At 67.3% G+C, this 102,283-nt stretch carries 90 protein-coding genes and 1 pseudogene; 60 read left to right on the forward strand and 31 right to left on the reverse strand.

Features of this window, described 5'->3' with window-relative positions; translation table 11 throughout:
* The 3 genes from ON43_RS42160 to ON43_RS05295 all read left to right on the forward strand — a co-directional run.
* Window positions 1-5,762: non-ribosomal peptide synthetase (locus ON43_RS42160; protein ID WP_157513909.1), on the forward strand; the 5,762-nt coding region annotated here is incomplete at its 5' end.
* Window positions 5,763-5,922: 160 nt separating this feature from the next.
* A complete protein-coding gene (locus ON43_RS05290) occupies window positions 5,923-6,915 on the forward strand; it encodes an alpha/beta hydrolase (protein WP_040804328.1) in 993 nt (330 codons plus the stop codon).
* A 130-nt stretch (window positions 6,916-7,045) separates the two neighbouring features.
* Window positions 7,046-8,299, forward strand: coding sequence for an Nramp family divalent metal transporter (locus tag ON43_RS05295; RefSeq protein ID WP_373283394.1), 1,254 nt, complete (start codon window positions 7,046-7,048; stop codon window positions 8,297-8,299).
* 8 nt (window positions 8,300-8,307) lie between these two features.
* Here the strand turns inward: ON43_RS05295 and ON43_RS05300 are convergent, their stop codons facing one another.
* Window positions 8,308-9,102, reverse strand: coding sequence for an enoyl-CoA hydratase-related protein (locus ON43_RS05300; RefSeq protein ID WP_040804180.1), 795 nt, complete (start codon window positions 9,100-9,102; stop codon window positions 8,308-8,310).
* 126 nt (window positions 9,103-9,228) lie between these two features.
* On the opposite strand from ON43_RS05300, the gene ON43_RS05305 reads away from it, so the two are divergent.
* The gene (locus tag ON43_RS05305; RefSeq protein WP_051177933.1) at window positions 9,229-10,467 is read left to right on the forward strand and encodes a TetR/AcrR family transcriptional regulator; all 1,239 of its coding nucleotides are present in this window, start codon (window positions 9,229-9,231) and stop codon (window positions 10,465-10,467) included.
* An 87-nt stretch (window positions 10,468-10,554) separates the two neighbouring features.
* On the opposite strand, the gene ON43_RS05310 is transcribed toward ON43_RS05305, so the two are convergent.
* Window positions 10,555-12,036: an aldehyde dehydrogenase family protein gene (locus tag ON43_RS05310; protein ID WP_040804181.1), complete on the reverse strand. Its 1,482-nt coding sequence runs from the start codon at window positions 12,034-12,036 to the stop codon at window positions 10,555-10,557.
* Between the two features lie 330 nt (window positions 12,037-12,366).
* On the opposite strand from ON43_RS05310, the gene ON43_RS05315 reads away from it, so the two are divergent.
* The 4 genes from ON43_RS05315 (at window position 12,367) to ON43_RS05330 (ending at window position 16,200) form a co-directional block, all read left to right on the forward strand.
* Window positions 12,367-13,374, forward strand: coding sequence for a daunorubicin/doxorubicin resistance ABC transporter ATP-binding protein DrrA (locus tag ON43_RS05315; RefSeq protein WP_051177935.1), 1,008 nt, complete (start codon window positions 12,367-12,369; stop codon window positions 13,372-13,374).
* Entirely contained in the window at window positions 13,371-14,183 is an 813-nt protein-coding gene (locus ON43_RS05320) for an ABC transporter permease (protein ID WP_040804184.1), read from the forward strand. The genes ON43_RS05315 and ON43_RS05320 overlap by 4 nt, the downstream gene beginning before the upstream one ends.
* Window positions 14,180-15,058: an ABC transporter permease gene (locus ON43_RS05325; protein ID WP_040804187.1), complete on the forward strand. Its 879-nt coding sequence runs from the start codon at window positions 14,180-14,182 to the stop codon at window positions 15,056-15,058. The genes ON43_RS05320 and ON43_RS05325 overlap by 4 nt, the downstream gene beginning before the upstream one ends.
* 113 nt (window positions 15,059-15,171) lie before the next feature.
* Window positions 15,172-16,200 (forward strand): SDR family oxidoreductase, encoded by a 1,029-nt coding sequence (locus ON43_RS05330; RefSeq protein WP_040804191.1) that lies wholly within the window; start codon window positions 15,172-15,174, stop codon window positions 16,198-16,200.
* Window positions 16,201-16,230: 30 nt separating this feature from the next.
* Here ON43_RS05330 and ON43_RS05335 read toward each other — a convergent pair whose 3' ends face one another.
* The gene (locus ON43_RS05335) at window positions 16,231-17,463 is read right to left on the reverse strand and encodes a lycopene cyclase family protein (RefSeq protein ID WP_051177937.1); all 1,233 of its coding nucleotides are present in this window, start codon (window positions 17,461-17,463) and stop codon (window positions 16,231-16,233) included.
* A 59-nt stretch (window positions 17,464-17,522) separates the two neighbouring features.
* Window positions 17,523-17,999 carry a hotdog fold domain-containing protein gene (locus ON43_RS05340; protein WP_040804194.1) on the reverse strand — a complete coding sequence of 159 codons (477 nt, stop codon included), beginning with the start codon at window positions 17,997-17,999 and terminating at the stop codon, window positions 17,523-17,525.
* Between the two features lie 185 nt (window positions 18,000-18,184).
* Here ON43_RS05340 and ON43_RS05345 point away from each other — a divergent pair, with 185 nt between their 5' ends.
* The 13 genes from ON43_RS05345 (at window position 18,185) to ON43_RS05405 (ending at window position 25,193) form a co-directional block, all read left to right on the forward strand.
* Complete coding sequence (locus ON43_RS05345) at window positions 18,185-18,616, forward strand: hypothetical protein (protein WP_157513910.1); 432 nt, start codon at window positions 18,185-18,187, stop codon at window positions 18,614-18,616.
* Between the two features lie 507 nt (window positions 18,617-19,123).
* A complete protein-coding gene (gene rpsJ, locus ON43_RS05350) occupies window positions 19,124-19,429 on the forward strand; it encodes a 30S ribosomal protein S10 (RefSeq protein WP_040804197.1) in 306 nt (101 codons plus the stop codon).
* A 14-nt stretch (window positions 19,430-19,443) separates the two neighbouring features.
* Entirely contained in the window at window positions 19,444-20,109 is a 666-nt protein-coding gene (rplC, locus tag ON43_RS05355) for a 50S ribosomal protein L3 (RefSeq protein WP_040804198.1), read from the forward strand.
* Window positions 20,106-20,777, forward strand: a complete 672-nt coding sequence (gene rplD, locus ON43_RS05360; RefSeq protein WP_040804200.1) for a 50S ribosomal protein L4 — start codon at window positions 20,106-20,108, stop codon at window positions 20,775-20,777. Before rplC ends, rplD begins: the two co-directional genes overlap by 4 nt.
* Window positions 20,774-21,079, forward strand: coding sequence for a 50S ribosomal protein L23 (rplW, locus tag ON43_RS05365; protein ID WP_033091018.1), 306 nt, complete (start codon window positions 20,774-20,776; stop codon window positions 21,077-21,079). Before rplD ends, rplW begins: the two co-directional genes overlap by 4 nt.
* A 32-nt stretch (window positions 21,080-21,111) precedes the next feature.
* Window positions 21,112-21,942: a 50S ribosomal protein L2 gene (rplB, locus tag ON43_RS05370; protein ID WP_033091019.1), complete on the forward strand. Its 831-nt coding sequence runs from the start codon at window positions 21,112-21,114 to the stop codon at window positions 21,940-21,942.
* A 14-nt stretch (window positions 21,943-21,956) separates the two neighbouring features.
* The gene (rpsS, locus tag ON43_RS05375) at window positions 21,957-22,238 is read left to right on the forward strand and encodes a 30S ribosomal protein S19 (protein WP_040804204.1); all 282 of its coding nucleotides are present in this window, start codon (window positions 21,957-21,959) and stop codon (window positions 22,236-22,238) included.
* A complete protein-coding gene (rplV, locus tag ON43_RS05380) occupies window positions 22,235-22,636 on the forward strand; it encodes a 50S ribosomal protein L22 (RefSeq protein WP_040804205.1) in 402 nt (133 codons plus the stop codon). Before rpsS ends, rplV begins: the two co-directional genes overlap by 4 nt.
* Window positions 22,637-23,443: a 30S ribosomal protein S3 gene (gene rpsC, locus ON43_RS05385; RefSeq protein ID WP_040804208.1), complete on the forward strand. Its 807-nt coding sequence runs from the start codon at window positions 22,637-22,639 to the stop codon at window positions 23,441-23,443.
* Between the two features lie 3 nt (window positions 23,444-23,446).
* Window positions 23,447-23,863, forward strand: a complete 417-nt coding sequence (gene rplP, locus ON43_RS05390; protein WP_040804212.1) for a 50S ribosomal protein L16 — start codon at window positions 23,447-23,449, stop codon at window positions 23,861-23,863.
* Window positions 23,863-24,102: a 50S ribosomal protein L29 gene (rpmC, locus tag ON43_RS05395; RefSeq protein WP_040804215.1), complete on the forward strand. Its 240-nt coding sequence runs from the start codon at window positions 23,863-23,865 to the stop codon at window positions 24,100-24,102. Before rplP ends, rpmC begins: the two co-directional genes overlap by 1 nt.
* Window positions 24,099-24,395, forward strand: a complete 297-nt coding sequence (rpsQ, locus tag ON43_RS05400) for a 30S ribosomal protein S17 (protein WP_029923615.1) — start codon at window positions 24,099-24,101, stop codon at window positions 24,393-24,395. The genes rpmC and rpsQ overlap by 4 nt, the downstream gene beginning before the upstream one ends.
* A 207-nt stretch (window positions 24,396-24,602) precedes the next feature.
* Complete coding sequence (locus ON43_RS05405) at window positions 24,603-25,193, forward strand: hypothetical protein (RefSeq protein WP_083913173.1); 591 nt, start codon at window positions 24,603-24,605, stop codon at window positions 25,191-25,193.
* Between the two features lie 4 nt (window positions 25,194-25,197).
* Here ON43_RS05405 and ON43_RS05410 read toward each other — a convergent pair whose 3' ends face one another.
* Window positions 25,198-25,593, reverse strand: a complete 396-nt coding sequence (locus ON43_RS05410) for a VOC family protein (RefSeq protein ID WP_040804217.1) — start codon at window positions 25,591-25,593, stop codon at window positions 25,198-25,200.
* 86 nt (window positions 25,594-25,679) lie between these two features.
* On the reverse strand, window positions 25,680-26,138 hold the full coding sequence (locus ON43_RS05415) for a MarR family winged helix-turn-helix transcriptional regulator (protein WP_040804218.1): 459 nt from the start codon (window positions 26,136-26,138) through the stop codon (window positions 25,680-25,682).
* Between the two features lie 140 nt (window positions 26,139-26,278).
* Between ON43_RS05415 and ON43_RS05420 the strand changes: the two genes are divergently transcribed.
* Both ON43_RS05420 and ON43_RS46065 read left to right on the forward strand, forming a co-directional pair.
* Window positions 26,279-27,472, forward strand: a complete 1,194-nt coding sequence (locus ON43_RS05420; protein WP_040804220.1) for an MFS transporter — start codon at window positions 26,279-26,281, stop codon at window positions 27,470-27,472.
* 203 nt (window positions 27,473-27,675) lie between these two features.
* Window positions 27,676-31,041, forward strand: coding sequence for a 3-carboxy-cis,cis-muconate cycloisomerase family FAD/NAD(P)-binding protein (locus tag ON43_RS46065; protein ID WP_245568481.1), 3,366 nt, complete (start codon window positions 27,676-27,678; stop codon window positions 31,039-31,041).
* 124 nt (window positions 31,042-31,165) lie between these two features.
* Here ON43_RS46065 and ON43_RS05435 read toward each other — a convergent pair whose 3' ends face one another.
* Entirely contained in the window at window positions 31,166-31,591 is a 426-nt protein-coding gene (locus tag ON43_RS05435) for a DUF5997 family protein (protein WP_040804222.1), read from the reverse strand.
* Window positions 31,592-31,651: 60 nt separating this feature from the next.
* Between ON43_RS05435 and ON43_RS05440 the strand changes: the two genes are divergently transcribed.
* The 4 genes from ON43_RS05440 (at window position 31,652) to ON43_RS05455 (ending at window position 36,667) form a co-directional block, all read left to right on the forward strand.
* Window positions 31,652-32,602, forward strand: a complete 951-nt coding sequence (locus ON43_RS05440; RefSeq protein ID WP_040804223.1) for a LysR family transcriptional regulator — start codon at window positions 31,652-31,654, stop codon at window positions 32,600-32,602.
* Between the two features lie 205 nt (window positions 32,603-32,807).
* Window positions 32,808-33,332 carry an EXLDI protein gene (locus tag ON43_RS05445; protein WP_157513911.1) on the forward strand — a complete coding sequence of 175 codons (525 nt, stop codon included), beginning with the start codon at window positions 32,808-32,810 and terminating at the stop codon, window positions 33,330-33,332.
* A gap of 44 nt (window positions 33,333-33,376) precedes the next feature.
* Window positions 33,377-35,545 (forward strand): MMPL family transporter, encoded by a 2,169-nt coding sequence (locus ON43_RS05450; RefSeq protein WP_051177939.1) that lies wholly within the window; start codon window positions 33,377-33,379, stop codon window positions 35,543-35,545.
* A 123-nt stretch (window positions 35,546-35,668) separates the two neighbouring features.
* Window positions 35,669-36,667, forward strand: a complete 999-nt coding sequence (locus ON43_RS05455; RefSeq protein ID WP_040804232.1) for a sulfotransferase domain-containing protein — start codon at window positions 35,669-35,671, stop codon at window positions 36,665-36,667.
* Between the two features lie 127 nt (window positions 36,668-36,794).
* On the opposite strand, the gene ON43_RS05460 is transcribed toward ON43_RS05455, so the two are convergent.
* Window positions 36,795-37,577 carry a CPBP family intramembrane glutamic endopeptidase gene (locus ON43_RS05460; protein ID WP_083913175.1) on the reverse strand — a complete coding sequence of 261 codons (783 nt, stop codon included), beginning with the start codon at window positions 37,575-37,577 and terminating at the stop codon, window positions 36,795-36,797.
* Window positions 37,578-37,656: 79 nt separating this feature from the next.
* Window positions 37,657-38,592, reverse strand: coding sequence for an RluA family pseudouridine synthase (locus ON43_RS05465; RefSeq protein WP_040804234.1), 936 nt, complete (start codon window positions 38,590-38,592; stop codon window positions 37,657-37,659).
* A gap of 45 nt (window positions 38,593-38,637) precedes the next feature.
* Between ON43_RS05465 and ON43_RS42165 the strand changes: the two genes are divergently transcribed.
* The 3 genes from ON43_RS42165 to ON43_RS05480 all read left to right on the forward strand — a co-directional run bounded on the left by ON43_RS42165 (window position 38,638) and on the right by ON43_RS05480 (window position 43,341).
* A complete protein-coding gene (locus ON43_RS42165; protein ID WP_157513912.1) occupies window positions 38,638-39,495 on the forward strand; it encodes a DUF4190 domain-containing protein in 858 nt (285 codons plus the stop codon).
* Window positions 39,496-39,610: 115 nt separating this feature from the next.
* Complete coding sequence (locus ON43_RS05475) at window positions 39,611-41,608, forward strand: ABC transporter ATP-binding protein (protein ID WP_083913176.1); 1,998 nt, start codon at window positions 39,611-39,613, stop codon at window positions 41,606-41,608.
* Window positions 41,605-43,341, forward strand: a complete 1,737-nt coding sequence (locus tag ON43_RS05480; protein ID WP_040804236.1) for an ABC transporter ATP-binding protein — start codon at window positions 41,605-41,607, stop codon at window positions 43,339-43,341. The genes ON43_RS05475 and ON43_RS05480 overlap by 4 nt, the downstream gene beginning before the upstream one ends.
* A 72-nt stretch (window positions 43,342-43,413) precedes the next feature.
* On the opposite strand, the gene ON43_RS05485 is transcribed toward ON43_RS05480, so the two are convergent.
* On the reverse strand, window positions 43,414-43,890 hold the full coding sequence (locus ON43_RS05485) for an MTB12 C-terminal domain-containing protein (protein WP_040804353.1): 477 nt from the start codon (window positions 43,888-43,890) through the stop codon (window positions 43,414-43,416).
* Window positions 43,891-44,128: 238 nt separating this feature from the next.
* On the opposite strand from ON43_RS05485, the gene ON43_RS05490 reads away from it, so the two are divergent.
* Genes ON43_RS05490 through ON43_RS05535 form a run of 10 tightly spaced genes read left to right on the forward strand, consistent with a single transcriptional unit; the run spans window position 44,129 to window position 64,794 of the window.
* Window positions 44,129-45,418 carry a SidA/IucD/PvdA family monooxygenase gene (locus ON43_RS05490; RefSeq protein WP_040804238.1) on the forward strand — a complete coding sequence of 430 codons (1,290 nt, stop codon included), beginning with the start codon at window positions 44,129-44,131 and terminating at the stop codon, window positions 45,416-45,418.
* A 42-nt stretch (window positions 45,419-45,460) separates the two neighbouring features.
* Window positions 45,461-46,402, forward strand: coding sequence for a methionyl-tRNA formyltransferase (locus tag ON43_RS05495; protein ID WP_040804240.1), 942 nt, complete (start codon window positions 45,461-45,463; stop codon window positions 46,400-46,402).
* A gap of 11 nt (window positions 46,403-46,413) precedes the next feature.
* On the forward strand, window positions 46,414-47,169 hold the full coding sequence (locus tag ON43_RS05500) for a thioesterase II family protein (RefSeq protein WP_040804242.1): 756 nt from the start codon (window positions 46,414-46,416) through the stop codon (window positions 47,167-47,169).
* Window positions 47,170-47,174: 5 nt separating this feature from the next.
* Window positions 47,175-48,485: a beta-ketoacyl [acyl carrier protein] synthase domain-containing protein gene (locus ON43_RS05505; protein ID WP_040804355.1), complete on the forward strand. Its 1,311-nt coding sequence runs from the start codon at window positions 47,175-47,177 to the stop codon at window positions 48,483-48,485.
* Window positions 48,478-51,705: a nocobactin polyketide synthase NbtC gene (gene nbtC, locus ON43_RS05510; RefSeq protein WP_040804244.1), complete on the forward strand. Its 3,228-nt coding sequence runs from the start codon at window positions 48,478-48,480 to the stop codon at window positions 51,703-51,705. The genes ON43_RS05505 and nbtC overlap by 8 nt, the downstream gene beginning before the upstream one ends.
* A 34-nt stretch (window positions 51,706-51,739) precedes the next feature.
* On the forward strand, window positions 51,740-57,565 hold the full coding sequence (locus tag ON43_RS05515) for a non-ribosomal peptide synthetase (protein ID WP_083913177.1): 5,826 nt from the start codon (window positions 51,740-51,742) through the stop codon (window positions 57,563-57,565).
* A gap of 11 nt (window positions 57,566-57,576) precedes the next feature.
* Window positions 57,577-62,259 carry a non-ribosomal peptide synthetase gene (locus tag ON43_RS05520; RefSeq protein ID WP_040804247.1) on the forward strand — a complete coding sequence of 1,561 codons (4,683 nt, stop codon included), beginning with the start codon at window positions 57,577-57,579 and terminating at the stop codon, window positions 62,257-62,259.
* A gap of 23 nt (window positions 62,260-62,282) precedes the next feature.
* Window positions 62,283-63,257, forward strand: coding sequence for an ATP-binding cassette domain-containing protein (locus ON43_RS05525; RefSeq protein ID WP_373283397.1), 975 nt, complete (start codon window positions 62,283-62,285; stop codon window positions 63,255-63,257).
* On the forward strand, window positions 63,254-64,033 hold the full coding sequence (locus tag ON43_RS05530; RefSeq protein ID WP_040804251.1) for an ABC transporter permease: 780 nt from the start codon (window positions 63,254-63,256) through the stop codon (window positions 64,031-64,033). Before ON43_RS05525 ends, ON43_RS05530 begins: the two co-directional genes overlap by 4 nt.
* Complete coding sequence (locus ON43_RS05535; RefSeq protein ID WP_040804254.1) at window positions 64,030-64,794, forward strand: ABC transporter permease; 765 nt, start codon at window positions 64,030-64,032, stop codon at window positions 64,792-64,794. Before ON43_RS05530 ends, ON43_RS05535 begins: the two co-directional genes overlap by 4 nt.
* 3 nt (window positions 64,795-64,797) lie before the next feature.
* Here the strand turns inward: ON43_RS05535 and ON43_RS05540 are convergent, their stop codons facing one another.
* From ON43_RS05540 to ON43_RS05550, 3 genes and pseudogenes are all read right to left on the reverse strand, one after another.
* Complete coding sequence (locus ON43_RS05540; RefSeq protein WP_040804256.1) at window positions 64,798-66,924, reverse strand: amylo-alpha-1,6-glucosidase; 2,127 nt, start codon at window positions 66,922-66,924, stop codon at window positions 64,798-64,800.
* 244 nt (window positions 66,925-67,168) lie between these two features.
* Window positions 67,169-68,221 (reverse strand): annotated as a pseudogene (locus tag ON43_RS05545) (glycosyltransferase family 4 protein); the annotation flags it as partial.
* Between the two features lie 471 nt (window positions 68,222-68,692).
* Window positions 68,693-69,802: an AMP-binding protein gene (locus tag ON43_RS05550; RefSeq protein WP_040804260.1), complete on the reverse strand. Its 1,110-nt coding sequence runs from the start codon at window positions 69,800-69,802 to the stop codon at window positions 68,693-68,695.
* A 176-nt stretch (window positions 69,803-69,978) separates the two neighbouring features.
* On the opposite strand from ON43_RS05550, the gene ON43_RS05555 reads away from it, so the two are divergent.
* The 3 genes from ON43_RS05555 to ON43_RS05565 are packed head-to-tail and all read left to right on the forward strand — an operon-like array spanning window position 69,979 to window position 72,005.
* Entirely contained in the window at window positions 69,979-70,977 is a 999-nt protein-coding gene (locus ON43_RS05555; RefSeq protein WP_051177943.1) for an ABC transporter substrate-binding protein, read from the forward strand.
* 50 nt (window positions 70,978-71,027) lie between these two features.
* The gene (locus tag ON43_RS05560; protein WP_051177945.1) at window positions 71,028-71,633 is read left to right on the forward strand and encodes a Uma2 family endonuclease; all 606 of its coding nucleotides are present in this window, start codon (window positions 71,028-71,030) and stop codon (window positions 71,631-71,633) included.
* 36 nt (window positions 71,634-71,669) lie between these two features.
* Window positions 71,670-72,005, forward strand: a complete 336-nt coding sequence (locus tag ON43_RS05565; protein WP_040804262.1) for an MmcQ/YjbR family DNA-binding protein — start codon at window positions 71,670-71,672, stop codon at window positions 72,003-72,005.
* Between the two features lie 85 nt (window positions 72,006-72,090).
* Here ON43_RS05565 and ON43_RS44630 read toward each other — a convergent pair whose 3' ends face one another.
* From ON43_RS44630 to ON43_RS05575, 3 genes are all read right to left on the reverse strand, one after another.
* Entirely contained in the window at window positions 72,091-72,801 is a 711-nt protein-coding gene (locus ON43_RS44630; RefSeq protein ID WP_157513913.1) for an HNH endonuclease family protein, read from the reverse strand.
* On the reverse strand, window positions 72,802-74,217 hold the full coding sequence (locus tag ON43_RS05570) for an AAA family ATPase (RefSeq protein ID WP_167333413.1): 1,416 nt from the start codon (window positions 74,215-74,217) through the stop codon (window positions 72,802-72,804).
* 458 nt (window positions 74,218-74,675) lie between these two features.
* Window positions 74,676-75,140: a DUF4254 domain-containing protein gene (locus tag ON43_RS05575; RefSeq protein ID WP_051177947.1), complete on the reverse strand. Its 465-nt coding sequence runs from the start codon at window positions 75,138-75,140 to the stop codon at window positions 74,676-74,678.
* Window positions 75,141-75,290: 150 nt separating this feature from the next.
* On the opposite strand from ON43_RS05575, the gene ON43_RS05580 reads away from it, so the two are divergent.
* Together ON43_RS05580 and ON43_RS05585 are read left to right on the forward strand one after the other, a co-directional pair.
* The gene (locus ON43_RS05580) at window positions 75,291-76,154 is read left to right on the forward strand and encodes a helix-turn-helix domain-containing protein (RefSeq protein WP_040804266.1); all 864 of its coding nucleotides are present in this window, start codon (window positions 75,291-75,293) and stop codon (window positions 76,152-76,154) included.
* Between the two features lie 5 nt (window positions 76,155-76,159).
* Window positions 76,160-76,540 (forward strand): DUF397 domain-containing protein, encoded by a 381-nt coding sequence (locus ON43_RS05585; RefSeq protein WP_040804269.1) that lies wholly within the window; start codon window positions 76,160-76,162, stop codon window positions 76,538-76,540.
* Window positions 76,541-76,587: 47 nt separating this feature from the next.
* Here the strand turns inward: ON43_RS05585 and ON43_RS05590 are convergent, their stop codons facing one another.
* The 5 genes from ON43_RS05590 to ON43_RS05610 all read right to left on the reverse strand — a co-directional run bounded on the left by ON43_RS05590 (window position 76,588) and on the right by ON43_RS05610 (window position 83,767).
* Window positions 76,588-76,860, reverse strand: coding sequence for a DUF6406 domain-containing protein (locus ON43_RS05590; RefSeq protein ID WP_040804270.1), 273 nt, complete (start codon window positions 76,858-76,860; stop codon window positions 76,588-76,590).
* Window positions 76,861-76,867: 7 nt separating this feature from the next.
* A complete protein-coding gene (locus ON43_RS05595) occupies window positions 76,868-78,328 on the reverse strand; it encodes a calpain family cysteine peptidase (protein WP_157513914.1) in 1,461 nt (486 codons plus the stop codon).
* The gene (locus ON43_RS05600) at window positions 78,325-81,093 is read right to left on the reverse strand and encodes an ATP-binding protein (RefSeq protein WP_373283396.1); all 2,769 of its coding nucleotides are present in this window, start codon (window positions 81,091-81,093) and stop codon (window positions 78,325-78,327) included. Before ON43_RS05600 ends, ON43_RS05595 begins: the two co-directional genes overlap by 4 nt.
* Before the next feature lie 35 nt (window positions 81,094-81,128).
* Entirely contained in the window at window positions 81,129-82,901 is a 1,773-nt protein-coding gene (locus tag ON43_RS05605; RefSeq protein ID WP_157513916.1) for a hypothetical protein, read from the reverse strand.
* 533 nt (window positions 82,902-83,434) lie between these two features.
* Window positions 83,435-83,767 (reverse strand): cupin domain-containing protein, encoded by a 333-nt coding sequence (locus tag ON43_RS05610; protein WP_040804275.1) that lies wholly within the window; start codon window positions 83,765-83,767, stop codon window positions 83,435-83,437.
* 63 nt (window positions 83,768-83,830) lie between these two features.
* Between ON43_RS05610 and ON43_RS05615 the strand changes: the two genes are divergently transcribed.
* Window positions 83,831-85,255, forward strand: coding sequence for an aminotransferase-like domain-containing protein (locus tag ON43_RS05615; protein ID WP_040804277.1), 1,425 nt, complete (start codon window positions 83,831-83,833; stop codon window positions 85,253-85,255).
* A 1-nt stretch (window position 85,256) separates the two neighbouring features.
* Here the strand turns inward: ON43_RS05615 and ON43_RS05620 are convergent, their stop codons facing one another.
* Both ON43_RS05620 and ON43_RS05625 read right to left on the reverse strand, forming a co-directional pair.
* Complete coding sequence (locus tag ON43_RS05620; RefSeq protein ID WP_306304956.1) at window positions 85,257-87,311, reverse strand: M13 family metallopeptidase; 2,055 nt, start codon at window positions 87,309-87,311, stop codon at window positions 85,257-85,259.
* 89 nt (window positions 87,312-87,400) lie between these two features.
* Window positions 87,401-89,449 (reverse strand): M13 family metallopeptidase, encoded by a 2,049-nt coding sequence (locus ON43_RS05625; protein WP_040804280.1) that lies wholly within the window; start codon window positions 89,447-89,449, stop codon window positions 87,401-87,403.
* Window positions 89,450-89,763: 314 nt separating this feature from the next.
* On the opposite strand from ON43_RS05625, the gene rplN reads away from it, so the two are divergent.
* Genes rplN through ON43_RS05645 form a run of 4 tightly spaced genes read left to right on the forward strand, consistent with a single transcriptional unit; the run spans window position 89,764 to window position 91,206 of the window.
* Entirely contained in the window at window positions 89,764-90,132 is a 369-nt protein-coding gene (gene rplN / locus ON43_RS05630) for a 50S ribosomal protein L14 (RefSeq protein ID WP_033090674.1), read from the forward strand.
* A 2-nt stretch (window positions 90,133-90,134) separates the two neighbouring features.
* Window positions 90,135-90,449, forward strand: a complete 315-nt coding sequence (gene rplX, locus ON43_RS05635) for a 50S ribosomal protein L24 (protein WP_040804283.1) — start codon at window positions 90,135-90,137, stop codon at window positions 90,447-90,449.
* A 1-nt stretch (window position 90,450) separates the two neighbouring features.
* Complete coding sequence (gene rplE, locus ON43_RS05640; RefSeq protein ID WP_040804286.1) at window positions 90,451-91,017, forward strand: 50S ribosomal protein L5; 567 nt, start codon at window positions 90,451-90,453, stop codon at window positions 91,015-91,017.
* Window positions 91,018-91,020: 3 nt separating this feature from the next.
* Window positions 91,021-91,206, forward strand: coding sequence for a type Z 30S ribosomal protein S14 (locus ON43_RS05645; RefSeq protein ID WP_029923637.1), 186 nt, complete (start codon window positions 91,021-91,023; stop codon window positions 91,204-91,206).
* A gap of 90 nt (window positions 91,207-91,296) precedes the next feature.
* Here the strand turns inward: ON43_RS05645 and ON43_RS05650 are convergent, their stop codons facing one another.
* The 7 genes from ON43_RS05650 to ON43_RS05680 form a co-directional block, all read right to left on the reverse strand.
* Window positions 91,297-91,653 carry a hypothetical protein gene (locus ON43_RS05650; RefSeq protein WP_040804290.1) on the reverse strand — a complete coding sequence of 119 codons (357 nt, stop codon included), beginning with the start codon at window positions 91,651-91,653 and terminating at the stop codon, window positions 91,297-91,299.
* A 152-nt stretch (window positions 91,654-91,805) separates the two neighbouring features.
* Window positions 91,806-92,426, reverse strand: coding sequence for a hypothetical protein (locus tag ON43_RS05655; RefSeq protein ID WP_040804293.1), 621 nt, complete (start codon window positions 92,424-92,426; stop codon window positions 91,806-91,808).
* The gene (locus ON43_RS05660) at window positions 92,423-92,911 is read right to left on the reverse strand and encodes a hypothetical protein (RefSeq protein ID WP_157513917.1); all 489 of its coding nucleotides are present in this window, start codon (window positions 92,909-92,911) and stop codon (window positions 92,423-92,425) included. Before ON43_RS05660 ends, ON43_RS05655 begins: the two co-directional genes overlap by 4 nt.
* Window positions 92,912-92,924: 13 nt before the next feature.
* Window positions 92,925-94,172, reverse strand: coding sequence for a DUF6973 domain-containing protein (locus ON43_RS42170; protein WP_051177949.1), 1,248 nt, complete (start codon window positions 94,170-94,172; stop codon window positions 92,925-92,927).
* The gene (locus ON43_RS05670) at window positions 94,169-94,483 is read right to left on the reverse strand and encodes a hypothetical protein (protein WP_040804296.1); all 315 of its coding nucleotides are present in this window, start codon (window positions 94,481-94,483) and stop codon (window positions 94,169-94,171) included. Before ON43_RS05670 ends, ON43_RS42170 begins: the two co-directional genes overlap by 4 nt.
* Before the next feature lie 2 nt (window positions 94,484-94,485).
* The gene (locus tag ON43_RS05675) at window positions 94,486-94,842 is read right to left on the reverse strand and encodes a YbaB/EbfC family nucleoid-associated protein (protein WP_040804298.1); all 357 of its coding nucleotides are present in this window, start codon (window positions 94,840-94,842) and stop codon (window positions 94,486-94,488) included.
* Window positions 94,843-94,947: 105 nt separating this feature from the next.
* The gene (locus ON43_RS05680) at window positions 94,948-95,400 is read right to left on the reverse strand and encodes an SAM-dependent methyltransferase (protein ID WP_040804301.1); all 453 of its coding nucleotides are present in this window, start codon (window positions 95,398-95,400) and stop codon (window positions 94,948-94,950) included.
* A 336-nt stretch (window positions 95,401-95,736) separates the two neighbouring features.
* Here ON43_RS05680 and ON43_RS05685 point away from each other — a divergent pair, with 336 nt between their 5' ends.
* The 3 genes from ON43_RS05685 to ON43_RS05695 all read left to right on the forward strand — a co-directional run bounded on the left by ON43_RS05685 (window position 95,737) and on the right by ON43_RS05695 (window position 97,942).
* Complete coding sequence (locus ON43_RS05685) at window positions 95,737-96,888, forward strand: helix-turn-helix domain-containing protein (protein WP_083913180.1); 1,152 nt, start codon at window positions 95,737-95,739, stop codon at window positions 96,886-96,888.
* Window positions 96,885-97,079 carry a DUF397 domain-containing protein gene (locus ON43_RS05690; protein WP_040804304.1) on the forward strand — a complete coding sequence of 65 codons (195 nt, stop codon included), beginning with the start codon at window positions 96,885-96,887 and terminating at the stop codon, window positions 97,077-97,079. The genes ON43_RS05685 and ON43_RS05690 overlap by 4 nt, the downstream gene beginning before the upstream one ends.
* Window positions 97,080-97,159: 80 nt before the next feature.
* Window positions 97,160-97,942 carry an LppU/SCO3897 family protein gene (locus tag ON43_RS05695; protein WP_040804306.1) on the forward strand — a complete coding sequence of 261 codons (783 nt, stop codon included), beginning with the start codon at window positions 97,160-97,162 and terminating at the stop codon, window positions 97,940-97,942.
* 9 nt (window positions 97,943-97,951) lie between these two features.
* Here the strand turns inward: ON43_RS05695 and ON43_RS05700 are convergent, their stop codons facing one another.
* Window positions 97,952-98,485 (reverse strand): hypothetical protein, encoded by a 534-nt coding sequence (locus tag ON43_RS05700; RefSeq protein ID WP_040804309.1) that lies wholly within the window; start codon window positions 98,483-98,485, stop codon window positions 97,952-97,954.
* Window positions 98,486-98,715: 230 nt separating this feature from the next.
* Between ON43_RS05700 and rpsH the strand changes: the two genes are divergently transcribed.
* The 7 genes from rpsH to ON43_RS05735 all read left to right on the forward strand — a co-directional run.
* Window positions 98,716-99,114, forward strand: coding sequence for a 30S ribosomal protein S8 (rpsH, locus tag ON43_RS05705; protein ID WP_040804311.1), 399 nt, complete (start codon window positions 98,716-98,718; stop codon window positions 99,112-99,114).
* Between the two features lie 14 nt (window positions 99,115-99,128).
* Window positions 99,129-99,668: a 50S ribosomal protein L6 gene (gene rplF / locus ON43_RS05710; RefSeq protein WP_040804314.1), complete on the forward strand. Its 540-nt coding sequence runs from the start codon at window positions 99,129-99,131 to the stop codon at window positions 99,666-99,668.
* 3 nt (window positions 99,669-99,671) lie between these two features.
* Entirely contained in the window at window positions 99,672-100,079 is a 408-nt protein-coding gene (gene rplR, locus ON43_RS05715) for a 50S ribosomal protein L18 (protein ID WP_051177953.1), read from the forward strand.
* Between the two features lie 31 nt (window positions 100,080-100,110).
* The gene (gene rpsE, locus ON43_RS05720; protein ID WP_040804317.1) at window positions 100,111-100,755 is read left to right on the forward strand and encodes a 30S ribosomal protein S5; all 645 of its coding nucleotides are present in this window, start codon (window positions 100,111-100,113) and stop codon (window positions 100,753-100,755) included.
* Window positions 100,756-100,757: 2 nt separating this feature from the next.
* A complete protein-coding gene (gene rpmD / locus ON43_RS05725) occupies window positions 100,758-100,937 on the forward strand; it encodes a 50S ribosomal protein L30 (protein WP_040804320.1) in 180 nt (59 codons plus the stop codon).
* A gap of 2 nt (window positions 100,938-100,939) precedes the next feature.
* The gene (gene rplO / locus ON43_RS05730; protein WP_051177955.1) at window positions 100,940-101,383 is read left to right on the forward strand and encodes a 50S ribosomal protein L15; all 444 of its coding nucleotides are present in this window, start codon (window positions 100,940-100,942) and stop codon (window positions 101,381-101,383) included.
* A 153-nt stretch (window positions 101,384-101,536) separates the two neighbouring features.
* The coding region (locus ON43_RS05735) for a preprotein translocase subunit SecY (protein ID WP_040804323.1) at window positions 101,537-102,283 on the forward strand (747 nt) is incomplete at its 3' end.

Below are 102,283 nucleotides of genomic sequence, written 5' to 3' on the forward strand. Positions count from 1 at the left end.
CGGGCGCGAGCTTCACCGAACTGCTGGCGCGCCAGCGCGAAACCGACCTGGCCGCCTACGCCCACGCCGACGTGCCGTTCGAGCGGCTGGTCGAGGTGCTCAACCCGGTGCGCTCCACCGCGCGGCACCCGCTGTTCCAGGTGGGCCTGTCCTTCCAGAACCACACCCAGTCCGCCCTCGAGCTCTCCGACCTGAAGGTCGCGGGCCTCGAGATCGACACCGAGCTGTCGCAGTTCGACCTGCACCTCATCGCCGCCGACCGGTACACCGAGACCGGTGAGCCCGCGGGCATCATCGGCGGATTCACCTACGCCACAGCGCTGTTCGACAAGGCCACCGTCGAGGGCTTCGTCGAGCGCTTCGTGCGCCTGCTCGGCAGCGTCGCCGCCGATCCGGGCACGCCGGTGGGCGAGGTGGAACTGCTCGCCGCCGACGAGCGGACGCGAATCCTGCGGGGCTGGAACGACACCCGGCACGAGGTGGACACCACCGCGACGCTGGCCTCCCTGCTCGACCGGACCGTTGCGGCCCATGCGGACCGGACCGCGCTGGTCGCCGACGGCGAGGGTGAACTGACCTACGCCGAACTCGACGCCAAGGTGAACCGGCTCGCCCGCGCCCTCATCGAGAGCGGCATCGGCCCGGAAGACCGGGTGGCGCTGGCCATTCGCCGCTCCACCGATCTGATCGTCGCCATGTACGCGGTCACCAGGTCCGGCGCTGCCTACGTGCCCGTCGACCCGGACCAGGCCGCCGAACGCGTCGGCTACATCCTGGAGACCGCGGCGCCCAAGGCCGTATTGACCACGGCCGCCGTCGGTTTCGAGACCGACCTGGCCGAGGTGGTCCGCCTCGACGAGCTGGACCTGTCCGGCTACTCGGACGCGCCGATCGCCGATTCCGAGCGGGTGGCCGCGCTGACCGCCGCCAATACCGCGTACGTCATCTTCACCTCCGGTTCCACCGGTCGCCCGAAGGGTGTGGCGCTGCCGCACGGCGCGGTCGTGAACCAGTTGCTGTGGAAGACCGCCGAATTCGGGCTCGGCGTCGACGATGCCGTGCTGCTCAAGACGGCCGCCACCTTCGACCTCTCGGTCTGGGAATTCTGGTCCGCCGCCGTCTCGGGCGGTCGCCTGGTCATCGCCGAACCCGAGGGCCATCGCGATCCGGAGTACCTCAACGCGCTCATGGCGCGCGAGTCCGTGACCACCCTGCACACGGTGCCGTCCATGCTGGACGCGCTGCTGGCCGAATCGAATTCGGCCACCGGGCTGGGCGCGCTGCGGCGCGTGCTGGCCATCGGCGAGGCCCTGCCGGGTGCGGTGGCGCAGCGGTTCCGCGCCGCGCTGCCGCAGGTGGAGCTGTTCAACCTGTACGGCCCGACCGAGGCCGCGGTGTCCATCACCAACCACGCCGTCACCGATGCCGACCAGGTCTCGGTGCCCATTGGCGCGCCGGAATGGAACAGTCGCGTCTACGTGCTCGACGCCCGGTTGCGGCCGGTGCCGGTCGGGGTGCCGGGCGAGTTGTACCTGGCCGGTGCGCAATTGGCGCGCGGCTACTTCGGCCGCCCGGACCTCACCGCGGACCGCTTCATCGCCGACCCGTTCGCCGACGGTGAGCGCATGTACCGCACCGGTGACCTCGTCGCCTGGAACGCGGGCGGCGAGCTGGAGTACCGGGGCCGCACCGACTTCCAGGTGAAGATCCGCGGCTTCCGCATCGAACTGGGCGAGATCGAGGCCGCGCTGCTGGCGCTGCCCGAGATCGCGCAGACCGCCGTGCTGGCCAAGACCGACGAGCGCACCGGTGACCGCCTGGTCGCCTACCTGGTGCCCACCGGCGCGGAACTCGATGTCGCCCAGGTGAAGTCGGAGCTGTCGGCGGCGCTGCCGTCGTACATGGTCCCGGCCGCCTTCGTGGTGCTCGACGCCCTGCCGCTCAATGCCAACGGCAAGCTGGATCGCAACGCGCTGCCGGATCCGGAGTTCGAGGCCGCCGAGTACCGGGCACCGGCCTCGCCGCTGGAGCAGACCGTCGCCGATGTCTTCGCCGACGTCCTGGGCCTGGAGCGGGTCGGCCTGGACGACGACTTCTTCACCCTCGGCGGCAACTCGCTGCTGGCCACCCAGGTGGCGAGCCGGCTGCGCGCGCTCACCGGCGCCGAGGTGCGGGTCGCCTGGTTCTTCACCGCGCCGAACGTGGCCGGACTGAGCGAGCGGATCGTGGCCGCGCTCGAGGGCGCGCACGACTACGACTCGAATTCCGAGGCCGGACTTCAGGTCGTGCTGCCCATCCGCGGCACGGGCACCCGGACGCCGATCTTCTGCGCCCCGCCCATGTCCGGAATGTCGTGGTGTTATGCCGGTTTGGCGCGCTTCCTCCCCGAGGACCAGCCGCTGCTCGGCCTGCAGTCGCCCGCACTCACCGAAACCGACTGGGACCCGGCCACCCTCGACGACGTGGCCCGGCGCTACGCCGCCGAGATGCGCAAGGTGCAGCCGGAGGGGCCCTACCGGGTGCTCGGCTACTCCCTCGGCGGCAACCTGGCCCAGGCCATCGCCGCCGAACTGGAGGCCACGGGGCAGCGGGTGGATCTGCTCGCCATCCTGGACTCCTACCCGGGCGCCTCGACCGACTTCCGCACCTCCATCCTCGACGAGTTCGCCACCATCGGAATCGGTCCCGAGGCCTTCCCGGACGGCGATCTGCTGAACCTCGGCGAGGAGGCGCTGAACGCGCTGCACGCCGCGGTGCCGGCGGATCTGGGCGTACTGACCCCGGACCGGCTGCGCCGCATCTACCGCGGCGCGGTGCGCAGCCTGGTGATGGACTCGGAATACCGGCCGCGGCATTTCGACGGCCGCGTCGAGCTGTTCCGCGCCGAATTCCGCAGTCCCGGTGTGCCGCAGGCGATGTCGGCCGCCGACTGGCGGCCCTACGTCAGCGGTGACATCGTGGAGCACCCGGTCCCGGGCACGCACCAGATGATGACCACCGCCGAATCCCTGGCCGTCATCGGACCGGTGCTGGCCACCCTCATCGATCGCGCCGACGCCGGAGTCGATATGGCCGACAACAGCAGTGCAGTCGCAGCACCCCGCAATGCCGTCGCAGCACCGAGCAGTGCGGTCGCGGCACCGAGCAGTGCGGTCGCGGCACCCAGCCCTGCTGTCGAGGAACAGAGCGGTGCTGTCGAGGAGCCGGGCGGCACGCTGACCGAGCTCATGACCGCCGCCGTCGCGTCGAATCCGGCGGGCGCCGCGGTCGTCATCCGCGGCCGCGCCTTCACCTACGCGCAGCTCGACGCCGAATCCTCGCGTCTGGCCCGGGTTCTCATCGAGCAGGGCGCGGGACCGGACAGCCGGGTGGCGGTCGCGCTGCCCCGCTCGGTCGCGCTCGTCCTCGCCGCCTGGGCGGTGGCCAAGTCCGGCGCGGCCCTGGTGCCGGTCGACCCGGCCGACGGCCGCCGCGTCCTCGACAGCCGCGCCACCCACGGCCTGACCCTGGGCTCGGCGGCGCGCACGCTGCCGCCGCTCACCGGCGGGCTGGACTGGATCGTCGTGGACGATCCCAGCGTCGGCGCGCTGGTCGAATCCCGTTCCGCCGCACCGGTCACCGACGCCGACCGCAGCGCACCCGTCGAACCCGGCCACCCGGCCTGGATCGACTACCCGGCCGACCGCTTCGGCGAGGTCGTGCTCACCCAGTCCGACCTGCACGGCATTGCCGAGCGGGCCCGGCGCTCCGGCCTCGGCCGGGAGGCGCGCGCACTGTATCTGGCGGCCGCGGGCTCCGGCCTGTCCCCGCTGGAACCGGTGCTCCCGCTGGGTGCGGCCGCCGCCCTGGTGGTCGCGCAGCACCGGGACTACGGCACCGCCGAACTGGTGGACCTGATCGCCGCCGAGGGCGCGACCCACGCGGTGCTGACCGCCGACATCCGGACCGGGCTCGACCAAGGGGCGCTGACGGACATCCAGGTCATCGCCGCCGAGGACCTGCTGACCGCGGCGACCGCACCGGTCGACGAATCCGCCTCCGCCGCCGAGGATTCCGCCGAGCCCGCCTGGGCCACCACCGCGGTGCTCCCGGTCATCCGGCCCGAGGACCTCGCGCGGCCGGTGAAGCTGCACGATCCGGAAGAGCCCGCGGTCGATTCGGCCCCGGAGCCCGGCCTCGAGCCGGAACCCGCCCCCGACATCGCCTTCCAGCTCGACTCGGACGCCGATGCTCCGGAATCGGCTGCGGCCGAACCGGAATCGGCGGTGGATGAGCCGGAAGTGGCAGACGAGCCGGAGGCGGCGACCGCCGAGCCGGAGCCGGCAGCCGAGCCGGAATCGATTGCGGCCGAGCCGGAACCGGCTGCTGCTCCGGCGGCTCTCCCCGCCGTCTCGGAACCGGCCCCGCGCACTCCCCAGCCGATCGTGCCGGTGAACCAGGGCCCGAGACTGACCGCGGTGGGCGAGGTTTCGGCGCTGCCCGCCGGTGCCATGAGCCTGCTCGAGGTGGAGCCGTCGGGCATCTGGGTCCGCGCCATCACCCTCGATATCGCCGCGGGCATCTCCGGCACCCGGGTCCGCCGCTCGGTCGCCACCCTGCTGGACCGGCATCCGGGCCTGTGGGCGCGGCTGCGCCGGACCGGCGATTCGGTCGCCCTCGACATTCCGGCGCAGCAGCCGCGCGGTGCCGCCGTGGTCTGGCAGATCGACCCCAATGTGGAGGCCGTCGGCGACCCCATCGAGGCCGTGATCCACGCCGCCGCAGCCGAATTGGACCCCGAGAAGGGGTACAACATGCGCTTCGTGCTGGTCGAGAACCCGCCCGTGGACGGCGCGCCCGAGGACCGGCCCGCCGCCGTGCTGGTGGTGGTCGCCAACGGCCTGGTGGTCGACGACACCTCGTGGCGCACCGTCATCGAGGACCTCACCGCCTCCTGGTCCGGCGGCCACGCCACCCCGCCCAGCGCGGACGCGCACCCGCTCGGCATCGCCCGCTCGCTCGCGCAGCGCGCCGTGGATCCGGCCACCATCGCCGAATTGGACTGGTGGCGTGCGGCGCTCACCGATGTCGCCGAGGGCGTGTCCCCGGACCGGGTGCTCGGCGACGCCGATTCCGGTGGTCGCGGCCGCGTCTCGGTCTCCATCACGGGGGAGGGCGCGGCGGCCGTCGACGCCGTCGCCCGTCGCTACGGGGCCAGCATCGACGATGTGCTGCTGGCCGCGCTGGCCGCCACCCTGCTCGACCCGGCCGCCGAAACCCTGCGCGACACACTGGGTTCGGTGGTGCGGCTGATCGCCGACGGTCGTGCGCCCGGTGACCAGGCCGGGCAGCGCACGGTCGGCGCGTTCAGCACCGCCTACCCGTTCGCGCTGCGCCTCGAGGGACTCGACCTCGCCGAGGTGCGCGCCGGCGGTCCCGGCGCGGGCACGGTCATCGAGCAGATTCGCGATAGCGCCCGGGAGGTGCCGTCCGGCGGTGTCGGATTCGGGCTGCTGCGGCACCTGAACCCGGAGACCGTCGCGGAGATCGCGGTGCTGCCGGCCGGCCGCATCGGATTCCGCTACCGCGATCTGCGCCCGGCCCGGGTCTACCCGGAACCGGTCGCCGACGACCTGTACCTCGACGTCACCGTGGACACCAGTCAGGACGGGCTCGTCGCCCGCTTCGACTTCGTGGGCGCGGTGCTCGGCTTGGACCAGGTCAAGCAGCTGGTGGAGGGCTGGGTGCAGGCGCTGGGCGGATTGGCCGAACACGGCCGGTGACCCTGCCGCCCGGCCGATGTGTGTGGCGTATGGTCTGTCGGGGGCTGAATTCGACACGAGATGAAGGTGCAAAACATTGATTCGTCGACATGTCCGGAATGGGCGGCGCGGGGTGCGAGCCGCGGCCTTCCTAGCTGCCACCGCGGTTCTCACCGGTCTCATGGCCGGCGTCGGTGGCGGCACCGCCTCCGCCGACCCGATCATCGACGGTAAGAAACTGCTGGCCGATCCGGTGTCGGCGGACGGTTCGAAGATCACCAAGGCCGAGATGAAGGATGAGCGGAACATCCGCCTCTACGTCTACTCGGCGGCCATGGGCGCCACCTACCCGGTCGATGTGCAGCGGCCCGCCGACGCCTCGGTGCCGCGCCCGACCCTGTACCTGCTCAATGGCGCGGGCGGCGGTCAGGACGACGCTTCCTGGGTGAAGAAGACGAACATCGTCGGCGGCTTCCTCGGCGACAAGAACGTCAATGTCGTGCAGGTCATCGGCGGCAAGTGGTCCTACTACCAGGACTGGGACAACGACGATCCGGTGCTCGGCCGCAACAAGTGGACCACCTTCTTCAGCGAGGAACTGCCCCCGCTGATCGACGCCGCCCTGGGCACCAACGGCGTCAACGCCATCGCGGGCATCTCCACCTCCGGCACCACCGTGCTCACCCTGGCCGAGGCCCGGCCGGACCTGTACAAGTCCGTCGCCGCCTACTCCGGCTGCGCGCAGATGGCCGACCCGCAGGGTCAGGAATTCATGCGCCTGACCGTCGAGACCTGGGGCGGCGGCAAGCTCGAGAACATGTACGGCCCGTCGAACTCGCCCGAGTGGGCCGAGCACGATCCGGTCATCAATGCCGAGAAGCTGCGCGGCATCAACCTCTACGTCTCCTCCGGCAGCGGTCTGCCCGGCCAGTGGGACACCCTCAACGGGCCCTACACCCTGCCCGGCGGCTACGGCCTGGCCAACCAGCTCATCATCGGTGGCGTCATCGAGGCGGGCACCAACTACTGCAGCCACAACCTGGCGAACAAGCTGAACTCGCTGGGCATCCCGGCCACCTACAACTTCCGGGCCACCGGCACCCACTCGTGGGGTTACTGGAACGACGAGTTCATCAACTCGTGGCCGGTGCTGGCCCAGGGCCTCGGCGTCTAGCCGAAAGTTCACTCGGACAACGCGATACAGCCCGGCACCGGAAGGTGCCGGGCTGTTTGCCGTTATGGGTAAGGTCACAGCTCGGTAGGAGGGGCTAAACAAAAAGTTCGGGAACCCGTAAACTCTTCTTGTGAGTACCAGTTTGGCCGAAGACCAGCGCAGCCCGTTTCAGCGAGCGCGATCGGCCACGGTCTTACTGGGCCCGGCCTTCGTCGCCGCTATCGCCTATGTCGATCCCGGCAACGTCGCATCCAACATCAGCGCCGGTGCGCAATACGGCTACCTGCTGGTGTGGGTGGTCGTCATGGCCAATGTCATGGCCGGGCTGGTGCAGTTCCTCTCCGCGAAACTCGGCCTGGTCACCGGCAAGTCCCTGCCGGAGGTGGTGCGGGAGAAGGCGAGCCGCCCGGTCCGCCTGGCCTACTGGGGGCAGGCCGAAACCGTCGCCGTGGCAACCGATCTCGCCGAGGTGGTGGGCGGCGCCATCGCCCTGAACCTGCTGTTCCAGCTGCCGCTCATGGTCGGCGGCGTCATCACCGGCATCGTGTCGATGATCCTGCTGCTGATCCAGAACCACCGCGGCCAGCAGCCCTTCGAACGCGTCATCACCGGTCTGCTCGGCGTCATCGCCATCGGATTCCTTGCCTCCGTGTTCATCTCGCCGCCCTCGGCGTCGGAGACGATCGGCGGACTGCTGCCGCGCTTCGACGGCTCCGGCAGCGTGCTGCTGGCCGCCGCCATGATCGGCGCGACCGTCATGCCGCACGTGGTCTACCTGCACTCCGGTATGGCTCGCGACCGGCACGGGCATCCGGAGGAGGGCGCGCCGCGAAAGCGGTTGCTGCGCATCACCCGTTACGACGTCGGCCTGGCCATGCTGCTGGCGGGCGCGGTGAACCTGGCCATGCTGCTCATGGCCGCGAGCACCCTGCGCGGGCGCGACGGCGTGGACACCATCGAGGGCGCGCACGCCGCGGTCGTCGAGGTGCTCGGACCGGTCGCCGGATTGCTGCTCGCGGTCGGACTGCTCGCCTCGGGTCTGGCCTCCACCTCGGTGGGTGCGTACGCGGGGGCCATGATCATGCAGGGCCTGCTGCACCGGCACATTCCGCTGGTCGTGCGCCGCGTCATCACCCTGATTCCGGCCCTGGTGGTGCTCGCGCTCGGCATCGATCCCACTCGCGCGCTGATCATTTCGCAGGTGGTGCTGTCGTTCGGCATCCCGCTCGCGCTGATCCCGCTGGTGCGCTTCACCAGTGACCCGGCCATCATGGGCAACGACGTCAACCGCCGCCTCACCACCGGTCTGGCCTGGCTGGTGGCGGCCATCATCACCACGCTGAACGTGGTGCTGATCTACCTGACCGTCACCGGAAAGAGCTGACGCCCAATCTATTCGGCGAAGACCGCCTTGCGCTTCTGCAGCATGGCGGCCGCGCCCTCGGCGAAATCAGCGGAGTCCAGAAGCTCGCACTGCCCGGACTTCTCGGCGGCCAGCACGGCGTCGAACGAGGCCAGCGCCGCGGTCCCGAGGGCCTGCTTGGTGAGTTCCAGGGCGCGACGCGGACCGTGCGCGAGCTTGTCGACCGCCGCCTCCACCTTGGCGTCCAGTCCCTCCTCGGAGTAGACGCCCGCGACCAAGCCGTGCGCCAGCGCGTCGCGCGCCGGGAGCCGCTCGCCCAGCAGCGCCATCTCGGCGGCCAGCGGGCGACCGGCGGCCGCCGCGACCAGGCCCGCCGCACCGCCATCGGGCATGAGCCCGATATTGATGAAGGCCAGCAACAGGTAGGCGTCCTCGGACAGGTAGGTCAGGTCGGCGGCCAGCGCGATGGCCACGCCGATACCGGCGCACGAGCCCTTGACCCGGGCGATCACCGGAATCGGCGCCTCCACAATGGCTTTGACCATGCCGTTGGCCGCGTCCAGGATCATCTCGTTGGTGATGCCGCGTGTGGCGTACTCGTCGGCGGCGGACAGGTCCGCGCCGGTGCAGAAATCGCCGCCCTCGCCGGTCACCACAATGACCCGGACCGCGGGGTTCGCAGACGCCGCGCGCACGGTGCCGCCCAGGGCTGCCATGGTGTCGTAATCGATGGCGTTCTTGCGTTTGGGATTGGTGAGGGTGATACGAAGCACCCGCCCGTCCAGGATCGCGGTGTAACCCGTCGTGGTCGCGATATCGCTCATCGGGGCTCCCAGATATATATGCGGCTACATTGCCGCAGACTGTGTTCAAGTTTGCGAATTGTGGTTAACTTAAGGTCGTTCGTCCGGCACTGTCAACAGCCGGTGCCGTAGAGAAGGAGAAACCGTATGGTCGCCGATCGCAGCGAGGCCGCCCTCGCTTCCGCGCGACCAGAAGGTCAATCCGGGCCAATCGACAGCGAATCCGGACCCCGCCGCCGCCCCAAGAACCGCAAGGTCCAAATCGTGCGGGTAGCGGCGCGAGCCTTCGCCGAACGCGGCTACCACCCGGTCGGCGTGGACGAGATCGCCGCCGAGGTCGGCATCTCCGGCCCGGCCCTGTACCGGCATTTCCGCAACAAATACGCGCTGCTGGTGGCCGCCGCGGAAGGTGGTGCGCAGCAATTGCTGGACGCCGCCAAGGCCGCCGACAATCCGGAGCTGGAACCGGAACCGCGACTCACCGCGCTGATCCGCGGCATCGCCGAGTACACCATCGACGTGCGCCGCGAGGGCGGGCTGTACCGGTGGGAGCGGCGCTATCTGGAGCGCGCGGACCGCGACCGCATCCGGGTCATCTACAACGACCTGCACGACACCGTGGCCGCGCCCATCGCCGAGCTCTACCCCGACGCGGAGGCCGCCGACGTCCAGCTGCGCGCCGCCGCCGTGCTGAGCGCCATCGGCTCGATCACCGCGCACCGCACCGCGCTGTCCACCACCCGATTGACCGGGCTCATCGTCGACATCTGCTGGGACATCCTGCGCTGCGAGCTGCCGCCCGCGCCCGCCCCGGCCGTCGGCGACCCCATCGTGCGCGGGCTGCCCGTCATCTCCAAGCGGGAGCAGCTGCTCACCGAGGCCATCCGCATCTTCGGGCGGCAGGGCTACCACGAGGCCAGCATCGAGGAGATCGGCGCGGCCGCGGGCATCAACGCCTCCAGTGTCTACCGCTACTTCGCCAGCAAGGCCGACCTGCTGGCCGCGGCCTTCCACCGCACCGGCGAACGGGTCGCCATCGCCAATAACGAGGCGCTGGCCGAGGCCACCAGCCGCGCCGACGCGGCCGCGCGCATCGCCGACCGCTTCGCCCGCATGACCTTCGCCATGCCGGAGATCCTGCCCGTGTATTTCTCCGAATTCTCCAATCTGCCCGCCTCCGAACAACATCGGCTGCGCTCGATCCAGCGGCAGAACGTGCTGGAGTGGGCCAACCTGCTCGACGGCGATCAGATCGAGGCCCGCTTCCGGGTGCACGCGGCCATCGCCCAGGTCGCCGATGTCGGGCGGCGCATCCGCTTCGACGGGCGGCCGGAGAACTTGGCCCGGGTGAGCGCGCTCATGCGGGCAGTATTGCTGGGCGGATAGCCCACCCCGTCATTCCGGCGCGCTTTTGGCCGGAATCTACTGCGGGGGTGTGGATCCCGGCCAAAAGCATGCCGGGATGACGAGGGATCAGACTCGGTGCCGCATACGGAACAACGCGCGCGCCACGCGCAGCCGCCGCGGATGCTTTTCGAAGGTCCCGGAAGTGATCTGGTCGGGCGGGTGCTTCTCGGTGATCGTCTGCGCGCGGGCGAATTCCCGCAGCACCTGCGGATTACGAATGCGGCCCGGACCGTGCACGCCGTAGACGGGCGCCGAATTCACGGTGATCAGTTCACTGCGCAAGTGCGCCGCGAACTCCGGCACGCTGCGCACATCGCGCGTGAAAACCGCGACGGTGCGCGGATTCTCGGCCGCGTTCACCCGCTCGGCGGCCTCGTCCATGGTGGCCACCCGGTTCACCACCAGCACCGGGCCCACCGGATCGCCGGTGACCGCGCTGCTCACCTCGGGCACCTCGGTGAGCACGATCGGCTCGATATAGGGCTCGCGGATCGAATCCAGGCCGCCCACCACCAGCCGCGCGCCCCGGGTCACCGCATCGCGCACCTGCCGGCGCACCACCTCGATCTGCGACTCCAGGATCATCGGGCCGTAGGAGGCGCGGCGGTCCGCACCCGGCCGCAGCCGCTTGGCCTGATCGGCCACCAGCTCCAGGAACGGCTCGTACACCGAATCGGCGACGTACACGCAGCGCACGCCCGCGGGCTGCTGTCCCGCATTGGCCATGGCGCCGTACACGGCCGCCGCCGCGGCGGCGTCGAGCTTGGCGTCCACCTGCACCACCATCGCCCCGCGTCCACCCTGCTCGACGACCAGGGGAGTGGACGACTGCGCGGCCAGCGCGGCCACCTCGCGCGCGCCCGCGTTCGAACCGGCGTAGGCGAGCTTGTCCACGTGCGAGCGGCAGAGTGCGGCCGCGGTGGCGCTGTCGCCCGTGACCACCTGCAGCACAGGCTGATTCGGGGCCAGATGGTTCCAGGTGTCGGCCAGCCAGGCGCCCACGCCGGGGGTCAGCTCGCTGGGTTTGAACACCACGGCATTGCCGGAGGCCATCGCGCCGGCGATCGAATTCATCGGCGTGAGAACGGGATTGTGCCAAGGACCGAGCACTCCGACCACGCCCAACGGCAGATGGCCGATGGTGCCGGTGGGGTCGCGCCGCAGTGAGGCGCTGAGCCGGTTGGTGCGGCCCAGCGTCCGGCCGGCATGGCGCGCAACCCAATCCAGATGTTCCACTGCGAGGGTCACCTCGATGGCGGCGTCCAGGCGCGGCTTTCCGGTCTCGCTGGAGACCAGTTCGACCAGATCCCGGGTGCCGCGGGCGATGGCCCGCTTCCAATCCAGCAGCCAGCGCTTGCGCGCGTCGAAACCCAGTGCCGCCCACCAGTGTTCGGCGCTGTGCGCCGAGCGGACGGTGCGGGTGAGTTCTCCCGCGCCCATGCTCGCGTACTCGCCCACGACCTCCCCGGTCCGTGGGTCGTAGGACGTCAGTACCTTCGATCGGCCCGCATTAGCGCGCCCTGTTGCCGGCTGCGCCGACTCGGCCATGGTCAACCTCTCGTGGCCGGGAATGTCTCTCCCCGTGCAGCCAGACTATGGTTCGAGTCGCAGATGCGACAAGGTAGCGAAATCACCGCATACCGGCCGGTCTGGGCCTGGATCAGCGGCTATTCGGGAACCCTCCGGTTTGTGACCAAGCGCACAGTTTGGGAATAGCTGCTTCGGCTAATGAACGTCCCTGTTTCGGATGCGCCGGTAACATCACGGCCGACGGTGTGGATCATCCCTGCGGGCGGTAGTGACTTACCCCTGCGGGGTTGTGGGGACCCGTCACCGGGGCGACATCGTTCAGCCCGACCAGCCGATAGTGGAGAGTTGATGCCCAGCTTGGACAGACCGGAATCCGTGACACCCGACGATCCGGCCGTTTACGTCGAAGACGTCCGCAAGTCCTTCGGCGAGGTGCACGCGCTGCAGGGCATCAGCTTCACCGCCGCCCGCGGCCAGGTGCTCGGCATTCTCGGCCCCAACGGCGCGGGCAAGACCACCACGGTCAAGGTCCTGTCCACCCTGCTGCGCCCCGACTCCGGCACCGCCCGCATCGCCGGGCACGACGTGAGCAAGGATCCCGCCGCGGTCCGCCGGTCCATCATGATGACCGGCCAGTACGCGGCCCTCGACGAGAACCTCTCCGGCCGCGAGAACCTCGAGCTCTTCGGACGGCTGATGGGCCTGCCCCGCAAGGCGGCCCGGCAGCGCGCCGACACCCTGCTCGAGGAGTTCGATCTCACCGGCGCCGGCCGCCGTGCGGTGCGCCACTACTCCGGCGGCATGCGCCGTCGCGTGGACATTGCCTGCGGTCTGGTGGTCCGGCCCGAGGTGGTGTTCCTCGACGAACCCACTACCGGCCTGGATCCGCGCTCGCGCCAGGGCGTCTGGGATCTGGTCACCGCGCTCAAGAACCAGGGCATCACCGTCCTGCTGACCACGCAGTACCTCGAAGAGGCCGACGTGCTCAGCGACAACATCATCGTCATCGACAAGGGCACCGTCATCGCCGAGGGCACCGCCGACGCCCTCAAGGAGAAGACCGGCGGCAGTTACTGCGAGGTCGTGCCGCTGGATCCCACCCAGCTGAGCACCGCCGCCGACGCGCTCGGCGATCTGGTGCCCGAGGCGGTCCGCGCGGAACTGGCGGGCGCCGACCGGCTTTCGATTCCGGCCCCGGACGGCGCGGTCACGCTGTCGGAGGCGCTGCGCCGGCTCGACGCGGTCGGCGTGAAGCTGGCCGACATCGGCCTGCGCCGCCCCTCGCTCGACGACGTCTTCCTCACCCTCACCGGACACGGCAGCAAGGAGCTCGCCGACGCGGAGGGCACCGCATGACCACGGTCGAAAACACGCGCGCCGCCGACCTCTTCGCCGATGTCCCCCCGGCCCGGCCCACCAGCTTCGCGCAGTGGCGCGCGCTCACCGGGCGCATCGTCTGGGTCATGGCCACCAAGGGCGAACTCATCGTCGCGGTGATCATCCCGCTGGTCTTCACCCTCGGCTTCTACCTGCCGCTGAAATACGTCATGCAGTTCGCCGGGATCAACTACGCGCAGTTCGTGATGCCGATCATCGTGCTGCAGACCATGTCCTTCACCATGATGTCGAATGCGCAGCTGGCCGCGTTCGAGGCCATGACCGGACTCAACACCCGTATGCAGACCATGCCCATCGGCAAGATGGTGCCGCTGGTGTCGCGGCAGTCCGCGGGCGTGGTGCGCTCGGTGGTCTCGCTCATCGCGGCACTCGGCTGGGGCTACATGATCGGCTTCCGCTTCGTGGCCGGCTTCGGCCAGGCGGTGCTGTTCTGCGCGTTCTCCCTCGCGATCGGGACCGTGCTGGCCGTCGGCGCCGACGGGCTCGGGTCACTGACCAAGAGTCCCGAATCCCTCAGCCAGGCATTGACACTGCCGACCCTGATCTTCGGCATGCTGTCCTGCGGCTTCGTGCCCGAGTCCGGATTCCCCGCCTGGGTGCGGCCGTTCGTGCGTAATCAACCCATCTCGCAGTTCTCCTTCGCGCTGCGGGACATGGCCGATCACGGCGTGACCTGGCAGGTGTTCTGGGTGCCGCTGGTGTGGCTGGTGGGCGGCGCGATCGTGTTCACGCCGCTGGCGGTCTGGGCGAGTGTGAGGCGGGCATGAGCAGTGCGGTGACGACCGACGTGGTCGAAAAGGACTCGACTGAACAGGATTCGTGGGCGGGGCATCAGCCGCTTCCCGTGGTGAAACCGCGATCGGAGAGCGCGCTCTCGATCTGGGTGGAGCAGAGCCTGATCCAGTGCAAGAGGCTGCTCACGGGCTGGATGCGCGACACCTCCACGACGATCCAGACGCTCATCTACCCGGCGGCGACGCTGATCATGTTCCGGATCGTGCTGGGCGACTCGATCGCCAGATTCACCGGGATCCCGGCCATCTACGGCTACGTGCCGCTGGTCATGCTGGTGGCCGCCATGTCCGGATCGATCGTGAGCGCGCTCGGCTTCAAGGGCGAGAAGGCGACCGGACTGCTCGGGCGGTTCTACACCATGCCCGTCCACCGGGCGGCCGGGCTCACCGGACGCCTGCTGGCCGAGGCCGTCCGGGTGCTCATCACCTCGCTGTTCGTGCTGGTGGTGGGGATCGCGCTGGGCTTCCGGTTCTGGTACGGGCCCGCGGCCTCGATTGCCATGATCGCCATTCCGGTGCTGTTCGCCATCGGATTCGCGGTCATGATCACCGCCCTGGCCACGCTCACCGAGGGCGTCCTGCTGGTGGCGGTCATCGGCATCGTGAACACCCTGCTGATGTTCTTCAACTCCGGATTCGTTCCCGTGAACGCCTATCCGACCTGGTTGCAGAAGACGGTGGAGAACCAGCCGATGAGCACGGCCATCGACGCTATGAAGGGGCTGTCGCTGGACGGGCCGATTGCCACGCCGCTGTTGAAGACGCTGGCGTGGACCATCGGCATGATCGTCGTGTTCGCCTACCCCGCGATTCGCGGCTACCGGCGGGCAGCGGAAACCGGCGCTTAGCCACACGCCGCCCGAACCCTGACACGCCCGCGAAAGTTCGCGTGGTGTGCGGGGTTTGGGTGGTTCGCCGAGCCCCGATCGGGATGTGGCCCGCGTCACGTTAAGGTTGCCCCATGGCTTACCTGGTTACCGGGGCAACTGGGTTCATCGGTCGATTTCTGGTTCCCGAACTCCTGAAACGCGGTGCGGACGTCCACGTGCTGGTGCGTCCCGGCGAGGACTCCGTGCTGCGCTTCAACCGCTGCCTGCGCGACTGGGACGCCCGCGACCGGGTGAAGCCGGTGCGCGGGGATCTGGCCGCGCCCGGGCTCGGCATCGACGCGGGCTGGATTGCCGCGCACCGCGGTTCGATCGACCACGTCTTCCACCTGGCCGCCGGCTTCGACGCGGCCGGGGCGGGCGGCGGCAGCCGACGGGTGGCCGAACTCGCGGCCACGCTGGAAGCCGGACGGCTGCACCATGTTTCGACCGCGCGCATCGCCGGGGCGTGGGAGGGGCTGTTCACCGAGGACATGACCGACGTCGGCCAGCTGCTGCCCACGCCCTACCAGCGCGCCATGCTGCGCGCCGAACAGGACGTGCGCGAGCAGTCCGAGGTGCCGTGGCGGATCTACCGGCCGTCCATCGTCATCGGCGACTCTCGCACCGGCGAGATCGACCGCATCGACGGGCCGTACTACTTCTTCCGGGTGCTGCGCATGGCCGCCCAGCTGCCGCGCATCCTGCCCGTGGTGGCGCCCAAACTCGGCGAAACCAATATGGTGCCGGTCGATTTCGTGGCGCGCGCCCTCGACCACATCGCCCACCGGCCCGGCGACGGACCGTCCACCTATCACCTGGTGGATCCGCGCGAGCAGAGCGTCGCCGAGGTCTTCAACCTCTTCGCCGACGAGGCCGGGGCCCCGCACCTCATCGAGGTCATGCCCAAGCAGACCCTCGACATGACGCTGCGCGTGCCCGGTATGGGGTGGGCACTGCGCCAGGTCGGCATACCCACCGATGTCATCGAGGACAGCGAATTCGCCTGCCGCTTCGACTCCCGGCACACCGCCGCCGCCCTCGCCGGCACCGACATCAAGGTCCCGCCGCTGGCCGCCTACGCCTCGATCATCTGGAAGTACTGGATCGAGAACTGGGTGTAATCGTCATCCCGGCGCGCTTTTGGCCGGGATCTACCTTTCGGAGGTGGATTCCGGCCGAGAGCGCGCCGGAATGACGGGTTGATCCTCCGGGCGCGCGTGTCCGTAATCCCAGTTCACCCAGCGGTTTCGGTTGGTCCAGCCGACCAGGTCGTAGCGCCATCGGAAGGGCCAGGTGGTGGCGACCGTCATGAACAGGGCCGCGCCCAGGGCGGTGTAGTCGTCGTGGGCGGACAGCAGCGCGCGCTGCTGGCGGGGCGGGCGGGTGAAGAACGCGTCGAACATGGCGATCGACTGGGCGGTGGTCAACCGGCCCAGGCCGTACACGCCGCGCATGCGCATCCAATGCACCAGCCGGGCCTCGCGCGTCCACAGCGCCGCGACCGGATCGTCGCCGCGCCAGATCGCGTCCAGGGCGGTGTCGACCAGCGCGAGCGAATCCGCGACGCAGTAGCCGGTGATCGGATGCATCATGCCGCCGCGCGAGCCGTACGGAATCACCTGTCCGCGACCGGTTTTCGGCGGCACCGCGTCGAGCGGATAGTGCGCGGCCTCGGTCGGCTCGTCGCCGCGCAGCCGAATCCCGTGCGCCGCCAGCCGATTCAGCGTGCGCCGCCGCAACTCGTGCTGCGGCATGCCGCCGCGCAGGCCGAGGCTGGTCTCCTCGAAGATCACCGTGCCGTCGCCCAGCGGCACCGAGTACAGGAACGACGGCGGCTCGTCCGGGCCCGCACCGTTCTCGTCGCGCCAGTCCAGCAGCAGGCCCTCACCGGCGCTCACCATGGGCGCGGCAATGTCCTCGTCCACGAAAATGCCGTGCGCGCTGGCGGTTCTGCGCTGTCCCGGCGCGGCCTGCCCGCGGGTGTCGAAGACGGTGGCGGCCCGCACCTCGGTGCCGTCGGCCAGCTCCACCCGATGCGGCTGCACCGTGCGCGCCCGCCCGGTGATCACCGTCGCGTCGTCCAGCGGCAGCGCGTCGAACAGGCCTTGCTTGGACAGCACGCAGTACGGCCGCGGAATCCGATGCTCGGCCTTGGTCCACACCACCGGCGCGTCGATCCGGCTGGCGATCGCGCCCTGCCCCAACCACTCCGGCAGCTCGTCCACCCAGCACGAATACGTGGGCCCCCACAGCCGAGTGGGCCGCGGATCGATCGCCACGACCCGCATCCCCGCCGCCATCGCGCGATGCGCCAAGGCCCGCCCCGTGGGCCCGAGCCCCACCACACACACGTCGGCGGCAGCACCGACCTCCCGGCCACTCATACTCCGCATTCAAACAGCCCGGTCCCGCCGACGCCAGGCTGCCTCCGACTTCGCGCCGCCTACTTCGGCGTCACCCAGGTGGTGATGTCCGCGTGCACGACCTCGAGCCCGGCCTTGTCGTAGATCGACACCGGCACGACCAGGTCCTGCCCCTCGGTGATGGTCGAAAAGTCCGGCACCTCAGGCAGTTTCGCCACGGCCCGCAGCCCCGAGTTGGCCTTCGCCAGGTACTGCACGTTCATCGCCTTGGGAATCCACCGATGCGTCTCCGGCACCGTCGCCTCCGACAGCATCCCCATCGCCACCTCGGCCAGGTTGCACGCCGCGATCGCATGGAACGTCCCCAGATGATTGTGAATCCCGAACCACTTCGGCGCGGTCACCTCACACAACCCCGGCTCCAGCCGCACCACACTCGGCAACACGGTCCCGAAGTACGGCACTCTCGCCACCATCCCGAGCGAGAACAACGTATGCCCGACCCGATTGTCGGGAAGCTTCTTCCACCCGCGATAAGTAGCGGTCTCTTTACCCATGCCGCAGATCTTACTCAGAAGTAAGTTAACCGAAAGGGTGACCCGCGAGCCCCATTCGTAAGGATGCCGCTGGATCGGTCGTCGAATCCGTCACCGCCCGAAATCGACGCGCGAAACCGAGTGGTTGGTTGTTGCATGGGAGGGTTGCGCGGGGAGCGCGACCTGAAAGAGGAGTTCTCGAAATCATGCGTATTCGCACTGCGGTGGCCACGGTTGGCATCGCACTCGCGGGGGCGGCGGTCGCCGCCACCGCATCGGCCGGATCGGCCGCGGCTTTCACGCCCATCATCAATCCTGGCGGCGGCATCTATGTCGGCGTGGAACTCAACCACGACGAGACCGTGGCGCTGGCCGACAGCTGGATCCCGGCCGCGATCACCCAGATCAATCAGGCGCACAACCGGATCGCGCTCGATCCGTACTTCTCCGAGATGGGATTGGGCGACGGCATGGTGTACCCCACGATGTCCGCGACCGTCGGCGAAGCCGCGGACACCCCGGGCGGGCAGATCAGCCTGGCCGTGGTCGACCCCGCGGTCTTCCGCGGCGGCAACTTCCTCTTGGTCGAGGACCTCGGCGGCTGGGACTACTACCTCGATTACCTTCGCAATCGCTGAGATGTAGCGGCGGCCGGTGTGCGAGATCACTTCGCGCTCCGGCCATCGCGCTCCTCATGCCCGGCTTGTCCGGTCTGTGTCACCCACTGTGAGCTGGGCCATCGGTCCGCGGGGTGGGGAGGGGGCGATTTGAACTGCCCCCATGGCTCGAGGCATACTATTCGGGTTGCCCACACCGGGTTGCGTCTTTTCCGTTGGATCAGCGCAGGTGGTGGGTGAGAAAGACCCAATTTTGCACCCCGCTGGATTGCGGCGTGGGTGCGTCCGGAACAATGTTCCGAGGCTTACAGGATTTTGGTCCGGGCCGAGGAATGAGCGGCGGAGCGACACGCCCGACCGCGTGGACCGGATGAACCATGACAGATGAACAGCGGCGATGGATCGGGCCCGAGGGCTGCGGTCGTGTGGTGGCTGATGCGTCTTCGTGTGTTCGGGCTGTGCAAATGAGGGTGGTTCGGAAGTGAAAGCTTCTGGGCCACAACGTAAGCGGAGAAAAGGACACTCAGCGTGGCGGGACAGAAGATCCGCATCAGGCTCAAGGCCTACGACCATGAGGCGATCGACGCGTCTGCGCGCAAGATCGTCGAGACGGTGACCCGTACCGGTGCCCGCGTCGTCGGCCCGGTGCCGTTGCCCACCGAGAAGAACATCTACTGCGTCATCCGGTCGCCGCACAAGTACAAGGACTCGCGCGAGCACTTCGAGATGCGTACGCACAAGCGGCTTATCGACATCCTCGACCCGACGCCGAAGACGGTTGATGCCCTGATGCGCATCGACCTGCCGGCCAGCGTCGACGTCAACATTCAGTGACGGGGACTTCGAATATGACTGACAACAAGACTCGTCCGGCCGCGGGCATCCTGGGCACCAAGCTCGGCATGACCCAGGTCTTCGACGAAAAGAACCGCGTCGTTCCCGTGACCGTCGTCAAGGCGGGCCCGAACGTCGTTACCCAGATCCGGACCCAGGAGCGCGACGGCTACGCCGCCATCCAGGTCGCCTACGGCGCCATCGACCCGCGCAAGGTGAACAAGCCGGTTTCCGGCCAGTTCTCCAAGGCCGGTGTCACCCCTCGCCGCCACATCGCCGAGCTGCGCGTCGCCGACGTCGCCGCCTTCGAGGTCGGCCAGGAGATCAACGCCGATGTCTTCGAGGCCGGCTCCTACGTCGACGTGACCGGCACCTCCAAGGGCAAGGGCTTCGCGGGCACCATGAAGCGCCACGGCTTCCGTGGCCAGGGTGCCTCGCACGGTGCGCAGGCCGTGCACCGTCGTCCGGGTTCCATCGGTGGTTGCTCCACCCCGGGCCGTGTCTTCAAGGGCATGCGCATGTCGGGCCGTATGGGTAACGACCGCGTCACCACGCAGAACCTCTCGGTCCACAAGGTGGACGCCGAGAACGGCCTGCTGCTGATCAAGGGCGCGATCCCGGGCCGCACCGGCGGCATCGTGATCGTCAAGAGTGCAGTGAAGGGTGGTGCCCGGGCATGAGCACCGAGACCAAGACCAACCTGACGCTCACGGTCAAGGCCGCTGGCGGCAAGACCGAGGGCACCGTCGAGCTCCCCGCGGAGATCTTCGACGTGACCGCGAACATCGCGCTGATGCACCAGGTCGTCGTGGCCCAGCAGGCCGCGGCTCGCCAGGGCACGCACGCCACCAAGACCCGCGGCATGGTCCGCGGCGGTGGCAAGAAGCCGTACCGCCAGAAGGGCACCGGCCGTGCGCGCCAGGGTTCGACCCGTGCGCCGCAGTTCGCCGGCGGTGGCACCGTCCACGGCCCGCAGCCGCGCGACTACTCGCAGCGTCTGCCCAAGAAGATGAAGGTCGCCGCGCTGCGTGGCGCCCTCTCGGACCGGGCTCGCAACGAGCGCATCCACGTGATCACCGAGCTGGTCGCGGGTCAGACCCCGTCGACCAAGTCGGCCAAGTCCTTCCTCGCCGAGCTCTCGGAGCGGAAGAACATCCTGGTCGTCGTCGGCCGCGAAGATGTCACCGCGTGGAAGAGCGTGGCGAACCTGCAGGGCGTGCACCCGATCGCCCCGGACCAGCTGAACACCTACGACGTCCTGAAGTCGGACGAGATCGTGTTCTCGGTCGAGGCGCTCAACGCCTTCGTGCACGGCCCCGCCGAAGCTGCACAGGAGGAGAGCAAGTGACCACCATCGCCGACCCCCGCGACATCCTGCTCGCGCCGGTGATCTCCGAGAAGTCCTACGGGCTGATCGAAGACGGCACCTACACCTTCCTGGTGCACCCGGACTCGAACAAGACGCAGATCAAGATTGCCGTTGAGAAGGTTTTCGGCGTCAAGGTGACCAGCGTCAACACCGCCAACCGTCAGGGCAAGCGCAAGCGGACCCGCTTCGGCTACGGCAAGCGCAAGGACACCAAGCGCGCGCTCGTGACGATCTCGGCCGACAGCAAGCCCATCGAGATCTTCGGAGGCCCGGTCGCGTAAGCGGCGGGGACTTCAGAAAGGCAGAAGAACTCATGGCAATTCGTAAGTACAAGCCGACAACCCCGGGTCGCCGCGGTGCCTCGGTCTCGGATTTCGCCGAGATCACCCGCTCGACCCCCGAGAAGTCGCTGCTGCGTCCGCTGAGCAAGACCGGTGGCCGTAACGCGCAGGGCCGCATCACCACTCGCCACAAGGGTGGTGGCCACAAGCGTGCCTACCGTCTGATCGACTTCCGTCGCCTGGACAAGGACGGCGTGCCGGCCAAGGTCGCTCACATCGAGTACGACCCGAACCGCACCGCCAACATCGCGCTGCTGCACTTCGCCGATGGCGAGAAGCGCTACATCATCGCGCCCAAGGGCATCGCCCAGGGCACGAAGATCGAGTCCGGCCCCGGCGCGGACATCAAGCCCGGCAACAACCTGCCGCTGCGCTCGATCCCGACCGGTACCACCATCCACGCGGTGGAGCTGCGTCCGGGCGGTGGCGCCAAGCTGGCTCGCGCCGCTGGCATGTCCATCCAGCTGCTGGGTAAGGAAGGCGCCTACGCCGTCCTGCGTATGCCCTCCGGTGAGATCCGTCGCGTCGATGTGCGCTGCCGCGCCACCATCGGCGAGGTCGGCAACGCCGAGCAGTCGAACATCAACTGGGGCAAGGCCGGCCGTATGCGGTGGAAGGGCGTTCGCCCGACCGTCCGTGGTGTGGTCATGAACCCGGTCGACCACCCGCACGGTGGTGGTGAGGGTAAGACCTCCGGTGGTCGCCACCCTGTCTCCCCGTGGGGCAAGCCCGAGGGCCGCACCCGTAAGCCCAACCGCCCGAGCGACAAGCTCATCGTCCGCCGCCGCGGCAAGAAGCGTTAAGGAGGAGGTTAAAGATGCCACGTAGCCTGAAGAAGGGCCCGTTCGTCGACGGACACCTCCTCAAGAAGGTGGACGTCCAGAACGAGAAGGGCACGAAGCAGGTCATCAAGACCTGGTCGCGTCGTTCCACCATCATCCCGGATTTCATCGGCCACACGTTCTCGGTCCACGACGGCCGCAAGCACGTGCCGGTGTTCGTGTCCGAGAACATGGTTGGACACAAGCTCGGTGAATTCGCGCCGACTCGTACGTTCAAGAGCCACGTCAAGGAAGATCGGAAGAGCAAGCGGCGATGAGCACTGAAACTCAGAACCCGACCGCGCGCGCGACCGCGAAGCACGTTCGCGTGACCCCGATGAAGGCTCGCCGCGTCGTGGACATGGTCCGCGGCCAGCGAGTCGAGGACGCGCTGAACATCCTGAAGTTCGCGCCGCAGGCCGCCAGCGAGCCGGTCGCCAAGGTTGTCGCTTCGGCGGCCGCCAACGCCGAGAACAACCTCGGCCTGAACCCGGCGACCCTGGTCATCTCGACGGCTTACGTCGACGAGGGCGCGACCATGAAGCGTTTCCAGCCGCGGGCCCAGGGCCGCGCGTTCCGGATCCGCAAGCGCACCAGCCACATCACCATCGAGGTCGAGAGCGTGCCCACCGCCGGCGCTGCCACTCGTAGCCGCCGGAAGGGAGGGGCAAAGTAAATGGGACAGAAGATCAATCCCCATGGCTTCCGCCTCGGTATCACCACCGACTGGAAGTCGCGTTGGTACGCGGACAAGCAGTACGCGGACTACGTGAAGGAAGACGTCGCGATCCGCAAGCTCCTCGCCAATGGCATGGAGCGGGCCGGCATCTCGAAGGTCGAGATCGAGCGCACCCGTGACCGTGTGCGTGTGGACATCCACACCGCGCGTCCGGGCATCGTGATCGGCCGTCGTGGCGCCGAGGCCGACCGCATTCGCGCCGAGCTGGAGAAGCTCACCAAGAAGCAGGTTCAGCTGAACATCCTCGAGGTCAAGAACCCCGAGTCGGATGCGCAGCTGGTTGCTCAGGGTGTCGCCGAGCAGCTGTCCAACCGTGTGGCGTTCCGTCGCGCGATGCGCAAGGCCATCCAGTCGGCCATGCGTTCGCCGAACGTCAAGGGCATCCGTGTGCAGTGCTCCGGCCGCCTCGGCGGCGCGGAAATGTCGCGCTCGGAGTTCTACCGTGAGGGTCGCGTGCCGCTGCACACGCTGCGCGCCGACATCGATTACGGCTTGTACGAGGCGAAGACCACCTTCGGCCGCATCGGCGTGAAGGTCTGGATCTACAAGGGCGACATCGTCGGCGGCAAGCGTGAGGTCACCGCGGTGGCCCCGTCCGGCCGCGACCGTGACGACCGCCCGCGTCGCGAGCGTCCGAGCCGCCCCCGTCGCAGCGGTGCCCAGGGCACCACCGCGACCAGCACCGAGGCCGGGCGTGCCGCGACTGCCGTCGCGGAGGCTCCGGCAGAGAACCAGGAGGGCTGACCTATGTTGATGCCCCGCAAGGTCAAGCACCGTAAGCAGCACCACCCGAAGCGCTCCGGTATGGCCAAGGGCGGCACCGCGGTTTCGTTCGGCGAGTTCGGCATCCAGGCTCTGGAGCCCGCCTACGTGACCAACCGTCAGATCGAGTCCGCTCGTATCGCGATGACCCGCCACATCAAGCGTGGCGGCAAGGTCTGGATCAACATCTACCCGGACCGCCCGCTGACCAAGAAGCCGGCCGAAACCCGAATGGGTTCCGGTAAGGGTTCGCCCGAGTGGTGGATCGCGAACGTGAAGCCCGGTCGGGTCATGTTCGAGCTTTCTTACCCGAACGAGGAGACCGCTCGTGAGGCCCTGCGCCGCGCGATGCACAAGCTCCCGATGAAGTGCCGGATCGTGACCAGGGAGGAGCAGTTCTGATGGCTACCGCTAATCCGACTGCAGAGCTCCGCGAGCTCGACAATGAGGCGCTCGTCGCCAAGCTGCGCGAGTCCAAGGAAGAGCTGTTCAACCTGCGCTTCCAGATGGCGACCGGTCAGTTGCAGAACAACCGCCGCCTGCGCGTGGTCCGCCACGAGATCGCGCGCATCTACACGGTCATGCGCGAGCGCGAGCTCGGGCTGGCCTCCGGTCCTGAAGGCAAGGGAGACGCCGCATGAGCGACGTAAAGGGCCCGGCCAAGACGCCGGCCAAGCAGGAGGAGCGTGGCTCGCGCAAGGTGCGCATCGGCTACGTCGTCTCCGACAAGATGTCCAAGACCATCGTGGTCGAGCTGGAAGATCGCGTGAAGCACAAGCTTTACGGCAAGATCATCCGCACCACCTCGAAGGTGAAGGCGCACGACGAGAACGAGATCGCCGGCATCGGCGACCGCGTGCAGCTGATGGAGACCCGTCCGCTGTCCGCCACCAAGCGGTGGCGTCTGGTCGAGGTCCTGGAGAAGGCCAAGTAAGCCTGCTCCTCGACTGAAACGGTCGTAAGCGATAGGCCCGCTTCCCGAAAGGGAAGCGGGCCTTTCCTTATTAGGGGGTTCGGGGGCGCAGCCCCTGAGAGCTCGAGAGTTCGATACTTCTTTATCGCACGGTGTGACCAAACTGAAACGCGATATGGCCAAAGGGAATTGGCGTGTCGCGCTCGTGAGCGCTAGTTTTATTGCGCTATGAGGGATGCTGCAACTACTTCGGGTGCCTGGCGTACGAATTCCGACGAGACGGTGACCTTCCGCGACGCATCCGTCGCGTGGGCACTGGCCGCACATGAGGTGCTGGCCGAAACTGCTTCCGGCTACGGCCATTTCGTGACCGTGAACGAACTTGCCGAGCAGATTCAGGAGATGTCCGGCATCCGGACCAACGCTCCCACGCGCACCTGGATGGACGCCATCCTGCGCAAGGTGGCGCGCCGCTGCCACAACTCCGGCGAGCCGCCGCTGACCGCGTTGTGCGTCAAGCAGAACCACAAGGTGAGCGAAAGCTACAAGTACGTACTGGAATTGGCGCACCTGCCGATTCCGGCCGACCTCGAGGTGCACGCCGCCTACGCCCGCTGGCAGTGCTATGCGGCCTACGGCGCGGAGATCCCGACCGACGGCGGCATTCCGCCCCTGGTCCCGCGCAACGGCGGCGCTCCCCGTCGCGTCACCGCGGCCGGTCCGGTCTCCACCCCGAAGCCGGAACCCGAGGCCCGCAAGGCCGTCTGCGCCTCCTGCTTCACCGAGCTCCCCGCGAACGGCGTCTGCTACTACTGCTGACCCGTCACGCGTCCTTGTGGCACACGGCTTCGAGCATGATCCCGTCGAAGCCGTTCCAGAACGTCGCGTAGTACGGCGGCGGATACTGCGGGAATTCCCGTGGCGCGTGCAGGATCTCGTCCCCGCGCCCCGCCGCCCACGCGTGTACCCGCTCGACCGCGGCCCGCGTCGGCACCATGAACGCCAGATGCTGCAATCCCGGCAACGCCCGTGAATAGCCCGGCGTATCCGCCGGATAGAAGAAGACGTAGGTCCCCGGCTTCCGCCCCGCGGGCCAATACGCGAACTGCGTGTCATCCCCCAGCAGCGGCTCGTAATCCAGCAGCGGCATCAATTCGTCGTAGTACTTCCGCGCGCCCGCCAGATCGCTGACGTTGATCCCGAGATGTCCCAGTGGCATGCCTGTGAACCTACTGCCGGAATGTGTTGCGGGAGTCCCGAATCGGCCGCGTGGGCGGGTTCGGCCGGACGGATGCGTCGAGGCACTCAGACGGATGCGTTGAGCGATTCGACGGTCCGGACCAGGGGAGCGAGTTCGGGGTTGCGGGCGGCGGCGTCGAGGGCCTCGCGCAGGGCGGTGTCGTTGGTGGGGCGGGCCTGCTCCAGCAGCGCGCGGCCGGCATCGGTCACCTGGGTGTAGATGCCCCGGCGGTCGTGCGGGCAGAGATAGCGCTCCAGTAGGCCGCGGTCCTCGAGGCGGGTCACCAGGCGGGTGGTGGCGGACTGGGACAGCACGACGGCGTCGGCCACCTGTTTCATCTGGAGCATGCCGCCGTCGCCGGTGTGCTGGCGCGAGAGGACGTCGAGCAGGGAGTACTCGCGGACGCTGAGGTCGTGGGCCGACTGCAGGGCGCGCTCGATGTGGGCCTCGATCTTGCCGTGCAGCAGGGACAGGGCGCACCAACCTTGGGACAGGGCGGTCAGTGCGGGGTCGGTGGCGGTCATCGCGATTCCTCTGGTCGGAGGGGGTTCACACCAGGATAGACCAACTTCGAGATAGCCCGCGCTTGCAATTAGTCGGCGTGTGCAATTATTGTGAACGCACGTAAGGCGCTCCTGCAACTCTTTGCTCGGAAGGTGTATCCATGCCACTCGCGCTGCTCGCCCTCGCTATCGGGGCCTTCGGGATCGGCACGGCGGAATTCGTGATCATGGGGCTGTTGCCCGAGGTCGCCGGGGATTACGGGGTCTCCATACCCACTGCCGGATGGTTGGTGACCGGCTATGCCCTGGGCGTCATGCTCGGCGCGCCGGTGATGACCGCGCTCGGTACCAAGGTCTCCCGCAAGGGCATGCTCATGCTGCTGATGGGGCTGTTCATCGCCGGGAACCTGCTCTCCGCCCTCGCTCCGGTGTTCGGCGTCATGCTGCTGGGCCGTGTGGTCGCGTCGCTGACGCACGGCGCGTTCTTCGGCATCGGGTCGGTGGTGGCGGCCGATCTGGTCGCGCCCGAGAAGAAGGCGGGGGCCATCGCCATGATGTTCACCGGCCTCACCCTGGCCAATGTGATCGGCGTGCCGCTGGGCACGTTCATCGGTCAGAGTTCCAGCTGGCGAATCACTTTCGCGCTGGTGGCCGCGCTCGGTGTGGCCGGGCTCGTCGGCGTCGCCAAGCTGGTGCCGGATCTGCCGAAGCCCGAGGGCGTGCACCTGCGGCACGAACTGGCCGCGTTCAAGAACATTCAGGTGCTGCTGGCCTTGGCGATGACGGTGCTGGGCTTCGGCGGCGTGTTCGCGGCCATCACCTACATCGCGCCGATGATGACCGAGGCCGCCGGGTTCTCCGACGGGGCGGTCACCTGGCTGCTGGTGCTCTTCGGCGCGGGCATGTTCGTCGGAAACCTGGTGGGCGGCAAGTTCGCCGACCGCGCGCCGCTGGTCATGCTGGTGTTGCCGCTGACCGGGCTGGCGATCGCGCTGGGCCTGTTCACGGTGACCGCGCACGACAAGGTGGCGGCGGCGGTGACGCTCTTCGCGATCGGCGTGCTCGGCTTCGCGACCGTGCCGTCGCTGCAGAAGCGGGTGCTGGATCAGGCCCACGCCGCGCCGACGCTGGCCTCGGCCATGAATATCGGCGCGTTCAATCTGGGCAATGCGATCGCGGCGTGGCTGGGCGGCCTGGTGATCGCGGCCGGATTCGACTACACGGCGACGAACTGGGTCGGTGTGGGACTGGCGGTTTCGGCGCTGCTGCTGGCCTTCGTGGCCGAGGCGCTGGAGCGACGCGGCGCTTCCGCGGTGGCGGCACCCGACCGGCAACTGGTCTCCGCGGCCCACTGATAATGCGAAACCAACGGGCCCGCAAGCCGTTCGGCTTGCGGGCCGGTTTGCTGTGAATGCCGCTCCAGCAAACTATTTTTCGACAATTCCGGCGAACAAGGCGTACCGTACCGTTCATTCTTGAGTGCCTGTGCGCCCCGCGCTAATGTCGGCCGAGTGCCCGGATTCGGGCGCGGTTAATCGAGCGCGATCGGTGAGTTTGCATGCTCGACAATGTTTTGCGGATCGCAATTGTGGGAGTTGGACCGAGAGGTCTCAATGTCTTCGAACGGATTTGCGCGAATGCCAGGCAGTTAGGGTTCTCCGCCGGTGTCGATGTGGTGCTCATCGACTCGACCAGGGTGGGAACCGGCGCGGTGTGGCGGACCGACCAGTCGTCGCACCTGCTCATGAACACGGTCGCGGAGCAGGTCACGATATTCACCGATGACACGGTGGAGATGGCCGGGCCGGTGGAGCGCGGACCGAGTCTCTACGAATGGTCGAACTTCCTGGCGAAAATAGGCAATTTCGCGGGACTGCCCGCCGGTGCATTCCGGGAGGCGCTGCACACCGCCCCGGAAACGTATCCGCCGCGCGCCTACTACGGCCATTATCTGCGCTGGGCCTTCGAACGCACGCGCGACCGATATGCCGAATGGGTGCGGGTACGCGAAATCGTGGCAACCGCTCTGGATATCCACGATGGGCCGGGCGGATTCCAGGAATTGGAGCTCAGCACCGGCGAACGCCTGCGCGGGTTGCACGCGGTGGTGCTCACCCAGGGCCACCTGGGTGAGGCCCCGTCGGCTGGCACCGGATCCCTGTCGGCGGCCGCGGATCACCTGGGCCTGACCTACATTCCGCCCGGCAATGCCGCCGACGCCGACCTGGATCGCATCCCGGAGCACGAGCCCGTCATCATTCGCGGCCTGGGCCTCACCTTCTTCGATTACCTGGCCCTGCTGACCGTGGGCCGCGGCGGCCGCTTCAAGGAATCCGACAGCGGCCTGGAGTACATCCCCTCCGGCCGGGAGCCGTTCATCGTCACCGGATGCCGCCGCGGGGTGCCGCACCACGCGCGCGGTGAGAATCAGAAGGGCGTCGACGGCCGCTACGAACCGTTGCTGCTGAACGCCGACCGCATCGCACGATTGCGTCTGCGCGCCAAGAAGTTCGGTGATGTCTCCTTCCGCCGCGATGTCTGGCCGCACATCGCGCGCGAGGTCGAATCGGTCTACTACACCCGCCTGATCGCCGACCGCGTCAGCCCGCACCGCCTGCTCTCCTTCCGCGACCGCTACCTGATCGCTCCGACCCCCGAGGACGCCGAAGAACTGTTGAACCGCTTCGGCATTCCGCCGGCGGATCGTTGGGACTGGAACGCCCTGACCGACCCGACCGGCGGCCGCAGCTTCACCGATCCCGGGGACTTCCACGCCTGGCTGCTGGCCTACCTGGACGCCGACGTGCACCAGGCCCGCCTGGGCAATGTGCACGGCCCGGTGAAGGCCGCCCTGGATGTGCTGCGCGACCTGCGCAACGAGGTCCGCCTGGTGGTTGACCACGGTGGCATCGCGGGTTCCTCCTACCGCGACGACCTGGATCGCTGGTACACGCCGATGAACGCCTTCCTGTCCATCGGCCCACCGGCGCACCGGATTTCGGAACTGGCGGCCCTGATCCGCGCGGGCGTGGTGCGGGTCGCCGGTCCCGGCATGCGGGTCCGGGCGGACACCAGGCGCGAGTGCTTCGTGGTCGATTCACCCCTGGTGGGTGATTCGGCGACAACGGCACATTCCCTCATCGATGCCTGGATGCCCGCCCCGGACCTGCATCGCACCGCGGATCCGTTGCTGCGCAACCTGTTGCGGCGCGAGGAGGTGCGCGGCTACGTGATCGCCTCGCCGGACGGCAGCCGCTACCGCACCGGCGGCCTGGCCATCGCGCCCGGCTCGCATCACCCGGTGGACACGCTGGGGCGAATCCATCAGCGCCGCTACGCGTTCGGCGTCCCGACCGAGGCGGTGCGCTGGGTGACGGCGGCGGGCCCGCGCCCCGGCGTCAATTCGGTGACCCTGGCCGACGGCGACGCCATCGCCCGCGAGATCCTCACCGCCCACCGGTACGAGGGTCCCGCACCGAATCTGCCCGGGGTGCAACGGCATTCCGAGCTCGCGGACGAGTGTGAAAGGCACGATATGACGCTGGAGTGCGGCCTGCTGGCCCCGGTCGGGGTGGGCACGCCGGTGGAGTCCCTGCTGGGCGACGACGCCTGGATCGAGGCCATGCTCGAGGTGGAGCTGGCGCTGGCCCGCGCCGAGGGGCGGCTGGGCATCGTGCCCGAGACCGTCGCCGGGCATCTCGCGACGGCGGTGCGCGAGCACCGGTTCGACACCCGCGAGATCGCCCAGGCCTCGCGCGGCGCGGCGAACCCGGTGGTCACCGTGGTGGAGCGGCTGCACGACGCGGTCGCGGACGTGGATCCGGTGAGCGCCAACTACGTTCACTACGGCTCCACCAGTCAGGACATCCTCGACACCGCGACCATGGTGATCGCCTCCCGGGTGCTGGCGGTGATCATCGCCGACCTGGACACCATCGTCGCCGCCCTGGCCGAACTGGCCCGCCGCCACCGCACCACCCCGATCGCCGGTCGCACCCTCGCCATGCACGCCGTCCCGACGACCTTCGGCGCGAAGGTGGCGATCTGGATGCAGGGCCTGCTGGACGCCCGCGAACGCCTGACCCGCGTCCGCGACGGTCTTCCGGTCCAATTGGGCGGTGCCGCGGGCACTCTGGCCTCCTACATCGAATGCGCCCGCTGCGCCGATTCGGAGATGTCGAAGGCCCCGGCGGGCGAGATCATGGAACGCCTGACCCACGAATTCGCCGATGAGCTCTCGCTCACGGTGAGCGCCACCCCCTGGCACACCGTGCGCACCCCGATCGCCGACCTGGCCGCCGCACTGGCCTTGACCTCGGGCACCCTCGGCAAGCTGGCCGTCGACGTGATCTCCCAGTCCCGCAACGAAACCGCCGAACTCCTCGAACCCGCGGCGCTCGGCCGGGGCGAGTCCAGTGCCATGCCGCAGAAGCGAAACCCGGTGCTGAGCACCATGATTCGCGCGGCCGCCCTGCAGGTCCCGGCCCTGGCCTCGACCCTGTTCGGCGCGCTGCTCGCCGAGGACGAACGCCCGGCCGGCGCCTGGCACGCCGAATGGCAGCCGCTGCGCGAATGCCTGATGCTGGTCGGCGGGGCCGCGCACACCGCGGTCGAACTGGCCACCGGCCTGATGGCCGACGCCGACCGCATGACCGAGAACCTCTCCCTCACCGAGGGCCAGATCGTCTCCGAGCGCCTCTCGATCCGTCTGGCCCCACTACTGGGCAAGCCGATCGCGAAGAAGACCCTGCAAGCAGCCTCGTTCGAGGCACAGAGCACCACCCGACCCCTGGTCGAGGTCCTCGCCGAATCCCCGGACATCGCCCTGCACCTGTCCAAACCCGAACTGGCCGAACTGCTCCGCCCGGAAAACTACCTGGGCGCGGCCCCGGACTTGGTCGACCGAGTGCTGCGCAGACTGTGATGCTCCCCGAATCTTCCTGCGCCGACTCCGTCATTCCGGCGTGCTTTTGGCCGGAATCCATTGTGGATCCCGGCCAAGAACATGCCGGGATGACGGGTGTGCGTGCCGGGGCGGGGAGGCGGAACTACTTGCCTTCGCCGAAGCGGTTCTTGGGCGGCCGGTTGGAGGAGGCGCGGCGGGTCGCCTCCTTCTCCTTGACGCGCTCGGCCTCCTTGCGCACCTCGACGAGGTTCTCGCGCTCGCGCACCAGCCACTCCGGCGGGTCGGCGAGCAGCGTGTCGATCTCGGCGGTGGTGAGCGCATCGGAGATGCCGTTGCGGGCCAGGCCGGAGTTCGAGATCCCGAGCTTGCGGGCCACCACGTCACGCGGGAACGGGCCGGTCTTGCGCAGTTCGGTCAGCCATTCCGGCGGATTCGTGCGTAGCTCCTCGAGCTGGGCGCGGGTGACGGGTGAGTTCCGGAATTCCTCGGGGGTTGCCGGGAGGTAGATGCCGAGTTTGTCGGCCGCGGTCAGCGGCTTCATGGTCTGGGGGTTCTTGTCCGGGCTCACCGATCAAGGGTATCGGGCGCATCGGACGAACCTGCTGGCCGGTGCAATAACCTTGGTCCAATGAGCCGCTTGGAGTCCATCGACACGACGCACCTGCGCTGGTTCGTCGCGGTTGCCGAGGAATTGCATTTCGCGAGGGCGGCACGCGGCCTCGGTATTTCGCGGCAGCGGTTGAGCGGGACGGTCATCGAGCTGGAGGAAGAGCTCGATACCAAACTGTTCGTACCGGGCGCGCAGCCGACGCAATTGACCGACGACGGGCAGGCCCTGCTGGGCGAGGCCCGAGAACTCCTCGCGGCGGCCGAGGCGGCCGCGCCCGCGCCGGAGACGGACGGCTCGGAGCGGCTGCGCGTCGGCTTCGTGCCCGGGGTGACCGTCACCAAATGGGAGCGCATCTGGGCCGACCGGTTCCCCGACATCGCGCTCGAGCTGCGGCCGATTCCGATGAAGGACCAGGAGTCGGCGCTGCGTGAGGGCGCCGTCGACATGTGCTTCGTGCGCCTGCCCATCGACCGTGAGGGCATGAGCGCCATCCCGCTCTACCGCGAGCTGCCCGTGGTCGTGGTCCCCAAGGATCATCCGATCGCCCTGTTCGAGCAGGTCGCCACGAAGGATCTGACCGAGGAGCGCATGCAGGACGCCTCCGACCTCGACGATGCCGCCATGACAATGGAATTGGTGGCCGCCGTCAGCGGAGCGGCCATCGTCCCGCATTCGATCGCGCGCCTGCATCACCGCAAGGATCTGGTCTACCGCACGGTCACCGACGTGCGGGAGACCGAGATCGCCCTGGCCTGGCCCGCCGACCGGACCACCGAACTGGTGGAGGAGTTCGTCGGCGTGGTGCGTGGCCGCTCCCAGCGCAGTTCGCGTTCTCCGTCCGGTCAGCAGCCCGACAAGAAGAAGCAGCCCGCGAAGAAGCCCGTGGTGAAGAAGGCCGCGCCCAAGAAGCCGGCGGCCAAGTCCCGCCAGGGTGGCGCGAAGAATTCGGGTAAGCGGCGCGGCCGATAGTTCTCGGGGTCTCAGGGGCCATCCCGGAAAAGTTCAGGGTCGACTCAGGGTTGCGCTATACGTATACGTCTACTTATAGTGGCTGAAGTCGGACGATAACGTCCGCGGACCCTGAGAGCCGGTGCGGCACAGCGGAAATGGACCCGCACTGCCGTATCGAATACACATGCCCATATGCGCATCCGCTGATGATTTGGAGCACCCCATGGACTTCGAGAAGGACACCCCCGAGACCACCGCCACCACCGAGCTGGTGGTCGATTCCCTGCCCGAGGGCATGCAGGAGATCACCCTGCGCGTCGGACCCGGCGGCGGCCGCACCCAGCGCTTCGTGGGCAAGCTGCTCTCGCAGGCGCACCGCGTCACCAAGGAGGGCTCGGAGGCGATCCGGGTCTACCAGAGCCGCAAGGGCAAGCTGGTCCTGCACAGCCACATCATCGACTGGAACGACTTCGCCACCGCCACCAAGCACGCAGCTCAGGAGCGCAAGGAGGAGTTCATCACCGCCAAGAACAACTCCGATTCCTCGGACTACTCGCCGATCATGAACTGGGCCAAGGGATTTAAGAACTGGCGCGAGATGCTCGGTCTGGATGAGGATGGCTATGGCGACTTCACCCTCGAGATCGTGGATTCGCTCGAGGAATTGCGCGACCGGATTCCGGCGAAGGTCTATCGGATCGTCGCCGATGTCGTGGAGAACCCGTCCTCGCAGGTCCTCGATATCTAGTCGAACTGAATAGCGCGGCCGAACCCTGAAAGGACTTCTCCCGCATGTTCTCCCGTTTGGGGCGCTTCGTCGTCCGATTCCCGTGGCTGGTGATCGCCGCGTGGGTGATCGCCATCGTCGCGGTCGTCGTGTCCGCGCCGAAGCTCACCGCCACCACCGACCAATCCGACTTCCTGCCTTCGCATTACGAGTCCGTGCAGGCGATCCAGCTGCAGCAGAAGGCATTCCCCAACAGCAATACCCCGGCCGCGCTCATCGTCTTCGAGCGCTCCGACGGCGCACCCATGACCGATGCCGACACCGCCTCGGTGCAGGCCGCGGCTACCGCGCTGGCGCAGCGGAACATCAAGGACGTCACCGGAGTTCAGGCGGTGCCCCCGGCGGAGAACCGGGCCATCGAGGTGGTCGCGGTGCAGATGACCAAGGTCACCAGCGGCAATGACACCCGTCAGGCCGATGCGGTGAAGGACATCCGGGACGCGCTGAAGGATCAGGTGAAGGACACGGGCCTGAAGGCCGGTGTCACCGGCACGGCCGCGCAGACATTGGACCAGCAGGATTCCAGCAAGAAGGGCCTGGCGATCATCGGCATCGTGACGGTGGTGCTGATCCTCGGCCTGCTGCTGGTCATCTTCCGCAGTCCGATCATCGCGCTGCTACCCATCCTGACCATCCTGATCGCGGTGTCCCCGTTGGCCAGCGGTCTGATCGCGATCGCCAGCGACACCTTCGATCTCAAGATCGACAACTCGGTGCAATCGTTGCTGATTGTCGTACTCTTCGGTGTCGGCACCGACTACATCCTGTTCCTGATGTTCCGGTTCCGGGAGCGCCTGCGGGCCGGTGACGACGCCAAGACGGCCGTGGTCAACGCGGTCACCAGGGTCGGTGAGGCGATCACCTCGGCGGCCGCTGCGGTGATCATCGCCTTCGGTGCGCTGACCCTGTCCACCCTGGGCATGTTCCGCTCCATGGGCATCGCCCTGGCCATCGCGGTGGCGGTGGCGCTGCTGGCCGGCCTCACACTGATCCCGGCGATCGTCTCGCTGTTGGGCACCAAGGTGTTCTGGCCCTCCAAGGCCTGGCAGCGCGAGCCCAAGGGCGCGCGTTTCACGGCGGTCGGCAATGCACTGGGCAAGCGGCCCGCGCTGTTCGCGGCCGCCTCGGGCGCGGTGCTGATCGTGCTGGGCATCTTCGCCTTCGGCTTCAACCCGACCTTCGATCTGGGTTCGGGTTCGACCTCGGACACCTCCGAATCCGTGGTCTACGGCAAGGAATTGCTCAAGAGCATGCCCGCGGGCAGCACCCAGCCCTCGCAGGTGTACCTGCAGAGCCAGCACGGTGCGCTGACCGCGGACGAGCTGAACGCCTTCGGCGCCGCGCTGCGCGGGGTCAAGGGTGTGGGCGAGGTCGGGCCCGCGCCGGCCATCTCGGCCGACAAGACCGTGGCCGAATACCAAGTGACACTTGCCGACAAGCCGGAATCGGATGCGGCCCTGGCGACCGTGAAGGGTCCGCTGCGCGATACCGCGCATTCGGCGGCCCCGGTCGGCACCACGGCCGTGGTGGGCGGGTTGACCTCGGTGTTCGTCGACTTCCAGCACGCCATGAACCGTGACTACACGGTGGTGTTCCCGGTCGCCGCGATCCTCATCATGATCGTGCTGGCCCTGCTGCTGCGCAGCGTGGTGGCGCCCTGGTACCTGATGGCCTCGGTGTTCCTCGGCTTCGCGGCGACGCTCGGCTCGGCGGTGCTGGTTTTCCAGAACCTGCAAGGGGATTCGGGTCTGATCTTCACGCTGCCGCTGATCATGTACCTGTTCGTGGTCGCACTCGGCACCGACTACAACATCCTCATGGTCGCTCGGCTGCGGGAGGAGGCCCGCGAGGGTCACGATCCGCATCGCGCCGCGGCGCTGGCCGTGCGCCACACGGGTCCGACGGTGGCGGCGGCCGGTGTCATCCTGGCGGGCACCTTCGCCTCGATGATGCTGGCGGGCAACACCGTCCTGACTTCGATGGGCTTCGCGATCTCGGTCGGTATCACCATCGCGGCGTTCGTCATGGCGCTGTTCTTCACTCCGGCGGTGACGGCCCTGATCGGCCGCCGCGCCTGGTGGCCGGGCCACGGTGGTGACGCCGAGGCCAAGCCGCTGAACTGGGATACGGAATGGACCCCGGACGATGTGGTAAGTGACGCCCCGCGTCGCTGAGGTTTCGAATAAGTTTCCGAATCGGTTGGCCCGCTTCTCTTTTCGAGAAGCGGGCCGACTTCGTTGTTACGGTATTCGGCACCGGTCCCGGGGCAGCGGGACCGAAACGAGGGGATATCGATCATGACGAAGTCGATTCATGCTGTTCAGGAGGGCTCCTGTACCGGCGGCAACCGGTATACCGAGGGCTTTCAGGTGTTCGAGCAGTGGCAGATTCAGCGGTACCGCAATGAGAGTCATCTCGCGCATCCGATGCGCAGTCTGCGCCTGGGCTGGCGTTATCTGACGCTGGACCACTATTTCGGCGCGGTGCCGCCGATTCGATTGTGGTGGCGTTCGCATTTCGGGGGTCCGCGCGCCCTGCCGGACTTCACCTGTGTGGGCGCGCTGAAGAGCGGAACCACCGATCTGGCCGCCTATCTCATGCAGCATCCGAGCATCGTGTCGCCGCTCACCAAGGAGATCGGGCACGGGGTTCCGGCGGCGTGGGGGCCGTATCTGCCGACCGAGAAGGAGAAGTCGGAGGTGGCCGCGCGCACGGGGCAGGCGCTGGTCGGGCATTTCGATCCGTTGCTGCACGATGTGCCGCTGATCGACAACCTGCACGACTACCGGCCCGATACGAAGGTCGTTCTGGTACTGCGTGATCCGGTGTGGCGGGCCTATTCGCACTACAAGTGGGATCTGTTCCTGAGCGGCCAGAACGGTTTGCGGACAATGCGATACGGCCGGAGCTTCGCCGACTACGTGTCCGTCGCGCTGGCGGCCTTCCCGGGCCCGCCGCCGCCGACCATGCTCCCGACCATGCCGATGCTGGCCGCGGGCATCTATGTGAATTCGGTGCGCCGCTGGCTGGATACCTACGGCCGCGAGAACGTGCATCTGGTGACGGCGGAAGACTTCTTCGCCGATGTCGTCAAGACGGTCTGCGGCATTCACGAGTTCCTGGGCCTGCCTGCGATCGAGCCGGAGCCGCACGCGGCGGTCCTGAACTGCAATCCGCTGGAGTTCCCGGTCCCCGACGCCGAGTCGCTGGCTCGATTGCGGGCGTTCTACCGGCCGTACAACGAGCGCCTGTTCGAGCTGCTGGGGCGGGATCTGGGCTGGAACGACCCCATCTGACAGAAACGCGTTTCAGAATTTCCCCAAAGTGCCACGCGGGGAACTGGACAACCGATACAGTTCGCCCGGGCCGACTGACCATTATCCTCTGTTCCCAGGTCAGTCGGCCCCCTTTGGGGGTTCCGCGCTAGTGCACGGTGACGTGCCAGACCACCGCCGCCGTCAGCGCGCCCGCGCCGTTCAGCGCCCAGTGCAGGGCGATGGGCGCGAGCAGGCTGCCGCTGCGGCGGCGCAGCCAGGTGAAGACCACGCCCGCGCCGGCGGTGGCGAGCACGGCCAGCGCGATGCCGAGGATCTGTCCGGCCGGGCCGCTCCCGAGGAATCCGGTGAGCCCCTTGTTGCCGCTGGTCAGGCCGAGTGACGAGGCGATGTGCCAGAGCCCGAAAAGCATTGACCCGGCGGCGAATACGCCCCGCGCCCCGGCCACCCGGTCCAGGGTGCCGTGCAGCACGCCGCGGAAGGCGAGCTCCTCCGGAATCGCGGTCTGCAGCGGGATCACCACCATGGACGCGATGAGCGCGCCGGAGATCGCGGCATAGCGGTCGTTGAGGAAGAACGGCCGGGTGATGGGCAGCGCCGCGCCGATGACCACGGCCGCCAGCACCACGCCCACCGCGGCCAGCGCCCACAGCGAACCGCGCCGCCACTGCCGCGGCGAGAGCCCGAGCTCGGCCCAGCCCAGTCCGCGGCGGCGGACCAGGGCCACCAGCATCACCGCGGCTATCGGCACGGAGAGGATGCTGGCCCACTTGTTGGTGAAGTGGGCGATGAGGTTCGTGCCCGTGAGAACGATGACGACGACCGCGACATCCACGTAGGCGTGCAGCTTGTGACCGGGAGGAGCGGGCGGGGTAGCCGGCGGCTGGGCCGCATCGAGTACCGCGACGGCGTCGTTATCGTTTCGAGACATCCCGGCCAGTCTACGAGCGAATTCTTGGAAAGCGCTTCGAATGTGGTTAATCCCGCTGGGCTGCGGTACTCGTGGCCGGTCAGCGGCCGGAGGCCCAGCCCTCCGGATCGTCCCAGGCCTGCAGCGTGCGGGCGGTCTCGAAGCGGCGCGGTTCCCGCGTGATCGGGTCGTTGAATTCCAGTGTCGAGGCCAGTAGCTGCAGCGGCCGTGTGTAGTCGTCGACCGGTTTGTCGGTGAGCTCGGGATAGAAGTCGTCGCCGAGGATCGGGATCCCGAGGCTGTTCATGTGCAGCCGCAGCTGATGGGTGCGCCCGGTCCGCGGTTTCAGCCGGTAGCGGCCCAATCCGTCGCGCTGCTCGACCAATTCGACGACGGTCTCGGCATTGGGCTCGCCGTCGGTCTCGTAGGCCTTGAGCACCTGCCGTTCCTTGACGATCCGGCTGATGACGGTGCGCGGCAGCTCGAGTTCCGGGTCGAAGCGCGCGATGGCCTCGTACTCCTTGTGCACCAGCCGCTTGTGGAACATGGTCTGATACGCGCCGCGCCGTGCGGGATTCACGATGAACAACACCAGTCCGGCGGTGACGCGGTCGAGGCGATGGGCCGGAACCAGATCCGGCAGATCCAGTTCGCGGCGCAGTTTCACCAGGGCCGTCTGCAGAATGTGCTGTCCGCGCGGAATGGTCGACAGGAAGTGCGGTTTGTCCGCCACCAGGATGTCGTCGTCGCGGTAGACGATGCCGATGGGGAAGGGCACCTCGGTCTCATCGGGCAGATCCCGGTGGAACCACACCGCGCCGCCGGGGACATAAGGGGTGTCGAGCGCGATCGGGCCCTCGAGATCCACGATGCCGCCCTCGCTCAGCAATTCGTCGATTCGCTCGGGGCGAACCCGCGGCAACCGCTCCACGAGGTGGTCGCGGATGGTCGCCCAGTCGCCCTCCTCGGGCAGTCGCAACCGGGCCGGATCCAGTCCGTGCCGCTTGGGTAGCGGGGGTTGCTGACGGCGTCTCACTCGCCAAACCCTAGTCCCCGGGTTTATCCGGACCAGGAGGTACGGTTGGCCCACGCCCGGAATGTCTGGGTCCGACGACTGATCGGGGGTCTCGTGTATCCGAACGACCAACAGCCGCAAGGTCTGCCGGGCCAGCCCGGTCAGCCGGATCCGAATCAGCCGATGTATCCCGGCTACGGCCAACCCGGGCAGCAGTGGGATTACGGCCAGCAGGGCCAGCCGGGGTATCCGCCCGGCTATCCGCCGCAGCCCGGTTATCCGATGGCACCGCCGCCGCAGGGTACGAACGGTCTGGCGATCGCCTCTTTCGTCCTCAGCCTGTTCGGCTTCTGTTTTCTGGCGGTCCCGTTCGGCTTCATCGCGCTGAGTCAGATCAAGCAGCGCAATCAGGGCGGTCGCGGTTTCGCGATCGCGGGTCTGGTGATTTCGGGGTTGTCGGTGCTGGTGATAGCCGCGGGCGTGGCCATCGGTATCGCCACCGATTCGGACAACTCCGCGTCGCGGGACAACACGACTCGCACCGCCGCCCTGCCGGATTCGCCGACCTCCATCTCCGTCGACGATGTGAAGACCGGTGACTGTCTGCAGACGGTCGAGGAGAACAACCACATTCGCAAGGTGACCGTGCTGCCGTGCAATTCGCCGCACGATGCCGAGGTCATCACCCAGGTGCACATGCCGGGATCCTGGCCGGGCTCGCTGGACTCGTCGTTCGACAAGGCCAATGACGCCTGCACGACCGAGATCGACAGGCTGCTGGGCAACAGTTCGATGGCCGATCAGTTGGAGACCTTCATCCTGTATCCGGCCAACGAGACGCAGTGGAACAAGACCAATGGCCGCGCGACCTGCATGGTTCACGACGCCAATGGCAAGAAGCTGACCGCGAAGGTGCCGCGCTGACCTGAAGCCCTGTCGATCGGTCCTCGGTGTGGTCGTGGAGCGAAAGTTAGCCTAACCTATCTTCTCGTCGGTGCTCAGGGGAGCGCCCGGACGGACGAAGGTGGGAGGCGGACTGATGACGGTCGAGTCACCGCCCGCGGTCGAGGCGCAGGCCATCGACCCGGGCCCGGCGGCAGCCGAAGGGGGAGGGCCCGACACGAAGGCGGAGGTGAAGGCCCGCCGCAAGCGAGAAGCCCTGGCGCGCAAGGAGATCCTGGCACCCGTCAGCGGCCCGCTGAGCATTGCCGGACTGGTGGTCGCGCTGGCGTCGGTATGCTCGGTGCTGCCGTTCCTGCTCATCGTCTCGGCCTGCCGTGAGCTGCTGGCGAATTCGCCCGATACCGATCGCGTCTGGCGGCTGCTGCTCATCGCCGTGCTGGTGCTGGTGGCCCGCGCGATCTTGCAGGCCGCGGCGCTGACCTGGTCGCACGCCGTGGACGCGCGCTATCAGCTGAGCCTGCGCCGACTGCTGGCCGACAAGCTGACCCGGGTGCCGCTGGGCTGGTTCGGGGCGCGCAGTTCGTCCGAGGTGAAGAAGTACCTGCAGGACGATGTCGAGGCGCTGCACTATCTGGTGGCGCACGCCCGCCTGGACTTCATCGGCTCGGTCACCATCCCGCTGGTCACGCTGATCTACCTGGCCACGGTCGACTGGCGGCTGACCCTGGTTCTGCTGCTGCCGCTGGTGATCTACGCGCTGTGCATGCGCGCCATGCTGGACGAGCCGGGCCGCGAACGGCTTTCGGCCTACAACGCCGCCGAGCAGCGCACCCGCGCGGCCACCGTGGAATTCGTGGACGGCATCCAGGTGGTGCGGGCCTTCGGGCGGGCGGGCAAGGCGCACACCGAATTCCGTGAGGCCGTCGAGGCGCAGACCGAGCGGCTGCGGCAAATGAAGATGCCGGTCATGACCGTGCAGTCGGTGTCGGACACCGTGGTCGCGCCGGTCTTCGTCATGCTGCTGATCGTGGTGGCTGGCCTGGCGGGCGTCGGCCTGCACTGGCTCGAGCCGCTGGATCTGCTGCCGTTCCTGCTGGTCGGGCTCGGCCTGGGCAGTTCGCTGCTGGGTCTGGGCTACGGTGCGCAGGCGCTGCGGACCGCCGGTGATGCCGCGTTGCGGCTGCACGAATTGCAGCAGACCCACGAATTGGCTTCCGGCTCCGGCGAATCCACGTCCGCAGACGCTCCGGCCGGGCTGATCCGTTTCGAGGACGTGAGTTTCGGCTACCGCGACGACCATCAGGTCCTGCGCGGCATCGATCTGGAGCTGGCACCCGGCACGATGACCGCGTTGGTCGGCCCCAGCGGTTCGGGCAAGTCGACACTGGCCAAGCTGCTGCCCCGCTTCTACGACGTGAACTCGGGCCGAATCGCCATCGGCGGCCGCGACATTCGCGATATTCCCAGCGAAGAGCTCTATCGCACGGTCGGATTCGTCTTCCAGGACGTTCGCCTGATCCGCGGCACCGTCGCCGACAACCTGCGCCTGGCCCGCCCCGACGCCGATTACGCGGCCCTCGAGCGCGCGGCCCGCGCCGCCCGCATCCACGACCGCATCACGGCGCTGCCGCGCGGCTACGACTCCGAGATCGGTGTCGACGCCATCCTGTCCGGCGGTGAGGCGCAACGTCTTTCGATCGCCCGCACGCTGCTGGCCGACACCCCAATCCTGGTGCTGGACGAGGCCACCGCCTTCGCCGACCCGGAATCCGAGGCCGCGGTCCAGGACGCCCTGGCCGAACTGGTCGCGGGCCGCACCGTCCTGGTGATCGCCCACCGCCTGCACACCATCACCGGCGTCGACCGAATCCTGGTGCTGGAGAACGGAACCCTGGTCGAGCAGGGCGACCACGCCACCCTGCACACCGCGGGCGGGCTCTACCAACGCCTGTGGGAGATCAACGCCGCCGCGCTGGAGACCGTCGCGGCGACCGAGGCGTCCGCCGAAGATTCACCCTGTCATTCCGGCGCGCTTTTGGCCGGAATCCACCCGGCGGCTGTGGATCCCGGCCAAGAACACGCCGGGATGACGAGTGCTACCTCGATCGAAGCGGGCAGGGAGGTCAACCGATGATCCGCAAGGTGCTGGGGCTGATTCCGGCCGAATACGCCCATCTGACACCGCGATTGCTGCTGGCCATCGTGTTGCAGGCGATCGCGCAGGCCACCGCCTACGTGCTGTTGGTGCCGGTGTTGCAGGCATTGTTCGATGACGATCTCCGCCGGGCCTGGTGGTGGACGCTGGGGCTGGGCGTGGCGGTGCTGGCCGTGGTGGTGTTCGGGTATGTGCAGTCGCTGCTCGGTCTGCGGATCGGGGTCGGTATGCAGCACGGTTTGCAGACTCGGCTCGGGGATCAGCTGAATGCCTTGCCGCTGGGCTGGTTCGACGATCGGCACGCGGGTGAGCTGTCGCGGGTGGTGGTCGAGAACGTGCGCGAGGTGCAGGGCCTGATCGCCTATCTGCTGGCGAAAATGCTGACCGGCGTGCTGGTTCCGCTGGGCGTGGCCGTCGGCATGCTCTTCGTGGACTGGCGCATCTCGCTGGCCATGCTGGTGGCCGCGCCGGTGCTGTTCGTGGTGAACCTGTGGGCGAACCGTTCCTATGTCTCCGCCGACGAGCGCATGCACGAGGCGGCGACCGAGGCCAATGCGCGGGTCCTGGAATTCGCTCAGGCGCAACCGGTGCTGCGGTCGCTGGGCGCGGTCGGCGCCGGCAATCGGGGCCTGGACGCGGCGCTGGCCCGGCAGCGGAAGGCGGCCTCGGGCCTGCTCATCGCCGCCGTCCCCGGCCTGATCGTGTTCTCCTTGGTGGTGCAGGCGATCTTCCTGGTGCTGGTCTACCTGCTGGTCGGCCGGGCCACCGACGGCGCGATCTCGGCCGCCGCGGCCATCGCCCTGATCGCGGTGAGCTCCCGCTTCATCGAGCCGCTGACCCAGGCCGCACAGCTGGGCGGCGCGCTGCGCACCGCCGCGGCCGCCGCCGACCGCGTCACCGGACTGCTATCGGAACCGTCCCTGCCGCAGCCGGATTCGACCGTGACGCCGGTCGCGCCGCGCGTGGAGTTCGACGGCGTCACCTTCGGCTACGGCCCCGGCAAGCCGGTGCTCACCGACGTCACCTTCACCGCCGAGCCCGGCACGACCACGGCCATCGTGGGCCCCAGCGGCGCGGGCAAGTCCACGCTGCTGCGCCTGGCCGCTCGCTTCCACGACGCCGATTCCGGTCGCGTCGCGGTCGGCGGCCACGACGTCCGCGATCAGCCGACCGAGACGCTGCTGAATCAGCTGGCTCTGGTCTTCCAGAACGTCTATCTCTTCGATCGCTCTGTGCTGGAGAACATTCGGGTCGGCCGACCCGACGCCACCGACCACGAGGTGCTGAAGGCGGGAGCGGTCGCGCGGGTCGACGAGATCGCCGCGCGCCTGCCCGACGGCTGGCAGACCGCGGTCGGTGAGGGCGGCTCGGCACTGTCCGGCGGTGAGCGCCAGCGGGTTTCGATCGCCCGCGCCCTGGTCAAGGACGCCCCGATCGTGCTGCTGGACGAGGCCACCAGTGCCCTGGATCCGCACAACGAGGCGGTCGTGGTGCGCGGTGTGCACGAACTCACGCGCGGCAGAACGGTTCTCGTGGTGGCGCATCGCCTGGCCACCATCGCGCACGCGGATCAGATCCTGTTCATGGACGGCGGCCGCATCGTCGAACGCGGCACGCACGCGGAACTGCTGGCTCTGGACGGTCGCTATGCCGACTTCTGGAACGAGCGCACCCGCGCCTCGGGCTGGCGTCTGGAGCGCGTCACCGTGTAGTCGAAAACCGTTTCCGGGCAGGCGAAAGCCCGGGCATCCATCGGATGCCCGGGATTCGCTGCTACGCGTTTGTCAGAGGCTGCAGGGCAGGTAGGCGATGCTCGCCACGGTGCACTCGGAGTCGCGGGTCAGCTTCCAGGTGCCGTCGATGTCACGCCAGGTGAGGGTCCAGTTCCACGGGTCGAAGCCGTCGATGGAGGTCTGGAAACCGGTGCTGAGGGTGTCGCCGGAGACGTTCACCGGTCCCAGCACGGTGTACTTGAAGCTCGGCGGGGCGGCGGCGACGACGGTGGCGACCTGGTCGATCAGCGGCAGTCCGGCCTCGCCGGCCTCCAGCTCGTTGGCGCGCGCGGCACGCGAGGCGCCGGTGTTCAGCAGCAGCGCGAGCTTCGACTGCAGCTCTCCCACACCGGGATTCGCGGCCTTGACCGGCGCGGCGACCGGCAGCGCGGAGGCGGGGGCGACGGTGGCGGCAGTGCCGCCCAGGACGGCGGCGACGGCGACGGCCGCCACCGCGATGCGACGCAATCTGTTGGTCTGCGAGGGCATGGACTTGATCATTCGTATTCCCATCGTTTTCGGTCAGGCGTCCGATCCAAGGGCTTGCGCTAGAACCGGGTCCCGACCAATATAAGGTAAGCCTATGCAAACATAAGACCCCACGGTTTGGAAGCGCGTCATCCGATCTCCTTCCCCGATCGGCCTTTTCGCCGGGCCCGCCGTGGGGGTAGCTGCAAAGTGGCTGCCATCACATCGGACGCATGCCGCCGGGAAAGCAGGAGCATCAGTGGACACACTTCTCGTGGTCGGAGCCGGTCCCAAGGCCATGGCCGTGGCGGCCAAGGCGTACGTCCTGCGGGAACTCGGCCTGCCCGCGCCGCGCGTGGTCGTCGTCGAATCCCATGCGGTGGGCGGCAACTGGCTGCCCAGCGGCGGTTGGACCGACGGTCGCCACCGCCTGGGCACCAGCCCGGAGAAGGATGTCGGCTTCCCGTATCACTCCACCTGGGCGCGCGGCCGCAATCGCGATATCGACGCGGCCATGCGGGCCTTCAGCTGGACCGCCTACCTGGTCGAGCACGGCACCTACGCCGAGTGGGTGGACCGCGGCCGGCCCAGCCCACAGCACACCCTGTGGGCCGACTACCTGCAATGGGTCGCCCGCCGCACCGGCGTCGAGATCGTAATGGGTTCGGTCCGAACGATTTCCGCCGCGGCCGACGGCTGGCTGGTCACCGTGGAGGACGCCGACGGCAAGTCGAGCACGCTGGACGCCGACCGCTTGATGATCACCGGCCCCGGCAACAGCCGCCGCGCCCTCGCGAATCATCCCCGGGTGCTGAGCATCTCCGAGTTCTGGGATCTGGCCGCCAAGCGTCAGCTGCCGGTCTCCTCGCGGGCCGCGGTGATCGGCGGCGGTGAGACCGCGGGCTCGGCCATGGACGAGCTGGTCCGCCACGATGTGCTCACCGTCTCGGTCATCTCGCCCAAGGCCACCATCTACACCCGCGGCGAAAGCTATTTCGAGAACGCGCTGTTCAGCGATCCGGTGAAGTGGCCCGCGCTGAGCCTCGAGGAACGCCGCGATGTCATCCGCCGCACCGATCGCGGCGTCTTCTCGGTCCGGGTTCAGGAGAACCTGCTCGCCGACAGCCGCGTGCATCACCTGCAGGGCCGCGTGGTCCGGGTGGCCGCGCGCGACGAGGCGGTGGCGCTGACCCTGCGCAACGAGACCCGCCCCGATCAGGTGCACACCTTCGATCTGGTGGTGGACGCGACCGGCGGCGAATCGCTGTGGTTCCTGGAGCTTTTCGACACCGATGCCGCGGACCTGCTGGAGCTGGCCGTCGGCGGCCCGGTGGATCAGGCGCGCCTGGAGGCCGCCATCGGCTACGACCTGGCCGTCACCGGTGTCGAGGCCAAGCTCTACCTGCCGAATATGGCGGCGTTGGCCCAGGGTCCGGGCTTCCCCAATCTGAGCTGCCTGGGCGAACTTTCGGACCGGGTGCTGGCGTGTGCGCCGGAGCTGGTCCGGAGCGCGGCCGTGGGTGCCGCGCACAACCGGCTTGGTAAATAGGTTAGGCTTAGCTTACTTCGAGCAAAGATGAGGTTCGGTTCAATGCGTATCGTCTCGTTCGGCTTCCAGACCTGGGGCCGGAAAACCCTGCAGGCCCTGATCGATTCGCGCCACGAGGTGGTGCTGGCGGTCACCCACCCGGCCGCGGAATCCACCTACAAGGCCATGTGGTCGGATTCGGTCGAGGAGCTGGCCCGGGAGCACGGGATTCCGGTGCACCTCACCGAACGGGCGGACGCCGAGACCATCGATCTGGTCAAGCGGGCCGAGCCGGACGTGATCGTGGTGAACAGCTGGTACACCTGGATGCCCGAGGAGCTGTACAACCTGCCCCCGCACGGCACCCTCAACCTGCACGATTCGCTGCTGCCCAAATTCACCGGATTCTCGCCGGTGCTGTGGGCGCTGATCAGCGGTGAGACCGAGACCGGGCTGACCGTACACCGCATGGACGAGAACCTCGACACCGGCGATATCCTGGTGCAGAAGCGACTGCCCATCGGGCCCGATGTCACCGGCACCGAATTGGTGCTGGCCGGAATGGAACTCATCCCGGATGCCGTGAACGAGGCGCTCGACGCGGTGGAGAGCGGCACCGCCGTGTGGCGGCCGCAGAATCCGGCCGAGCGCACCTACTTCCACAAGCGTGCCGACCGCGACAGCCGCATCGACTGGTCGTGGCCCGCCGTGGATCTCGAGCGTTTCGTGCGCGCCCTGTCCGCGCCGTATCCGCCCGCCTTCACCTACTACCGCGGTGAGCGCATCGAGGTGCTGGCCGCCCGCGTCGCCGAATTCAATTGCGGTGGAACGCCGGGACGGGTCGTGGTGCTGGACGGCGGCGCGGCCGTGGTCTGCGGTCCGGAGGCGTTCCGGGGCGGCAATGCCGCACTGGTCATCACCCGGGTGCGCACCGCCGACGGGCAGGAACACGCGGCGGGCGAATTCTTCGCGCGCGGCGGCTATCTCACCGATTCGGCCGAGTAGGAGTTCAGGTCATGGCAGCACAGCTCGGCTGGGTCCGGCAGTTCCACAAACCCGCGGCGGAAGGGCTTCCGCCGCTGCTGATCTGCCCGCACGCGGGTGCGGGCGCGTCCAGCTACCGGGCGTTCTCGAAGGTGTTCAGCCGGTACTTCGATGTCGTCGTCTTCCAGTACCCGGGCCGCCAGGATCGGGCGCGAGAGGCGGCGGCGACCACGCTGACCGAACTCGGCGCGGGTGCGTTCGCGGATTACGTTGCCTCCGAGCATGATCGCGGGCTGCCGCTGACCGTGTTCGGGCACAGCATGGGTGCGATGGTGGCCTTCGAGCTGGTGCGGGCCGCCGAAGCGGCGGGCCGCGAGGTGCGGCTGCTGGCCCCGTCGGCGGCGGTGTCGCCGGGCCGGGCCGCCGAACTGCCGCCGCATCCCACCGAGGACGAGCAGATCCTCGATCACCTGGGACGGCTGGAGGGCACCGGCGCGGACGTGCTGGGCAGCCGCGAGGTGATGCGCATGGCACTGCCGGTGGTGAAGGCCGACTACCGCGCCTTCGACGCGTACGCGTGCGCGCCGGATGTGAAGGTGCGGGCCAGGATTCAGGTGCTCGGCGGCGTGGAGGATCCCTTCGTGACGCCGCGCGATCTGTACGGCTGGGCGAACCACACCGAGCAGGAGTTGGAGGTGACCGTCTTCGACGGCGGCCACTTCTACCTCAACGAGCACACCGAGGGCATTGCCGAACTGCTCGTCCCGTCGCTGAATACCGTCGGGTGAGCGGCATGGCGGACGTGGATCCCATCGTCATCGCGGGCATGGCGATCGAGGCGCCGGGCGGCGTGGAGACGCTGCCCGCCTACTGGTCGGCGCTGGCGCAGGCGCGCGAGCTCATCGGCGCGTTCCCCCGCGATCGGGAGTGGCCGCTGGAACAGTTGCTGTCGCTGCATCAGGTGGAGGGCTGGACCCGGGTGCCCGATGCGGGCGGATTCCTCGATGGGGCAACGGAATTCGATCCGATGTTCTTCGGCATCACCCCGCGCGAGGCCGTGTCCATGGATCCGCAGCAGCGGGTCGGCATGCGGGTGGCCTGGCGGGCGCTGGAGAACGCGGGCATCAATCCCGGCTCGCTGGACGGTGCCGAGGTCGGGTGCTTCATGGGCGCGTCCATCAACGAGTACGGACCGGCGTCGGCCGCGGTCACCGACTACAGCGGGTACCGGGTGACCGGCACCGCGTTGGGCGCGGTGGCCGGGCGCATTTCGCACGGGCTCGGGCTGACCGGGCCGTCCATGAGCGTGGACACCGCCTGCGCGTCGTCGCTGACCGCACTGCACCTGGCCGCCAACGCGATTCGCAATGACGAATGCGAGTGGGCGCTGGCCGGTGGCGTCTGTGTCATGGGTTCACCCGCCGCCTTCTACGAGTTCTCCAAAAACAACGCGCTGGCCGCTGACGGTCACTGCCGGGCCTATGCCGCCGACGCGACCGGGACCCTGTGGGGTGAGGGCGCGGGTGTCGTTGTGCTGGAACGGGAATCGCGGGCGCGAGTGCTCGGCCACCACGTCTATGCGCGGGTGCTGGGCACCCGGGTCAACCACAACGGCAAGGGCGCGCCGCTGGCCGTGCCGAGTTCCGTTGCGCAGCAGCGCCTCATCGAGAAGACCCTGGAGGCTGCGGGCATCAGCGCCGACGCCGTCGGTCTGATCGAGGGCCACGGCACCGGTACCCCGGTCGGCGATCCGCTCGAATTGACCGCTCTTGCAAACGCTTACGGCGCACCCGCGCGCACTGCGGGTCCGCTGCTTGGCTCGGTGAAATCCAATATCGGCCACACCCAGGCGGCCTCCGGCATGCTCGGCCTGATCAAGGTGTTGCTGTGCGGGCAGAACGGCCAGATCGCGCCGACCCTGTTCGCCGACAATCCCACCGACAAGGTCGACTGGGACGCCACCAGCCTGCGCCTGGCCACCGAGCTCACCCCGTGGGAGCCGGTCGACGGCGTGCGCTACGGGGCCGTCTCGTCCTTCGGTGTCGCGGGAACCAATGCGCATGCCGTGCTCGCCATGCCTGTTTCGGAGGATCTCCATGTCTGAGTACCGGCTTCCCGACGGCACCGTTCCGGTCCTGCTGTCTTCCGAGACTGCCGACGGGCTGCGGGCCGAGGCGGCGCAGCTCGCCCGCTACCTGGCGGACCGGCCAGAAGTGACGCCGGATCGTGTGGCGGACATGCTGTTCCGCACGCGCGCCGCGCGCCGCCGCCGGGCACTCGCCATGGTGTCGGGTCGCGACGAGTTGCTGACGGCACTCGAATCCATCGCCGCCGACACCGAGCATCCCGCCGTGGTGGCGAGCCTCGGTGCGGCCACCGCCCGCCGGACCGGCTTCGTCTTCCCCGGCCAGGGCAGTCAGCGCCCCGGCATGGGCAAGCTGTACTGCGGCCTCTCCCAGGCCTACCGGGACGAGGTGGACGCTTGCGCCGAACTGCACCGCGAGCACTACGGACACGCCCAGCCGCTGCACTACCTGCTCGGCGACGAGGGCCGTTTCGAGAACACGGTGTGGGAAGTCCAGCCCGCGTTGATGTTCCATATGACCGGCCTGGCCGCCATGTGGCGGGCCTTCGGCGTCGAGCCGGCAGCCGCCATCGGGCACAGCCAGGGTGAGCTGGCCGCGGGCTGGGTGGCGCGGGTGATGACCCGCCGCGACGCCGTCATGGCGGTCACCGAGCGCGCGCGGCTGGTGGAACGCATTTCCCCGCGCGGCTATTCGATGGCCGTACTCGGCATGGACCGGGAAGAGGTGGAGGCCCTGCTGGCCCGCCACTCCGGCTGGGCCGAGCTGTCGGTGGTGAATTCGCCACACATCCTGGCCATCTCGGGCGACCGGGACACCATCGTCGACATGGTCGCCGCCGCGCAGGCCAAGGGCAAGTTCGCCAAGGAGATCCAGGTCGCCTACCCGGCGCACACCTCGATCGTGGCCGAGTTGCGCACCGACTTCGAGAACTTCCTCGGCGCGGAGATGAGCGCGCCGACCTTCAGCGCCGGTGAGATCCCCTGCTACGGAGCGACTCTGGGCGCGGCGATCACCCCCGACCTCGAGCACGAGCAGTACTGGTTCTGGAACCTGCGCAATCGCGTCCGCTTCGACCGCGCCATCGTGTCCGCCGCCGTGGACGGCATCGACACCTTCGTCGAGGTCGCCGAACACCCGACCCTGCAGCTCGCCGTCCAGGAGAACCTCGGCCTGGTCCCGCAGGATCCGGCCCTCCCGCCGCGCGACTTCCGCGTCCTGGGCACCTCCCTACGCACCGCCGACAGCCTGCGCGACTTCACCCGCAACCTGGCCACCGTCGCCGTCCACGACCTCACCTACGACTGGCAGTCCCTCCGCACGGACACCGGCACGGTGAGCCTGCCCCTGCGCGACTTCCCCAACACCGTCATGAACCCCCAGCGCCTGTGGGCGGCCTTCACACCGCCCGCCGGCCAGCCCACCCCCGAGCCGACCCACCGCCGCCCGCACCGCCTGGCGGAGAACTGGGTCCGCCTCGACAAGCGCTCGCTGGTCCCGCCGCGCGATCTGCTAGTCGTGGACCACACCGGCCGCAACCCGGAGCTGGCTGCGGCGCTGTGCACCGCAGCCCACAACCACGGCGGTTCGGCGCGCGTTCTGAACGGCGAAACCGACACGGCCGCTGACGCTTACGACACCGTGGTGATCCTGCTGCCCGAGTTGCCGGAGTTGGATGCCTCGGCCGCTGTCGAGGAAGCCGCCGCGTTCTTCTCCGAGCCGTCGTGGCTGCCGGATCTGGCCGGAGTCACCAACTGCTGGCTGGTCACAGTGGGCGGCGAGCAGATCGTCGCGACGGATCCGGCTCCGCACCAGTTCCACGGCGCGGTCACCGCCGGATTCCGCTGCCTGGGCATGGAGTCGCTGGGTATCGCCTTCCGGCGGGTGGATCTCGCGGTGGGACAGGCGGATGCGAGCCAGGCGGCGGCGCTGGTGCGTGCGGTGCACGTCAAGAACGAGCCGGAGCTCGCGCTGCGTGACGGCGCGGTGTACGCCAAGCGGCTGGAAGTCGATGCCGCGCAGCCCGGTCCGGCCCGCGACGCCGATCTCTCGCACGTCGTGATCATCGGCGGCACCGGCACGCTCGGCGTGGAGTTCTGTGCTTACTACGCCGAGCGCGGCGCCGATCGCATCACCCTGCTCAGCCGTTCCGGCGAGACCGATGCGGTGACCCGCCGCTTGCGCCCGATCCGGGCGTCGGGCGACACCGAGATCATCGTCGAGTCCTGCGATGTCGCCGATGCCGACGCGGTGCTGGAACGGGCGGAGCGGCAGCAGGTTCCGGCCACCGTCATCGTGCACGCGGGCGTCAACTACGTGCGCGCCGAGCTGGCCGACGTCACCCCCGAGAAGTTCCGGGAGATGGCCGGTTCCAAGATCTACGGCACCGAGCACATGCTGAAGGCCTGGCCTCGGACCGCCGACGCACGGATCGTGCTGTGCTCCTCGGCCGCCGCCACCTTCGGCGGTCGCGGCCAGATCCTCTACGCCACCGTCAATCGCATGCTCGACGTGCTGGCTCGCCGCCTGCGTGCGCAGGGCGTCGACGCGGTCGCCATGCAGTGGGGACTGTGGGATCTCGAGGGTCCGTTGCACGCGGTCGGCACCGGACCGGTGCAAGCCGCCGGTGTCACGCCGATGCGGGCCGCCGATGCTCTCGAACTCGGCTTCACCGAACACGCCGACCACCGCGGCGCGGACAACCGCCTGGTCGCCGCCGCCGACTGGGCCGACGTGCAGGCCCTCATGGCCGCGATCGGCCAAGGCCCGCTGCTCGACGACGTGATCGCCGCCGCGGCTGTCGAAGAAGCGGTGGTACCGAAGGACGACGCTGCCTCTGGCCAGACCAGCGCCGCCCCTCGCCATTCCAGTGCAGTCCCTCGTCATCCCAGCGTGCTTTTGGCTGGGATCCACGACGACGCAGTGGATTCCGGCCAAAAGCACGCCGGAATGACGGGAGCGATGACGGGAGCCGGGGCGGTCGACGGCGGAGCATCCGGTGCGGGCTCCGTGAATCTGGCCGAGCAGGTGCGGCGGCAGTTGGGGAAGGTCATGGGCGCGGACACCGACGCCTTCGACACCTCCGTCCCGTTGGTGGCGCTCGGGCTGGATTCCTTGCAGGCCTTGGACTTCCGCAAGCGGGTGCGGGTGGAGCTGAACCGGGATCTGCCGGTGGCGGCGATCCTGGGCGGCGCGTCGCTGGACGATGTCGTCCGGTTGATGGCCACCAGCCAGGCGTAAGTCGGACGACATACTTTCAGGAGCGAGACGAGACATGGCGAACGATGCCAAGACCCTGCTGGAGCGCCGCAAGGAGCTGCTGCGCCGGCGGATAGCCGAGAGCGGTGTCGCCGCGGCGACCGCCACGCCCGCCCCCGCGGCCCGCGCCACGGCGGGGGAGCGGCACCCGCTGTCGGACGGGCAGCGGCGCATGTGGTTCCTGCAGACCCGTGATCCGGCGGACACCACGCTCAATATCTGTGTGGCCTACCGGCTCTCGGGCGCGTTGGATGCCGATCGGTTCCATGCGGCGGTCGATGCGGTCGCCGCTCGGCACGACATTCTGCGCACCACTTACGGTCTCGGCGAGGATGGTGAGCCGTACCAGATCGCCCGCGCGGATCTCGCTCCCGGCTGGGAGTCCCACGACCTGAGCGAGCTGCCCGAGGGAAGCCGGTCGCGTCGCCTGGAAGTGCTGGCGCGCAGGGAATTCAGCCGTCCCTTCGACCTGTCGGTGGAGTCGCCGTTGCGTCTCACCCTCGTGCGTCTCGCGGCCGAGGAGTTCGCGCTGATTCTCGTCGCCCACCACATCTGCTGGGACGACGACTCCTGGGGCGTGTTCTTCGGTGAGCTCAACACCGCCTACCTTGGCGGCGAACTCCACGCTCTCCCTGGTCAATTCGCCGATGTCGAGGTTTTCGATGTCGACACCGTGGCATCGGACGCCGATCTCGAGTACTGGCGCGGCGCCCTCCGCCCCTTGCCGGAGTCGCTCGAATTGCCCGGCAAATCGGTCGATTCCGCCTCCCGCAAGGCCGAGCGCCGCACGCTCGCCCTGTCGGGCGATCTGATGCGGCGGGTGGACGCCTTCGCCCGTGACCGCTCGGCCACCCCGTTCATGGTGCTGCTGGCCGCCTACGAGGCGATCGTTCACCGCTACACCGCCGCGGGCGACTTCCTGGTCTCGGTCCCGGTCACGGTGCGCCGCAATGCCATTGCCGAATCCCTGATCGGCTACTTCGGCAATACCCTGCTGCTGCGCGCCACCCTCACCGCCCGTGACAGCTTCGCCGCCTTCACCGATGCCGTCCGCGACACCTGCCTGGGCGCGTTCGCGCACCAGGGCGTCGGCATCGATCGTGTTGTCCGCGAGGCCAATCCGGACCGCCTGGGTGGCAAGGACGGCCTGGATCAGCTGGTCCGCCTGGGCTTCAGCGTCCGCAAGAGCGCCGACGGCTTCGCCCTCGACGGCATCGACGCCACCCTGCTCGACCTCGGCAGCCCGGTGACCCAGCTGCCGCTGAGCCTGGCCGTCGTGCTCGAGCCGACCGGTGCGTACCTGGAGGCCGAATACCAGATCGACCGGCTGGACGGCGGATTGGTCGACCAGCTGCTGGCCCACTACGCGCAGCTGCTCGGCGCGGCCCTGGACGAGCCGGGCAAGCGCATCGGCGACCTGGACATCCTGGGTGCCGCCGATGCCGCGCGCATCCTCGAGCTCTCGCGCGGCCCGGTGGTCGAAACCCCGGCCGCCACCATGGTGGACCTGTTCCAGGCCCGCGTCGCCGCCGCCCCCGAGGCCATTGCCGTGGTCGCCCCCGACCAGGGCGTGGAACTCACCTACGCCGCGCTCAACCGCCGCGCGAATCGCTTGGCGCACTGGCTGATCCGCCAGGGCCTGGGCACCGAGGACGTGGTCGGCCTGCGCCTGTCCAACTCGGTGGAATTCGTGGTCGGCATGCTCGCCGTGCTCAAGTCCGGCGCGGCCTACCTGCCCATCGACCCGGCCTACCCGGACGACCGCATCGACTACCTGGTCGAGGATGCCCGCCCTCGCCTGGTGCTGGGCCGCGTCGAACTCGACGCCGCCGAACTGTCGGCCGCCGACCTGCCCGACCATGACCCGTCCGATGCCGACCGCCTGCGCGCCTTGCGCCCCGGCAATCTGGCCTACGTCATCTACACCTCGGGTTCGACCGGCAAGCCCAAGGGCGTCCCGGTCCCGCACGGCGCGATCGCCGAACACCTCGACGGCTTCGTCGCCGAATGGGGCATGACCGCCGAAGACCGTCTGCTGCAGTCCTCTTCGGTGAGCTTCGACGCCTCCCTGCTGGACATCTTCGTCACCTTCACCGCGGGGGCGCGCCTGGTCGTCCCGAAACCCGATGCGTTCCGCGACATTCCGTATGTCGCCGAGATCATCACCCGCTGCGGCGTCACCGTGCTGCACATGGTGCCGTCCATGCTCAGCACCTTCCTGCTGCTGCCGGAGGTGAGCCAGTGGCGGGCGCTGCGTCACGTCCCGGTCGGCGGTGAGGCGCTGCCGGGCGAGGTGGCCGACAAGTTCGCGGGCATCTTCGACGCGGAGCTGCGCAACCACTACGGGCCCACCGAGGCCGTGGTGTGCGCGACGCACCAGGATGTGGTGGGACCGCAGGGCACCCGCATCGTCCCGATCGGCACGCCGAACCGGAATGTGTTCGTGTATCTGCTGGATGAGGCGTTGCAGCTGGTCCCGACCGGCGTGGTCGGCGAAATCTATTTGGGCGGTGAGCAATTGGCGCGCGGCTACCTCAATCGCGCGGGCCTGAGCGCGGAGCGCTTCGTGGCCGACCCGTTCGGCGACCGCAACGGCCTGCCGGGCGGCCGCCTCTACCGCACCGGTGACCTGGCCCGCCGCAATGCCGACGGCGAGATCGAATTCGTGGGCCGCGCCGACGAACAGGTGAAGGTGCGCGGCTTCCGCATCGAACTCGGCGAGGTGGAGGCCGTCATCGGCAGCCATCCCGATGTGGGCCACTGTGTGGTGATCGCCACCGAGGATGCCGCCGTCGGAGCCATGCTCGCCGCCTATGTGGTGCCCGCGGCCGGTGCGATCGTGGACACCGAGCAGGTGCGCGCGCACGCCGCCGCCACCCTGCCGGACTACATGGTGCCCGCCGCCTTCGCGGTCATCGACGAGATCCCGCTGACCGTGCACGGCAAGCTGGACAAGCGCGCCCTGCCCGCCCCGACCCGCGAGGCCGCGCGCGGCTACCGGGAACCGGCCACCGACACCGAGATTCGGCTGGCCGCCCTGTTCGGGCAGCTGTTCGGCCGCGACCGGGTAGGCGCGGACGACTCGTTCTTCGAACTCGGCGGGCACTCGCTGCTGGCGACCCGCCTGATCGTGGTGATCCGCAAGGAGTTCGGCGTCGAACTCGACGTGCGCGCCCCGTTCGACACCCCGACCGTCGCGGGCCTGGCCGCGCTGATCGACCGCGCGCCCGCCGCCGAGGTGCGCGCCGAGACCCCGAGCCTGGCGAAACGCGAACGGCCGCACCGGGTTCCGCTGTCGTTCTCGCAGCTGGCCATGTGGTTCCAGCGGAAGCTGGAGGGGCCCAGCCCGGTCGGCAATATCCCGTTCGCCATGCGCGTGGACGGTCCCCTGGACCTCACCGCCCTGGCGGCCGCGCTGGGTGATGTGGTGGCCCGGCACGAGGCGCTGCGCACCGTCTTCCCCGAGGACGGCGGCGTGCCGTATCAGTCGGTGCTCCCGGCCGGTCCGATCGATGTGCTGGTCACCGTCCTCGACGATCCCGACCGCCTGCCCGCCGAACTGGCCGAGGCGGCCGAGTACTGCTTCGCGGTCGAATCCGAACTGCTGGTGCGCCCCAAGGTCTTCGTGCTCGGCAAGTCCTCGCACGCCATCTCACTGCTGGTGCACCACATGGTCGCCGACCACTGGTCCTTCCGCACCATCCTGGCCGACCTGGCCACCGCCTACCGCACCCGCATCGACTCCGGCATCGCCCCGAACTGGGAGCCGCTGGCCCTCGACTACGCCGACTTCGCGCTCTGGCAGCGCGAACTGGTGTCCGCGGACCAGGAACGCATCGACTACTGGCGCGACACCCTCGCCGGTCTGCCGGACGAGATCAACCCCGCCCACGACCATCCCCGCCCGGCCGTCCTCGGCAAGAGCGGCAGCGTCACCGCGTTCACCGTCCCCTCCGGCCTGCGCCGCCGCCTGAAGGGCCTGGCCGAATCCGCGGGCGCCTCGGAGTTCATGCTCTACCAGGCCGCGGTCGTCACCCTCCTGCACAAACTCGGTGCGGGCGAGGACATTCCGCTCGGCACCCCCGTCGCGGGCCGCTCCTACCCGGTCGCCGCCGACCTGGTCGGCCTCCTCGCCAACATGGTGGTCCTGCGCAACGACCTCTCTGGCAACCCCACCCTCCGCACCCTTCTGGATCGCTCCCGCGCTGTTGCGTTGGGCGCGTACGCCAACCAGGACGTCCCCCTGGAACGCGTGGTCGAAGCGGTCAACCCACCCCGCTCCCGCTCCCGAAACCCCCTGTTCCAGGCCATGATGCACTTCCGCGAGGAAGACTGGGCCGCCGCCGACGCAGGCCTCGGCGAGGCCGAACTCTCCGTCCTCCCCATCGAATTCGACATCTCCCTCCTCGACCTGAGCATCAACTTCTTCGCCGCCCCCGACGGCGGCTTCGACGCCAGCGTCATCATCAACACCGACCTCTACGACCCCGCCACCGCCCCCCTCCTCGCCCAGCGCATGCTCCGCGTCCTCACCGCCTTCGCCGACACCCCGGACCTGGCGCTCAGCGAGCTGGATGTGATGCCCGCCCAGGAGCGGCAGGCTGTCGAGGACTGGGGAACCGGGCCCGCCGAGGTGTTGGATGTCGCCGCGGTTCTGGATCGCGCCCGCGCCGTGTCCGCCGATGCAGCGGTCGTGCATTGCGGTGCCGAAACGCTCACCTACGGTGAGCTTCTCGATCGTCTGGATCTATCCGCCGTCGAGGGCCTCGTGATCGACGCGGGCCTCAGCGACTCACGGATCCGACTGGTCGCGGCTCCGTGGGGCAGCACCGAGCTGAATGTCGAGTTGGTGGCCGCCCTCGCTTCCGGCGCGACCGTGATCATCGCCGACGATGCGCAGCGGCAGGACCCGACCGCATTGGTCGATCTGATCACCACTCACCGGCCCGACCGGGTGGCGGCCGATCCCGGCACCCTGGCTCGCTTCGTGCACACCGGTATTTCCATGCTGCCGTCGGTGCGGCATTGGGAGGTGCTCGGAATCGACTGGCCTGCTGCACTTCCCGACCTACTTCCCGCGCTGTCCTCCAACTCCACCGCCGCCTACGCGTACGTGGCGCCGGGATTCCCGGGTGTGGCGGCGCGTGGCCCGCTCGACGAAACGGCCGCCGCGACACCGGCAGCCGGTGCGCGCGTGCTGGTGCTCGACGCCAACGAACGGTCTGTTCCGCCCGGCGTCGTGGGAACCGCCCATGTCGGCGCGGCCACCCCGGGCGAAAATCTGGTCCGGACGGGGGAGCGGGCGCGCTGGACGATTCATGGCGAACTCGAATTCGCCATCGAGCGGGAGCGGCCCGCCGTCCGTCCCGCTGCCGCGCGATCGGCCGAATCCCACACGGCCACAGGCCGAAACGATACCGAGCTGCAGTTGCGGACCATACTCGCCGAGCTGCTCGAACTGGAGCTGGACGAGGTCGGTGGGGAGGACAACTTCTTCGCGCTGGGTGGGGACAGTGTGATCTCGATTCAGTGGTCGGTGCGGGCCAATGAGGTTGGGTTGCCGCTGTCGCCGCAGTTGGTGTTCGAGTGCATGACCGTGACCGAGTTGGCGGAAGCTGTGGACGGGGCGCTGGCCGCCGGAGTGACGGCTGCGGATATCGCTGCGGCGGCGGGGGTTTCGGCCTCCGAGATGACGGCCACGTTCGGCAGCACTGTGCAAGCCGAAGCGGCTGAGCCGCAGGCGGTTCCGGTGGATGCCCACAGTCACGCGCCGATGAGCGCGTCGGGCCTGAATCAGGACGCTCTGGCCGCGCTCGGTGCCGCTTGGAAGGGTGCGCGGTGAGAGAGGATCGGATGGTCGTGGATCGGTCGAAGCCCGCCGAGATCGAGGATGTGCTGGCGCTGAGTCCGCTGCAGGAGGGGCTGTTCTCGCTGGCCCGGCTGGCGGCGGGCGGGGTCGACCTGTACACGATGCAGTTCGTCATCGATATCGGCGGACCGGTGGATGTGGCGGTGCTGCGGCGCAGTGTGGAGGTGCTGCTGGAGCGGCATCCGAATCTGCGGGCGGCGTTCTGGGATCAGGATCTGCCCAAGCCGGTGCAGATCGTGCCCACCTGGGTGGATCTGCCGTGGCGCGAGATCGATGCCGGTGCTGAGGAATTCGATGCCATCGCGGCGGCCGATCGGGAGCTCGCCTTCGATTTGAGCAAGGGGCCCGCGCTGCGGGTCACCCTGGTGAACCTGCCCGGTGAGCGGCGGCGCATGATCCTCAACGCGCACCACATCCTCATGGACGGCTGGGCCGTCGCGGTGTTCTTCCGCGAACTCATCGCCGTGTACGACTCCGGGGGAGTGGCGGATTCGCTGCCCGCCCCGCGTCCGTACCGCGATTACATCGGCTGGCTCGCCGCCCAGGACACCGCCGCCGCGGAACGAGCCTGGGCCGACTATCTGAGCCCGCTGTCGGGCCCGCTCATGCTCGCCGATGCCACCGCGGCCGCGGTCGGCACGGTCATTCCGCGGCGCACCCGCCACTACCTGGACCCGGAGGAGACCCGGCGGCTCACCCGGTGGGCCCGCACCAACGGCCTGACCCTGGGCACCGCCATCCAATTCGCCTGGGCCGTCGTGCTTTCCCGGCTCACCGACCGCCGCGACCTGGTGTACGGCACCACCATCTCCGGACGCCCCGATTCGCTCCCCGGCGTGGAGACCATGATCGGGCTGTTCATCAATACCGTGCCCGCCCGGGTGATCCTGGACCGCACCGCGACCGTCCGCGACCAGTGCCGCACCCTGCAGCGCGAACAGGCCGCCATGCGCGACGTCGGCCATGTGAGCCTGTCGTCCATCCAGCGCACCGCTGGCCACGGCCCGCTCTTCGATGTCCTGTTCGTCTTCGAGAACGCCCCCATCGGTGCGGCCACCGATCCAATGGTGACCAGTAACGGCACCCGCTTCCTGCCCGTCGCCATGGAAAGCCTGGTGCACTACCCGCTTTCGGTGGTATCGCACCTCGAGGACAACCGCCTGGTGGTGGCGCTGGAAGCCATTGCCGAGGCACTGCCGCACCTGCCGGTCGCGGATATCGGCGCGCGCATCCTGTCGGTGCTGCGTCAGCTCCCCGACCACGCCGATTCGTCTCCTGACGCGCCGGACGTCCTGCTGCCCGCTGAGCGTGCCGAACTCACCGCCGGGTCTCCGGACCAGGATTCGCCAGAGGAGACTTCCGCCGACGAGCGCAGCCTCGGTGCCGCGGAGCTGCGGGCCGACGTGATGGACCTGTTCCTGCACCATGTCGAAACAACGCCTGACGCAACGTCTTTGAGCACCGCGACCGGGCGCTACACCTACCGTGAGCTGCACGAGGCGGCCGCTCGCCTGGCCGCCGAGCTGGCCGCCCACGGTATCGGTCCGGAATCCATTGTGGCCCTGGCACTCCCACGCTCCGCCGATTCGCTCATCGCCATCCTCGCGACCCTGTACGCCGGCGCGGCCTACGTCCCCCTCGACATCGCGGCCCCGCCCGCCCGCATCGCGTCAATCCTCCGCCAAGCCCACCCCGACCTCCTCCTCACCACCACCGCCACCCACCCCCTCATCCACCCCGCTTCGCCGAGTGGCACAACAGCGCGGGATATCCGGACAAATCCCCTCACTGGTGTGCCACTCGACGAGCTGGTACTGGATGACGGCGCGACGGCCCAGCGGATTGCGGCGCGGGCGGTTGGGCGGCCGCGGGCGGTGCATCCGGACAACCTCGCGTATCTGATCTTCACCTCGGGCTCTACCGGTGAACCCAAGGGCGTCATGGGCACTCGTGCGGCGCTGGCCAGCTACTTCGTCGATCACCGCGATCGCGTCTACCGCCCGGCGCGGGCCAGGCTGGGGCGGGCACTGCGGATCGCGCACGCCTGGTCGCTGAGTTTCGACGCGTCCTGGCAGCCGATGATCGGCCTGTTCGACGGGCACGCCGTGCACCTGTTCGACGAGACCGAGATGCGCGACGCGCAGGGGCTCGTCGAGGGCGTCATCCGGCACCGGGTGGACATGATCGATACCTCGCCGTCGATGTTCGGGCAGCTCTCGGCGGCTGGACTGGTGGACGGTGATCACCTCACCGTGCTCGCGCTCGGCGGCGAGGCGATCGGCCCGGCATTGTGGGAGCGGTTGCGGTCGCTGCCCGATACGGCCGTCTACAACTGCTACGGGCCGACCGAGACTACGGTCGAGGCAGTCGTCGCGACCGTGAACACCGGTGGGCTCGAGGATCTTTCGCAGGCCGGTTCCGCTCCGGTCATCGGCCGCCCGGTCGATCGGATGAGCGGCTACGTGCTCGACTCCGCGCTGCGGCCGGTGCCGCGTGGCGTCGTGGGCGAGCTGTACCTGTCGGGTGCGCAGCTGACGCGCGGCTATGTGGGTCGTGCCGCTCAGACCGCTGACCGCTTCGTCGCCGACCCGTACCGGACCGGCGTGCGCATGTACCGCACCGGAGATCTGGTGCGGCAGTTGCCCTCCGGTGAGATCGCCTATCTGGGCCGGGCCGACGATCAGGTGAAGATCCGCGGCTACCGGATCGAGATCGGCGATATCGAATCGGCGCTGTTGCGGCTGCCGGGCGTCCGCGAAGCCGCCGTCGTGGTGGTCACCCGGCCCAGCGGACCGACCTTGATCGGATTCGCGGTGGCCGAGGACGACGCCAGCGGAATCGCCTTGCGTGCACGGCTTTCCGAGCATCTGCCGGCCTACATGGTGCCCGTCCGCATCGCCACACTGCCCGCGATGCCGGTCACGCCCAATGGCAAACTCGACGTGCGCGCGCTGACTGCCGCCGGCGCGAGCCTGCTCAGCGAATCGGGTTCGGGCACCGCGCCGCGGACCGCCACCGAGCGCGCGCTGTGCGCGGCGTTCGCCACGGTGCTGGGTGATCGGGTCATCGGCATCGACGACGACTTCCTGGCCATGGGTATCGACAGCATTGTCGCCATCTCCCTGGTCGACAAGGCCCGCCGGGCGGGGATTCCGATCACCCCGGCCATGGTGCTGGCCACTCCCACCGTGCGTGATCTCGCGGCGGCCGTGGATGTGAAGGCGGCACAACGGGACTCGATGCCGGTGGAATCGGGAGCCGGGTACGGCCCGGTGCCCGCCACCCCGATCATGCGGTGGATGTACGAGTTCGGCGGTTACCGGCGACTCACGCTGTCCACTCTCGTGACGCTCCCCGCAGGAATCGACACCACGCGACTGGAAGCCACGCTGCAAGCCCTGCTCGACGGCCACGACATGCTGCGTGCCCAGCTGTCGCACACCGAAGAGGAGCCGCAGCTGGTCACCCGGGAGCCAGGTGCGATTCGCGCAGCCGACCTGCTGACCGAGGTGGTCGTCGACGGCGATCTCGGTGCGGCACTGGAGATTCGATCACGCGAGGCCATCGACCGCATCGACCCGGATGCCGGAATCATGCTGCAAGCCGTGCGGTTCATGCGCCCGTCGGGTGATGTCCTGCTACTGACGGTCCACCACCTCGCGGTCGATCCCGTCTCCTGGCACATCATCCTCGGTGACCTCGCCGACGCCTGGCAGCAAGTCGAGGCAGGCGAGACACCCGGCGTCGCAACGGAATCCACGTCGTATCGTCGCTGGGGTCAGTTGCTGGCCGCCCGTGCCGACGGACGCGATGTGCAGTCCCAGCGCGAGTTCTGGGCCACCCAGCTGGCGGGCGGCGACGCCCCGCTCGGCCACCGCCGCCCCGACCCACGCAGCGACACCTGGGACTCGTACCGGATCACGCCGTCGTTCACCGACGCGGCGGCCACCCGCGGCATTCTCGCGGCCACCGCCCAAGGTGATCGTGCCGCCGGACTGCACGAATTCCTGCTCGCCGCACTGGTTCTGACACTGAACACCTGGCGCGCCGAGCGTGGTCAGGACACTTCCGCGGGTGCGCTCGTGGCGCTGGAGGGCCACGGCCGCGAGGACGCCCGGGTGGCGTCCGAGGCCGACACCTCCCGCACCGTCGGCTGGTTCACCAGCGTCTACCCGCTGCGCCTGGCCGCCGGGTCCGGCATCGACGTCTCGCGGGCCGAGGCCGATCCGGCCGCCGCGACCGTGCTGCTGGAAACCGTTGCGGCCCAGGCGCACATGGTGCCCAACAAGGGACTCGACTACGACACGCTGCGTTACGGCGGCACCGCTCCGGAACTGACGGCGGAGGCCGAACCGCAGGTGCTGTTCGACTTCCTGGGCCGCATGGACCTGACGGCCGGAACCGGCACGGAAATGCCCTTCGCACCCGTCACGGACCTGACCCTGCATCAGCGGCTGCCGATCGCACCCGAACCGGATATGCCGCTGCGCTACGCCCTGGATCTCATCGCGGCGATCTACCCCGGCGAACAAGGACCACAGCTGGTGACCCTGTTCCGCTGGAGCGCAGCCATTTTCGACGAGCCCGACATCCAGCGCTTCGACGAGATCTGGCAGCGCGCCGTGGCCGCACTCACCGCCGCCAACGCCGCACTCAGCCCCGCATAGCGCCGGACCAGCAACCGATGAACATGAGGATGGAGAACCCGGTGTCGCAATCCACCACGGACGCGGCCATTGTCGTCGAGTCCGTCGAGAAATCCTTCGGCGAGGTACACGCCCTGCGCGGCATCAGCTTCACCGCCCCGGCGGGCAGCGTGCTGGGCGTACTCGGCCCCAATGGTGCGGGCAAGACGACCACCGTCTCGGTGCTGTCCACCCTGGTCCGCCCGGATTCCGGTCGCGCCCTGGTGGCCGGGCACGATGTGGTCCGCGAACCCGACGCGGTGCGCGCCTCGATCATGCTGACCGGTCAGTACGCGGCACTCGACGAGGTGCTCACCGGCCGGGAGAACCTGGTGCTGTTCGCCCGCCTCATGGGTCTGCGCCCCAAGCCGGCCCGGCAGCGCGCCGACGAACTGCTGGAGCGCTTCGACCTCACCGGTGCCGCCGACCGGCGGGTGGGCCAGTACTCGGGTGGCATGCGCCGCCGCATCGATATCGCCTGCGGCCTGGTCCGATTGCCCAAGGTGGTGTTCCTGGACGAACCCACCACCGGTCTCGACCCGGTCAGCCGCCAGAGCCTGTGGTCGCTGGTGCGCGACCTCAAACAGCAGGGCGTCACCATCCTGCTCACCACCCAGTACCTCGAGGAAGCCGATGCCCTGAGCGACAACATCATCGTCGTCGACAAGGGCACCGTGATCGCGGAGGGCACCGCCGACCAGCTCAAGGCGCGCTCCGGTTCCAGCTACTGCGAGGTGGTCCCGGTCGAGGCGGCCGACATTCCCGCCGTCGTCACCGCGCTCCATGGTCTGGGCGAGATCACGGTCGCCGAATCCGCCGACCGCGTAGCCCTTCCAGCCCCGGACGGCGCCGCCACCCTGGGCGAAGTGCTCCGCCGGATCAACGACGCGAACATCGACCTCATCGACATCGCCCTGCGCCGCCCGTCGCTGGACGAGGTCTTCATCGAGCTGACCCGTCCGCAAGAGGTCAACGCATGAGCGTCGACACCGTAGGAACGCAATTCCGTGTGCCCGCCGGGCTTCAATGGAAGGCCCTGAGCGGCAGAACCATTCGCGCCGCGCTGCGGGAGGGTGATATCCCCTTCGGGTTCGCCGCGCCGATGATCTTCTTCCTGTGTTTCTATGTGCCGCTGCGCAAGTCGATGGAGGCGAGCGGTCTCGACTACGCCCAGTACCTGCTGCCGGTGATCGTGGTGCAGGGCATGTTCTTCACCGCCATGTCGGCCGGTGACCGCGCGGCGCGAGACACCTTCAGCGGCATGGGAACCCGGCTGCGGTCCATGCCGGTGCGCGCCTGGCTGCCCATGGCCGCCCGCATGTCGGCGAACCTGGTCCGCGCCCTGGCCGCCATCGCGGGTGCGCTGGTGATCGGCTATATCTTCGGATTCCGCTTCCACGATGTTGCGGGTGCGCTCGGATTCTTACTGCTCGCACTGGCTTTCGCCGCCGCGATCGTCATCGGCGCGGACACCTTGGGTGTGGCCACCGGCAAGCCCGAGATCGGCGCGTCCGCGCTGCTGGCTCCACAACTGCTGCTGATCATGCTCTCCACCGGTTTCGTTCCGGCGGTGGCCTTCCCGGGCTGGATTCAGCCCTTTGTCCGCAATCAGCCCGTCTCCCAGGTCGCCGCCGCCCTGCGCGGCCTCGCCGACGGCGAATTCCCCACGGCCGTCATCGTTTCCGTGGCCTGGTGCGCCGGGCTGATCGTGCTGTTCACCGCGCTGTCGGTACTCGTCGAAAGGCGGCGTCCGTGAAAACCCTGCTGGACCAGACCCTGGTCGAGGCCGGTCGCCTCATGCGCCGCTGGCCGCGCGAGCAGGAGGTGCTCACCTCCACGCTCATCCTTCCCGTCCTGCTGCTGCTCATGTACACCCTCGTGCTGGACAAGGTCCTCACCAACACCTCCGGCGCGGACGCCATCTACGGCTTCGTCCCCATGATCGCCATCACCGGAGCCATGTACGGGGCCATGGGCACCGGCCTGTCCCTGCACGCCGAACGCGAATCCGGCCTGCTGCGCCGCTTCTGGGTGCTGCCCATCCACCGCTCGTCCGGCCTGCTCGGCCGCCTGCTCGCGGAATGCGGCCGCACCCTGGCCGGAACACTGGTGATCGTGCTGCTGGGTGTCGCCCTGGGCCTGCGCTTCCACCAGGGCGTCTGGGCCGCGATCGCCTCCGTCCTCATCCCGGTCCTGATCATCCCGGGCTTCGCCACCATGGTCATCACCGTCGGCGTCAGCCGCATGGGCGACAAGGTGGTCCAACTCTTCGCCGCCGTCACCCTGCTCGGCATGTTCTTCAACTCCGGCTTCGTCCCCGTGGACAACTACCCGTCCTGGCTCCAGCCGGTGGTCCGAGCCCAGCCCATGAGCTGCGCCATCGAGGCCATGCGCAACCTCACCCTCGGCGGCCCCCTCGCCACCCCGATCCTGCAAACCCTCGCCTGGTCCGCCGCTCTCGCAGCGATTTTCGGCGCATTCGCAGTCAGGGGCATCCGCGCGGCCGCCCAGAGCTAGGGATCAATGGGTGACCAACTGCCAGCCGTCGGGGAGATTGCTCGCGGTCACCTGATCGCCCTCCACCGCCAGATCGATGACCGTGCCACCGAGGCGCAGGTCGGTCAGTTCGACTCGGCCCCAGCGGTTCGGGAGGTGGGGGAGGACGGTCAGGGTGCGGTGCGGGACGTCGGGGTCCAGGCCGAGGAAGGAGCGGACCAGCAGCAGCGGGGCCGCGCTGGCCCACGCCTGCGGGGAGCAGGAGGTGGGGTAGGGGACGGGGGCGGAGAACTTGGAACGCGGGAAGCCGCAGAACAATTCGGGCAGGCGGCCCCCGAACGCGCCCGCCGCGTCGAGCAGGCCGTCGGCCAAACGCGTAGCCAGGTCGAGGGCTCCGGGGATGTGGCGGTAGCGCATCAGGCCCGCGACGGCGATCGCGGTGTCGTGTGGCCAGACCGAACCGTTGTGGTAGCTCATCGGGTTGTACGCGCCCATGCTGGAAGCCAGTGTGCGCAAACCGAATCCGCTGTTCATCTCCGACGAGGCCAGCTTGCCGATGGCCTGGGCGGCGTGCTCGTCGGTGACGATTCCGGACCACAGGCAGTGCCCGATATTGCTGGTCAGCGCGTCCAGCCGGCGCTTGTTGCCGTCCAGAGCCACGGCGAACCAACCCTTTTCGGGCAGCCAGAACGCCTCGGCGAACTTGGTGCGCAATTCCGCCGCTCGATCGCGCAGGTGCCCGGCGGTGGTGGTGTCGCCGAACTCCTCGGCCAGATCCGCCCGCGCCTGCAGCGCCGCGTACACGTAGCCCTGTACCTCGCACAGCGCGATCGGCGGTTCCGGCAGGTGCCCGGCCGCATCGTTGATGCCGTCGAAACTGTCCTTCCAGCCCTGATTGATCAGGCCGCGATCGGTGGCGCGCCGATACTCCACGAACCCGTCGCCGTCGCGGTCCCCGTAGTCGGCGATCCAGGCCAGCGCGGCATCGGCGGCGGGCAGCAGCGCCTGCACCGCCTCCGGGTCCGCGCCCCAGCGCCGCGCCTGCGCCAGCAGCATGACGAAAAGCGGTGTGGCATCGATGGTCCCGTAATAGGTCTCGCCGCCCAGCACCTGCCCGCTGGCGGGGCCGCGCCGCATCTCGTGCATGATGCGGCCCGGCTCCTCCTCGGTCATGGGATCCTCGCGCTGGCCCTGCATCTCGGCCAGCTGCTGCATGGTGCCCACCGCCAGCCCGACGTCCAGCGGCAGCGCCATCCACGCCGTGAGCAGTGAGTCGCGGCCGAACAGGGTCATGAACCAGGGCGCGCCCGCCGCCACGAACGGGCGGCCGCCGCGCGCGTCGTCGTGAATTCGCAAGGCGCCCAGATCACTTTCGGTGCGCTCCAGCACGCAGGCCAGCTGCGGATCCGCCGAGGTGATCTTGGTGGCGGTATCGCGCCAGGCCGCGAGCTTGCGGCTGGGCGCACTCGACTCGTAGTGCTCGCCCGGCCGCAGCGGCGAGTGGATCGGCTGATTGCCCATGGTCGGCTGGGCCACGATCTCGGTCTGCCACTTGCCCCCGGCGGGCACCACCGCCCGCCAGGACAGCGAACCCGGCAGCACCAGCGGCGTTTCCGACGATGACACCGCCAGCCCCCGGGAGCGATCGGAGCGATCGTTGAGCAGCAGTTCCACATCCGCCACGGTCACCTCGGCGCGCGTCGAACCGGTGCGCCCCTCCTTGACCGCGAACAGATCCAGAAAATCCGCGTCCACCTGCAATTGCAGATCCACGGCGGTGGTCTCGCGGCCCAGGTTCTCCACGGTGATGGTCTCCCGCAGCCCGTCGGCCACCAGCCGTTCCCGCACTATCAGAACCGTACTGTCCGCTGCGCCGGCCCGGGGAGGCCGGCGCAGTATGAAGCGGGCGGTGAACGCCTCCGGACTCAATACCGACAGCGGCTCCGGCCGCTGCCCGTCCAGTCGCAACTCCCAGCGCGACAGCACCCGCGCGTCCCGGAAGAACAAGCCGTACGGCGTCCCCGGTTCGACATCGCCCCGATGGTCCGACAGGCAGAAGGTGCTGCCCTCCACCAGGGTGATCGCGCCGCCGTAGCCGCCGCCCACACTGGGCTCGCCGGTATTGAGCGCGCTCGGAGCGTCATTGTTCATGTAGACCCTTTCGCCGGGGCACGCGCCGCCGTCGCGACGTCGCCTTCGGAGTGGAAGCACTGTCGGACACAGGTTTACGGCCCGGCGTCAGCTCGCCGCCGGTCAAGGCGTCTGGATGCCCGGTATGCGAGGTGCCGCGGGCCGTCACCGTGGACGCCGTCGCCCGGCCCGGCCCGGTACCCGCCGCGCGGACGGGTGCCGCCGCGGTCTGGTGCGTGGGCGCCGAACCCCAGGTGTGGATGGTGATCCGCCCGGTCCGGCGCGGCCGGTGCTCGCGGACCACGCGGCGATAGATCTCCTCGTAGCCGCCGCCCAGGGTGTCCGCGCCGAAATGCGCGGCCACATGGGCGCGCATGGCGTGGGGATCGTAGTCCTGGACTTCCTTGATGGCCGCGGGCAGCTCGGCCGGATCGTCGCAGACGCGACCGGTGACACCGTCCACGATCACCTCGGCCACGGCGCCGCCGCGCAACGCCACCACCGGCGTCCCGCACACCATCGCCTCGATCATGACCATGCCGAACGGTTCCTCCCACTGCACCGGGAACACCAGACACCTTGCCCGCGAAAGCAATTCACGCTTGGCCGTCGCATCGGCCATGCCGAACATGTGATCGTGCTCGGTGAGCAACGGCCGCACCGCACTCTCGAAATAGCGCACCTCGGGCGGTTCGGCGCACTTGCCCGCCAGGATCAGCGGTAGCCCCGCCGTATGCGCGGCCTCCAGCGCCAGGTGCGGCGCCTTGTCCGCGGTGAACCGGCCCAGGAACAGAGCGTAGTCGTGCTTCTCGGTCTGGAAGGGCCAATCCTCCACGCGCAGGGCGTTGTGCACGCGGCCCACCCAGTTCAGGTCGGGGGCCAGTGAGCGCTGGCGGTCGCTGATCGCCACCAGATGCGCGTCGTCGCCGAGCTCGCGGTAGTAGATGTAAGGGTCGCCGTCCACCGGGCCGTGCACGGTCACCACGGTCGGCAGACCCAGCTCGCGGGAGACCGGCATATTGAGCGGACCCGCGAAGGTGTGATCGTGGACCAGATCCAGGCCCTCGGTGGCCGCCAGCCGCTCCAGCGCCCGGCGCACCTTCAGCGCGTGCACCACCTCCGGGAAGGGATCGCCCAGTCGTTCGGATTGCGCACGATCCCACAGTGATTCGAACTCACCCTTGGTGCCGTTGATCCCCGCGCCGAGCAGCGTCACCCGATGGCCGCGCTCCACCAGCGCGTCCACCAGATCCGCCACCACCGCCTCGACCCCGCCGTAGGCCTTCGGCGGGATATCGAAATACGGTGGCACCACCATGGCGATGCGCAGCCGCTTGCGCTCGGCCGATGGGAATTCGACTGCGGCAGTTGCCGGAACGGGCAGTGGAATACGCGCGCTCATGACGCCCCTCCTTTACGGGACACAACCGTCGACGCCCGGATACGGGGACGTCGACCCTGGGGCCGAATCCGGAGAAGATCGAAAGCGCTGGTGCCGCACGGCAGCCACTCGGCTCACCCGTGCCCGGGTCTGGGGGCTCTCGAGAAGGTCGAGCGGTGTCGTCAGCACGCTCCGAGTTGAACGCCTGGTGATCGTCGCGCCGGCTGGTGCCCGGCCCGGTGCGACCGAGGCCCGCGGACACCCCGAGGCGTCATCGCGCTCGGCGGCCAATTGGGTGATACCACGATATCGCCGTGGATCTCACAAATAGTGCGGATCGGAATTGTTCGGAGGTTGCCGCTCACAAAGTTCGGTGCGAATGTTGCAAATCGAAGCTTCGGGACCGAATCAGGCCGCGGCGTAGCCGTCCCCCGCACTGAAATCCATTGCTTCGGACCGGTCGGTCGAATTGGAAGGTGCTGCGGGGGCAGTGGATTCGATCATGTCGAGCACCAGCCAGCCCTCGGCCGTCCAGCCGCCGTGCACCTCGGTGCGCACCAGCCGACCGCCCGGCACGAACGGGTCGTCGACGAAGTTCTCGGCGGAACCGTCCAGCTCGAGCGCCAGCGCCGAACCGCCCACATACACCCGCCCGGACCGCCCCGGCGGCACCAGCCGCAGCGACTCGTCCAGCACCAGCAGCCGCGCGCCCGGGATCGGGCGCACCCGGCCGGAGCCGTCCAGCGGGCCGCGCGCCGCCACCCCGGCGTATTCCGGTGTGGTGTAGGCGAATCCGGCGCAGGAACCCGGGGCCAGTTCCCGCAGCAGCTCGGAAAGCGCTGCCGGGCAGTCGTTTCCGAAGACATCCCAGCGACGCACGGTGGGCAGCGCGGGGGAGGGCAGGAAGGCCAGGCCCGCCAGCGTGTCGGTGTCGGCCACCACGTGGGTCGGGGCGCTCAGCGCGATGAGCTCGGCCAGCGCGGCGGCCTCGGTGCGCTGCGCGGCGGTGGCCAGCACCAGGGTCGCGCCGTCGGCCAGGGCTGCGAGGAGTTCGACCGCGGCGTCGGTGGTGTCCCAGCGGGTGGCCAGCAGGCGCACATCGGGGGAGCCGTAGGCGCGATCGATCGAGCAGGCCCGCTGGTCGGCGGCCACCGCGCGGCGATCGTCGGCGGCCGCGGCGACGGCGACCGGCTTCAGGCCGGTGCCCTGCGGACCCAATTCGGCCAGCACCGCGCCGAATTCGGCCGCGGCGGCGATATCGCAGAGCACCCGGGCCAGATCGTCGAGGGTGGGTCCGGCGGTTCCGGTGACGCCGCCGTCGAGACGTTCGTAGAGTTCGGCGTAGGTGAGGATGTGGTCACCGCAGCGCACAGCGGTTCGCAGCGACGGCACGCGGCGGCCGCATTCGATGAGCATGGAGACCGACGGCACGTCGTACAGTTCGACGCCGTTGGCCCATTCGTCCACCAGCCGGTGACGCTCGACGGCGGACATGATTTCCGGCACCGCACGCTCCATCGTTCCAAACCCCCGGGTTCTAACTTATGCAACCCTAACCTAATCGACCGAGAGCACGATAGGCCACCCCTCCCGGGATCGAATCGGCGACAACGGTCGCCGGGTCACGATCGAATTAGGCTAGGCTCACCTACCGCTCGACCGTTCGGCGGGCCTCGGCAGACAGGAGAGTCACGATGAAGTCGGCGTTCTCGATGCCGCGCGGCGGGCGATCGACCCGCCTGCGCGCCGCCCTCGCAGCGCTCGCGGGCGTGCTCGCGGTCGGCCTGACCGCCTGCGGCTCCTCCGGCGACGACACCTCGGCGGGCAGCGGCGAACCGGTGACCATCACCCACGCCCACGGCCAGACCACGGTGACCGGCACCCCCACCCGCATCGTCGCCCTCGGCAACCAGTGGCTCGACACCGCCCAGGCCCTCGGCGTCACCCCCGTCGGCTACATCGACAACATCGCGGTCCTCAGCAAGGGCGCGCCCCCGTGGGAACCCCAGGCCCTCTCCGCATCCAAGACCCTCCAGACCACCGGCAACCTCGCCGAACAGGTCGCCTCCCTCAACCCCGACCTGATCCTGGCCGACCCCTTCATCGCCGACGCCAAAACCTACGCCGACCTCTCCAAGGTCGCCCCCACCCTCCCCGCCCTGGGCAAGGAAACCATCACCCCCTGGCAGGACCAGATCCACGCACTCGGCCAGGTCCTCCACAAATCTCCCGCCGCCGACAAGCTCATCACCGACCTGAACGCCCGCATCGACGGCATCGGCCAACGCAATCCGGGCCTGAAGGGCAAAACCTTCACCAGCTCCTGGCTCGCGGGCCCCTCCCAACTCATGGTCCTCACCGACCCGAAGGACGGCTCCAGCCGCCTCTTCACCCAACTCGGCATGACCATCCCCGAAAACCTCGTAGCCCAAGGCGGCAACGGCGGCCGCCTCTCCCTCTCCCCCGAACGTCTCGACGAACTCACGTCGGATCTCCTCCTGGCGGGCTACTCCCCGGGCATGGACGAAAAGTACCGAGCTCTACCGGGTTTCAATAACCTCCCCTCCGTCAAGAAGAACGCGGCGGTCTTCCTGACAGTCCAGGAAATCAGCGCCATCAACCAGCCCACCCCCTTGTCCCTGCCCTACCTTCTGGACAAGCTCGACCCCGCCTTCACCAACGCCGCCAAGTAGCAATCGACTTCGCCCTACTCTGAGCTCACGCCAAGTTCGAGGAGGAACCTGTGAGCGCCGCGCTCGATTTCGACCCGACGTTCGGCCACGGTCCCTACACCTCCGACGATCTGCACGAGTGCCCGGAGGAGGGCAAAGGCTACGAGTTGTGGAACGGGTGGCTGATCGAGAAGAAGTCATTTCCGTCAGGGGCGCACAATCGGGTGGGTCGGGGGTTACGGCGGCTTTTCGCCGACGCCGCGCAGCGGGCGGGAGTCGATGTCTTCAGTGACGGTGGCGAGTACGAATTTCGATTCCCGACGGGAGTCCGCAAACCGGATGCCTTCATCCTCGATGCCGCTGCAGAGCGCGCCGCGGTCGAGGCCGACGATGTCTTCCTAGATCCCGCCTGCCTCTTCCTGATCGCGGAGGTCGTCTCGCTCCGAAGCAGCAGCGAAGCTCACGACCGCAAAATCAAGCGGGATGAGTACGCGGCAGCAGGAATCCCACACTATTGGATCGTGGACTTCCGCCCGGCTCTTCGCATCGAGGCCCTGGATCTCACAAAGGGTCTGTACGGCAACGGCCGAATCGTCACCGGCGACGAACTCCTCGTCGTAGACCAACCTTTCACGATCTCCGTAACCCCGAACGCCCTCTTCGAGCTCGGCCGCTGACGATGCTTGTCGGTCTCGCCTGGAAACATTGGTGCCATGACGATGACCGGGGATGCGGTTCGGGCGGTGGCGCTTTCGCTGGCGCGGACCAAAGAGGGGTTCGAGTGGCAGATGCCGACCTTTCGGGTAGCGGGCAAGCTCTTCCTGACACTCCCGGAGAACGAAACCTCCATGGCCGTCCGGTGCCCCATCGCCGACCGCGACGAGTTGGTGCAGGCCGAGCCCGACAAGTTCTGGATCGCGCCGCACGAGGTGATGAACGCCTGGGTGCGGGTGCGGTTGGCCGCATTGGATGACCTCGAGGAGCTGGAGGCCATCGTCACCGACTCGTGGCGGCAGGCCGCGCCGCGGGAATTGGTCGAAGAGGGCTGAGTCACCTGTAACGCCATCATCAACCCTGGAACCGAGTCGGGGACTGTCATGACATTGTCGAATGCCACCGATACGACGAACCAGTTCAGCCAGACGACGTCCGGACCAGTCCATCGGCGAGCGTCAGTAGTACCGACCCGTATTCCATTGCGGTCGCCTCTTCGCGAAAACGGGCCGCGAACTGTTCACGTCGAGCCTCACTCAGCCCGTGGTGTCGAGCCTTGCTGCCAGCGATTTTTCGCAGATACGCCGACATCAGTAGCTTTCGGGCCGCGACCAGGTGATTCGCGTTGAGATTCAACACATCATCGATCACCCTGGCAGAGCCTGCCGGAAGTCCTGGGGCCGGGCGGGCCCGTCCATCACGGCTGATCACCACCAGTTGTGGCTGGGACCAGGTCTTCGGGTTGCGGAAGTCCATACAGATGTGGGTATCCGCTTTGGACTTGTCGCAGGTGAATATGAAGTCTTTGCCCGCCTGCTGGTTCCCATCGCAGCACAACAGCAGGTTCGTCCACTTGGTAGGCGCATCCTGGTTGTTGCGGGCGCCACTGCATGCCGCGCAGGTTTCAGTCCATTGGGTCGCTGACTGTGGGTGGAAATGCTCGATTCGGGTGTGGTGATCGGGTCGCTCCGGGGCGCGCAGCTTGCGCTCGCAGTACGCGCAGAACCCGCCTTGCTCCTCCCACAGTGCACGTCGGATCGCTGGATCCGACGACAGAGCAGCAAACAATGCTCGTTCCGCACGCAGAGCACGGTGACTCGACGGAGCCGTCGCGGCAGAAATGCGGCGCATTCAGTCATCCAAATCGAAGAAGGCGATACTGGCATCGGCATCCGCTAGCTTCGGAACGTTTGGGATTCCACCGAGCTCCTCATCGAGCCGTCGACGCAGGCTCACTGCCTCCTCGGATCGGCCAAGCCCCTGATCGACCATCAGGAGATAGCGATCCAGGTCCTTATTGATGGCAAGCTCGGGTTCAGCGTTGGTCCGCATGACCTCATTGAGAACGATGTCGCTGCGCAGGCCGGCAGAAAAAGGAACTGACCGCACCCGGGTCTTTTCGTCGCGGGTTTCCTCCTCCAGCACGCGGATGCTGTCGGCCTCGACCGTCGACAGCACTTGCGGACTATGGGTGGTCACGATGAACTGCACCCGCGGGAATACTTCGGTCAATAAGGGAATGATCCGCTGCTGCCAGGCGGGATGCAGATGAAGGTCTACCTCATCGATCAAGACGATTCCCGGCACTGCGGCGAGCAGCTCCTCCGCTCCCAGACCAGGGTTCGCCCTTGCCATCCGGCTGACCAGATCGATGACCAACCCGGCGGCGATCTTGATTCCGCTGGACAGAAACGACAACGGAAGGACGCCGTGGTCGCGATGGCGCAGAGTCAGCTCCTTGACGAGCGGATTCCAGGTCGGATCCTGCCAGCCGGTTTCTCGCAGCATCGCATTGCACGCCAAAGCAATTGCTCGCAGTTGATTGCGAGCGGCCTGCGCCTCCCCTCCGCGCGCATCAGCCACGAAATCGGCCAATGTCAACGCTTCGATGAAGCTCGACAATCGCGAAAGATCCGACTTCCCATCCAGTGCTGAGGCGTAGGCCCCTGATCGGGATCGAGCGATCGTTCCAGTGGCTTTGCGTACGCCGAGCAGCCGTTCGACGCCATACAGGGCGACCACCGGCAGAAGCGGTGGCCATCGGGTGGGAGCAGTGGTGGGAGTTTCTGGATCGGGCGCCGCAAGTTGAAGAGGTCGCCGCCACTCGGGATCATCCGCCAGCATTTCTGATTCACGCCACACGTGCGCGATCGCCTGACCGACTTGGGTGTTCTTTTCACCCCACGATGTACGGCCCTTCGCGCTCTTTCGTTCTCGACGCCACCAATAGGTATTCCCGGCGAGTGTCGCCTCCACGGTAGCGCGGACTGGGTAGATCGCATCCATACGCGCGACCGCGGACGACGAGTCGAGATCGCGAGGCACTTCCCGCGCGTCCTCGGCCAGGAAGCCACGTGTCTCACCGTCGAATTCCCGGACGATCGTAGAGAGCATGATCGCGACCGCGTCCAAGATCGCGGTCTTACCGGTCCCGTTCGCGCCCACCAAGACCGTCAACGTGGGATCGAATGTGAGGTCGAGATCTGTGAAGCAGCGGAAATTCTCGACCTTTAACGTATCGATGTGCCAGTCGCCGGATTCGGACATGGTGCACAGGCTACCCATCTCTGGCCTCGTCACGGGGACGAGCAGCTGATCGCAACGGTGCGGATGTCCTGTGTTGACCTGTAGCCGCGCCGGTCGTGAGGGCGGTTCGATGCCCAAACGGTCCCGGTCTGGGCCGCTCACCCAGCCTGTGAACGGCCCGGTGGGATCGAGCCTCTCGACGTCGCAGCCATGGCGATTGGGCCTCTGGTGGGCGTACGCCATCAGCCCCATAAACCAGGCCTGCCGTGGCGATTGTCTGTCGGCTACTGGACATTTCGCTGTCCGCGCGCTCGCGTTCCACGCGGACCTGGATCGCGGCAACGGTCCAGCCTTGACCCCAGGCGGGCGTGCGGTTGCTTGTCAGGATCGTCGAGAACCAAGCCGCCGCGCCGCCGATGCCCAGACCGGCGAGAAACGCGAACCACGCCCCGGTCATCTCGTGCTCCGTTCCGCGTTGCTCATCGTTCCTCGCCGCCCTGTCCGGATTCTGGAGCGGGACAGGAGAAGTCGGGAATCCGACGGGTTTGGGCGGCGAGATCCTCGGCCAGGTCATCGTAGGCCAGCGACAACTCGGCAAGCCGCTGCCACGCAAAGTGCAGCAGGAATTCGGACCCCGCCCCGGACAGCGCCGCGTGCGCCTCGACCGAAAACCCGGCCAGTCGGTCGATGACCATCCCGACACTCTCGGTGTGCAGCGCGGCCGCAGCGTGCGGCACCGGCATCTCCCGAGCCACCCACCGATCGATTTCACGCACCAACCTGTATCGGGCACAGTCGATTTCGCGGACGACGGCCCCGGAACCCGGCCGCGCCTCATGCAAACTGGCGAGCTCGTACGCGGCTTGTAGGACGGGGTGCGGTTCGATGATGCAGCCCGTGCAGGCTTCCAGAACCATGTCCTTGGACGGCAATTGTGCGGTCATACTCGCCCACCTCCCGCGATCCGGCAGGAAGCTGCCGGAGAATGTGACTGAGTGCACATCTGAGGGTACGTCTGACAACTTGTCAGATCAACACTCTGAGGAGATTCGAAGCGCTGTACGATTGCGCTGACCCGGCGGAAGGATGGATCGATGGCACCTCAGTCGCCGACCGTGGCGCGGTGGGAGCTCTCGCTTCGGTTGAACGAGTGGCGGAAGCAACTCAACATCGATGTGGACACGGCAGCCAAGGCGCTGAAGATCTCCCGTAATCACTGGTGGCAGATCATGAGCGACCGTCGTGCACTGACCAACGATCACTTCGCTGGCATGATCGCGCTGTTCGGGATCGATGAGGACGAACAGAAGGTCCTGCAGGAGTTGCGTACTGTGGCTCGCGACCGTGGATGGTGGTCCGAGTACTCCGCGCTCTTCAGCGATGAGAACAGGCGGTTGTTCGGTCTCGAGCACGGTGCCCAATCCATCTTCAGTTACGAGGCCTTGCTGATTCCGGGCTTGCTGCAGACCGAAAACTATGCCCGCGCGGTCATGGCATCCGACGTTGCTCGAATCCGCCCGGTCGATGCCGAGCGCTACATCGAGGCGCGGATGCGCAGGCAACAGCGCCTTACAGGTGAAGATCCCTTGCAGCTCACCGTGGTTCTGAGTCAAGCGGCGCTCGAACAGCAAACCGGGGGGCCTGCGGTACTGAAAGAACAGTTGCGGCACGTCGCGGCGACGATGCGTGATACTCGTGCCAGCGTGGATGTTCGCATCGTACCGTTCACCGCAACCAAGCGCCCGATCCTCAGTGGTTCGCCATTCCACCTCATCGAGTTCGAGAGCTCCGTTCTACCGACGCTCGCCTGGCACGAATCCGTTGCCACCCATGGCATTATCGAAGATCCGTCCAGGGTCCGCGAACTACGCATCATCTACGGTCGACAACTCGATTCCGCATTGAGCCGAGAGGACTCGCTCGCGCTGATCGAGAGCACGGCGGATGAGATAGCCTGAAAACTATGAGCACCACCGAGTTTCATGACGATACCCACAACGGCTGGTTCAAGTCCTCCAAATCCAATGACGGACCAAACTGCGTCGAGGTCAAGTTCGCCGGTGACGTTGTGCTCATCCGCGACAGCAAGTTTCGGCGAGACCCGATCAACGCGGATCGGGCGCAGCCCATGATCGAGGTTGGCCGCCGATTCTGGAATACCTTCCTGGCATTCGCCCTTGGCGCGGAAGTTGAATCGCTCCAGGGACTGCCCACGATCACGCCACACGCGTCCGGCGAAGTCACGATCACGGCCCGAAGTGGAGATACCACACTGACCTTCACCGAGACAGAATGGGCCGCATTCATTTCCGGCGTTCAGGAAGGGGAGTTCATCGCGGCCTAGGAGGTCGCGATCGAATCGTTCGATGCGTCAACTCTCGGCCTGTGGCCTCACGAGACCCTCTCGATCGTTGCGACTACCCCGCGTGGAACAGCAGTGGGCTCTTCAATCTTGGTGACGGTCCAGGTGCCATCATCGAAGGTGAAAGTATCGCCCTCCGCGAGATCGAGCATCGTCGGCTGGCCACCGACCGACACGCTGAGTTGAAGGATCCGGCGGCCGTCTGGGTTAGCAAATGTTCCTCCAGAGACTCCAAAGCCGTTTGCTGTGGTGCTTGGGAACATCTTGCTGATGGTGACCGTCTCGGACTGGTCGTTGGTCATAAAGTCCTCACTTGAGTGTTGTGTAAAGTCCGTATCTGGTGCCATCCGGATTGTACTTGCGGTAGTACTCCAGGAAGGTCTGTGCGTTGATCGGCGGCGGAGTGTACTGCGCGCCCCACGGATTTCGCAGATGGATCCGGTCGCCATCGATTTTGGCAACTTCGTACGCGTGCTCAAACTCGAAGAACGGAAACGGGCGAGGCTCGGAGGGCGGACCTCCGCGGCTCCCGACGAGCACAGGCTTTCCATCGGATAGCTGATCGCTGAATTCTTTGAGAAGCGCTTGCGCGCCGTGCTTTTCGTCGGGGAAGCGCCGCACCTCGGCCTCCTCACCGATCATCCTGGCAAGGATGTTGGCTCGATCATATTCATTTGAACCCAGGTCAATTCGGTTATAGCCGAGAGGCGGTGAGTCTGGCGACGGAGGGCGCTTCGCGCCCTGCCGGTCGGCATCAACATCGGCTTTGCGGCCTTCGAATGCGCTGTCCTGCCAGTCTTGTTCCCACTCATTACGTTTGGCTTGATCCCAAGTTTGATCCTCGCCGGCGATGAGCTTCTCGTAGAGAGCTGGCCAGCTGCAGTCGGTGGGGCGGGAACCTGCGAGCTTGTCGGGATCGTTCAGTTTGAACGGAAGTTCGTTGCTGACGCGGTAGGTAGTGGTCTCGCCGGTGGGCGTGGCTACCGGATTCCAGGGTGTTGCAGGTTCCACCTGGTGGAGCGTGATGTCGAATGTGCCGTCGCCGCGGTCTACGACTGCGTTTTGGATGGCTTCGGGGCGGTGTCCGGCTACTGCGCCGAATGTGGAGATGATTCCGCAGTCGCCGACCTCGCCCTGGACTGCCTGCTCGCGGGTCGGGGGGCCGTCGAAGGCCGGCTTTTCGAAGGGGCGGTGTTCGACCTCGGGGATGTTGGTGTAGTAATCCTGTGTGATTGGGGGGCTGTCAATTTCGGTGACTTTGTCGGGTTCAGTGTCTGAGGGCTCCACCTGGTCGGCGTTGATGTCCGGTGGTGGGACCGGATTCGGGTCGGGAGATTCTGGGGTGGCTTCGGGCTTGTTGTCGGGCTCCGAGGGGGGAACGTCTTCAGGATGGTTGATTTCGTTCGGTTCGGTTGGCTGATCGCTCGGAGCTGTGGGGTCGTCCGGTACGAGGTCCTGGGGTTCGGTCCGATCCGCGGTGGAATTCGGTGGTTCTTCGAATGGGGCTGGTGGCTCGGCCCACTCGCCGTGGGCGGGGCTTGGCTCGGGGTGCTCGCGCTGGGCGGCGAGTATGCGTTGAGTTGCTGTGTCGGAATCGCTGAGAGTGGGGGAGGAATTCTCGGCTGCGTCCGATGACCGTTGTTCGTAGCGCATGAGACGTTGGGTCGGTGTCTCGGCTTCGGTGTCGGTGTCGGGCTTCTGTTCTGGACGGGTTGCAGGCTCTTCGTCGCTAGCGTCTACGGCCGGGGCGTTGGGGGCGTCGGCGCTCACCGGGCGGCTCCAGCGAGATCGAGGATGGCCAGGGGCCATTGGGTGGGTAGGTGCAGATGGGCGGTTGCCTGGTGGAGGCGTTGTGCGAGGGTGGTGGCGTTGGTCAGGGACGCGATCGCGGTGAGGATGAGAGGTGGTGTACCGCGGCCGGTTATGACGGTGGGTGCGGGGGACCAGGTGTCGGGGTGCGCCCGCAATTGGTGGAGTTGTTCGGCGGTGGTTGTGCCAGGGAGGTGCATTCCGCGTGCGGTCCAGGATCCGGTGTCGGGGTGGGGGCGGTCGGTGTCGGGGTGGCTGATGAGGGCGCGTTCGATGTCGGTCCAGCGGAACGGGCCGGCTTGCCAGCGGATCGACGGCTCATCGGTATGCGGGGGATTGCCGTCGAGCCAGGCGTCGGTGATGTGGTGCAGGTGGTCGGTGAGGGTTTCGGGTTGGTAGTGCGCAGAGATGCCCGCGTAGCGGGCGTCGATTCCGGTGCGGATGCGGTGAGCGAAGGCCGCACGGACGATCTCGCCGTCGACGTGTCCTACGAAGGCGTCGAGCCAGACCTTGGAGGGTATGGGGGCGGGCTCGCCGACCAGGTGGGCGATGATCAGGAGTTCCATCCCCACGATCAAGCGTGGATCGTCGGCGAGAAGACGGGCCTTCTCAAGGTCGCGCAGAATCAGTGGGTTCTCGGAAGGCGTTGTGGCGCCTAGTGAATCGACGGATTCGAGGTGCTCTCGCAGTGGGACCCGGATGCGTATGGGTCGGTCCATGCCGTCGGCGAAGATCGCGGCGCGGCCAGGAGGGAGCGAGACCACGTGGCGGGATTGGGCGTCATCGAGATTCATGGTGGCGCCGACCATGTCGCGGTCCTCGGCGGCGGGGAGACGGTGCACGATCTTGAGGGCGGTGTTCTTGATGACGTCGGGGCTGATCTTGGCGGGGATCTGTTCGGCCACGACCAATCCCTCACCATAGGACCGAATTTCGGCGAGCAGGGCGGTGAACAGCTCGACCGCGTGAGCGGCAGGGGTGCCTGGTTCGGCGCGTTTGAGCAACCGGTGGGCCTCTTCGATCACCGTGACGTGGCGTAAGGAGCCGGTGCCCGGATGCGTGCGCAGGTGTTCATAGATGCGGATCAGGATTGCCCCGATCAGGAAGGCCTTGTCGGAGTCGTTTCCGATGTCTTCGATCTCCAGTACGGCGTTGCGAGACAGCAGGTCTCCGAGATCCAATAGGTAGCCGCCTTCGAAGAACCTCCCCGGTGTCCCCAGCCGTAGGGAACCGATGCGCACGTCGATAAAACCGCGCACATTGTCGGTGATTTCGCGGCTGTAGCCGATTCCCTCCACGACGTCCAGCGCGATGCGTTGCAGGTCCCCGAGGCTCGGGTATTTGGGCGTGACGTCCTTCAAGGCTGATGCGCTGAGCATCGGATTCCAGCCGAGATCGGTGTAGCAGCGCAGTAGGGCGTGCGACAGGACCTGCGGGAAGGGTTCCACCGCGTCGAAGGCCGCCAGGAACAGGGCTCGGGTGAGGTCGATATGGGTTTGCAGAGGGAAGCCGGGTTCGGGTTCCAGCGGATTGATACCCACCGGAACCGCACCCGCATCGCCCGGCCGGATCACGGTGACAGGTGCGCCGATGCGTCCGGCCATCCCCGAGTACTCGGCCTTCGCCGGCTCGATGACGAGCCAAGGAATCATGTTGGTGTGCAATCCGTCCAGGAGGCGACGCACCGTTTGTGACTTGCCCGAACCGGTAGCGCCCGCTACAAAGGTGTGCCTGTTCAGCGTGTCGCGCGACACCGCGAACTCGCCGACCGCTCGATCGGCCGCGTCCAACACGTCGCCGACGGGAATGCCGTCGAACGCTGTGGTCTCGTTGCCGGTCTCGGGCGTTACATCGAACAGCGCCGGCTCGACGACCCGAACGCCGGGCAGCTCGCGACGCGGCGGGTGTGTCAGGGCCACAACGAGTTCCGCCGATGCGATAAAGGGGGATGTGAAGCCCGATTCGGTCGCGGGGATCGGATTTTCCCACGCCCGGAGCAGGGTCGCGGCCTCACCAGTGTGATTGGGGCGCAACGTATAGGGCAGCTGGTCGAGATCGACGGCGCTGCACAGTAATCCGGCGGCAGCATGCGCCGCCGCGTCGTCGGCCGCGCCCACGAGCACGTGCAGGTTCCACATGCCGGTCGACATGGCTCGCGAGAGTTCTCGATGCCGACCTTCGCCACGGGTGACCGCCAGCCGTGCCGGTTCCCAACCGGGGGAAGACCTCTTGTCCGACAGATCGATCTCGAGCCGCATGAGGTCTTCGTCGAGTGCGGCCGGACTGAGTGGCTCGGCGACGACCAGCCATGCGAAAGCCCCGGGCAGGTGGGCGATGTAGTCCTCGAATCCGCCGCGACCCGGTGCGGTGGCGCCGTCCGTGGGGGTCCACAGCGCGTCCGGTCGTCCTGTGCACCGGATCCAGGACAGCGAATCCCACTGTCGGGCTAGCTGCTCGGAATCGACGGGAATGCCCTGGCTGCCAGGCGGAAACAACAACGAGTCATCTTGCGCGACGGGGCAGTTCGGTCGTCCGCCGATGAGGATCCGGAAGTCGCGACTGCCGATCGGCCGGTCCCAGGCCGCGACGAACGCTCCACCGTCCTCGCGGCGAAGTCGCGCGTGCGCCGAAGTGATCGCGGCGAACAGCTGCGCTGAGATCCTTCCATCGATGTCGGCGACGGTCTCCGTGCCCGCGGTGGGTTGGGGCCGGGGTGTCACGACCATACGGTGAAACTCGAACCCCGCGAACATGTTCGCCGTCACCTCCACCGCTCGAGCGGTGTGGGGACCGCGGGGTGCGGTGGAATGTGGATCGGGGGAGCCGACGCGGTGGGAAGCTGCTGTGACGCCGTGGCACTGGACACAGGCCGAGCCGCAGCGCTCTGGTCGAGACGGCGCGGCTCCGCGGCGACCTTATCCAACAGCGCGATTGCCGGGTTCGCGTCTCCGGCGACGATCATGCGACCGGTCCGGTCGGTGTCGATCAAGATGAACGCGGTGGGCGGCAATCCCTGCAGGGTCGTCGGTTCCACCGTATACACGTAGGTCCGCTGCTGGGTCGTACCGGCAGTCGAGGAATCGGACGTGGACTCGGACACCGAGGTCGACCACGATGTTGTACGCGATGTCGAGGTGGAGGTCGAGCGGGATACCGACGCCACGCCGTCGATGAAGCCGCCGGAGTGACCCCGGTGAAAACCGACGGAATCGCTGACGCTCGTGGAATCGCCGCTGGTGTCGGAGGTTCCGTGGGTGAGCGTCTGGCCTGTTTGTTCGGTCAGCTGCGACAGTACGAACTGGTAGCCCTTACCGATGTAGTCCGCGCCCGCTGCCGCCTCGTTCGCATTGCCCATCCGCATCAGGATCGTCGCGCTGTCGGAGCCGCCGAGCAGTTTCACCGCGTCGTCGCGCAGATGCTCGAGCATCAGCACCAGCCGCACCCCGCATCGGCGCGCCTGCTTCGACAGGGTCTCGAGCGTGGTCAACCCGAGATGATCGGCACCGGCGACTACCAGCACATCACCCGCGGCGGCGCTTCCGGCCCTCAGCTCGTGCAGTACCCGCGCGACGACCATTCGGTCGAGAGCGTCCTTGCGGCGCGGATGCGGTGAGGCGGTGGTCAGCGTCGCCAGGCCGTCAGCGGGCCAAACCTGCATGGGATCGCCTGGCACGCCGTGGGTTTCGTCCTCTTTGAGTAGGCCGAGGATATTGCCGACCAACTGCAGCTCATCCGTCGCCCGCGAGGAGACCGCCAGCTTCTCCGCGACCGTCTTCAGCGCGTGCGTCTCGGTCGCGGTGAGAATCGATTCCGTGGCGGGATCGTAGAGACTGCGTACGGCCCGCACGCCCGCGTCGAGACGCGTGAACGTCAACGGCGCACCGAGTCTGGTCGCGACAGTGGTGATCAACTCGGCGTCCACGCTGTGCAGATCCACGGCGTCGTCCCGCCCGCCGCGCCTTGAGGCCACCGCCTCCGCGATCAATTCGGCCACCTCCGTCGCCGTCAACCCGGCGAGCAATCCGATCCGACCGGTGTCCCGGGGCAGGTCGACCGCGGTCACCGGATGACCCTGCAGAGCTGTGAACCCAGCCAACTCGCGAGCGATCACGTGTTCGGTGAAGTCCAGGACCAGCATTCCGGCGCCGCCGGACAGCATCGAAGCGCCGGCGGTCGCCAACAGGGCCGCCCAGCCGTCCGGCGTCCCGCCGAAGACGTCCACTCGCTGCGGCTTCGACTGTGGAAGCGCCGTCCGCCATTGCATGGCGGTGGAGACGCGGTGCCATTCACGACGATCGTGGTCGTCGATATGAGCCTTCCAATCCGCCTGTGCCCGATTGAATAGTGTGGCTTGCGTATCGTAGTAGCCTTGAAAATTGCTGCGCGCCTGGGCATAACGGTTGTTGTTCAGCAACAGGATGCTGCCGCCGATCGCCATCCCGGTCATCCCCACCACGAGTGCTCCGACCCCTGTGACCCCGGACAGCATGAGCGCGAGCACCAGCGCCCCGCCGGCCCAGACGCTGAACGTCACCCACGACCCGTTCGCCTTTTGTTTGAGGAAGGCAACCTGCGGCGGCAACGGTGGTTCTATCCACAAGGGCGGTTTCGTCGCGAACGGGCTCCGCACGGCCGGCGCGGGGGGTGTGTACTCGAAACCCCAACGCTCCCAAGGTACGAACAACCGCTCTGCCAGGCGAGAATCCTCAGAATTCTCGCCTCCGTCGAATGCGCGCAGGCGATCCAACGCAACCCCCGATATGCCACGCCCGGTCCTCCCGCCGCAGCTTGCCCGAGGGGATCCAGGACAACGTGGGTCGAGTCTATCGGTGATCCTGTGAACAAGACCAACATTTCGTCGGACATGGACGCGGGCGTCCGCGTGTTCCAGAACGGGCCCTCACTATGGAATCAACTGCCACACACAATAATTCCCATTCGTCCCTGTTATCGCATTTGTGCGTGTCCGGTGCGCCAGGGCTCCGGCGAAGTCGTGAATTGAGGGGATGACCTGCAGACCCGGGGTGTGTCGTTGGCGCGGGCACGGCTCCGGCCGATGTCGCGTGATCAGTTGCCGTATTGGGTGGTCTCGGGGCGTTCGATGAGGAGGACGTGGGCGGGTTCGTCGGCTATCGGGCGGTGGCGGACACCTTTGGGGACGGTGAAAAGTTCTCCGGCGGACAGGGTTACCGGGGGCTGATCTTCCAGTTCCAGGCGGAAGGTGCCATCCCAGCAGAGGAAGAGTTCGTCTTCGTCGTGGTGGTGCCAGGGGAATTCGCCGTGGATTTGGGCTACGCGGAGGACGGAATCGTTGACGCGGGCCAGTTCTCGCTGTTGGAAGGGGCCGGGGAGGGTGGCGATGGTGGCGGGGATGGAGACGGCGGTGGTTGTTTCGGTCATGGGTTAATCGTCGGCAGGCGGGGGTGGTGAGGGGAGGGCCAATCGGGGAGGATTGGTTCTGATATGGATCCAATTGAGGTGACGGAGCGGCTCGGGCGGTGGTCCTCGGGGCGGGGGCCGTTGTATGTGCTGTTGGCGGGGCGGCTGCGGCAGTTGATCGATGAGGGGGAGCTCGCGGCGGGGGTGGTGCTGCCGCCGGATCGGGTGTTCGCGAAACAGCTTGCGGTGGGGCGGAATACAGTGATCGCGGCGTATGACCTGCTGGCGTCGGAGGGGCGGATCGAGCGGCGGCAGGGGAGCGGTACCCGGGTCTGCGGGAGTGTGGTCGAGACCGCGAGCGACACCACCAGTGCGCCCATGTTCTTGAATCTGCTGGAGCCGCGGCCGGATCTGATCACGCTGGCCTGCGCGGCTCCGGAAGCGCCGCCGCGGGTCGTGATCGAGGCGTATGCCGACATGGTTCCCGCGCTGGCTGCCATGACGGCCGAGATCGGGTATCACCCTGCGGGTTATCCGCCGTTGCGGGCGGCCGTTGCGGAGCGGTATACCCGGCTCGGCGCGCCTACCGGGCCCGAACGGATTCTGATCACCAATGGGGGTCAGCAGGCGTTGTCGTTGCTGGCGCGTGCGTTCGTGCGGCCGGGGGACCGGGTGCTGGTCGAAACGCCTACGTATCCGGGCGCATTGGAGGCGTTTCACGAGGAGTCGGCGGTGTTGACCACGCTGCCGATCGGATTCGCGGGGTTCGAGGCGGCGGTGCGGGCCCGGCGGCCGGTTCTGGCCTACACGACTCCGACATTCCAGAACCCCACCGGTGCGGTGCTTTCCGGATTGCAGCGCCGCAGGATCGCGGAAGTGGCGGCGGTGCAGGGCATTCCGCTCGTTGCCGACGAGATCACGGCCGATCTGAGGTTTCCCGACGTCTCGGTGCCGCCGCCCCTGGCCGCCGACGCTGACGACATCATTTCCATCGGCTCACTGAGCAAGAACATCTGGGGCGGACTGCGAGTCGGCTGGGTTCGAGCCCCCGAGCCGGTGATCGCCCGCCTCACCCGCCTGCGCGCCGTCCACGACCTGGGTGGCAACCTGCCCGCCCAACTGGCCGCGACCACGCTTGTGCCCTGCATCGAATCCACGAGCACCCAACGCGCCGAACGACTTCGAGCTGGCCATGACCTATTGCGCGCGAAACTCGCTGCCGCCCTGCCGGAGTGGGAGGTGCCGCCGGTCACCGGCGGCCAAACGCTTTGGGTGCGACTGCCATACGGTGACGGCATCTCCTTCGCTCAGACCGCCCTCCGCCACGGTATCGCCATCCTCGCGGGCAATGGCCTCGATCCCACCGGCGGCAGCGAGGACCGCATCCGCCTGCACTTCCGGCATCCGGACGCGGTGCTGGAGGCGGCGGCCGAGCGGCTCGCGTCCGCGTGGCGGGCCTATCACCCGCCCGCGCGCCGCCTCACCGTGCCGCCGCCGCTCGCGATCTAGCTCAGAACGTGACGCGCTGATCCTCGGCCAGGAACAGCTTGTCGCCGTCCTTCACGCCGAAGGTCGCGTAGAACTCGGCCTGGTTTCGCACCGTTTGGTTGGCGCGGAATTCGTCGGGGGAGTGGCTGTCGTTGGCGATCAGGTTCTCGGTGTATTGGGGGGTTTGCTTGGAACGCCAGTTGCGGCCCCAGGATTCGAGCATGTCCTTGTAGGAGGGGTTTTCGACGCCGGCGCGCTTCTGGCTGATGCGGTAGGCGGCGAAGGCCATCTGTAGGCCGCGGTTGTCGGCGACGTTCTCGCTGAGGGTGAGGGTGCCGTCTACGTGGTGCGCCGGGTCCAGTCCTGCCGGGACCAGGCCCTCGTACTGGGCGGCGAGCTTCTTGGTGCGGTCGTCGAACTTGGCGCGATCCTCGGGGGTCCACCAGTCCTTCAGGTTGCCGTCTGCATCGTATTTGGAGCCCTGATCGTCGAAGCCGTGCCCGATCTCGTGCCCGATGACCGCGCCGCCCGCACCGTAGTTGACGGCCGGCTCGGCATTGGTATCGAAGAACGGCGGCTGCAAAAACGCCGCGGGGAAGACGATTTCGTTGTTGACCGGCGTGTAGTAGGCGTTCACCGTCTGCGGCGTCATGCCCCACTCGGTCTTGTCGACCGGCTTGTCCAGCTTGTCGAACATCTTCTTCGCGCCGAAGATGTTTGCGGCACGCAGGGATTGGACGAGCTGGCCGCGGGTGATCTTCAGCCCGCTGTAGTCCTCCCACTTGTCCGGGTAGCCGATCTTCACGCCCATCTTGCCGAGCTTCACCAGCGCGGCATCGCGGGTGGGCTGCGACATCCAGGTCGAGTTGGTGAAGTTGTCCTTGTAGGCCGCGATGAAGTCGGCGACCATGTCCAGCGCCCGCTGCTTGGCCTCCGGCGGGAAATGCTTTGCCACGTACAGCTTTCCGAGCTGCTCGCCGACCGTGTCGTCGACCGTGGAGATGGCGGACTTCCACCGCTCCGGCCGCTGCGTCAGCCCGCTCATCACGGTGCCGAAGAATTCGAAGTTGGCGTCGGAGATGGCCTTGGGCAGGAAGCGCGCGTACTCCCGCAGGACCGACAGCTTCAAATAGTCCCGCCACACCGCGATATCCACGTCGTGCCACAGCTGCGCGGCCGCGGTGATGTACGACGGCTCGGCCACGATCAGCGTCCCGAACAGGCTCTTGGGCCGATCGGTATTACCGGAAAGCCAAGGATCCCAATCGAATTGCGGACCCAGCGCCACCATGTCGTTCCACGACATCTTGTTGTAGGTGGCCTCGGTGTTGTGCAGCTTGATCTTGTCCCAGAAGCCGGCGGCGATCTTCGTCTCCAGATCCAGCACCCGCCCCGCCATGGCGACCGGATCGGCGAAACCCGCACCGGTGGCGATCTTCTCCAGGAAGGTCTTGTATCCGGCCAGCTTGTCGGCGTATTCGGGCTTGCGGTAGTACTGCTCGCTCAGCCCGATGCCGGACTGGCCGACCGAGGCGATGTGCGCGCTGGAGTTCTTGCGATCCACCGAGACCCCGAGCCCGATCAGCCCGCCGATCGGCAACTGGGCCATCACCTTGGCCAATTCCGGCTTGCCCGCGGCCTTGTCGATATCGGCGAACATCTCGTTCAGCGGCGTGATGCCCAGCTTCTCGATGGTGTCCAGGTCCAGCCGTGCGTCGTAGAGATCGCGGATCTGCTGTTCGGCGGTGCCGTCCTTGGGATCCTTGATGCCCTCGATGATCTCCTTGAGCTGCTGCAGCACCCGGTCGCCGACCTCGTCGAAGGTCCCGAACGACACCTTGTCCGCGGGCAGCGAATAGTCCTGCAGCCATTTGCCGTTGACGTACCGGTAGAGGTCGTCCTGCGGGCGCACCGCCGCATCGGAGCCGGACATGTCCGGCCCGGTGAGCTGGGTCGAGGCGACCGTGTTCTTCGAGTCGTGCCCGCACGCCGCCAGCGTGGCGACGGCCGGCGCGAGGCCCAGCGCGATCAGAAAACGGCGACGGTCCAGACCGGCCGGACGATCCGACGAACTCACAGGCACTACCTCTCCCCGAAGCTGCGATACCGACGCGAGGCTACCGGGGATGGCAGCCTCGCGCGGGATGTCGCGATCCTCGAGGGGCTTCAGAGGGTGACGCGCTGGTCCGGCGGCAGGTACTCCTTGTCGCCTTCCTTCACGTCATAGGTGGCGTAGAACTCGCCGAGGTTCTTCACCACCTGGTCGCACCGGAATTCCGCGGGCGAATGCGGATCGTTGGCGAGCTGGTTCTCCAGCGCCTCGTTCGTCATCTTGGTCCGCCAGGTGCGGCCCCAGGATTCGAACATCGGCTTGTAATCGGGAGTGTCCCGCCCATTGCGCTTCTCGACCATGCGATAGGCGGCCAGCGAAATCTCCAGCCCGCGCAGATCTGCCAGATTCTCACCCACGGTGAGTTCGCCGTTCACATGCTGATCGGCCGGCAGCCCCTCCGGCACCAGCGCGTTGTACTGGTCGATGAGCTGCTGCGTCTTGGCCTGGAACGCCGCCTTGTCCTCGGGCGTCCACCAGTCCTTCAGGTTCCCGTCCCCGTCGTACTTGGAACCCTGATCGTCGAATCCGTGCCCGATCTCGTGCCCGATGACCGCGCCGCCCGCGCCGTAGTTCACGGCGGGCTCGGCGTCGGGATCGAAGAACGGCGGCTGCAGGAACGCCGCGGGGAACACGATCTCGTTGCCGCTGGGGTTGTAGTAGGCGTTCACGGTCTGAGGTGGCATGCCCCATTCGGATTTGTCCACAGGCGTCCCCAGCCGGTCGAACATCCGCTTCGCCTCGAAAGTGTCGGAGGCGCGCAGGGATTCGATCAGCTTGCCGCGGATGACGGTGAGCTTGGAGTAGTCCTCCCACTTGTTCGGATAGCCGATCTTGGCGTCGATCTTCTCCAGCTTGGCGATGGCCGCCTCACGCGTGGGCGGCGACATCCATGTCGAATTCTTGAAGTTCTCCCGGTACGCGGCACGCAGATCATCCACCATCTCCAGCGCCCGCTTCTTGGCCTCGGGCGGGAAGTGCTTGTCCACGTACAGCTTTCCGAGCGCCTCGCCGACGGTGCCGTTCACCGTGGACACGGCGGCCTTCCACAGCTCCGGCCGCTCCTTGAGCCCCGACATCTCCTTGCCGAAGAAGTCGAAGTTGGGATCGGCGATGGCCTTGGGCAGATACGTCGCGAAGGCGCGCACCAGACCCAGCTTCAAATACTCACGCCAGGCAGCGATATCGACCTCCGCCCACAGCTGCGCGGCGCCGGTGACGAACGACGGCTCGCCCACGTCGATCTTGTCGAAGAGGTTCTTGGGTCGGTCGGTGGTGCCGGAAAGCCAAGGATCCCAATCGAATTGCGGGCCCAGCGCGGTCAGCTCCGCCCACGTCTTCAGGTTGTAGGTGGCGTCGGTGTCGCGCAGTTTGACGTTGTCCCAATGGAATCCGGCGATGCGCGTCTCGAGGTCGACGACCCGGTTCGCCAGCGCGGTCGGATCCGGGAACCCGGCCCCGGCCGCGATGCGCTGCATGTAGGTCCGGTACTTGGCCAGCTTGTCGGCGTATTTGGGGTCGCTGTAGTACTGCTGGTCCAGCCCGAGCCCGGCCTGTCCGATCGAGGGCAGGTAGGCATTGGAGTCCTTGGGATCGGGACCCACCCCGATGCCGATCAGACCCACGCCCGGCAGCCCGCCCATCACCTTCGCGAGATCGGGCTTGGCGGCGGCCTTGTCGATCTGATCGAAGAGATCCTGCAGCGGCGTCATGCCGAGCTTCTCGATCTCTTCCTTGTCCATCCGCCCGTCGTAGATATCGCGGATCTTCTGCTCGTTCGACCCGGCCTTGGGGTTGTGGATCCCCTCGATGATCTCCTTGAGCTGCTGCTCCACCCGCTCCTGCACCTCGTCGAAGGTGCCGAAGGACACCTTGTCCGGCGGCAGCTGATACTCCTTCAGCCACTTCCCGTTGACGAACCGGTACAGATCGTCCTGCGGCCGGATCGCCGGATCCGACCCGGACATGTCCGGACCGATCAGCGTCTTGGAGGCATTGGCCGTATCGGACTTCGTGGAACAGGCGGGCAGCACGGCCACGGCGGGCACCAGGCCCAGAGCGATCAGGAACTTGCGGCGATCGAGAGCAAGGCGCTCGGACGTCAACGCGGATCTCCTCTACCGGATAATCGGATAGCTCGGACGTTGCTCGCGCCGACGCTAGCGGCTGTGGCTGAGGAACGCCTGAATCCGCGCCCGCCGTTTATCCGCATCCCCCCGATTTGGGTCCGACCAGGGCGTTAGCTAGTATGGACCGGTTGCCTGCGGGAGCTATGCCCGCACTTCGGCCGCGAACCCACAGTGGTTGATCTCCAGCTTGGTGTGAAACCGCTGGCAGGCGTGCGTTTGAAGGGCAACTGACCATGCCCGTCGGGTCGGCAATCCGGCGTGCATTTCGTCCAGGTCTAGGAGGAGCTGAAGTGATTCAGCAGGAGTCGCGACTGCGCGTCGCCGACAACACGGGTGCGAAGGAAATCCTCTGCATCCGCGTTCTCGGTGGTTCGTCGCGTCGCTATGCCGGCATCGGCGACATCATCGTCGCCACTGTCAAGGACGCCATCCCCGGTGGCAACGTCAAGAAGGGCGAGGTCGTCAAGGCCGTCGTCGTGCGCACCGTCAAGGAGCGTCGTCGCCCGGATGGCTCGTACATCAAGTTCGACGAGAACGCCGCGGTGCTGATCAAGGCGGACAACGATCCGCGTGGCACCCGCATCTTCGGCCCGGTCGGCCGTGAGCTGCGTGAGAAGCGTTTCATGAAGATCGTCTCGCTCGCCCCGGAGGTGCTCTAACTATGAAGGTGCACAAGGGCGACACGGTCATCGTGATCTCGGGCAAGGACAAGGGCGCCAAGGGCAAGGTCATTCAGGCCTACCCGGCGACCGGCAAGGTCCTGGTCGAGGGCGTGAACCGCATCAAGAAGCACGTCGCGAACTCCGCGAACCAGCGTGGCGCCAGCTCGGGCGGCATCGTCACCCAGGAAGCGCCGATCCAGGCCTCCAACGTGATGGTCGTCGACTCCGACGGCAAGCCGACCCGCGTGGGCTACCGCACCGATGAGAACGGCAAGCGGGTCCGCATCTCCCGTCGCAACGGGAAGGACATCTGAGATGACTTCTACTGAGAACAAGGTGCAGCCGCGCCTGAAGCAGCGCTACCGCGACGAGATCAAGCCGGCGCTGAACAACGAGTTCAACTACGCCAACGTGATGCAGATCCCGGGCGTCGTGAAGGTCGTCGTGAACATGGGTGTCGGCGACGCCGCCCGTGACGCGAAGCTGATCAACGGTGCGGTCGCCGACCTCACCCTGATCACCGGCCAGAAGCCCGAGATCCGTAAGGCCACCAAGTCCATCGCGCAGTTCAAGCTGCGTGAGGGCATGCCGATCGGCGCGAAGGTCACCCTGCGCGGCGACCGCATGTGGGAGTTCCTGGACCGCCTGATCTCCATCGCGCTGCCGCGTATCCGCGACTTCCGCGGTCTGTCGCCGAAGCAGTTCGACGGCCACGGCAACTACACCTTCGGTCTCTCGGAGCAGTCGATGTTCCACGAGATCGACGTGGACAAGATCGACCGTCCGCGTGGTATGGACATCACCGTGGTGACCACCGCGACCAACAACGAAGAAGGCCGCGCGCTGCTCAAGGCCCTCGGCTTCCCGTTCAAGGAGAACTGATCCATGGCTAAGAAGGCTCTGATCAACAAGGCCAACGCCAAGCCGAAGTTCGCGGTGCGCGCCTACACCCGCTGCCAGCGCTGCGGCCGTCCGCACGCTGTCTACCGCAAGTTCGGCCTGTGCCGCGTGTGCCTGCGCGAGATGGCCCACCGCGGCGAGCTCCCGGGCGTCCACAAGTCGTCCTGGTGACTCACCGGTCCTCGTGACCGCATAACACCAAACCCGAAGGCCCCCACCGAGATCCGTCCCGGTGGGGGCCTTCGGCGTTCTGCTCGGCGCTCAGGCGCAGCCGGAGGTGAGGGTGTACGCGTATGCCTTGCCGTCGAACCCGTGCAGATACAGCACCCACGGGCTGCTGCCGCAGGACTTCTCCGACGCCTCGACCGAATACGGCAGTGGCCAACGCCGCGCTACGGAGTGCGGCGTGCCGTATTTCTCAATCAACTGCTGGTATTTCGGGCTTCCCTCCGGCGCATCCACACGGTTGTATCCGGTGTGCTCGAGATGCGGTGGCGGCGTGAACATCCAGCCCCACGACCCGTACTGCGCCTGATATACCAGTTCCGCCAGCCCTCCGGCGGCGAGCAGCGCAATCGAAAAGGCCAGCGCGGCAATCCCTACGATTGCCTTCCGCATTTGTCTCCCGGATAGTTGAGTTGGATCTATCGTCGGCATTCGCGCCGAGCTCACCGGCCAGTGTTGCCTCTGACCGGCGCTTCCGAATGCGCCCGCGTGGCCCGCCACCGCATCGCCTACCTACCGCGGCTGTCGAATGCGTTCGGCGTTCGTTACTTGATCTGCATCCAGAGCCACCAGCCGAGGTAGAGGTTGTCGAAGGAGTCGCCGGAGGCTTCGGCCAGCAGAGTTTGCTTGTCGAGTTCGAGGCCGTCGTAGGTGGCCAGGGCGTAGGGGGTGGAGGGGCCGCTGGGACGGAGCAATGCCATTGAGCCGCCGGGGGTTTCGCGCTCGCGGACGCGGGCCCAGTGGGTGTCGACGTAGCGCTTCAGGTCCGCGGGGTTGGCGAACTGAGTGAACCAGGTCGAGACGTCATGGTCGTCGAGGCAGGTGATCTGGCGAACCGGGACCGGATCGCCGGGTGATACCTGGATGGAGCCCACGGCCGAACAACGTGCCCCGAGAAAACCTTTGCCATCGGGCTGCTGGGGGATCACCGTGGAGAACGACGATGCGAGGTAGAAGTAGTCGCCCCACGACGGGGGCTGCGCGACCGGCTTGCGGTGCAGGTCGCGCTGGTATTTCCAGTAGAAACCGGCGGCGACGGCGAGGCTGACCGCGATCACCACGCTCAGTGCCGTGGAGACGATCAGTACCTTGAGTCCACGGGAGGGGGTCTGGGGCGGCCGCGGCAGGTAGGAGGGCGGCGTCCAGTACTCCGGTGGCGGGGTCATGCTGGTGCGAACCTAGGACCGCTGACCACCAACTGGGACTGCGGAGTCAGGGATACACCCACTCGTAGCGTGAGCGGCAAGGTATCACCGCGCCAGTGGACCTTCTGGACGGGGACATGGTCCTTGAAAAAAAGGTAATCCCCCTCGGGCACAGGCATCTTCACTCCAGGAAGACCGGACCAGCAATAGCCCGGTGTTTGAGCGATCCGGTTCAGCACGTCTTCATTGGTGTTCGAGCCCACGTCTGCCATGCTGTCCCAGCCATCGGTCCATCCGGCCGCCCGAGTGAGTTCCTCCATCCGTATCGGCTGCCCGGCATGCAGCGCGTTCCGCATTTCGGTGTAGAGCGCGGTACTCGATCCGAGCGGCTCACCCAATCCACCGAGGTCGAACTGTCCCGCGCATGACTTGTTGCTCGAACCATTCGTGATGTGGGAGCACGCGCCGACGATTGGAAGTAGCAGCGCGACCAGGGCGAGGCGCATAGATTTCATCCGCTTAGAACTTTCCACGAGGCAATGGAATGTCGGTCCCCGCGATGATGGCGGTAGTCGTCACGGGCACATTGCTCCTGGCCAGCTGAGGGGTCGAATCCGGTGTGGGCTGGGCTATGACTACCATCTCGCCGCGATCGATCGACTCGATGATCCTTGCCTTCAGTTCGTCAGGAGACGCACCAGGGTTGTCCTTTGCAATCTGGCGTCCTCGTTCGTTGTTAAAGAGGTCCATCGCCTCGCGAGCCGGCGGATTACCCGCACCCTTCTCATGCGCCGTCGTGTACTTCTTGGTCCAGTCTTCGCCGAACTCCTGGCTCATTCGCGCATTCCAATAGGTGTGGCGCAACGCATCCGCGTGACCATCGGCAAACGAATTGGGATTCTCCATCGTGTACTTGTTCGCGTTGGGATTGTCTGCGTTGCCGCCCAAGGCTTCCGCCTCGTTCTTGAGGTTGAAGAATTTCAGTGCGTTGGCAGGGTTTCCGCCTCTGAGCGGGTTGGCCAGCTCATCCAACGCATCGGCTTCCTCACCGGTCATCTCGATGGGTTCCAGATCGGGATACATCGTCCTGAGGATGTTCAGCAGCGTATTGTCCGGCCACAGCTTGGTGCCGCTCTCCGAATCATCCGTCTGGTAGTCCTGCAGGATTTGAGCCAGGCCCTCGTCGGCGGGCATCGCGACCACGGTCTTCTTCACGGAGTCGGTCAGCGTCTCGAGGCACCGCGCCACAGCCTGGGCGCCGAGCTTGTCGATCTCTTTGACGTCGTACAGCGCCTGTGTGAGATCGCTGGTCAGGGATATCTGTGCGGCCGTCTTCAGCGCGACCGCCGCGGCACCGTAGGGCGATGTACTGGTCGCTGTCTTCCAATTGGATTTGCGGGAGTACACGTCACCGGTGGTGTCCTTGTAGGCGAAGTCCCACTTCGACTCCTCGACCTCCTTGACCACGGAACGCAGTGTGGCGATCTTGGTCTCGAGTTCGTGATTCGCGTCGTCGATGGCGCGGGCCATGTTCTTGTACGAGTCCGCCGTGGCGTGCCCATCGGTTTTGAACTTGGTGGACATCCCGCGCGCGGCTTCCCCGGCCTTGTCTCCGAACCAGTCTCCCGATTTCTGCACCTTGTCGTCGGCGTTCGTGACTTCCTGCTCGACGGTGGTCGATGCCTGCTGCACTTTGGCGGCCACGAGGCTGAGGGCCGACAGGTCCCAGGCCAGGATCTCCGAGATCTTGAGCTTCTCGTCACTCATTTGATCGCCTTGAATGCCTCGACGTTGATCTCTTCCATTCTGTCGACGGAGTCGGCCGCCCCGTCCGTGGCCGCGGCGAACTCGCTCAGTCGCTTCAGATGCAGTGCGAGGACGCGGTCCATCGCCTTCAGCGATTCCTCGGTACGCGTTGCGAGATCGCATTTCGGCATCTTGCTTCGCGCCGATTCGCGATCGTTGATGGCGACCCCGGAGCGTCCTTCCGGCCCGGACTCCGCGAGTTTGGCGATGGCCCCTTCGGCAGTGCGCTGATCGGTGGCGAGCTGGCGCATCTTGGTGGTATCGAATTCCACGGCTAGATCCCGAACGTAATACGGTGCGACACAGGCTCTTCCCACTCCGGCGCGGCGGGAACGGGAGCCGCCGGAGCCTTCGCCCGGCGCTCGTTCTCCTCGAGTTTCGCGTGGACGCGACCGGCCTCCGCCTCGGCGCGCTGCCGGGCGGTGCGGTGGCACTGCACGATCACGCTCGCGAGCCGGTCCGCGTCGGCGCTCATGGCGTAGGGGGAAATCCGCAGATCGGTGATCGCTCCGTAGGCGTCGGACTCGACGATGACCAGCCCCTCCGACGCCTGCGCCCGTCCTCGAACCTGAAGGATCGCGTCATCGACCTGTTTGATCCGCTCGGCCAACAGTTCCGCGTCGTCGCCCATTCGACCCCCGTCATCAGCGTATGTTCGGCACCCGCAACAGATCTGCGAGGCAGCACAGACCCTAACGAATCCGGCAAGTACACGGCAACAGTCGGTGACCGTGTCTCAGTCGGTGAATGTGGATCCCAATTCGATCGGCCGGATGGGGTGTTGTGGGTCGTCGGTGTCGATGAAGAGTTGGCCGGATGGGTTGAGGGCGGCGGCGATTCGTGCGAGCGCCAGTTTGCCGGCTGAGGGGTGGCGGCCGTCGAGTGCGCCTACTCGGACCGCGAAGGCCAGGTCGAACGGGGGCTCGTCGGGGTGTAGGGCGAAGTCTTCGATGGCGGAACGGCGCACACTCATACGGCCCGAGGAGATCTCGGCCGCCGATCCTGCCTCGGCCTGGGCGACCGCCTTCGTGGACCGGTCGATGGCGAGAATATGGCCGGTGGTGAGGCGGTTCGCGATGGCGCGGGCGGCAGCGCCGGGGCCGCAACCGATCTCGAGTATTCGCAGGTGCGGTTCGAGGGGGAGGGCGTCCACGATCGCGGCCAATCGCGGTGACAGACCATCGGCCATGGAAAGCAGCCTATCGCTGCTCGTCACGAAGCCGGAGTAGTTGGGTGAGCGCACTGCAATCGGCGCTGGTATGTCCGCGACCGGGCGTGCAAGCTCCATGCCGCGCGAGCAGCGCGCGCATTTCGAGAACGGTCAGCGGCCGCGTCACCGGAATCCGGTAGTGCGAAATCGCGGAGTACACACCGTCACCCGGCCCGGTGTCGCCCATGCCTGCGGTGCCGGTTGTGCAACGGGACGCGGGGAAAATGGTGTCCGCCCGCGACGAGGAGCGCGTCACTCGCCGCGGGCGGTGTCGGGGAGGGGTCGGCGGAGACGCTCCAGTGCACAGTCGCGACTATGAGCGCGAACGACAGCGCGATCAATACCAATGACCAAGTGTCCAAAACCATTACAACCATCTCCTCGTCGATGGTGTTCCGGGAGAGCGGATTCGGTGATGGCTCGGATGCGCGCCGTCCATGCCTGGTGCCCAGTAGACACCTCGGAATGCCTTCGCGGAACTTAGAATGGCTTGATTACAGAAGATCCACCGGAATTGCATTGCGGAACGTTTCATCGCGAATCAACCCAGATAGCGAGAGTAACGAAATGACTGGATCTACCATCCCCAGAAGGGCATTCGGTCGCTTTCTCAGAACTCTTCGGGAGCGGGCGCAGAAGAGCATGCTGACAGCCGGTCTGGCGATCGATGTCTCGCCACCGACAATCCTGCGGATCGAGGACGGCCTGCCGTCGAAGATCTCTACGCCGCAAGTGGAGAAGCTGCTCGACATCTATCAGGCGACGCCGACCGAGCGCGCGGAGGCGCTGGAGATGTGGGAAGTCGTCAAGCAGCAGCACAAGTTGGCCAAGGCGCAGGGTACGAGCAAGGGTTGGTGGCAGGGCTACAGCGACGTCTACAAGACCTACTTCGATCACTATCTGCGGCTCGAGGCGGCGGCGACGCAGATGACCTCCCATCAACTGGTTCTCGTGCCGGGCATCCTGCAAGCTCCGGAGTATCGTCGCGCGATCATCCGAGCCACGGTCCCGGAACTGTCGGCGGTCGATACCGAGCGGCTCTTGGAGCTGGCCGCTCGGCGGCAGCAGCGCCTGCTCACCGATGACCTGAACCTCATTGCACTCCTGTCGGAATCCGTGCTGCTGCATCAACCGGGAGGCTCGGCGGTATTGGTCGATCAGCTCGTGCACCTCGCCGAAATCGGTGAGCGCCAGAATGTTTCGATTCACGTTGTCCGCCATGACACCGGCATGCATCCGGGGCTGGCCGTCCAATCGTTCACACTCCTCGAATTCCCGCCCATGGCAAATAGATTGGTTGAACCGCCGGTGGTCTACACCGAGGGTGCGGAAGGTGCCCTCTATCTCGAGCGAAAGGACGTGATCGATCGCTACAGAAGCGCGATAGCGGGGATGCGAGCGGTAGCGTTGAGTGAAGAGGCCACCAGGGATCTGGTGTGGAGGACGGCGAGGGAGCACTCAGCATGATCACGAATCCGCCGACGGGCCAGTGGTTCAAGTCCAGTCGATCCGCTCAGGCCAATGAGTGTGTCGAGGTATTTCTCGCGGACGAGCGTGTCGGAGTCAGGGACAGCAAAGCCCTTGGGCTGGGGCCGGAACTGTGGTTCCCGGCAGACCAGTGGGATGTCTTCCTCGCCAGCGGCGTCTGGGAGCGCTGAGCCGCTCGATTGGTTCTCGCCGCACCGGGACGCTACCGTGACCACTCGTCCGAAATGGGTGGTTACGGGGAGGGTTCCGGATGCGTTGGGCGGTTGCGGTTTCGGCGTTGCTGTTGGCGCTGTTCACCAGTGGGTGTGGGCTGATCGGGGGTGGCTCCGATGCCGTGCAGGCGGGGGATTGCCTGAAGAAGAGCGGCGAGGACGGGTTCGACAAGGTGTCGTGTTCCGGATCGGATGCCGGGTTCGTGGTGCTGGATCGGGCCGGGAGCGGCAAGGCGCACGAGCGGTGTGTGGATGTCGCGGGGACCGAATACGTGTACACGGACAAGGGCAAGGGCTCGATCTGCGTGGGCGTCAAGGGCGCGGACCCGGCGCGCGCCGCGAACGCCGCCCAGAAGGGCGATTGCCTCACCGACACCGCGGGCAACAACCCCCAGAAGACGACCTGCACCGACCCTACCGCCGTCTACCGCGTCCTCGACCGCCTGGACACCACCGAATTCATGCCCGACGCTGCCTGCAAGAAGGTCGCGGGCACGCAGACCACCTACAGCTATATCTTGAAGGCCAAGAAGGGCATCGGATCCTTCGGCACCGGCGTCGTATTCTGCCTGATCGCAAAGGATTCCGACGCCACCCGCACCATCGACAACGCCAAGGTCGGTGATTGCCTGAAGAAGACCGGCGCGAACGACGTCGAGATCACCGCCTGCTCGAGCCCCGACGCCGACTACAGGATCCTCAGCTCCCAACTCGACAAATCCCTGTGCGACAAGGTCTCCGGCACCATCGCCACCTACACCTACCAGCGCCCAGGCGGTCTAGCCTTCCCCGACGTCTACTGCCTCGGCTCCGCCCACTGAGCGTCGGCGTCACGAGCAGGCGTCGAGGGCGGCGTCTCGGGCGGTGTAGTAGCGGTCCTGGGCGGAAAAGAAGGCGTCCTTGTTGCCGGCGCCCTGGGAGAGGTTCGACATTTCGGTGCCGAATGCTGTTGCGGCTTGGGCGTATTCGGTGAGGGTGGAGGAGAAGGCGGCGGGGGTCTGGTTTCTGTCGAGGGCGTTGCCGACCTTGGTGCCGACCGCGTTGAGGGCGGTCGCGGCGTCGGTGAGGGCGGTTTTGGTGGCGTCGTGGTCGGCGTCCTCGTCGAGGCGCTTCTTGACGGTGTCGAGTTTGAATTTGGCGTCGAGTGCGCCGGTCAGGAAGGCCGCGCAGACGTCGCCCTTGCTGTTGGCGGCCGCGCTGGCGGCGGCCGCGGAGCTGGAGACGCTGGCGACCGAGGAGCGGTAGGAGGTGACGTCGGCTTGGTTGGCCACGCCCTGCCCGTCGATCGTGGTGGAGCAGGCCACCGCCGTGAGACCGGCGGTCACGGACGAGATGGCGAGAATTACTCCGATGACACGTTTCACAGCTCCTCCTCGGCCCCCGATTTGGTCGCTGATCTGCAGTTGTCTACACTAGACCGGTTGCTCGGGCACAGTTGTGTCCGCACGCGTCTCTCGCGTGTGGCGGTTGTCCGGGCGCAAGTGCTCAATCCGGTCGGGCAACCCCGGCTGGACCGCCCCTATTTGTCGTAGGCCCACGACCGCCCTTTGACGGTGCTGAATGGGAACCGCGGCGAGAGAGGTAACGGTCAAACATGACCATGACTGATCCCATCGCAGACTTCTTGACCCGTCTGCGCAACGCCAACTCGGCGTACCACGATCAGGTGAAGGCTCCGCACTCGAAGCTCAAGGTGAACATCGCCGAGATCCTCAAGCGCGAGGGCTACATCGCCGACTACCGCGTCGAAGACGCCACCGTCGGCAAGAACCTGATCGTCGACCTGAAGTACGGCCCCTCCCGTGAGCGCTCCCTGCAGGGTGTGCGCCGCGTGTCGAAGCCGGGTCTGCGGGTTTACGCGAAGTCCACCAACCTGCCCAAGGTGCTCGGCGGCCTCGGCGTGGCGATTATCTCCACGTCCTCCGGTCTGCTCACTGACCGTCAGGCCAAGCAGCAGGGCGTGGGCGGCGAAGTCCTCGCCTACGTCTGGTAAGGGAGGTAGGAACAATGTCGCGTATCGGTAAGAAGCCGATCCCGGTTCCCGCCGGCGTCGAGGTGACCATCGACGGCCAGAACGTGACGGTCAAGGGTTCCAAGGGCACCCTGTCCCACGTTGTCGCCGAGCCGATCACCGTCACCCGGTCGGAGTCCGGTGAGCTCGAGGTCGTTCGTCCGAACGACGAGCGTCAGAACCGCTCGCTGCACGGCCTGACCCGCACCCTGATCAGCAACATGATCGAGGGTGTCACCAAGGGTTACGAGAAGAAGATGGAAATCTTCGGCGTCGGTTACCGCGTGCAGGCCAAGGGCTCGAACCTCGAGTTCGCCCTGGGCTACAGCCACCCGGTTCCGGTCGACGCCCCCGAGGGCATCACCTTCGCGGTGGAGTCCCCGACCAAGTTCTCGGTGTCCGGCATCGACAAGCAGAAGGTCGGCCAGATCGCCGCGGTGATCCACGGCCTGCGTAAGCCCGACCCGTACAAGGGCAAGGGCATCCGCTACGCCGGCGAGGTCGTTCGCCGCAAGGTCGGAAAGACGGGTAAGTAAGCCATGGCACAAACCGAAAAGCAGAAGGCCGCTCGCAAGCCGATCGGCACCGACGCCTCGACCGCGCGCCGCCTGTCGAAGACGCGTCGTCACTTCCGTCTGCGCAAGAAGATCGCAGGCACCACCGAGCGTCCGCGCCTGGTGGTCAACCGTTCCTCGCGCCACATCCACGCTCAGCTGATCGACGATTCCATCGGCAAGACCATTGCCGCGGCGTCGACCATCGAGGCCGATGTGCGTGCCGTCGACGGTGACAAGTCCGCCAAGGGCGCCAAGGTCGGCGAGCTCATCGCCGCCCGCGCCAAGGCTGCCGGCGTCGAGGCGGTCGTGTTCGACCGTGGTGGTCACGACTACCACGGCCGTATCGCGGCGCTCGCCGATGCCGCCCGTGAAGGTGGGCTGAAGTTCTGATGATCAACTCTGCGAACGAAGGGAACGTCTGATGCCGGGACGTCAGCGGCGCGACGGCGGAAACAACGGTCCCGCCGGACAGAATGGTGGCAACAACGACCGCGATCAGCGTGGTGGCGGCCGTGGCCGTCGCGACGACAATCGTCGGGACAATGCCGCCGAGAAGAACCAGCTCGAGCGCGTCGTCGCGATCAACCGCGTCTCCAAGGTCGTGAAGGGTGGTCGTCGCTTCAGCTTCACCGCCCTCGTGATCGTCGGTGACGGCAACGGTCTGGTCGGCGTCGGCTACGGCAAGGCCAAGGAAGTTCCCGCGGCCATCCAGAAGGGTGTCGAAGAGGCTCGCAAGAACTTCTTCCGCGTTCCGATGATCGGCTCCACGGTTACCCACCCGGTTCAGGGTGAGGCCGCGGCCGGTGTCGTCATGCTGCGTCCGGCTTCGCCCGGTACCGGTGTGATCGCCGGTGGCGCCTGCCGTGCCGTGCTCGAATGCGCCGGCATCCATGATGTTCTGGCCAAGTCGCTCGGTAGCGACAACGCCATCAACGTCGTGCACGCCACCGTGGCTGCCCTCAAGCAGCTGCAGCGTCCCGAAGAGGTCGCGGCCCGTCGTGGCCTGCCCCTCGAGGACGTCGCCCCGGCCGGCATGCTGCGTGCGCGCGCGGGACAGGGAGTCTAGATATGGCACAGCTGAAAGTGACCCAGGTCAAGTCCAGCATCGGCGCCAAGGCGAATCAGCGCGAGTCGCTGCGCACCCTCGGGCTGCGCAAGATCCGCCAGTCCGTGACGCGTGAGGACAACGCGCAGAACCGCGGCCTGATCAACGTCGTGCGCCACCTCGTGGAAGTTGAGGAGGTCTAAGCATGACCATCAAGTTGCACCACCTGCGTCCTGCCCCCGGCGCCAAGACCGAGAAGACCCGTGTGGGTCGCGGTGAGGGTTCCAAGGGCAAGACCGCGGGCCGCGGTACCAAGGGTACGAAGGCTCGCAAGAATGTCCCGGTCCGCTTCGAGGGCGGTCAGATGCCGATTCACATGCGTCTGCCCAAGCTCAAGGGCTTCACCAACCCGTTCCGCACCGAGTACCAGGTCGTGAACGTCGGTGACATCGCCCGCGTGTTCCCCGAGGGCGGCACCATCGGCAAGGCCGAGCTCGTCGCCAAGGGCCTCGTTCGCAAGAACGAGCTCGTGAAGGTGCTCGCCGAGGGCGAAATCGCTGTGGCCGTGCAGGTTTCGGCGGACAAGTTCTCCGGCTCCGCCAAGGAGAAGATCGTCGCGGCCGGTGGCACTGCCACCGAGCTGGCCTGACGGTAACCTGAAATAGCAATGGCACCGGGCGAGTCGCGAGCTCGCCCGGTGTCGCTGTTAGAGTTCAAGTGTTGTCTGCCAACACCGTCATGGTTCTCGGCGTAATCATCGCTGAATCCGTGGCCTGACCCATGTCGTTAGCCAGGAGGATCTGTGCTTTCCGCCTTCGTGTCGGCTTTCCGGACCCCGGACTTACGGCGGAAGATTCTCTTCACGCTGGGACTGATCGCGCTCTACCGGCTCGGTGCGTCGCTGCCGTCGCCGGGCGTCAGCTACAAGAACGTTCAAGAGTGCGTCAAGATCGTCAACGGCGGTGATTCCGCCGGTATCTACCAGCTCATCAACCTGTTCTCCGGTGGTGCGCTGCTTCAGCTTTCGGTGTTCGCGATCGGCATCATGCCGTACATCACGGCGAGCATCATCATCCAGCTGCTGACCGTCGTCATTCCTCGATTCGAGGAACTGCGCAAGGAAGGCCAAGCGGGTCAGAACAAGATGACCCAGTACACGCGATACCTCTCTATCGCGTTGGCCGTGCTGCAGTCGACCGGCCTGGTCGCGCTGGCTTCCCGTGGTCAGCTGCTGCGCGGCTGCCCCAAGGACATTCTCGACGACACCTCGATCTTCGGCATGATCATCATCGTGCTGGTCATGACCTCGGGCGCGGCCCTGGTCATGTGGTTCGGCGAGCAGATCACCGAACGCGGCATCGGTAACGGCATGTCGCTGTTGATCTTCGCGGGCATCGCGGCCCGTATCCCCTCGGAGGGCAAGCAGATCTACGACAGCCGCGGCTGGATCACCACCGCGCTGGTCGCGGGCGCCGCGCTCGTGGTCATCGTCGGCGTCATCTTCGTCGAGCAGGGTCAGCGCCGGATTCCGGTGCAGTACGCCAAGCGC

It is taken from the genome of Nocardia concava NBRC 100430, from assembly GCF_000308815.1.
Classification (GTDB): Bacteria; Actinomycetota; Actinomycetes; order Mycobacteriales; family Mycobacteriaceae; genus Nocardia; species Nocardia concava.

What these genes read in the sequence shown, in the direction of transcription:
- rplD (WP_040804200.1), top strand. Translation starts at nt 20,106, where the DNA reads ATGAGCACCGAGACCAAGACCAACCTGACGCTCACGGTCAAGGCCGCT.
- ON43_RS05550 (WP_040804260.1), bottom strand. Translation starts at nt 69,802, where the DNA reads ATGGAGCGTGCGGTGCCGGAAATCATGTCCGCCGTCGAGCGTCACCGG.
- ON43_RS05305 (WP_051177933.1), top strand. Translation starts at nt 9,229, where the DNA reads ATGGTCGCCGATCGCAGCGAGGCCGCCCTCGCTTCCGCGCGACCAGAA.
- ON43_RS05615 (WP_040804277.1), top strand. Translation starts at nt 83,831, where the DNA reads ATGGATCCAATTGAGGTGACGGAGCGGCTCGGGCGGTGGTCCTCGGGG.
- ON43_RS05345 (WP_157513910.1), top strand. Translation starts at nt 18,185, where the DNA reads ATGCGTATTCGCACTGCGGTGGCCACGGTTGGCATCGCACTCGCGGGG.
- ON43_RS05675 (WP_040804298.1), bottom strand. Translation starts at nt 94,842, where the DNA reads ATGGGCGACGACGCGGAACTGTTGGCCGAGCGGATCAAACAGGTCGAT.
- rplB (WP_033091019.1), top strand. Translation starts at nt 21,112, where the DNA reads ATGGCAATTCGTAAGTACAAGCCGACAACCCCGGGTCGCCGCGGTGCC.
- ON43_RS05685 (WP_083913180.1), top strand. Translation starts at nt 95,737, where the DNA reads ATGAGCGCGAACGACAGCGCGATCAATACCAATGACCAAGTGTCCAAA.
- rplR (WP_051177953.1), top strand. Translation starts at nt 99,672, where the DNA reads ATGGCACAAACCGAAAAGCAGAAGGCCGCTCGCAAGCCGATCGGCACC.
- ON43_RS05570 (WP_167333413.1), bottom strand. Translation starts at nt 74,217, where the DNA reads ATGTCCGAATCCGGCGACTGGCACATCGATACGTTAAAGGTCGAGAAT.
- ON43_RS05330 (WP_040804191.1), top strand. Translation starts at nt 15,172, where the DNA reads ATGGCTTACCTGGTTACCGGGGCAACTGGGTTCATCGGTCGATTTCTG.
- ON43_RS05310 (WP_040804181.1), bottom strand. Translation starts at nt 12,036, where the DNA reads ATGGCCGAGTCGGCGCAGCCGGCAACAGGGCGCGCTAATGCGGGCCGA.
- ON43_RS05590 (WP_040804270.1), bottom strand. Translation starts at nt 76,860, where the DNA reads ATGACCAACGACCAGTCCGAGACGGTCACCATCAGCAAGATGTTCCCA.
- ON43_RS05500 (WP_040804242.1), top strand. Translation starts at nt 46,414, where the DNA reads ATGGCAGCACAGCTCGGCTGGGTCCGGCAGTTCCACAAACCCGCGGCG.
- rpsC (WP_040804208.1), top strand. Translation starts at nt 22,637, where the DNA reads ATGGGACAGAAGATCAATCCCCATGGCTTCCGCCTCGGTATCACCACC.
- ON43_RS05455 (WP_040804232.1), top strand. Translation starts at nt 35,669, where the DNA reads ATGACGAAGTCGATTCATGCTGTTCAGGAGGGCTCCTGTACCGGCGGC.
- ON43_RS05415 (WP_040804218.1), bottom strand. Translation starts at nt 26,138, where the DNA reads ATGACCGCCACCGACCCCGCACTGACCGCCCTGTCCCAAGGTTGGTGC.
- rpsH (WP_040804311.1), top strand. Translation starts at nt 98,716, where the DNA reads ATGACCATGACTGATCCCATCGCAGACTTCTTGACCCGTCTGCGCAAC.
- ON43_RS05540 (WP_040804256.1), bottom strand. Translation starts at nt 66,924, where the DNA reads ATGAACAATGACGCTCCGAGCGCGCTCAATACCGGCGAGCCCAGTGTG.
- rplP (WP_040804212.1), top strand. Translation starts at nt 23,447, where the DNA reads ATGTTGATGCCCCGCAAGGTCAAGCACCGTAAGCAGCACCACCCGAAG.
- ON43_RS05335 (WP_051177937.1), bottom strand. Translation starts at nt 17,463, where the DNA reads ATGAGTGGCCGGGAGGTCGGTGCTGCCGCCGACGTGTGTGTGGTGGGG.
- ON43_RS05580 (WP_040804266.1), top strand. Translation starts at nt 75,291, where the DNA reads ATGGCACCTCAGTCGCCGACCGTGGCGCGGTGGGAGCTCTCGCTTCGG.
- ON43_RS42170 (WP_051177949.1), bottom strand. Translation starts at nt 94,172, where the DNA reads ATGAGTGACGAGAAGCTCAAGATCTCGGAGATCCTGGCCTGGGACCTG.
- ON43_RS05520 (WP_040804247.1), top strand. Translation starts at nt 57,577, where the DNA reads ATGGTCGTGGATCGGTCGAAGCCCGCCGAGATCGAGGATGTGCTGGCG.
- rplX (WP_040804283.1), top strand. Translation starts at nt 90,135, where the DNA reads ATGAAGGTGCACAAGGGCGACACGGTCATCGTGATCTCGGGCAAGGAC.
- rplC (WP_040804198.1), top strand. Translation starts at nt 19,444, where the DNA reads ATGACTGACAACAAGACTCGTCCGGCCGCGGGCATCCTGGGCACCAAG.
- ON43_RS05680 (WP_040804301.1), bottom strand. Translation starts at nt 95,400, where the DNA reads ATGGCCGATGGTCTGTCACCGCGATTGGCCGCGATCGTGGACGCCCTC.
- rpsS (WP_040804204.1), top strand. Translation starts at nt 21,957, where the DNA reads ATGCCACGTAGCCTGAAGAAGGGCCCGTTCGTCGACGGACACCTCCTC.
- ON43_RS05600 (WP_373283396.1), bottom strand. Translation starts at nt 81,093, where the DNA reads ATGGTCGTGACACCCCGGCCCCAACCCACCGCGGGCACGGAGACCGTC.
- ON43_RS05585 (WP_040804269.1), top strand. Translation starts at nt 76,160, where the DNA reads ATGAGCACCACCGAGTTTCATGACGATACCCACAACGGCTGGTTCAAG.
- ON43_RS05290 (WP_040804328.1), top strand. Translation starts at nt 5,923, where the DNA reads ATGGCCGGCGTCGGTGGCGGCACCGCCTCCGCCGACCCGATCATCGAC.
- ON43_RS05525 (WP_373283397.1), top strand. Translation starts at nt 62,283, where the DNA reads ATGAGGATGGAGAACCCGGTGTCGCAATCCACCACGGACGCGGCCATT.
- ON43_RS05300 (WP_040804180.1), bottom strand. Translation starts at nt 9,102, where the DNA reads ATGAGCGATATCGCGACCACGACGGGTTACACCGCGATCCTGGACGGG.
- ON43_RS05495 (WP_040804240.1), top strand. Translation starts at nt 45,461, where the DNA reads ATGCGTATCGTCTCGTTCGGCTTCCAGACCTGGGGCCGGAAAACCCTG.
- ON43_RS05340 (WP_040804194.1), bottom strand. Translation starts at nt 17,999, where the DNA reads ATGGGTAAAGAGACCGCTACTTATCGCGGGTGGAAGAAGCTTCCCGAC.
- ON43_RS46065 (WP_245568481.1), top strand. Translation starts at nt 27,676, where the DNA reads ATGCTCGACAATGTTTTGCGGATCGCAATTGTGGGAGTTGGACCGAGA.
- rpsE (WP_040804317.1), top strand. Translation starts at nt 100,111, where the DNA reads ATGCCGGGACGTCAGCGGCGCGACGGCGGAAACAACGGTCCCGCCGGA.
- rpsQ (WP_029923615.1), top strand. Translation starts at nt 24,099, where the DNA reads ATGAGCGACGTAAAGGGCCCGGCCAAGACGCCGGCCAAGCAGGAGGAG.
- rpmC (WP_040804215.1), top strand. Translation starts at nt 23,863, where the DNA reads ATGGCTACCGCTAATCCGACTGCAGAGCTCCGCGAGCTCGACAATGAG.
- ON43_RS05450 (WP_051177939.1), top strand. Translation starts at nt 33,377, where the DNA reads ATGTTCTCCCGTTTGGGGCGCTTCGTCGTCCGATTCCCGTGGCTGGTG.
- ON43_RS05485 (WP_040804353.1), bottom strand. Translation starts at nt 43,890, where the DNA reads ATGCCCTCGCAGACCAACAGATTGCGTCGCATCGCGGTGGCGGCCGTC.
- ON43_RS05315 (WP_051177935.1), top strand. Translation starts at nt 12,367, where the DNA reads ATGCCCAGCTTGGACAGACCGGAATCCGTGACACCCGACGATCCGGCC.
- ON43_RS05460 (WP_083913175.1), bottom strand. Translation starts at nt 37,577, where the DNA reads ATGTCTCGAAACGATAACGACGCCGTCGCGGTACTCGATGCGGCCCAG.
- ON43_RS05610 (WP_040804275.1), bottom strand. Translation starts at nt 83,767, where the DNA reads ATGACCGAAACAACCACCGCCGTCTCCATCCCCGCCACCATCGCCACC.
- ON43_RS05420 (WP_040804220.1), top strand. Translation starts at nt 26,279, where the DNA reads ATGCCACTCGCGCTGCTCGCCCTCGCTATCGGGGCCTTCGGGATCGGC.
- ON43_RS44630 (WP_157513913.1), bottom strand. Translation starts at nt 72,801, where the DNA reads ATGCGCCGCATTTCTGCCGCGACGGCTCCGTCGAGTCACCGTGCTCTG.
- nbtC (WP_040804244.1), top strand. Translation starts at nt 48,478, where the DNA reads ATGTCTGAGTACCGGCTTCCCGACGGCACCGTTCCGGTCCTGCTGTCT.
- rplV (WP_040804205.1), top strand. Translation starts at nt 22,235, where the DNA reads ATGAGCACTGAAACTCAGAACCCGACCGCGCGCGCGACCGCGAAGCAC.
- ON43_RS05515 (WP_083913177.1), top strand. Translation starts at nt 51,740, where the DNA reads ATGGCGAACGATGCCAAGACCCTGCTGGAGCGCCGCAAGGAGCTGCTG.
- ON43_RS05645 (WP_029923637.1), top strand. Translation starts at nt 91,021, where the DNA reads ATGGCTAAGAAGGCTCTGATCAACAAGGCCAACGCCAAGCCGAAGTTC.
- ON43_RS05690 (WP_040804304.1), top strand. Translation starts at nt 96,885, where the DNA reads ATGATCACGAATCCGCCGACGGGCCAGTGGTTCAAGTCCAGTCGATCC.
- ON43_RS05660 (WP_157513917.1), bottom strand. Translation starts at nt 92,911, where the DNA reads ATGCGCCTCGCCCTGGTCGCGCTGCTACTTCCAATCGTCGGCGCGTGC.
- ON43_RS05325 (WP_040804187.1), top strand. Translation starts at nt 14,180, where the DNA reads ATGAGCAGTGCGGTGACGACCGACGTGGTCGAAAAGGACTCGACTGAA.
- ON43_RS05655 (WP_040804293.1), bottom strand. Translation starts at nt 92,426, where the DNA reads ATGACCCCGCCACCGGAGTACTGGACGCCGCCCTCCTACCTGCCGCGG.
- ON43_RS05475 (WP_083913176.1), top strand. Translation starts at nt 39,611, where the DNA reads ATGACGGTCGAGTCACCGCCCGCGGTCGAGGCGCAGGCCATCGACCCG.
- ON43_RS05555 (WP_051177943.1), top strand. Translation starts at nt 69,979, where the DNA reads ATGAAGTCGGCGTTCTCGATGCCGCGCGGCGGGCGATCGACCCGCCTG.
- rplE (WP_040804286.1), top strand. Translation starts at nt 90,451, where the DNA reads ATGACTTCTACTGAGAACAAGGTGCAGCCGCGCCTGAAGCAGCGCTAC.
- rplO (WP_051177955.1), top strand. Translation starts at nt 100,940, where the DNA reads ATGACCATCAAGTTGCACCACCTGCGTCCTGCCCCCGGCGCCAAGACC.
- ON43_RS05505 (WP_040804355.1), top strand. Translation starts at nt 47,175, where the DNA reads ATGGCGGACGTGGATCCCATCGTCATCGCGGGCATGGCGATCGAGGCG.
- ON43_RS05575 (WP_051177947.1), bottom strand. Translation starts at nt 75,140, where the DNA reads ATGACCGCACAATTGCCGTCCAAGGACATGGTTCTGGAAGCCTGCACG.
- ON43_RS05530 (WP_040804251.1), top strand. Translation starts at nt 63,254, where the DNA reads ATGAGCGTCGACACCGTAGGAACGCAATTCCGTGTGCCCGCCGGGCTT.
- ON43_RS05405 (WP_083913173.1), top strand. Translation starts at nt 24,603, where the DNA reads ATGAGGGATGCTGCAACTACTTCGGGTGCCTGGCGTACGAATTCCGAC.
- rplF (WP_040804314.1), top strand. Translation starts at nt 99,129, where the DNA reads ATGTCGCGTATCGGTAAGAAGCCGATCCCGGTTCCCGCCGGCGTCGAG.
- ON43_RS05480 (WP_040804236.1), top strand. Translation starts at nt 41,605, where the DNA reads ATGATCCGCAAGGTGCTGGGGCTGATTCCGGCCGAATACGCCCATCTG.
- rpmD (WP_040804320.1), top strand. Translation starts at nt 100,758, where the DNA reads ATGGCACAGCTGAAAGTGACCCAGGTCAAGTCCAGCATCGGCGCCAAG.
- ON43_RS05650 (WP_040804290.1), bottom strand. Translation starts at nt 91,653, where the DNA reads ATGCGGAAGGCAATCGTAGGGATTGCCGCGCTGGCCTTTTCGATTGCG.
- ON43_RS05445 (WP_157513911.1), top strand. Translation starts at nt 32,808, where the DNA reads ATGGACTTCGAGAAGGACACCCCCGAGACCACCGCCACCACCGAGCTG.
- ON43_RS05695 (WP_040804306.1), top strand. Translation starts at nt 97,160, where the DNA reads ATGCGTTGGGCGGTTGCGGTTTCGGCGTTGCTGTTGGCGCTGTTCACC.
- ON43_RS05565 (WP_040804262.1), top strand. Translation starts at nt 71,670, where the DNA reads ATGACGATGACCGGGGATGCGGTTCGGGCGGTGGCGCTTTCGCTGGCG.
- ON43_RS05320 (WP_040804184.1), top strand. Translation starts at nt 13,371, where the DNA reads ATGACCACGGTCGAAAACACGCGCGCCGCCGACCTCTTCGCCGATGTC.
- ON43_RS05440 (WP_040804223.1), top strand. Translation starts at nt 31,652, where the DNA reads ATGAGCCGCTTGGAGTCCATCGACACGACGCACCTGCGCTGGTTCGTC.
- ON43_RS05410 (WP_040804217.1), bottom strand. Translation starts at nt 25,593, where the DNA reads ATGCCACTGGGACATCTCGGGATCAACGTCAGCGATCTGGCGGGCGCG.